Origin of the sequence: Pedobacter ginsengisoli (genome assembly GCF_002736205.1) — a bacterium.
Taxonomy (GTDB): Bacteria; Bacteroidota; Bacteroidia; order Sphingobacteriales; family Sphingobacteriaceae; genus Pedobacter; species Pedobacter ginsengisoli_A.
This window is the reverse complement of sequence record NZ_CP024091.1, coordinates 3,171,930-3,287,272: the sequence shown is the minus strand read 5'-3', so window position 1 is coordinate 3,287,272 and position 115,343 is coordinate 3,171,930. Positions and strand designations below refer to the sequence as shown.

General features: G+C 40.7%; 95 protein-coding genes and 1 pseudogene (2 of these 96 cut by a window edge). 55 read left to right on the top strand and 41 right to left on the bottom strand.

Annotated elements, in window-relative coordinates:
* The 7 genes from CPT03_RS13575 to CPT03_RS13550 form a co-directional block, all read left to right on the top strand.
* On the top strand, nucleotides 1–339 hold the 3' portion of the coding sequence (locus CPT03_RS13575) for a hypothetical protein (protein ID WP_099439353.1). The gene continues 267 nt to the left of window position 1, outside the view; 339 of the gene's 606 nt are visible here — the last part of the coding sequence; the start codon falls outside the window, past its left edge; it ends in the stop codon at nucleotides 337–339.
* Between the two features lie 8 nt (nucleotides 340–347).
* The gene (locus tag CPT03_RS13570) at nucleotides 348–2,369 is read left to right on the top strand and encodes a plastocyanin/azurin family copper-binding protein (RefSeq protein WP_099439352.1); all 2,022 of its coding nucleotides are present in this window, start codon (nucleotides 348–350) and stop codon (nucleotides 2,367–2,369) included.
* A gap of 74 nt (nucleotides 2,370–2,443) precedes the next feature.
* Nucleotides 2,444–2,602, top strand: coding sequence for a hypothetical protein (locus tag CPT03_RS22815; protein WP_157766441.1), 159 nt, complete (start codon nucleotides 2,444–2,446; stop codon nucleotides 2,600–2,602).
* 51 nt (nucleotides 2,603–2,653) lie between these two features.
* Nucleotides 2,654–3,412: a HEAT repeat domain-containing protein gene (locus tag CPT03_RS13565; protein ID WP_099439351.1), complete on the top strand. Its 759-nt coding sequence runs from the start codon at nucleotides 2,654–2,656 to the stop codon at nucleotides 3,410–3,412.
* Nucleotides 3,413–3,415: 3 nt separating this feature from the next.
* On the top strand, nucleotides 3,416–4,300 hold the full coding sequence (locus tag CPT03_RS13560) for a family 16 glycosylhydrolase (protein WP_099439350.1): 885 nt from the start codon (nucleotides 3,416–3,418) through the stop codon (nucleotides 4,298–4,300).
* A gap of 188 nt (nucleotides 4,301–4,488) precedes the next feature.
* Complete coding sequence (locus tag CPT03_RS13555) at nucleotides 4,489–5,646, top strand: pyridoxal phosphate-dependent aminotransferase (protein ID WP_172954183.1); 1,158 nt, start codon at nucleotides 4,489–4,491, stop codon at nucleotides 5,644–5,646.
* A 33-nt stretch (nucleotides 5,647–5,679) separates the two neighbouring features.
* On the top strand, nucleotides 5,680–6,528 hold the full coding sequence (locus CPT03_RS13550; protein WP_099439349.1) for a prephenate dehydrogenase: 849 nt from the start codon (nucleotides 5,680–5,682) through the stop codon (nucleotides 6,526–6,528).
* A 53-nt stretch (nucleotides 6,529–6,581) separates the two neighbouring features.
* Here CPT03_RS13550 and CPT03_RS13545 read toward each other — a convergent pair whose 3' ends face one another.
* The 16 genes from CPT03_RS13545 to CPT03_RS13470 all read right to left on the bottom strand — a co-directional run bounded on the left by CPT03_RS13545 (nucleotide 6,582) and on the right by CPT03_RS13470 (nucleotide 18,488).
* A complete protein-coding gene (locus CPT03_RS13545; protein ID WP_099439348.1) occupies nucleotides 6,582–6,902 on the bottom strand; it encodes a hypothetical protein in 321 nt (106 codons plus the stop codon).
* Nucleotides 6,903–6,965: 63 nt separating this feature from the next.
* The gene (locus CPT03_RS13540; protein ID WP_099439347.1) at nucleotides 6,966–7,757 is read right to left on the bottom strand and encodes a hypothetical protein; all 792 of its coding nucleotides are present in this window, start codon (nucleotides 7,755–7,757) and stop codon (nucleotides 6,966–6,968) included.
* A gap of 20 nt (nucleotides 7,758–7,777) precedes the next feature.
* Nucleotides 7,778–8,872, bottom strand: a complete 1,095-nt coding sequence (gene traM, locus CPT03_RS13535) for a conjugative transposon protein TraM (protein ID WP_099439346.1) — start codon at nucleotides 8,870–8,872, stop codon at nucleotides 7,778–7,780.
* Nucleotides 8,869–9,204, bottom strand: coding sequence for a hypothetical protein (locus tag CPT03_RS13530; protein WP_099439345.1), 336 nt, complete (start codon nucleotides 9,202–9,204; stop codon nucleotides 8,869–8,871). Before CPT03_RS13530 ends, traM begins: the two co-directional genes overlap by 4 nt.
* Nucleotides 9,194–9,823: a conjugative transposon protein TraK gene (traK, locus tag CPT03_RS13525; RefSeq protein WP_099439344.1), complete on the bottom strand. Its 630-nt coding sequence runs from the start codon at nucleotides 9,821–9,823 to the stop codon at nucleotides 9,194–9,196. Before traK ends, CPT03_RS13530 begins: the two co-directional genes overlap by 11 nt.
* Nucleotides 9,824–9,837: 14 nt before the next feature.
* Complete coding sequence (traJ, locus tag CPT03_RS13520; protein WP_099439343.1) at nucleotides 9,838–11,025, bottom strand: conjugative transposon protein TraJ; 1,188 nt, start codon at nucleotides 11,023–11,025, stop codon at nucleotides 9,838–9,840.
* An 11-nt stretch (nucleotides 11,026–11,036) separates the two neighbouring features.
* On the bottom strand, nucleotides 11,037–11,663 hold the full coding sequence (locus CPT03_RS13515; RefSeq protein ID WP_099439342.1) for a hypothetical protein: 627 nt from the start codon (nucleotides 11,661–11,663) through the stop codon (nucleotides 11,037–11,039).
* On the bottom strand, nucleotides 11,660–12,310 hold the full coding sequence (locus CPT03_RS13510) for a hypothetical protein (protein ID WP_099439341.1): 651 nt from the start codon (nucleotides 12,308–12,310) through the stop codon (nucleotides 11,660–11,662). Before CPT03_RS13510 ends, CPT03_RS13515 begins: the two co-directional genes overlap by 4 nt.
* A gap of 4 nt (nucleotides 12,311–12,314) precedes the next feature.
* Entirely contained in the window at nucleotides 12,315–12,758 is a 444-nt protein-coding gene (locus CPT03_RS13505; RefSeq protein ID WP_099439340.1) for a hypothetical protein, read from the bottom strand.
* Nucleotides 12,755–13,426 carry a conjugal transfer protein TraI gene (locus tag CPT03_RS13500; RefSeq protein ID WP_099439339.1) on the bottom strand — a complete coding sequence of 224 codons (672 nt, stop codon included), beginning with the start codon at nucleotides 13,424–13,426 and terminating at the stop codon, nucleotides 12,755–12,757. The genes CPT03_RS13505 and CPT03_RS13500 overlap by 4 nt, the downstream gene beginning before the upstream one ends.
* Nucleotides 13,427–13,430: 4 nt before the next feature.
* Nucleotides 13,431–15,878, bottom strand: a complete 2,448-nt coding sequence (locus CPT03_RS13495) for a TraG family conjugative transposon ATPase (RefSeq protein ID WP_099439338.1) — start codon at nucleotides 15,876–15,878, stop codon at nucleotides 13,431–13,433.
* On the bottom strand, nucleotides 15,875–16,684 hold the full coding sequence (locus tag CPT03_RS13490) for a hypothetical protein (RefSeq protein ID WP_099439337.1): 810 nt from the start codon (nucleotides 16,682–16,684) through the stop codon (nucleotides 15,875–15,877). The genes CPT03_RS13495 and CPT03_RS13490 overlap by 4 nt, the downstream gene beginning before the upstream one ends.
* Entirely contained in the window at nucleotides 16,668–17,009 is a 342-nt protein-coding gene (locus CPT03_RS13485) for a DUF4133 domain-containing protein (RefSeq protein ID WP_099439336.1), read from the bottom strand. Before CPT03_RS13485 ends, CPT03_RS13490 begins: the two co-directional genes overlap by 17 nt.
* Before the next feature lie 10 nt (nucleotides 17,010–17,019).
* A complete protein-coding gene (locus tag CPT03_RS13480) occupies nucleotides 17,020–17,457 on the bottom strand; it encodes a DUF1896 family protein (RefSeq protein WP_099439335.1) in 438 nt (145 codons plus the stop codon).
* A gap of 10 nt (nucleotides 17,458–17,467) precedes the next feature.
* The gene (locus CPT03_RS13475) at nucleotides 17,468–17,794 is read right to left on the bottom strand and encodes a DUF4134 domain-containing protein (RefSeq protein WP_099439334.1); all 327 of its coding nucleotides are present in this window, start codon (nucleotides 17,792–17,794) and stop codon (nucleotides 17,468–17,470) included.
* A 190-nt stretch (nucleotides 17,795–17,984) separates the two neighbouring features.
* Complete coding sequence (locus tag CPT03_RS13470; RefSeq protein WP_099439333.1) at nucleotides 17,985–18,488, bottom strand: hypothetical protein; 504 nt, start codon at nucleotides 18,486–18,488, stop codon at nucleotides 17,985–17,987.
* Between the two features lie 276 nt (nucleotides 18,489–18,764).
* On the opposite strand from CPT03_RS13470, the gene CPT03_RS13465 reads away from it, so the two are divergent.
* Nucleotides 18,765–19,181 carry a DUF4369 domain-containing protein gene (locus CPT03_RS13465; RefSeq protein WP_099439332.1) on the top strand — a complete coding sequence of 139 codons (417 nt, stop codon included), beginning with the start codon at nucleotides 18,765–18,767 and terminating at the stop codon, nucleotides 19,179–19,181.
* A 38-nt stretch (nucleotides 19,182–19,219) separates the two neighbouring features.
* On the opposite strand, the gene CPT03_RS13460 is transcribed toward CPT03_RS13465, so the two are convergent.
* The 8 genes and pseudogenes from CPT03_RS13460 to CPT03_RS23130 form a co-directional block, all read right to left on the bottom strand.
* Nucleotides 19,220–21,406, bottom strand: coding sequence for an alpha-galactosidase (locus CPT03_RS13460; protein WP_099439331.1), 2,187 nt, complete (start codon nucleotides 21,404–21,406; stop codon nucleotides 19,220–19,222).
* 36 nt (nucleotides 21,407–21,442) lie between these two features.
* Nucleotides 21,443–23,044: a solute:sodium symporter family transporter gene (locus CPT03_RS13455; protein ID WP_099439330.1), complete on the bottom strand. Its 1,602-nt coding sequence runs from the start codon at nucleotides 23,042–23,044 to the stop codon at nucleotides 21,443–21,445.
* Nucleotides 23,045–23,054: 10 nt separating this feature from the next.
* Nucleotides 23,055–24,071 carry a GntR family transcriptional regulator gene (locus CPT03_RS13450; protein ID WP_099439329.1) on the bottom strand — a complete coding sequence of 339 codons (1,017 nt, stop codon included), beginning with the start codon at nucleotides 24,069–24,071 and terminating at the stop codon, nucleotides 23,055–23,057.
* A gap of 75 nt (nucleotides 24,072–24,146) precedes the next feature.
* Nucleotides 24,147–25,811 (bottom strand): RagB/SusD family nutrient uptake outer membrane protein, encoded by a 1,665-nt coding sequence (locus CPT03_RS13445; protein WP_172954182.1) that lies wholly within the window; start codon nucleotides 25,809–25,811, stop codon nucleotides 24,147–24,149.
* A gap of 11 nt (nucleotides 25,812–25,822) precedes the next feature.
* Nucleotides 25,823–28,987 (bottom strand): SusC/RagA family TonB-linked outer membrane protein, encoded by a 3,165-nt coding sequence (locus CPT03_RS13440; RefSeq protein ID WP_099439327.1) that lies wholly within the window; start codon nucleotides 28,985–28,987, stop codon nucleotides 25,823–25,825.
* 212 nt (nucleotides 28,988–29,199) lie between these two features.
* Nucleotides 29,200–31,284 (bottom strand): hypothetical protein, encoded by a 2,085-nt coding sequence (locus CPT03_RS13435; protein WP_099439326.1) that lies wholly within the window; start codon nucleotides 31,282–31,284, stop codon nucleotides 29,200–29,202.
* Between the two features lie 17 nt (nucleotides 31,285–31,301).
* Entirely contained in the window at nucleotides 31,302–32,777 is a 1,476-nt protein-coding gene (locus tag CPT03_RS13430; RefSeq protein WP_157766440.1) for a hypothetical protein, read from the bottom strand.
* 722 nt (nucleotides 32,778–33,499) lie between these two features.
* A pseudogene (locus CPT03_RS23130) lies at nucleotides 33,500–33,760 on the bottom strand (transposase); the annotation flags it as partial.
* A gap of 850 nt (nucleotides 33,761–34,610) precedes the next feature.
* On the opposite strand from CPT03_RS23130, the gene CPT03_RS13420 reads away from it, so the two are divergent.
* Nucleotides 34,611–37,472, top strand: a complete 2,862-nt coding sequence (locus CPT03_RS13420) for a lantibiotic dehydratase (RefSeq protein ID WP_172954181.1) — start codon at nucleotides 34,611–34,613, stop codon at nucleotides 37,470–37,472.
* Between the two features lie 10 nt (nucleotides 37,473–37,482).
* Here CPT03_RS13420 and CPT03_RS13415 read toward each other — a convergent pair whose 3' ends face one another.
* Entirely contained in the window at nucleotides 37,483–38,208 is a 726-nt protein-coding gene (locus tag CPT03_RS13415) for a LytR/AlgR family response regulator transcription factor (protein ID WP_099439322.1), read from the bottom strand.
* On the bottom strand, nucleotides 38,205–39,275 hold the full coding sequence (locus CPT03_RS13410; protein ID WP_099439321.1) for a sensor histidine kinase: 1,071 nt from the start codon (nucleotides 39,273–39,275) through the stop codon (nucleotides 38,205–38,207). The genes CPT03_RS13415 and CPT03_RS13410 overlap by 4 nt, the downstream gene beginning before the upstream one ends.
* Before the next feature lie 107 nt (nucleotides 39,276–39,382).
* On the opposite strand from CPT03_RS13410, the gene CPT03_RS22810 reads away from it, so the two are divergent.
* The 6 genes from CPT03_RS22810 (at nucleotide 39,383) to CPT03_RS13385 (ending at nucleotide 42,746) form a co-directional block, all read left to right on the top strand.
* Nucleotides 39,383–39,556 (top strand): hypothetical protein, encoded by a 174-nt coding sequence (locus tag CPT03_RS22810; RefSeq protein WP_157766438.1) that lies wholly within the window; start codon nucleotides 39,383–39,385, stop codon nucleotides 39,554–39,556.
* A 51-nt stretch (nucleotides 39,557–39,607) separates the two neighbouring features.
* Nucleotides 39,608–40,177, top strand: a complete 570-nt coding sequence (locus tag CPT03_RS13405; protein ID WP_099439320.1) for a GNAT family N-acetyltransferase — start codon at nucleotides 39,608–39,610, stop codon at nucleotides 40,175–40,177.
* A 139-nt stretch (nucleotides 40,178–40,316) separates the two neighbouring features.
* Complete coding sequence (locus tag CPT03_RS13400) at nucleotides 40,317–41,207, top strand: response regulator transcription factor (RefSeq protein WP_157766437.1); 891 nt, start codon at nucleotides 40,317–40,319, stop codon at nucleotides 41,205–41,207.
* Complete coding sequence (locus tag CPT03_RS13395; protein ID WP_099439318.1) at nucleotides 41,188–41,799, top strand: hypothetical protein; 612 nt, start codon at nucleotides 41,188–41,190, stop codon at nucleotides 41,797–41,799. Before CPT03_RS13400 ends, CPT03_RS13395 begins: the two co-directional genes overlap by 20 nt.
* Nucleotides 41,800–41,901: 102 nt before the next feature.
* Nucleotides 41,902–42,360 carry a MauE/DoxX family redox-associated membrane protein gene (locus CPT03_RS13390; protein WP_099439317.1) on the top strand — a complete coding sequence of 153 codons (459 nt, stop codon included), beginning with the start codon at nucleotides 41,902–41,904 and terminating at the stop codon, nucleotides 42,358–42,360.
* Nucleotides 42,361–42,443: 83 nt separating this feature from the next.
* On the top strand, nucleotides 42,444–42,746 hold the full coding sequence (locus CPT03_RS13385; protein WP_099439316.1) for a hypothetical protein: 303 nt from the start codon (nucleotides 42,444–42,446) through the stop codon (nucleotides 42,744–42,746).
* Nucleotides 42,747–42,801: 55 nt separating this feature from the next.
* Here the strand turns inward: CPT03_RS13385 and CPT03_RS13380 are convergent, their stop codons facing one another.
* Genes CPT03_RS13380 through CPT03_RS13370 form a run of 3 tightly spaced genes read right to left on the bottom strand, consistent with a single transcriptional unit; the run spans nucleotide 42,802 to nucleotide 48,907 of the window.
* Nucleotides 42,802–44,340, bottom strand: coding sequence for a TlpA family protein disulfide reductase (locus CPT03_RS13380; protein ID WP_099439315.1), 1,539 nt, complete (start codon nucleotides 44,338–44,340; stop codon nucleotides 42,802–42,804).
* A 26-nt stretch (nucleotides 44,341–44,366) separates the two neighbouring features.
* Complete coding sequence (locus tag CPT03_RS13375) at nucleotides 44,367–45,746, bottom strand: RagB/SusD family nutrient uptake outer membrane protein (RefSeq protein WP_099439314.1); 1,380 nt, start codon at nucleotides 45,744–45,746, stop codon at nucleotides 44,367–44,369.
* 11 nt (nucleotides 45,747–45,757) lie between these two features.
* Nucleotides 45,758–48,907, bottom strand: coding sequence for a SusC/RagA family TonB-linked outer membrane protein (locus CPT03_RS13370; RefSeq protein ID WP_157766436.1), 3,150 nt, complete (start codon nucleotides 48,905–48,907; stop codon nucleotides 45,758–45,760).
* A 537-nt stretch (nucleotides 48,908–49,444) separates the two neighbouring features.
* Here CPT03_RS13370 and CPT03_RS13365 point away from each other — a divergent pair.
* The 8 genes from CPT03_RS13365 (at nucleotide 49,445) to CPT03_RS13330 (ending at nucleotide 61,326) form a co-directional block, all read left to right on the top strand.
* Nucleotides 49,445–49,783: a helix-turn-helix transcriptional regulator gene (locus CPT03_RS13365; protein WP_317044296.1), complete on the top strand. Its 339-nt coding sequence runs from the start codon at nucleotides 49,445–49,447 to the stop codon at nucleotides 49,781–49,783.
* A 548-nt stretch (nucleotides 49,784–50,331) separates the two neighbouring features.
* Nucleotides 50,332–50,817 (top strand): DUF4822 domain-containing protein, encoded by a 486-nt coding sequence (locus tag CPT03_RS13360; protein WP_099439312.1) that lies wholly within the window; start codon nucleotides 50,332–50,334, stop codon nucleotides 50,815–50,817.
* Between the two features lie 686 nt (nucleotides 50,818–51,503).
* Nucleotides 51,504–52,061, top strand: a complete 558-nt coding sequence (locus tag CPT03_RS13355; RefSeq protein WP_099439311.1) for an RNA polymerase sigma-70 factor — start codon at nucleotides 51,504–51,506, stop codon at nucleotides 52,059–52,061.
* An 84-nt stretch (nucleotides 52,062–52,145) separates the two neighbouring features.
* Nucleotides 52,146–53,297, top strand: coding sequence for a FecR family protein (locus CPT03_RS13350; RefSeq protein ID WP_099439310.1), 1,152 nt, complete (start codon nucleotides 52,146–52,148; stop codon nucleotides 53,295–53,297).
* Nucleotides 53,298–53,556: 259 nt separating this feature from the next.
* Nucleotides 53,557–56,949, top strand: a complete 3,393-nt coding sequence (locus CPT03_RS13345; protein ID WP_157766435.1) for a TonB-dependent receptor — start codon at nucleotides 53,557–53,559, stop codon at nucleotides 56,947–56,949.
* 16 nt (nucleotides 56,950–56,965) lie between these two features.
* Nucleotides 56,966–58,486, top strand: a complete 1,521-nt coding sequence (locus CPT03_RS13340) for a RagB/SusD family nutrient uptake outer membrane protein (RefSeq protein ID WP_099439308.1) — start codon at nucleotides 56,966–56,968, stop codon at nucleotides 58,484–58,486.
* Nucleotides 58,452–60,086: a fibronectin type III domain-containing protein gene (locus CPT03_RS13335; protein WP_216641550.1), complete on the top strand. Its 1,635-nt coding sequence runs from the start codon at nucleotides 58,452–58,454 to the stop codon at nucleotides 60,084–60,086. The genes CPT03_RS13340 and CPT03_RS13335 overlap by 35 nt, the downstream gene beginning before the upstream one ends.
* A gap of 352 nt (nucleotides 60,087–60,438) precedes the next feature.
* A complete protein-coding gene (locus CPT03_RS13330; RefSeq protein WP_099439307.1) occupies nucleotides 60,439–61,326 on the top strand; it encodes an RteC domain-containing protein in 888 nt (295 codons plus the stop codon).
* A 165-nt stretch (nucleotides 61,327–61,491) separates the two neighbouring features.
* Here the strand turns inward: CPT03_RS13330 and CPT03_RS13325 are convergent, their stop codons facing one another.
* Nucleotides 61,492–62,118, bottom strand: coding sequence for a hypothetical protein (locus CPT03_RS13325; RefSeq protein ID WP_099439306.1), 627 nt, complete (start codon nucleotides 62,116–62,118; stop codon nucleotides 61,492–61,494).
* Nucleotides 62,119–62,585: 467 nt separating this feature from the next.
* Here CPT03_RS13325 and CPT03_RS13320 point away from each other — a divergent pair, with 467 nt between their 5' ends.
* The 4 genes from CPT03_RS13320 to CPT03_RS13305 all read left to right on the top strand — a co-directional run bounded on the left by CPT03_RS13320 (nucleotide 62,586) and on the right by CPT03_RS13305 (nucleotide 66,765).
* Nucleotides 62,586–62,978: a plasmid mobilization protein gene (locus CPT03_RS13320; protein ID WP_099439305.1), complete on the top strand. Its 393-nt coding sequence runs from the start codon at nucleotides 62,586–62,588 to the stop codon at nucleotides 62,976–62,978.
* A complete protein-coding gene (locus CPT03_RS13315) occupies nucleotides 62,963–64,204 on the top strand; it encodes a relaxase/mobilization nuclease domain-containing protein (RefSeq protein ID WP_099439304.1) in 1,242 nt (413 codons plus the stop codon). Before CPT03_RS13320 ends, CPT03_RS13315 begins: the two co-directional genes overlap by 16 nt.
* Nucleotides 64,205–64,213: 9 nt before the next feature.
* Nucleotides 64,214–66,205, top strand: a complete 1,992-nt coding sequence (mobC, locus tag CPT03_RS13310) for a conjugal transfer protein MobC (protein ID WP_317044294.1) — start codon at nucleotides 64,214–64,216, stop codon at nucleotides 66,203–66,205.
* A gap of 278 nt (nucleotides 66,206–66,483) precedes the next feature.
* Nucleotides 66,484–66,765: a TfoX/Sxy family protein gene (locus CPT03_RS13305; RefSeq protein WP_157766434.1), complete on the top strand. Its 282-nt coding sequence runs from the start codon at nucleotides 66,484–66,486 to the stop codon at nucleotides 66,763–66,765.
* 86 nt (nucleotides 66,766–66,851) lie between these two features.
* On the opposite strand, the gene CPT03_RS13300 is transcribed toward CPT03_RS13305, so the two are convergent.
* Both CPT03_RS13300 and CPT03_RS13295 read right to left on the bottom strand, forming a co-directional pair.
* Entirely contained in the window at nucleotides 66,852–67,040 is a 189-nt protein-coding gene (locus tag CPT03_RS13300; protein ID WP_099439302.1) for a hypothetical protein, read from the bottom strand.
* 122 nt (nucleotides 67,041–67,162) lie between these two features.
* Nucleotides 67,163–68,245, bottom strand: coding sequence for a calcium:proton antiporter (locus tag CPT03_RS13295; protein WP_099439301.1), 1,083 nt, complete (start codon nucleotides 68,243–68,245; stop codon nucleotides 67,163–67,165).
* Nucleotides 68,246–68,366: 121 nt separating this feature from the next.
* Between CPT03_RS13295 and CPT03_RS13290 the strand changes: the two genes are divergently transcribed.
* The 3 genes from CPT03_RS13290 to CPT03_RS22975 all read left to right on the top strand — a co-directional run bounded on the left by CPT03_RS13290 (nucleotide 68,367) and on the right by CPT03_RS22975 (nucleotide 70,808).
* The gene (locus CPT03_RS13290; RefSeq protein WP_099441114.1) at nucleotides 68,367–68,837 is read left to right on the top strand and encodes a carboxymuconolactone decarboxylase family protein; all 471 of its coding nucleotides are present in this window, start codon (nucleotides 68,367–68,369) and stop codon (nucleotides 68,835–68,837) included.
* 139 nt (nucleotides 68,838–68,976) lie between these two features.
* Nucleotides 68,977–69,780: a GxGYxYP domain-containing protein gene (locus tag CPT03_RS22980; protein ID WP_216641549.1), complete on the top strand. Its 804-nt coding sequence runs from the start codon at nucleotides 68,977–68,979 to the stop codon at nucleotides 69,778–69,780.
* Nucleotides 69,702–70,808, top strand: coding sequence for a hypothetical protein (locus tag CPT03_RS22975; protein WP_216641548.1), 1,107 nt, complete (start codon nucleotides 69,702–69,704; stop codon nucleotides 70,806–70,808). Before CPT03_RS22980 ends, CPT03_RS22975 begins: the two co-directional genes overlap by 79 nt.
* On the opposite strand, the gene CPT03_RS13280 is transcribed toward CPT03_RS22975, so the two are convergent.
* Nucleotides 70,805–71,668 carry an AraC family transcriptional regulator gene (locus tag CPT03_RS13280; RefSeq protein WP_099439300.1) on the bottom strand — a complete coding sequence of 288 codons (864 nt, stop codon included), beginning with the start codon at nucleotides 71,666–71,668 and terminating at the stop codon, nucleotides 70,805–70,807. The two genes, CPT03_RS22975 and CPT03_RS13280, sit on opposite strands and share 4 nt — an antisense overlap.
* A gap of 154 nt (nucleotides 71,669–71,822) precedes the next feature.
* On the opposite strand from CPT03_RS13280, the gene CPT03_RS13275 reads away from it, so the two are divergent.
* The 10 genes from CPT03_RS13275 (at nucleotide 71,823) to obgE (ending at nucleotide 86,218) form a co-directional block, all read left to right on the top strand.
* Nucleotides 71,823–72,638, top strand: coding sequence for a phytanoyl-CoA dioxygenase family protein (locus tag CPT03_RS13275; RefSeq protein ID WP_099439299.1), 816 nt, complete (start codon nucleotides 71,823–71,825; stop codon nucleotides 72,636–72,638).
* Nucleotides 72,639–72,662: 24 nt separating this feature from the next.
* A complete protein-coding gene (locus tag CPT03_RS13270) occupies nucleotides 72,663–73,763 on the top strand; it encodes a glycoside hydrolase family 2 TIM barrel-domain containing protein (RefSeq protein WP_099439298.1) in 1,101 nt (366 codons plus the stop codon).
* Nucleotides 73,764–73,851: 88 nt separating this feature from the next.
* The gene (locus CPT03_RS13265) at nucleotides 73,852–74,439 is read left to right on the top strand and encodes an RNA polymerase sigma factor (protein WP_099439297.1); all 588 of its coding nucleotides are present in this window, start codon (nucleotides 73,852–73,854) and stop codon (nucleotides 74,437–74,439) included.
* Nucleotides 74,440–74,499: 60 nt separating this feature from the next.
* Nucleotides 74,500–75,678: a FecR family protein gene (locus CPT03_RS13260; protein WP_157766433.1), complete on the top strand. Its 1,179-nt coding sequence runs from the start codon at nucleotides 74,500–74,502 to the stop codon at nucleotides 75,676–75,678.
* A gap of 225 nt (nucleotides 75,679–75,903) precedes the next feature.
* Nucleotides 75,904–79,326: a TonB-dependent receptor gene (locus tag CPT03_RS13255; protein ID WP_172954179.1), complete on the top strand. Its 3,423-nt coding sequence runs from the start codon at nucleotides 75,904–75,906 to the stop codon at nucleotides 79,324–79,326.
* A gap of 24 nt (nucleotides 79,327–79,350) precedes the next feature.
* Nucleotides 79,351–81,222 (top strand): RagB/SusD family nutrient uptake outer membrane protein, encoded by a 1,872-nt coding sequence (locus CPT03_RS13250; protein ID WP_099441112.1) that lies wholly within the window; start codon nucleotides 79,351–79,353, stop codon nucleotides 81,220–81,222.
* A 33-nt stretch (nucleotides 81,223–81,255) separates the two neighbouring features.
* Nucleotides 81,256–82,563, top strand: coding sequence for an IPT/TIG domain-containing protein (locus CPT03_RS13245; protein WP_099439295.1), 1,308 nt, complete (start codon nucleotides 81,256–81,258; stop codon nucleotides 82,561–82,563).
* 74 nt (nucleotides 82,564–82,637) lie between these two features.
* Complete coding sequence (locus tag CPT03_RS13240) at nucleotides 82,638–84,209, top strand: right-handed parallel beta-helix repeat-containing protein (protein WP_099439294.1); 1,572 nt, start codon at nucleotides 82,638–82,640, stop codon at nucleotides 84,207–84,209.
* A gap of 338 nt (nucleotides 84,210–84,547) precedes the next feature.
* Nucleotides 84,548–85,117, top strand: a complete 570-nt coding sequence (locus CPT03_RS13235; RefSeq protein WP_099439293.1) for an adenylate kinase — start codon at nucleotides 84,548–84,550, stop codon at nucleotides 85,115–85,117.
* A gap of 102 nt (nucleotides 85,118–85,219) precedes the next feature.
* Nucleotides 85,220–86,218, top strand: coding sequence for a GTPase ObgE (gene obgE / locus CPT03_RS13230; protein ID WP_099439292.1), 999 nt, complete (start codon nucleotides 85,220–85,222; stop codon nucleotides 86,216–86,218).
* Here obgE and CPT03_RS13225 read toward each other — a convergent pair.
* The 5 genes from CPT03_RS13225 to CPT03_RS13205 form a co-directional block, all read right to left on the bottom strand.
* On the bottom strand, nucleotides 86,215–87,447 hold the full coding sequence (locus CPT03_RS13225) for a TCR/Tet family MFS transporter (protein ID WP_099439291.1): 1,233 nt from the start codon (nucleotides 87,445–87,447) through the stop codon (nucleotides 86,215–86,217). The genes obgE and CPT03_RS13225 overlap by 4 nt on opposite strands.
* A gap of 65 nt (nucleotides 87,448–87,512) precedes the next feature.
* Nucleotides 87,513–89,678 (bottom strand): peptidase domain-containing ABC transporter, encoded by a 2,166-nt coding sequence (locus CPT03_RS13220; RefSeq protein ID WP_099441111.1) that lies wholly within the window; start codon nucleotides 89,676–89,678, stop codon nucleotides 87,513–87,515.
* A gap of 7 nt (nucleotides 89,679–89,685) precedes the next feature.
* Nucleotides 89,686–90,882, bottom strand: a complete 1,197-nt coding sequence (locus tag CPT03_RS13215; protein WP_245869838.1) for an HlyD family secretion protein — start codon at nucleotides 90,880–90,882, stop codon at nucleotides 89,686–89,688.
* Nucleotides 90,883–90,921: 39 nt separating this feature from the next.
* Entirely contained in the window at nucleotides 90,922–91,128 is a 207-nt protein-coding gene (locus CPT03_RS13210; RefSeq protein ID WP_099439289.1) for a hypothetical protein, read from the bottom strand.
* 285 nt (nucleotides 91,129–91,413) lie between these two features.
* A complete protein-coding gene (locus tag CPT03_RS13205; protein ID WP_099439288.1) occupies nucleotides 91,414–92,289 on the bottom strand; it encodes an AraC family transcriptional regulator in 876 nt (291 codons plus the stop codon).
* A 121-nt stretch (nucleotides 92,290–92,410) separates the two neighbouring features.
* Between CPT03_RS13205 and CPT03_RS13200 the strand changes: the two genes are divergently transcribed.
* From CPT03_RS13200 to CPT03_RS13185, 4 genes are read left to right on the top strand one after another with little or no spacing between them, the layout of a single operon-like run.
* Entirely contained in the window at nucleotides 92,411–95,437 is a 3,027-nt protein-coding gene (locus CPT03_RS13200; protein ID WP_099439287.1) for a PVC-type heme-binding CxxCH protein, read from the top strand.
* 28 nt (nucleotides 95,438–95,465) lie between these two features.
* Complete coding sequence (locus CPT03_RS13195) at nucleotides 95,466–96,323, top strand: sugar phosphate isomerase/epimerase family protein (protein ID WP_099439286.1); 858 nt, start codon at nucleotides 95,466–95,468, stop codon at nucleotides 96,321–96,323.
* Between the two features lie 35 nt (nucleotides 96,324–96,358).
* The gene (locus CPT03_RS13190) at nucleotides 96,359–97,474 is read left to right on the top strand and encodes a Gfo/Idh/MocA family protein (RefSeq protein WP_099439285.1); all 1,116 of its coding nucleotides are present in this window, start codon (nucleotides 96,359–96,361) and stop codon (nucleotides 97,472–97,474) included.
* Nucleotides 97,475–97,533: 59 nt separating this feature from the next.
* Nucleotides 97,534–97,911, top strand: coding sequence for a c-type cytochrome (locus tag CPT03_RS13185; protein ID WP_099439284.1), 378 nt, complete (start codon nucleotides 97,534–97,536; stop codon nucleotides 97,909–97,911).
* A gap of 57 nt (nucleotides 97,912–97,968) precedes the next feature.
* Here CPT03_RS13185 and CPT03_RS13180 read toward each other — a convergent pair whose 3' ends face one another.
* The 3 genes from CPT03_RS13180 to CPT03_RS13170 all read right to left on the bottom strand — a co-directional run bounded on the left by CPT03_RS13180 (nucleotide 97,969) and on the right by CPT03_RS13170 (nucleotide 100,517).
* Entirely contained in the window at nucleotides 97,969–98,385 is a 417-nt protein-coding gene (locus CPT03_RS13180; RefSeq protein WP_099439283.1) for a DUF1801 domain-containing protein, read from the bottom strand.
* A 334-nt stretch (nucleotides 98,386–98,719) separates the two neighbouring features.
* Nucleotides 98,720–99,922, bottom strand: a complete 1,203-nt coding sequence (locus tag CPT03_RS13175) for a hypothetical protein (protein WP_099439282.1) — start codon at nucleotides 99,920–99,922, stop codon at nucleotides 98,720–98,722.
* On the bottom strand, nucleotides 99,909–100,517 hold the full coding sequence (locus tag CPT03_RS13170; protein WP_245869837.1) for an RNA polymerase sigma factor: 609 nt from the start codon (nucleotides 100,515–100,517) through the stop codon (nucleotides 99,909–99,911). Before CPT03_RS13170 ends, CPT03_RS13175 begins: the two co-directional genes overlap by 14 nt.
* A gap of 182 nt (nucleotides 100,518–100,699) precedes the next feature.
* Between CPT03_RS13170 and CPT03_RS13165 the strand changes: the two genes are divergently transcribed.
* From CPT03_RS13165 to CPT03_RS13115, 11 genes are all read left to right on the top strand, one after another.
* Nucleotides 100,700–101,542 (top strand): hypothetical protein, encoded by an 843-nt coding sequence (locus CPT03_RS13165; RefSeq protein ID WP_099439280.1) that lies wholly within the window; start codon nucleotides 100,700–100,702, stop codon nucleotides 101,540–101,542.
* Nucleotides 101,543–101,626: 84 nt separating this feature from the next.
* Nucleotides 101,627–102,313, top strand: a complete 687-nt coding sequence (locus CPT03_RS13160) for a FadR/GntR family transcriptional regulator (protein WP_099439279.1) — start codon at nucleotides 101,627–101,629, stop codon at nucleotides 102,311–102,313.
* Between the two features lie 156 nt (nucleotides 102,314–102,469).
* Nucleotides 102,470–103,732 carry a sialidase family protein gene (locus CPT03_RS13155; protein ID WP_099441110.1) on the top strand — a complete coding sequence of 421 codons (1,263 nt, stop codon included), beginning with the start codon at nucleotides 102,470–102,472 and terminating at the stop codon, nucleotides 103,730–103,732.
* Nucleotides 103,733–103,807: 75 nt separating this feature from the next.
* Nucleotides 103,808–107,179, top strand: a complete 3,372-nt coding sequence (locus CPT03_RS13150) for a SusC/RagA family TonB-linked outer membrane protein (protein ID WP_099439278.1) — start codon at nucleotides 103,808–103,810, stop codon at nucleotides 107,177–107,179.
* A 96-nt stretch (nucleotides 107,180–107,275) separates the two neighbouring features.
* Nucleotides 107,276–108,745, top strand: coding sequence for a RagB/SusD family nutrient uptake outer membrane protein (locus CPT03_RS13145; RefSeq protein ID WP_099441109.1), 1,470 nt, complete (start codon nucleotides 107,276–107,278; stop codon nucleotides 108,743–108,745).
* Nucleotides 108,746–108,766: 21 nt separating this feature from the next.
* The gene (locus CPT03_RS13140) at nucleotides 108,767–109,705 is read left to right on the top strand and encodes a dihydrodipicolinate synthase family protein (RefSeq protein ID WP_099439277.1); all 939 of its coding nucleotides are present in this window, start codon (nucleotides 108,767–108,769) and stop codon (nucleotides 109,703–109,705) included.
* A gap of 10 nt (nucleotides 109,706–109,715) precedes the next feature.
* Nucleotides 109,716–110,882 carry a sialidase family protein gene (locus CPT03_RS13135; RefSeq protein ID WP_099439276.1) on the top strand — a complete coding sequence of 389 codons (1,167 nt, stop codon included), beginning with the start codon at nucleotides 109,716–109,718 and terminating at the stop codon, nucleotides 110,880–110,882.
* 25 nt (nucleotides 110,883–110,907) lie between these two features.
* The gene (locus CPT03_RS13130) at nucleotides 110,908–111,822 is read left to right on the top strand and encodes a dihydrodipicolinate synthase family protein (protein WP_099439275.1); all 915 of its coding nucleotides are present in this window, start codon (nucleotides 110,908–110,910) and stop codon (nucleotides 111,820–111,822) included.
* Nucleotides 111,823–111,857: 35 nt separating this feature from the next.
* Nucleotides 111,858–112,883, top strand: coding sequence for a galactose oxidase (locus tag CPT03_RS13125; protein ID WP_245869836.1), 1,026 nt, complete (start codon nucleotides 111,858–111,860; stop codon nucleotides 112,881–112,883).
* On the top strand, nucleotides 112,880–114,103 hold the full coding sequence (locus tag CPT03_RS13120; protein ID WP_099439273.1) for an MFS transporter: 1,224 nt from the start codon (nucleotides 112,880–112,882) through the stop codon (nucleotides 114,101–114,103). The genes CPT03_RS13125 and CPT03_RS13120 overlap by 4 nt, the downstream gene beginning before the upstream one ends.
* Nucleotides 114,104–114,113: 10 nt before the next feature.
* Nucleotides 114,114–115,343: the 5' portion of a sialate O-acetylesterase gene (locus CPT03_RS13115; protein WP_099439272.1), read on the top strand. The gene runs 171 nt beyond the window's last position; only the first 1,230 of its 1,401 coding nucleotides appear in the window; the start codon lies at nucleotides 114,114–114,116; its stop codon lies beyond the right edge, outside the window.

Below are 115,343 nucleotides of genomic sequence, written 5' to 3'. Positions count from 1 at the left end.
AACAAGGGTTATGTACTGGATAAGAACAAAATGCTTACATTTTCATATTCTTCAAATGGAGCCGATGTAAATGATAAAATAGTGATGCAAAGCGATGGTGTGGCAATAGACCGTACCATAAGCGTAAGTAATAGTAAGGGACCTTTGTATTGCAGAATTGCTGTGGGACCAAGTATAGAAGCATTGAAAAACAATACCTATAGTATAGGAAATAAAGTTTATACTGTGAAATTGGCTGCTGAAATCAAGGCTTTTATCAGGAAAACAAAAAATGGTGAGGAACTGCTTGCTCCATTAGCTACGGGAGCTGATTCATTAACTTATTCGCTAATCTGGTAGATCAAAGGATGAAAAACTCAAAATATTTACTGTCTCTTTTATTGTTTGCCGCTGGTATAGCAAAGACAACTGCTCAAACAGAAAATCAAATATTTCCAATCGTTACGCTTCCAATTCCTAAAGAAATAGCACTAGAAGTCGGAGGAATGACCCTATTACCCAATGATGAGCTGGCTGTGGCTACCCGACGTGGGGAAGTCTGGATCATTACAAATCCATATATGAAGGATGGACAGCAACCAAAATACCGCTTGTTTGCTCATGGTATGCATGAAATATTGGGCCTAAATTATATTAAGGGGGATATGTACCTGACGCAGCGTGCCGAGCTTACCCGTCTTCGTGACCTGGATGGTGATGGAGAGGCCGATGAGTACAAAACGATGTATTCATGGCCATTATCAGGCAATTATCATGAGTACGCCTATGGTCCTATGCTTGATAAGGAAGGCAACATGGTGGTTACATTAAATTTAGGATGGATAGGCTTTGGAGAAAGTATGTCTAAATGGCATGGATGGATGCTTAAATTTTCCCCCGATTTTACCATGAAACCTTTCGCTACAGGTTTCCGCTCACCTGCAGCTTTTGCGCTGAATGGTAGTGGTGATATCTTTTATGCGGAAAACCAAGGTGACTGGGTAGGCTCAGGCAGCATTACGCATGTCGAGGAAGGTGATTTTGTCGGGAATCCAGCAGGGTTGATCTGGGCTGACCAACCGGGCTCTCCGGTAAAGCTGCGCAAAAAAGATATCCCTGATACCGGTGAGCCAAAATATGATGTAGCCAAAAGGGTTCCCGGATTAAAAACCCCGTCTGTATGGATTCCTCATTCTATTATGGGTAATTCGACATCTGGAATTCTGGATTATTCAGATAATGGAAATATGGGGCCTTTTAATGGACAATTATTTGTGGGCGATCAGGCCCAGAGTAAGATTAGCAGGGTATTTCTGGAAAAGGTTAAAGGGGTATATCAAGGGGCTGTATTTCCTTTTCGAGAGGGGTTTTCTTCAGGTGTATTGAGAATGAATTGGGGTTCTGATGGTAGTATGTTTGTAGGTATGACCTCAAGAGGGTGGTCATCAACCGGAAAAGAAGAATATGGATTACAGCGCTTGACCTGGTCTGGCATTATACCTTTTGAGATACAGACCATTAAGGCGCAGCCTGATGGTTTTGAACTGGAATTCACAATGCCGGTAGATGAGAAAACTGCACGTAATGCGGGTTCATATAAACTGTCGACTTTTACTTATAAGTATCATCACATTTATGGAAGTCCGGTGATCAATCAATCTCCGCGCAATATCAAAGCTATTGAGATTTCTCCTGATCATAAACGTGTACGTTTAGTGCTTGACAGTTTAAAGCAAGGATATATTCAGGAGATCAGAACGGAAGGAATACGTTCAGAAAGTGGCAATGCACCTTTGCTTCACAATTATGCATACTATACCTTGAATCAGATTCCAGATGGAGAAAAGATAGTAGCTACGGCCGAAAATAAACCCTTGGGTGCTATGCAGGCTGACAACACGAAGCAAAGCATGGATCATCATCATATGGGAAATATGGCCACTACCACCGGTAAAGTTACCGGCAATACTTCGGCAGCAAAACACGTAACTAAACTGCCGGCAAGCTGGAAGAATGGGCCGGATAAAACCATTTTACTGGGAACTAAACCGGGGTTGAAATTTGACATTACAAATTTTACTTTAAAAGCAGGTACTAAAGTGAAACTGACTTTTGCAAATACTGACGATATGCTGCATAATTTTGTGCTGACTATGCCTGGATCGGGTAATATTGTGGGTGAAATGGTGATGAAGATGGGGCTGGATGGTGAAAAGTATGATTTTGTTCCAAATAGTTCTAAGGTGTTGGTACATACTGTTTTATTGCAGCCTGGAAAATCAGATACGGTTTATTTTACCGTACCGAAAACTCCAGGGGTATATCCTTTTATCTGTTCATATCCAGGTCATTATACGGTAATGAAGGGACAGATCAAAGTGCTGAAATAATTTTTTCATAATATTGCTTTCTGTTATTGTATAGGGTTTCAATACGCAGAACTTAATTTATTAATATAAATATTATGACCGAAACAGAGTATTTGGAGTTTTGTAAAAAGCAAATTACTGGTCCATTAAAAGAAGAAGATATCATTACTATGCTGACTGCCTGGGGTGCCATTAATTACTCGCTTGGCTATAAAAATGCACTGATTGATCATGATATTGAAGCTAAAGAATAGCTCAGCCACATTAGATTTAAGATGTGAGCAAATTATGTGTTAATATTGTATATGGGATTTTACGATTTAAATAAACAGGAACGTTTAAATCTTGTGGCCGAAATTAACAAAAACATACTTGCTGAGCTGGTTACTTCGGATTATAAAGAAACGATTCGCTATTTTGCAGATGAAGACACCTATGTCAGGAAATCAGCTTATCTATCCATTGGTAAAATATACCACACCAAAGAAGCCTTTAGGGTTGAAATCATCAGCTGCTTAGAAAGGTTTTTTGCGGAAACGGATTTTAAAATCAGGCAAACGGTGATCAATGCAGCCGGCGAGATAGGTAAAATAGAATTTGAAAGTATCCGGCATTTTTTTGATAAGGGTTTATTTGATGAACATCATTCTCCCCGTAATGCTGTAATTGGATCTATCAAAAAAATGGGGGAAGTAAACCCGGTCCCGGTGTTGAAATGGGCGAAGCTTTACCTGCATCATGAGGATAAGGAGATCAGAAGAGAGATATGTCATGGTATAGAGCTTAGGGGACGTAAATATCCGCAGGATATTCTACCTTTATTAAAGGAGTTGCAGTATGACCAAACTGCAAGGGTTAGGAATACCCTTGTACATGTGATAGGGCAAATTTCCTATAAAAAGGGCTGCATACAAACCGTAGTATCGCACCTTAAATTATGGGAGAACAAACAGCTTGTTGAGCAAGCGCTTGAAGAGATTATTGATGTTCATGACCGCTATAAAGATTTTGCCGTTTTAACGCAGGAGCAGGCCCAGCGGTATCTTGAGGATCATATTAGCTAGAAAATGTATCAATTGTTATTAGAAATGAATATGGTAGGTAAAATCATTCGAGCACTTTGTGTTTTTACGATTTTTGGAACGGTAAATGTATGGGCACAAAAGGAAAGTCAAGTATCGAGCTATGCAAAGGAAGGATATAAATTGGTATGGGCAGATGAATTCAATAATAGTGGAAAACCAGATACTGCTAACTGGAAATATGAGCAGGGTTTTGTGCGTAACGAAGAATTGCAGTGGTACCAAACAGATAATGCATGGTGCGAAAATGGTGTACTTGTGATTGAGGGCCGAAAAGAAACCAAACCCAGCCCGAGTTTTAAAAGGGATTCAGGAGATTGGAGGAATAACAAAGAAAATATTCATTATACTTCTTCAAGCATAAATACTGCCGGTAAACATTCCTGGCAATATGGCCGTTTTGTAATGCGCGGCAAGATAGATGTAAGTTCTGGTCTTTGGCCAGCCTGGTGGACACTTGGCGTATCAGGAGAATGGCCTTCTAACGGAGAAATAGACATGATGGAATATTACAGGGGTAAGATACTGGCAAATATTGCGGTTGGGACCGAAAAGAAATACACTGCCCAGTGGCATAGCAATACAAAGTCCATCATAGAATTGGGCGGATCCGAATGGGTTTCAAAATTCCACATCTGGCGAATGGATTGGACAGAAAAAGATATTTCTTTATTTCTCGATGATCAGCTGCTCATTAAGGTGGATATGGATAAGCTCTACAATAAGGATGGCACCGGCACTCACCCTTTCAAGCAGCCTCATTACATGTTACTAAACCTTGCCATGGGTGGTATGAATGGAGGCAGCCTGGTAAATACTAAATTTCCCAATCGCTTTGAAGTTGATTACGTACGTGTTTACCAGAAATGATCCCTGATGATATAGTCAATTTTGTAAGCTCTTTTTTCTGTTAATTTTCTCGATTAAAAACCTATTTTTATGCCTTGAAAGAAAACAGTTTTTACAGATCAACCAATAACCAATCTATAGGGGTGCTGTACTCGGTATTATGCTATCATAATTCGTTTATCACTGTTTCAGGGCATAAGTAATTTTTAATGATGATTGCAAAAAGAATGGAGGGGGTTAGTGAATACTATTTCTCCCAAAAACTTAGAGAAATAGACCTCTTGAATAAAGAGGGTAAAAACATTATTAACTTAGGGATTGGCAGTCCCGATCTTCCTCCTCATCCGGACGTGATAAGGACGTTACAGGAAGAGGCTGCAAAGCCAGGGGTACATGGTTATCAAGGTTACAAAGGCATTCCTGCATTGCGACAGGCTTTTGCTGATTGGTATCAGCAGTGGTATCAGGTAGTTCTTGACCCTGATACTGAAATATTGCCACTCATTGGTTCTAAAGAAGGCATCATGCACATTTGTATGACCTATCTGAATGAAGGGGACCAGGCATTGATTCCTGATCCTGGTTATCCTACTTATGCCAGTGCCGTTAAGTTGGCAGGTGGTCAGTCCATAACCTACCCTTTACAGGAGGAGCAAAACTGGTATCCTGATCTTGAAGCGTTGGCGGCTACGGACCTGAGCAAGGTGAAACTCATGTTTGTGAACTACCCGCATATGCCAACAGGTCAGCAGGTAGAAACCGGGATGTTTGAAAAACTGGTTCACTTTGCAAAGGAAAATAACCTGTTACTTATACATGATAATCCGTACAGCTTTATTCTCAACGATAATCCTGTGAGTCTTTTGGAGGTGCCGGGCGCTAAAGAAGTAGTATTGGAGCTGAACTCCTTAAGTAAATCTCATAATATGGCTGGATGGCGTATCGGCATGCTTTGCGGATCAAAAGAGCGGATTGAAGAGGTCTTAAGGTTCAAAAGCAACATGGATAGTGGTATGTTTCAGCCCTTGCAGATGGCCGCTGCAAAGGCTTTATCCCTTGGTAAGGAATGGTATAGCTACATTAATGGCATTTATGCGCAAAGGAGAAATGAAGTATACCGCATACTTGATATCCTGGGTTGCCAATATGAACTTAAGCAGGTAGGTTTATTTGTTTGGGCAAAGATTCCTGATCAGTATACAGACGCCTATGCCCTTAGTGATGAAGTGCTTTATGGGGCAAATGTTTTTCTGACTCCAGGAGGCATATTTGGAAGTCAGGGCAATCGATACATCAGAATTAGTCTCTGTGGTGATCTTTCCAGGTTTGAGCAAGCTATAATCCGGATTAGTAAATTATATAAATAGCTTTTTTGCTAATAAAAGAAAATAAATAAACAGATGAAAATAGCAGTAGTAGGCCTTGGACTTATTGGTGGTTCGATGGCGCTGAGGTTAAAGCAAAAAGGCTTTGCTTCAAAAGTACTGGGAGTAGATAATGACGAAACACATTCACAAAAGGCTCTGGAGCTTGGAATTGTTGATGAAATAACTGATTTGAACACTGCTGTGGCAGATAGCGATCTCATTATACTTAGTGCTCCGGTAAGCGTTTGTACTACATTATTGCCGGGCATTTTAGATCAGGTAAAACAACAGGTGGTACTGGATACCGGTTCCACTAAAATGTCGCTGCTAGATGCAGTAAAAGGCCATTTGAACCGCGGAAGGTATATTGCGACCCACCCGATGTGGGGTACAGAGTTCAGTGGACCTGAAGCTGCAACATTGGACGCATTTGATGGCAGGGCAAATGTAATTTGTGATGCATCAGAAAGTGATCAGGATGCGCTGGCAACAGTTGAACAATTGTATAGCTTGCTAGGTATGTATAATGTCTATATGGGAGGGAAGGATCATGATGTACACGTAGCCTATGTCAGCCATATTTCGCACATCACCTCATTCGCATTGGCCAACACGGTGCTTGAAAAAGAAAGAGAGGAAAATGCCATATTTGAATTGGCCAGTGCCGGTTTTGAAAGTACTGTAAGGCTCGCAAAAAGTAGCCCTGCAATGTGGATGCCCATATTTAAACAAAATAAGGAAAACGTACTGGATGTATTAAATGAGCACATCACACAATTGCGGAAATTCAAATCTTGTATCGAGAAAGAGAATTGGGCCTACCTCACTGAGCTAATGGAAAATGCAAACAAAATCAAGGATGTCCTTGATAGGAAGCAATAAAGCGACAGGATAGTGATGATTCCAGGGATGTTCTGCTGGAGGTGAGGATGAGGCTAACTTATAGGAGTTAGGCCAGTGGTAACCCTTTCGGAGTTGAGCATGACTTTGCTGTTGCTCATTTTATTGAAATTGGGCATATAACAGATGTATCCGTAGGCATCCAGTTCCCGGATGGCGCTATGCCAGGTGGCACTGCTGGATACTTTGGCCAGAGGCATCAGCTCCCTGCTTTTTACAAGAAGGAACATAGGGAAGTTGTTTTGAATCCAGTGCTGGTAAAGGGCCATGTAAACGGCTATATGAGTAGGCCTGATCCTAGGATCGTGGGCAATTCCATTTAAAAATTGTCTCAAAGGGTCTCTTATTTTTTTCATAGGTAGGTGTGTTGATTAGTGCTGACGCCAATATTGACGTCAGCGGTTTGAACTTCTAGCTTGTTAGGAAATTGTCGGGCCTGACTTTTTTATCCTGGGCCTGGCTTCTTTGTTTTCAGCGTTCAATGTTTCCATATTACCTTGCGCTTTCACCTGATGTTGGCTATTGCTCAGCTTATTCTGGTTGCTGTCATAGACATCAATCACCTTAAATCTGGGATTGGCAGCCAGAAAACATGGATTGAGCTGACCATTTTCTTCAACAAAGTTCACCGATTGGAGGTTACCCTTTTGCAAGGATTGTATCAGACGCTCCTTAGTTTTTTCATCACTAAGTTCTGCAACTGGCAATTTTTCCAGTGCCTGTTCCAGCTGAAAACCATAATTGTCTCCATACATCTGGAATTTATAATTCCCATACTTGTCGGTTTCCTTAAAATTCAGTTGCGTCCAGGCATTATATTTCTCACCCGTAGCAATGTATTTGTCCTGGATGACATCCTTTTCCATTTTGCTGTACTCTTTGAATACTGACCTGCCATTCAGTAAATTATAAGCTTCTTTCTGGGTAATGTTGCTGTCCTTGCCTATCTGAAAGGTTTGCTTCAGTAGGATTTCAGAATTTTGCGGTCTGAAGCTCAGTTCATATCGGTTGAAAAAGTATAGGTCACCGGATTCTGAGCGGCTGAAATCTAACCTGGACACGACCACATCATTGCCAAATTCTGTACGGTTGAGCAATTGGAATTCTTTAAGATCTTTACTGATTTTCTCATTTAGCTGGCTTTCATAGCCTTCGCCAAATCCGGTGTATTTGATTTGGTCTTTTAGGAATTCTACATTTTTTTTGTTCATGATTTTTGGATTTAAATGGGTTAAAAAGATTGATTGTTTTTGAGTAATACCGGATAGCCGGCTTTGACTTTGGCTTTGAGCTGCTTCATTTTTTTACCAAACAGTCTCTTCGCTGTACTGATGCCAGCACCTGCAATCTGACTGCGTAGATTTTGGTCTGTCTCCATGAGCTGAAGGCTTTGAATAGCATTGTCTGAACCTTCTTTAAGGACCTCAGTAGTTGTGGCTTCAGGTGCATTAATCCCTTCCATGCTGTCATTCAAATCATATACCTGCAGGTCAACGGGTATAATGGCATAACCAAGACCGATGTTTTTAATGTGCAGACTGATCCGTTGATTGCTGATCTGACAACTGCCATACACCTGGTGCCCTTTAGGGATGTGTTGACCATTTAACACTGCTGAATCCAACAGGGTGAGGGCTACCACAGTACCTTGTGTGACCTTTTGATCTTTGGCAATGACAGCAGGAATGGCGGCGTGTATTTTTTTCGTGTCTTCGGGCAAAATTGGCCTGGGATTTTCCTTAAGCAGTTCAGGATGCTGGATCTCCTGAATCTTTTCCAGTATTTGTTGGAGCTGACTGAGCTCAGGATCCGCTTGCTTTCCTGCTTCCATCGTGTCCATGATACCACTGAGTTGTTGGATCTGGAGCGCACTTTCAGTTGCAGGGACCAGATTGCTTGTGAAGGTAGGCTCAGGCATTTTTTTCTCCGGTTGATTTAGAACTTTGTCAAGTTGTTCCAGTTTTTGATAGATCTGCCGTTCATCCGGCTCGGGGTGGTATCTGGTCGGGAACAAGGCGCCCTGGTCCAATGTCTCTGGACCGGACGAACCGGAATAAGGGCCGTCATTGGACAATTGGGCAAGCCGGTTGGAATCAGCTGTTGCCTGATCATAAAAGCTCATCTTGTTGAGCTGCTTTTTTGTGTCATTTATGGCATCCGGCAGCTCAGTATTGATACCTGGAACAGAGACCTTATTGTTGGTGTTACCTTTTCCCCCGCCCAGAAGTACGAACAGGAGTGTGGCAAATGGGAGAATAATAACCGGCAGGAAAGTAAAGAACCTGCGTTTGTTAAGAAATTCAGTGGATTTGAGTTGTTGATTCATCTTTGTGGATTTTTACGTGATTCATAAATTTTTTCCATCAGGATTAGGCTGTCTGAAGCCAGGGTAGCAGGCATACGGCCACTTTTTGCTAAAATGGGGGGAATGCTGTGATCCTTAGACCCCTTGCTGCTCAGCCGCGCGATGTTCCATGCAGTCAGGAGAATACCTGCAAGCAGCCATGTGGCGATTTTCATTTTTGCCGGCAGATAATTGAATGCCTGATTCATCCCACTGGCCCAATGGTTTTGCAGTTTTAGAATTACCTTGCTGATGTTTTTGACCATCTCTTGTTGTAGCATGACTTTGCCATGCCTTTGGTTGTTATTTTTCATCACTCAGATTTTGTGGCTCTAGATCCTTGTTTTCCAATGTATTCCAGCGCTCAATTAAAAAACCATGCGGGTTGTTGTCACTGCGAATGACCTCCCGTAAATAGCCTGAAGTAATTAGTGTTCTGCGAAGCTGACTGGTTTGACGGATAATTTGCTGGGTGGCATAGCAACGAAAGGGGTAAGGGTAGCTTCTGGTATCAATTTTAATGCTGTCCACCCGTAATGATTGGCTGATATTTCCGGCAATCAGACTTGCATAATAGCCTTTCTCCTCCAGGTTGTCATAGGCACGCTTAGCGCTTTGATCAGCCAGATATAATGATTTACTAAGTTGCTCCTTAATGACCTTGTCGTCAGGGCTGAGGTCGAAAAAAAGCTGGTGAAAGGTGGCGACATGGTCTCTGGCCTCTACTTCCAGGTTGTCTTTCCTGTTGGAACTCATGGCACTGACCACTTTGCCATTGAGTAAAATCAGTACGCGATCCTCGGCCTTAGATACCCGCTGGTCTGATCGGTAAGTATAGAAGCAGGTGAAGGCTACATTCGCGAAAATGACGATCAGACTAAAGATTCGGACTTGCCGAAAAGCGGTATCAATATTTTTTATTTGCTGAAACATATCTCTGGGATTAATTAAGTGCCAAGTATTTTGTCGTGCAGGTAACTGTTACCTTTTTCCGGGGATCCTCCTGTTCCCCGATCACTGCCCAGACCTAGCGTTGCACCGGCAACGTGCTGCACCCCGCTGGCTGCTTTTGAGGCGCCTGCGGAGGCAATTGCAGTTGTGCCAGCCGCTGCCCCTGATACCATGCTGGTAATTTGCTGAGTCATTGCACCAGCACCGCCGGCATTGACAATGTAACCAGCGACACTAGGAACGGTGAAGTAGCCTACAATGCCAATCAACAGGAAGATCAGGTAAGCGGTATCAGTGGAGCTAAACAGCGTATCTCCGTTTTGTTGAATCTCCCCAATATCCAGGATGAGCATCTTTTCCTGTACCTTGGAGATGATGCTGCCAAAAATATTGGCAACAGGTAGCCACAAAAAGATGTTGAGGTAACGTGCCAGCCAGGAGCTCAGCGTATTTTGAAACCCATCGAATACTGCAATTCCGAATACCAATGGTCCCAGGATGGCCATGACCACAAGGTTGAAAGTTCTCAGCGTGTTGATGCACAGTGCGGCAGCCTCGTATACCACGCGCAGGATTTCGCTCATCCATTCTTTTACCGAATTCCTGAAATTATAAGAAGCCTTTGACATGGCAAAGCGCACTTCATTGCCAAGACCATCTAAAATTCCTTCTGCCGCGGGATCCTGGTTGTCATAGGTATATTTGTACCATTTGTCCCGGTCACCCTCCCCTGTAGATCCAACATACATCTTCCAGGCATCGCTTGCCTTAACCTGTCTTTCTTTTGCTTTAAGGAGCTTGGCGATCGCCTGATTGGAGCTGTTCATCATCTCTGCGGTAGCGGTCACCGTAGGTTTCATTATACCATTGATCATGCTCAGCACCAAAGGATAGATCATGATGGCGAAACCCAGTACAAATGGGCGAAACAGGGGATAGAAATTGATGGCTTCGGCATTGGCGATATGTCTCCATACCCTCGAGCCAATGTACCAAAGGGCCGCAAAACCTGCAATACCCTGGGCAACGCCGATGAGTTTACTGCATAGTGGCATCATTTCCAGGTACAGCTGATCCAGTACCTCATGCAGGCTGTTCATTTCCTGGGCAAGTCCCTGTGCCTGGCAAAATGCAGGCAGCAGCAATAAAAATAATAGGGCCAATCGTTTTGTCGCTTTGTTCATTTGGATAGGTTTTAAGGCCGGATGCCATATAGCTCACGGCTGGAGTGAATGTCTTTGTCTGCTGCACTACGCTGCAAGGAAAGAAGGCTGGTCGAGGTGTTGAATTTGTTTATGAAAATTAGTTTTTGTTGCAGTTCGAGATAGATCTGATCAATAGCACTGAGCCGCTCCTGGTCTGACATGCGAAGCTTTCCGGCAGTGACCACCAGCAGCAGGTCATCCAGATTGTCCAGACTTTGCCGGAGGAGGCGGTCATAGATTCTGGCGATATACTGCAGCTCATCAGGACGAAAATCGCCACTATGGAGAAAACGCCTGGACGCGGCTTTATACTGACGGACCAGGATGAGCTGAGCCGAAATGATATCGGCTACCTTTTTATACTTCCTCACTGCCGGGCTGACCTGCATCAACCCATCTAAAAAGGCCTGATGCAAATTGAAATTCCCCTGGGAAAGGTCTTTAACTGTATTGTAGCCCGTGCTGATGAGGGTATAACCTTTTTTCATGTCCTTAAGTATCTTTTTAAACTGGTTAAGTTTTTCAATATTCAGCAGCAATTGCTGCACTTCCTGGCTTTGCCCTTTACTGTAGTAGCAGCTCAGTTGAAACAGGAAGATGAGGAGCAGGATTTTCATAATGTCTGATTGAGATTGTATAGCCGGAGCTCCAAATGGACATTTCTTAATGCTGAGGTTCTTTCACTATTCAAAGTCATGCCTTGTTGAACAAAGCTTTTACAGAAATCCAGGTGGACCAGCATTTCGCGATGCAGGTCCCTCAGCCGCCTGATCCGCTGATCATCGCTGAGCTCCAGCTGATTGTCTGCGACCAGCAGCTGGTATTCTTGGATCGTTTGCGCGCAGGAGCTACGGAGTTTCTGAAAGACCTCTTGCTGGTAGGACCGCTCATCGGGAGAAAAATTCCCCTTCTGCGCGACTTCTTTCAGGTACCTGGCGCTGAGGTTTAGTATATAATGATGGAGTTGTACGATGTCCGTCAAAAGGGGTAGGTTTCTGATTTTGGCATCCGGATGCTTTAACCTTGCAAAGTGCAGCCTGTGGAGATTAATGTCTCCATTTTTTAAGGAACTGATGGTGCTGACCCCATCCTGGACGATCTTGTAGCCTTGTTTGGCAAAGCTGAGGTACACCTGCAGGCCTGCTACCTGCTGAGCGAGGTAGCGCTGCTGCGTCTTTTTCTGTTTAAAGAACTCTGCCCAGGTTTGGGCTTTGCCTGCTGATGCAATCAGCAGCAGGGAAAAGATGATAAATATTGATTTCATATGCTTAACGGGTTAGGTTGTTTTTGTGTTTTTGCTTTGTTTTTAAATCAGCCGGCACCACCCGGGCCATGATCCGGCTGAATTGCGGTAAGGCCGAATGACTGTTTACTTGCTGATGATCGTAGTCCCTGGTCAGCCCCCTTGAATTAAGGCAGATGATCTCCATGCTTGTGATCAGAAGTCCTTTTTGCCGGGTATAATCCAGACTGAAAATGCAGCTGATGCGGTATCCCCCTTTCAGCCGGATATCCTGGCTGACTAAAGAAAGCTTAGGCAATTTTTTACCAAGAACCTCATGCGTCAACATGAGGTATTTTAGACTGTCTGATAGCGTCTTACCGTCTTGTTGGTAGGTTGCCAGGAAAGGTCTCGGGTAGCCTTTTTGGACAAGCAGATTTTCCAGATCTGTGACTTGCCCTTTGATCCGCTGATGGGCCTCGATAATCATTGCAGTCCGTATATGCCCTTTATCTGGTGTAAGTCATTCTGGTCCCGGGCCCGGCTAAGGGCAAGGCCGATGTTTTGCTGGTTGAAACTCAGCAGGTCGAAATAGGCCTGGTCGGTCTGATCCGAAGCCTGCCTGATGAGCCCCAGCCTGGCTGCGTCGCTCATTTGGGTTTGATAGGAATCTACAATCAATAACAACTGATCAATTTGCCGGACGCTTTCCTTTAGGATTCCCGCATATACTTTTGCCATAAATTCCAGCTCAGGGGTAGAGAAATGTGTGTCTTTTTTCAGCAGTTGCCAGGCTTTGTGATAAGCCTGTATCAGACGGATCTGGCTGGATCCGATTGCTTTGACCTGATGATAATAGCTAATGACGTGTTTAACTTTATTCAGCTCTGCAAAGTAATCCCGGTAGAGATTCCGCTGCCTTTGAGTCCATTCGGAAATCTCGCTAAGCTTGGCTTTACTCATCGCATTTTCCAACGTTTTCTGCGTGTTTTGCAACCAGATGATCTGATTTTGCATGCGCTGGACTTTCAGGTCAACGGCTTTGATGACTTTTTTAACGCCAGTTTTGATGACTTCTGCAATGCCCAGCTGGGCATGGACACCGCTTGGTTGTAGTAAGCCCGCCAGCAGCAGGATGGAGATCTGGAATGTTTTCATAAATTTAATTGTTGTTTTTGTCTTTAATCAGTGCGGTTATTCCGGCCTCCATACTGCCATGCTTTTCTGCTGAAGTGCTGACCAGAACCCTTTCCCTTCCTTCGGTGGTGTAGGCATAATATTCTTCAGGACAGAGTTCATTTTTGTAAACCTTTGCCCTTTGCCCCCCAATCTCAATGAAAATCTCCCTGTTGTCCTTATTCACTGAGAGGAGGATCGTTTTGGATTTGTCAGACAAACCCAGGGCGCTTTGGAGTTTATCAAACTTGTGGAGGAACTTACGCATGTCCATCAGGATTTTGATGTCGGCATTGTTAATGATGGCATCTTTAATGACCGGCGAACTGATCAGATCATCGAGTTCCTGCGTGATGACAATAGGTATTCCATTGAATTTGCGGATGGTCTTAAAGGCGTATTTCAGAAATTCAGCCATCCCAGATTTAGCAATGGCCTTCCAGGCTTCGTCAATGGTGAGTATTTTGCGTACACCGGGTAGCTTGCGTATTTTCGAAATGAAAAGCTCCATGACAATCAGTGTCACTACAGGAAACAGAATCGGGTGATCCTTGATGTTGTCCAGCTCAATAACAATAAATGGCTGTTGCAGCAGGTCCAGGTTCCCGCGGGCATTGAGCAAATAATCAAATTCTCCTCCCTGATAGTAGGGGCGCAGGACGTACAGGAAATTGTCCAGGTCAAAATCCTTGTCTTTTACCTTGTGTTGTTGAAGCAGCCCGGCATATTTGTTTTGCAGGAAATCGTAAAAGGTGTTAAAGCATGGGAATATTTCCTGATCTTTTTTCAATTCATCGTAATATCCCTGCAGGGCATTTGACAAGGCCACATATTCACTGCGGTTGAAAGGGTCGTGTTCCTGTTTCCATAAGGAGATGAGCAGCGCCTTTAAACTTTCTTTTTTCTCGGTATCTAGTCCGTTTCCTTCAGGCAGGTAAAAGGGATTGAAGCGGATGGGCTCATCCTCGGTGTACGTAAAATAATAACCTCCGACCAACTCACACAATCCTTTGTAACTGCCACCGATGTCTACAGTTACGCAATGTGCCCCCTGCTGGTACAGGGTGCTGAGTATATGGTTGATGGTCATGCTCTTTCCACCCCCTGAGCTTCCGCAGACCAGCACGCCCATATTGGAGGCTATACCCGAAGTCCGGGGTTCATCAAACAGGTCGATGTAGATGGGGCGGCCGCTTAATCGGTCACAGAAACGAATACCTTGATTGGCTTTTACACTTCGGTAATTGCTTTCCAGATTTAAAAAGCAACATGCCTGCTCGGCAAAAATGTCTAAAGTTTCGTTCATCGGGAAGTCGGCAGCATTTCCTGGAATACCAGCCCACCAGATCTGCGCTGCACCAATCAGTTCGGGTTTAGCTGCAGCATCCATTTGAGCGAGTGCAGCACAAACTTTATTTCTCAGTTCGGCGAGTTCTGCTTTGCGATTGGTCCAGACCAGTATATTGAAATGTGCTTTGAGGGGCAGGCGCTGCTGAATGATGGCCTCATTTAAGAAGTCATTGCTGGCATCCCTGGCAATGGTATTTTCCCGGGAGTAACCTGATAGGGATTGCAGGCGCAGTCTCTTGCTTTCAATCTTTTTTAAGCTTGCCTGGGGATCATCAATAAACAGGTACTGATTATAAATATGGTTACAGCTCAACAGCAGTCCCAGCGATCCGGCGAAACCGATAGGGAACCTGGTTTTATCAGTAGAGAATTTATCATAGGTAATTCTTGGTCCGCAGACTTGGGGCAGGTCTGCGGCATCGCCCAAAGTATACAGCAGTGCAAACTGATCGCCAATTTGTATGCTGTCATCAAAGGAGATGTCCTTGTAAAGAAACTCCTCAGGATTTTCAGACAGGCTGCAGTACCGCTCAATCAGGCCTGATTTGCGCCGGTAACTTTCCAGCTCAGGGGTCTTGAGCCGTTTGAGTTTAATGAGTCCGCAGTCTTCCAGGATGCGCTTGAATTGACTGACCTGGCCCAGAAACGCATCAAATGCTGTTGGCTTCAAAAACTCGCTGGGCACGATGGTTTTCTTAAGCAGGTTGCAAAACAAGGAACTGCTGGTTTTCCTGCCGCTTGGTTTTTTGCAGAGCATGAGGTAGCATTCATGCTGTAGAAATGGCCTGCCCTGGAAATGGCCGGCACTGCTTTCTGCCAAAAAACCGGGAAGATTTTCCTGCGCCTGATGGGCGCATTGCAGGAACCAGTCTTGCTTGTGCATCAGGCTGTATTGAGGCAATACCTTAATGGCTTTAACCCAGCTTTGGTGGAACGATTCATATTCTGCATCTGAAAGACTGAAGATCTCTGGAAGTTCTACCTGAAAGACCACAGTAAGGTCTCCTTGACTGGAAATAATACAGTCATTCTCTATACCCATAATGGGCAGTACGTCGAAAAGATTTGGTGTTTTGGTATTCATATGCTTTTTCCTTTCCTGCGCGGTTGAATGTAAGACCTTAATTTAGGGGCTTCAGGACCTGTGATTTTCTTTTGTTGTAGTTCGATCATTTCCTGGTGTGCAATTTTGGTTAAAGGAATGGCCAGGGCCTGATGGTTCATTTTCATGGGGAAGCGTGACAGCAACTCGGTGTCTTCCAGTTTGTAAAGTCTTGCCGCTCCAACGGGATCGAGCAGGATTTCATTGGGCATTTCCATTAGCACGATTCCTTCCCGAAAGGGCATTAAAACCGATTCTTTGCTGATCTGTTGTCCCTGAATAGTGTCAAAGAAAAGGTGTAGTTTTTCCCCATCGGAGCTCATTTCCAATTCCTTAATTCCAATACGCTCTGCAGGTTGGGCTACTGAACGCAGTTCCTGCATGCGGATGTCAATGACATACGGTTTTTCCATCAAGGTGATCTTGGGCAGTTCTCCTTTGAGCCTCCTGTCGATGGCCTCATCAACCATGAGTATACCCCAGTTGTGACGGTAACTGGTTTGATTGAAAAGCGCCGGCAGGCTGCTGTCTTTACCGAATTCTTTTTGCAGCACTTCTTTAGGGATGATGATGCGGCGGAGCTGGGGACTGAGCTCTCGCATGAGTTCCAGATGGGATTTTGCCGTTTTCTCAACGATGGCATAAAGCATGGAATAAAATCCACCTTCTTCTTTAAGCTGGGAAAAGGGTATCCTGTTTTCTGGGTAGGCAGCCTGCACAAATTGCTGTTTGTCATTATCGACATAGAACAGTGAGCCGTCTAGGATGATGCTAATATTGGCTTTCATGAGCAGTTATAGTTAGGTGTTGAAAGGTAATCCGGCTATGGTTTTTGATCAGCTTGGGCATTTTTCTTCTGGCGATGGCTTTCATCATGCCATGCTCGCCATAGGTATTGCTCCACCCGTAAACTTTTACCAATAGGATGGTTCCGGTAACCAGGATAAAAACCAGACAGAAATAGCTGTGGAATCCCATGAGGTAAAGCAGGACAAAAAGGATCATCAGGATCAGCATCCCGGCGGCAAAATACCAAATGTATTGCGCTTTGAGTCCTTTAAACTCAATGCTTTTATTGATGCCCTTGTTGATGGTGTAAACACTGTTGTTCATGACTTTAATGTTAAGGTTTTGTAGTGTGTAGATATTGGTCGATCTGCCAGCAAATCGCATGACGAATCAGCTTGTCGTTAAGTTTTGCCTCACTAAAATGCAAGGAGCTGAAAATGGGTGTGCACAATGCGATCAGCTGGACAATTTCCTGGGTTAGGGTGCCATTCTCCCGAAGCCGCAGGTAATCTTCTGTAAATTCTTCTTTCAAAAGATTGTGCAGGTAATCATATTTAGAAGGCCTTAAGTCGGCAGTAAGCACTTTCATCACTACACGGGAAATCAAATCACACGCTTTCCCATTGACGATAAAGGCGTTGAATTGGGGAAGATGCCTTGCTAGTTTTTCTTCCATGTATTGATCCAGGGCCCTATGTTGCAGACTGATGATCAGCTCAGGATTGTGTTGTACCAGATAGTTCTCGAGTTGTTTTTTAAACTGCTCTTTCATCGGAATGGAATTAAACGCCAAAGAAAGATTTGATGATGGTCGCTACAACGACCAGGAAAATGCAACTGCCAAACCAGGCGGCTGCGACTTTGGAGGTATCCTGATCACCGCCATTCCATTTTTGATAGACTTTAACTGCACCGATGAGCCCTACCAGGGCACCTACTGCATACATTAGCTGAACTCCGGATTGGAAATAACTTCTGACTTCAGTATTTGCTTTTTGGATGCCGGCATTGCCATCCTGAGCACTGCTAGATAGATAGATTAGGCTTAGCAGCAGTAGTGCGCTATATTTTTTTAAGTTCAGGTAGTATCGTTTAAGTTTCACTTTCATATGGTTTTTTCTTGTTCATAAAATGAGTTTCTGTAGCCCGGTACATGGCTGTACCGGGCGCAGAAATCGCGGCCATAACACTGCCTCCTTTTTTTGGGTTGACACCTGCGCCTGGCAGGAATGGCGGCAAGACTTTATTCCCCTATGCCCGCCAATGGCCTGAGCGGGCAAGGGGAATTCCAGTTCAGCGCTACCATAGCTGCTGGAGTTCGGTTTCATCAGGTGGGGAGATTTCTACTAACTGGCATTCACTGATGATCATCTCATTGATGGATGGACGAAATGGCGAGTCTTTCAGGTCAGGGTAAGCATGGATCACCGTTCTGAGTTTTTCTAACAGGCCAGTCTCTCCAGTTCCTCCCTGCTTCTGGTGAATCTGTGATTTGAGTTCGCCAATAAGGCTTTCGATCCTGTCAAAAGTTTTCTCACCATTTTGAGTTGCGGTGATTGTTTGATCGGCTATGACTTGATCAGGCAGCTGCTGTTCAGTAGCAGGAGGTTCAAGCGGTTGTAAAAAGGTATTTTTTTTACCCCTATAGCGTGCCCTGAGGTCTTGCCGATAAAACCGGATAACAATCCAGGTATAGTAAATAAATGTCAGGGCCAGGATTCCGCAGAGATACTGTGTCCAGGTAACGTGATTTAACATGTCTGTAATTTTAGTTTCCAATTTGTTGCCCCTATACAAGATCATTGACCTTGCAGTGAGCTGATGAAACAAAGATGGGCAAGGGGGAGAAATGCTGGGGATACATAAGAAATGCTGTATCCCTGTATCTGCTGTTGGTCAGGACTATAAATTACAGCGCTATTATAGTATTGCCTTGTGCGGGATAGCGAACTTCGCATAGCAATAAAAAAGAATGGGTCCCAGCTGTATATTTCGGAGAATACCCACCATGTGCGGGGAATGCATCAATAAGTTGTCCGCTGGTTCTTAGCAGACAACCTTTTAATTAACTTCAATATTATGAAGAAAATATTTGTAATTATTTGTTTGAGTACATCATCAAGCTTGGTATTTTCCCAGACGAATCTTGAAATAGTTGGCTCAACTACAGGAGTGAAAGACGGCACGGAGTTATCAATTTTAAAGGTGCAACCAAAATTTACCAAACCTTCATCACAACAAATTAAAGTTCTAGTGAATAATGGCAAATTTTATTTTTCTACGAAACAAGATGGAGCAGAATTTTATGCTTTCGAATTGCTAGGTAAAAAAGAAGGTTTTTTCCTTAGTCCTGGAAAAACTGAAATGTCGATTCCAAATCGCCTGATCAACGAGGCTGTTATCCTCCCCAAATTGTATACAGGATGTATCTATCTTAGCAGAATGTCAGTATATTCCAATAGTACCGGATCTTCAAGAATGGCATGGCTGCTATAAATGGACCAAATCGGTCATGAACAAGATCAAATGATATTTCAAATCGCGGTAAGTTTGATCACAACACTGGTTCTTCTGTTACCAACCTGGGGATTGAATCCTATATTCATCAAGAAGTCGCCGGAATAGATCTTAGTGCTATCTATCGGAGATTTGGTATCGGGATATAGATTAATTTCCTCTATTTTGTATCGCTTGTTCTCATCCAGACCTTTCAACACAATTGGAAGGGCTTGCTTCGTTGCATTCCTTGTGGCAATAAAATAGCTGAACACTATAGCCTGATCCTTGGCGTCATTAACATAGGAAATTGATGCCACATCATTTTGATAAGGATCCTGCAGCCTGTATTGTTGTCCGTGCCAAACGATATCCTTGAAATCATTATATACTTTTACCGCATTTTGGCTAAATAGGAGGTCAGTCTTGGATAGATGATGAACATTTACATCATAACCTAACTTGCCCATCATCGCTACATCGGTCTTAAATTTTATTGGTTGTGCCCCCATGTCAGTGACATGATTATCTATGGCAATGGAAGGGAAATAATAGGAATACTCCCACTGGATGAAAATTCTATCGAAAGCATTAGTATTGTCACTTGGCCAAAATTCAGTAAAATATTTAAGCGCAGCATAGTCTACCCTCGAACCGCCCCCGGCACATAACATCATAGGAACTTTAGGATATTTTTTTCTAATTCGTTCCAATATGTTGTTCAATCCACGTACATATTCGATATAAAAGTGATCTTGATTTTTTAAGGTAGGAGAGTGGGCGTTATAAATCAAAGAGTTGCAATCCCATTTAATAAAAGCAAGGCCTGGAACCTGAGTAAATGTTTCATCAATTACATTAAAGATATAGTTTTGCACGTTTTTGTTCGTCAAGTCCAATACCAATTGGTTTCTCATGTAATATTCTTTCCTATCTGGTTGTCTAATGATCCAATCTGGATGTTGCTCATACAATTCGCTTTTTGGATTTACCATTTCAGGTTCTAGCCAAATGCCAAACTTTATCCCGTTTGTTGTTGCTTCCTTGCCAATTGCACTAATGCCATTCTTCAATTTTTGCTTATTGACCTGCCAATCTCCCAAACCTGCATCTGCTCCATTTCTGGGATACTTATTTCCAAACCAGCCATCGTCCAATAGAAAAACATCAACTCCAAGTTTTTTGGTATCCTGAACAAGACTTTTCAACTTTTCATCATTAAAGTCAAAATAGGTAGTCTCCCAATTATTTAAGAGCGTAGATCGTGTGCCCTTACCTTCTAGCAATTGATATTTTCTAGCCCAATTTTGAAGGTTTCTGCTCGCCAATCCTGTTCCATGACTGGAATACGTATAAACAAAACGGGGCGTTGTGAAGGTCTCATCAGCTTTAAGGGTGTAATTTGAAGAAAAGTTGTTTATCCCAGCAGTAATTCTCAGGTAGTAATCATCAAAAGTCTCGAAATCTAACTTGAAATTACCCGTCCATTCTAATGAGCCAGCTATAATGTTGCCATTATCCTCTGCCGAAGGGGTATCAATCGCGATCATAAAAGATGATGAATGTAAGAGATTGGTACGTGTGCCCAGCTTAGAATCAAGTGTTCTAAGCCCATGAAGTAATTGCTGCTCTTCAGACCTCATTTCCTTCAAGGCAGTGCTGTATTGGTTTTTGAGGTAGAATTTTTTGCCACTTAAGGTAAGATTTGCTGATGCATACTTGTTGAGAACGATGCTCCTTTTTTCATGGTGTTTAATTTCGGCCCACTGCTCAATTACATCTTCATCAAAATAAGCCAGGTAATTTAGGGTTACTTGAAAGTTATATTTGGGGTCTTTTACTACAATTGAAGTTAACTTTCTATTGTTATCAATTTCAGTCACCTTTAAATCTTGAAAGGCCAGGACAGTAGACTTATTACCATCGGAGTGGGTAACACTCAATGCGGGCTCCAGCAGATTAATTGAGCCAGAAGCAACATAGGCTTCTCGTTTATTATACAAGTCATCTGATCCGGGCGTGTATTTATCGAGAGAGGGTATGGTCGCATATTCATCTTTGTTGGCAATTTTTTTGCCAAAATAGCTTGAAATTAAGGACTGATCAGCATCAACTGAGAATACAAGAATGTTTTTTTTTGTTTCAACCGTAATTTGCTTTTGTGCCATACTTGTTCCATAAACCATGATGATCAAGCAGGTGAAATTAAAATATTTTTTTGACATGTTAAGCGTGTTTTTATTGGTAGTTTTAGTATTCTATTAGATTTTTGCAATCCCTATTTTGGAAAACACTAAAAATAATAGGATCATAAATAATAATAAGAGCCCATTGATCCAATGTCGGTTTTTCCATGGCTTTAAATCGACCACTTGTTTGTTTTGTGCCTTATAGGGTGTTTGCATAGGAAATAGTCTTCCAATGGCTAGCATGATGGCACTAGTCATTACAAAAAGGATGAGTAATATGTGAAGGAAATGAATGCCGGTATCAAAAAAAACTTGTGTCAGGATATATCCTGCAAAGCAAAATGAAAGTCCAATTTTTGCTGCAATCGGCGGAACTTTTTTGGTTACAAAGCCAACAAACATGATGGTAAAGATGGGTATGCTGAACGCAGCATTCATCTTTTGCATAAAAGTGTAGAAATTGTCACTAGAGAAAATGATAAGAGGAGCGATGAACATAGCCAGTAAGGAGGCGAACATTTCAAAACGTCTTGATTTTTTTAACAGGTCATTTTCAGAAACGATGTTGTTCTTTTTTTCTTGAAAAGGTTTGTAAAGATTGAGTATAAACAGGGTGCTGGCGCTGTTTAGTGCTGGAGAAAAAGAAGTAATAGCCGCGCCGAAAATTACCGCTGCAATAAAGCCACTCAGAACAGGAGGCGATACATCGCTGACTACCCTGGAAAAGACCTCGGTGGTATTTGGTAGATTGTCGTACATATGTACAGCAATAATACCAGGCAAAATGAAAAGTAATGGTCCAAGTAGCTTCCCTGCACATGCAAGTGCAATGCCCTTCTGACTGGCCTCGAGATTCGACGAAGCGAGCGCTTGTTGAACGATCACCTGCTCTGTGCCCCAATAAAATAAATTTACTAGAATCATGCCTGTGAAAATCGTAGAGAATGGTACGGCATCTCTTGCAGTTCCTATAGCGTTAAGATGTTCTTTTTTTGAAGAAAGAATAGTATTTATCCCTTGTATTGAATCTCCATTTCCTACGTGCTTAAGTCCGAAATATGCAAGCAGGAGGGCACCTGTAAACATGAAAATACCCAATACTAAATCAGAAATTACAATGGCTTTTAGCCCCCCTAAAATCGAGTATAAACTGCCGACCAGACCGATGCACCAAACCAGTATCCAAATACTGCTTCCATAGCTAATGTCCCAGATATTTGAAAGATGGAACAGCCCATTGAGTGCAACAGCACCACTATAAAGTACTATGGGGAGTAGATTGATGACATAACTGATTAAAAATAAAAATGATACTAGTTTTTTTGTTCCGGAATCATATCTGTTTTCTAAGAAGTCAGGCGTAGTGGACATGGCTCCCCTCAGATATACAGGGATTACAAATTCAGATATGACCACCATTGCAAAGACCGAGCTCACTCCCCAGGCCATTACAGACATATTGTTGACATAAACGGATTCGCTGCTACCTACAAATTCCGCTGCACTAATATTTGTAAAAAATAAGGAGGTACCTACGGCCACAAAGCTTAAACTTCGGTCAGCTAAGAAAAGACCCGAAGAGGTCTTGATCTTATGTCTTCTGGTTTTGAGCCATGAAATCGCCCCGACAAGGAAAGTAATGACGATAAAGGTAATTAAGGCAATTACATTCATTCCTTTTGAATTAAAGTGATTTTCTTCTAATCAATATTGTGGGGATGATTTCCTGTACTTTTTCTTTCCTTAATATGGCCTGCGCTACTCGTTTGCCCATTAAGGAAAAGTCAGCAGAATAGGTAGTTAATCCGCCTCCAATGATTTCTTTAACAACTTCATCATTATGGGACAGAATACCTATGTCTTTGCCAAGTTCTAATTGTTTTATTTCACAATCTTTCATTATTTTCCAGATTTCTGAATTGTCCAGCGTAAAATAAACTTTCCCTTTTTCTACACTACCAGGTTTATATTCGTTTAATATCCTGTTTTTGATTTTAAAGTCTTTGGTGAATTTTTTGAAGGATTTTATGATTTCTACCGGATCCAGTGAGCCTGGTACATGAAAAAAGATCAGTTCGTTAAATTTCTTAATCGTCTCTGCAAGTTCTGCCAGTATTCTGTAGGTGGATTGCTCAAATTCTTGAGTGATGTAGTTAAACTCGTCATCTAAGTCTTCATAACGATCAAACATGATGAGTTTATTGATGGGCAGCAATTCCAGCAAATGCTTTGTTTTAGGATGGGGGATAGGTGAAATTACATAGACTCCGTATTTGCCTTTAATCATATGGAGCATGGTCTCGAATATAGTGATGTTACCATGATGAAAAAAAACGTCTATATGTACGTTAGGTCCTAACTCGTTTCGAAAGTTTCTATAGAACTGTTCTTGAAAAGAGTCAATCAGGTACATTAATAAGGCCACTCTGATCGTTTGTTCAGTGTGTTCATTCGCAACGAAATAGCCGTGTCTGTTTTTTGATTCTACTATTCCCCGGCCAATCAGTTCCCTGTAGCCTTTCATAATCGTTTCTCTTGCAAAGCCCAGTTTCTTTATAAGCACGTTTATAGAAGGAAGGGCTTCTCCTTTGGAGATGATTTTTTCATCGATTGCATTAATAATCCCTTGAACAAATTGTTCATGTTTGGAAAAAGATGGTATTTCTTCGAGTTCCTGAATCTTTTCAAAAATGGTGATCATATGGGCTGAGATAGGGAATAGTCGCTAAAATTAGAAAAAAGGGAATGACCCGCAAAGCGAATCATTCCCTTTTTTCTAATTTGTATAGTTTGGATTCTGAGTTAATTTTGTTCGGTTCATTTCACTTTTAGGTATCGGGAGTAAGTAATGTTCTGGCTTAAACATCCTTGTTTGCACCTGAACATAATTGTACGTTTTGCTGCCGTTACCATTTTTGGTAATGATTACTCCCATCAATGGTTTATTTTCAGTTACATTGGCAATTTTCCACCGGCGGACATCATAATAGCGATGCCCCTCTAAGCACAACTCAATCTGTCTTTCATTCCGGATTCTATTTTCAAGAGCCGTTCCTGAAAGGGTAGTAGGAAGCTTGTTTTTAATACCTGCCCTTTCCCTGATTAAATCTAAATACTCAATGGCTTTAGCATTATTTCCAAGATAAAACTGGGCTTCAGCATAATTCAGGTAGATCTCACTTAAGCGACTGATGACCCAGAATTTATTGGTTTGGGTTTCATCATTGAAATTATAGGTGGTATCGCAGTATTTTCTGAAAGTGTAACGGGTAACGCTATTGTTCCATTTGTCCCAACCTTGAGGTGAATCCAAACCGCCTTCATAAAACTCTGCAGCATTAGTACTGCCCACATTATACCGGTCTTTGCAGAATTCAGGCTTTCCAAATGGTCTTCCATCATAAACAATATCCTGGTAAAAGCGTGGATCCCGATTGGCATAAGGCTGCTGTGGATTATAGCCTGAGGCAGGGTCAGTGATCTCTTTTCCGTCTGCCATCCCAAATGAATTCACCAGGTTCTGGCTTGGCGCGAATGAGGCCCAGCCATGGAACCCACTAGGGGATAAAAACATTTCCACACCCTGGAAGGCGCTCCACATATACTGTTTATTCGTTAGCCTCACCATGATCAATTCAGAATTTTTAGTAGTAAAAAGATCAGCATAATTGCCTTTGAATAGCTGAAATGGTAAGTCAATTACGGCTTTTGCGGCATCGGAGGCTTTTGTCCATTTTGCCTGGTCATTTGTAGGATTCCATTGGGGACTGGCAGCATACAATAAGACTGTCGATTTTAATGCAAGAGCGGCTGCTGCAGTAACCCTTCCATAAGTCGTTGTGCCATTTTTAAGTAATCCTGCGGCTTTGTCCAGCTCGTCAGAAACGAAATTTGAGCACTCATCATAGGTGTTACGGCCCTTTTCAAAATCGCTGTTCAGATTAAATGGTTCTTTAATTAATGGAACACCACCATAATCTCTGATCAACTTAAAATAGGCATAGGCCCTTAAATAGGTCACCTCGCCTTTTAATCTGTCTCGCCTTGCCTGGTCACCTGGAACATTATCGATCTTTGATAGGAAGATGTTACAGTTTTGTATAATCCCAAATGTAGGCGCCCAGATGTCAAAATTACCAAGGTTATCAGGAGTAAGAGACCCTGAATTCATGACCGAGGCATTGTAATCGTCAAATTTGTTGTATGCTTCATCAGAAGCTGAGGATAAGGCCCATGTTCTGTTGGTGGTGTTATCCCAATTGTGTTCAGCGTTTGGTAATACGTTGTACAGATTATTTGTGAATGCTTCGGCAAGACTTAGGTCGTTCCATACCGATTGATCAGTATAGGAATCGAGTGGCGTTTTATTGAGCACATCCTTTTTGCATGCTGTTATCATCACACATAGGATATAACAGCAGATGAATATTTTATTTTTCATGTATGTCATTTTTATAAATTAACATTTAAACCGAACCTGAAAATGCGGGTCTGTGGGTAGTTGATCCCCGTAATGTTATTGGTCTCAGGGTCAACACCGTACTTCTTCATGCTGCCAAAAGTGAACATGTTGGTGGCTCCTGCGAATACCTTCACGGCCCCGATGCCGTATTTTTCAAAGGTATGTGTAGGTAAAGAATAAGATATTTCAACGGTTTTTAGGCGTAAAAATGCAGCATTTCTCAACCAGAAATCAGCAGATATTGAATTTCTTGGATCGGTAGAGTTAAAAGCTCTTGGATATTCAGCATTTGGATTCTCCGGCGTCCAACGTCCGTCATATAGGTATTGCGGAGGAGCGACCAAAGAGCCTTGTGACTGTGGCAATATCATCTGCTTTGCCATCGCTTGGCCAGACCATACCATATTTAAGGCAACGCCTTTATATTCAGCGCCCATTACAAGTCCGTACATGATTTTTGGTGTAGCTGATTCAGGAACCCTCACCATATCATCACTTGTAATATTGCCATCTCCACTTTTATCAATTAACCAGAGGTCCCCAGGTTTTGCGCCCGACATATGCGGTGAATTGTCTACTTCTGTCTGCGTATGATAAATGCCCTTTGTTTGGTACACTAGCCAAGAGTCAATTGCATAGCCTGTAGATTTTTGCCATTCAGGGATATTAGGTGATTCATCACGGAAAATAATCTTACTCTTGGTATAGGTAAAGTTGGCGCCGAAATTATACCTGAAATTATTTTTGGTTTCATTATAGTTGATAGAGAAATCAATACCCCTGTTCAGAGATTTGCCAATGTTTTCAGGGGGAAGGGATAACCCTGTATATTGCGGTACTGAAGCATTACGCTGGGCCAGAATATCTCTTCTTAAGAATCGGAAGGCATCAAAAGTAACATTTAGCCTATTTGAAAGGAAAGCAGCGTCAAATCCGATGTTTCTGGTGTCCTGCTTTTCCCAGGTAATATTGGGATTTGGTGTTGCGGAAAGATATAGGTTTTTTACCTCTGTATAGTTCTCTCCAAAGTAGGTGTAATAAATGGGGTTGTTTACCAACTGGTATCGGGTCACATATAAATACTGGGCCACCGCATCATTTCCCATTAAGCCCCAAGAAGCACGGAATTTTAACTGATCTACCCCCTTAATGTTGTCTTTAAAGAAAGCTTCTTCAGAAATTTTCCAGCCCAGAGAGATGGCCGGGAACAAGCCCCATCTTTTATCGGTTGGAAAATTGAATGAGCCATTGTGCCGAAATGAAGCTTCAGCAAGATATTTATTCTTAAAGGCATAAGAAGCCCTTCCCAAATAGCTTTCACGACCATCTTGAGAAGCGGAACCAGTGGCATTCTGATCCACAGTACTTCCAGTAAAAAGTTGGTCAAGCTGATTGCTCAACAAATCTCTGCGGTAAGCATAAGTGTCATTCCAATTGCTTGTTGTTTGTTCCACACCGGCAAATGCATTGATGCTATGGTCCCCGAATTTTTGATCATAAGCCAACTTCAGGAAATAGGTGTTCTGATTGGTCAATTGGGCATCTTGAGCAAGACTTAAAATACTGGTACTGCTTCTTTGGTTACTATAAGTATTACTTGTCGCATCGTAGGTATAGGCATCCCAGGGCTGTCGAAATGTTTTACGTTCAACGTATTTGTAATCAAATGCCGCATAGCCGTTTAGGGAGAGTCCTTTAACAAGGTATGGAAGCTTCAGGTCAAATCCAAGTGTAGGATTTACAGTGTAATAATTTGTGCGGTCATAGCCAGGCAGTGAAGAAGTCATAATTGCCGGGTTTCGGCCATTCGATACACCTGCATTTGCAGATCCGTTGGGCCAGTAGACGGGTAAGAAAGGGTACATACTTACCGCTTCATGTAAAGTTTGGCCCAATGAGACCACTGGGTTATTCTTGTTTTCTTTACGAGCGGCGATATCCAGATTAACTTTCAAATTTGGAGAAATGTTAGCATCAATGTTGGAACGGATATTAAATTGCTTAAATCGCTGGTCGCTATTTCTCAAGTTGCTTTGTTGGTCGAGTGTTTGTGCAGAAAAATAATATTTTACCTGCTCCCCACCACCTTGTACAGAAAGAGAATGGTTGTTTAGTGGTGCGTTTTTCCTGAATACAGCATCCATCCAGTCGGTACTGGTATAGTTAGGATCATTCCCTGCCTTATATTTATCAATTTCACTTTGGGCATAAGGAGCAGTATTCCCCTGATTAAGGTTTAGTTCATTAAAATATGTCATGTATTCCCAGGCATTAACACGGTGGGTAAACTTTGTTAATTGCTGGATGCTGTATGATCCGTCATAATGGATAGCTGCCTTTCCTGTTTTCCCTCTTTTAGTAGTTATCAAGATGACTCCATTTGCAGATCTAACGCCATAGATAGCAGCGGAAGCATCTTTCAAGATCGTGACATTCTCAATATCATCCGGATTAAGCCGGTTCAAATCCCTGTCTGGAATTCCATCCACTACAACAAGAGGACTGGTACCCCCGCCAAATGAGTTCAGTCCCCTGATCAATAGGTTAGCACCATCGGCACCGGGCTCTCCGGAACGGTTACTGACGATTAAGCCTGGTACACGCCCAGCCAGAGAATTGGATACCGAAGGGGAGGCATTTTGCAACACTGCTTCACCCTTTACAGTGCTAACAGCGCCGACAACATCTCCTTTTTTCTGTGTGCCATAGCCAACCACCACGACTTCGCTTAGGTCAGAATTCTTACTCGTTAAAACAACATTGATGCTAGTTGAGTTGCCAACTTGTTGTTCGTGGATATTATAACCAACATAACTGAACACTAGTGTAGCCTGATCATTGGGGACACTGATGGTATAATTTCCGTTGGTGTCCGTCTGAGTACCACCGGTTGTACCCTTTATTCTCACACTTACACCTGGCAAAGGCAATCCTTTTTCGTCTGTTACCTTACCTTTTATATTAATAATGTTTATCGGATTATCCAGAGCCGGTCTACGTATTTCCAGCTCAGTATTCATACTGGCTTTAATGGTGTATTTGGCATTTGCCTGCCTGCAAACAGCTAAAATGCTCAGTGCAGTCAATGGCAATGCGAGTAATGGTTTGGGAAATTGAAGCCATAGCGGTAGCTTGGCTTTTGATTTTAATTTCATACTTTTGAAAAGTTTGGGTTAAAAAATTATGTCGATTACTCAATGGGCTGATGTTAACCCGGGCTTTTGCCGGACAGTGCTAGGAACACTTTCCGGCTTTATATGCGGGCTAACCGACTGTTTTTTATTCTCGTATCTTTCTGCTCATAGTTCGTTTGGTTTGGTTTATAATTTGGTTAGTTATTTGATTTAAGCTAGTCAGGAAGGTTTCTTTATTTGCGCTGATTGCCTTCTTTTCTTCCTAATTTTATGGGTATGGTTTCCCCATTTTTGATCGTGTATGTATGACTGCCCCTCGCTTCTAATACTGTGATACGTATGCTTCCGTTCTTTAGCCGTCCGACCTGCAAATCGAAAACAGTATCAAATGCTTTGATGTTCCGAAGCTTCATCTGTTCCCATTTTTTTGGTAATCTGGGTGTACAGTTAAAAGTATTGAATCCAGTGGGTCTCATGCCAAATAAACCCTCGATAAATACCCTGCAATACAAACCACTTTCGGCCGAAAGATGTCTTTGACTGCCTTCAGGGTAAGCTTCAACAGGATAGGGGACATGCTCTCCCAATAATCTTCGGCGTGAGTAATAATGAAGGAATTCCATTGCTTTGTCTGTCGCGCCAGCTTGCAATACACCGCGAAGACCATATAAAGTAGATCGGTCCCAAAAGGTTTCCTTACCAGCCTCAGTTGCCAACCCGTCAGCGGTCCAGAGTTGGGGCGAAAATAAAGCGTCGATAGTTCCCTTGCTGCGGTTGTAAATTCCCATTGCAAGTGGCATGCTGATCCAGGCCCGAAGGGTATTGTTGGTTTCATAGTATTTATACGTATCGAAACCTGCAACATTAGCCCCAAAATATTTCTCAATATTAAGCTTGAGCCTATTTGCTTGTGATGTATATTCATCAATCTGATGCTGAGGTAAATGTAACTGCTTGGCTAGTAAAGCTGCCGAGACAAGCGCATCATAATATAAACAATTGGTAGAAAGGTTGGCTTTGCCAGAAGGAAACCTTCCTTCTAATTCATCACTTTGAGATTCAACTACTCCCTGGTCATTGATGTGTTTGCGGGAATACTCCAAACACCAGCTTATCAGCGGCCATAGGACCTTGGCTGAATCAGCTTTTCCATAAGTAAGTGCAAATCTGGATGCACCATAGGCGATCATAGCCTGGTCCCCCCGGTCACCGGCACCATTCCACACCGCGTCTCCTTCGGCAACAATGGAGCTAGGTAAAGGGGTGTATTGGGGGGTCATATAAGTTCCAAATAAGCGATAACTATTCATCGCTGACAAAATGCCGATGCTGTCTCCGGAAAAAGCAAAATAAGGATTGATATACTCAGCCTGATCGTTTGCCCATATTGCGGCATAATATTCCAGCCCTCCGGGGCCGTGAAGGTATCCACGTTTGGTTTTAAAAATACTTTCTGTTGCGCGGATTTTTGCAAAAGCGAAGGCGGTGTTTAAAATCGTATCTGGTGTTTCTAATTGCAAAGGGGATAAGATTTCGCCAATGCGTTTAGCTCTTTTTTGTTCTTCTATTACCGGATCGATAGGGAATGACATTTCCGGATAATCTGTAGCAAAATAACAAATGGCATAAACTGTAGATTGGCCAGACTCCAGGGTACGGCTACCTTCATTAATCGTTTTCATTACGACAGTATGCGGTGATGACTTGCTTCGCGAAGTATCTGTCGTAACTGAACGGTTTAATTTCTCCATCAACACCGTTACAGGTTTGGTACCCGTGTTGGTGAAAACAAATTTTTCAATGGCCAGTGGTCTATCCACAGAAGGGAAGAAGCTGCGTTCAATTTTTACTTCATCTGATTTTCCTGCAGTAGCCATGATGCGCATGATGCCATTATGGTTGATGCTTTTGGAAACAAAAGCATAGCTACCCTTTTGTTCCCTCTTGGATATATCAGTTTTCAGAAGGCTATTGTTGATATAAATCTGCGGCAATTCATTATCCTGAAAAGTATAAGTAATATGACTTCTGGTTTCATCAGGCAACATTCGAAAGGTCGGAAAAACCACCTTACGGATGATCCTGGTGATGCCGGTTGTATCAACACGATAATCGAGCCAGAGGGAAACTTTTTCGCCAGACATTTCGATGTGATCCGAATGTGGCAGGTTTTCGTTTGTTTGCCAGGTGATGCTTCCATTTGGCTGAATGGCCCATCTGTCTTTTTGCACAGGTTTGACTGTTTGCTGACCATATATTGTCAAGCTAACAATTAAAAGCACTGGAGTCAGGAAGGCTTTCTTTTTCAGGGAATTCATAGAATATTTATGATTTATTATGGTTTTACATTAACGGTTATTTGCTTTCCGGGCTTTACCTCTGCCAGTACCCAGCTCATCACTTTTCCTTGGGCATTTGTCTCTTTTTTTGAGGCCTGAGCAATACCGTTTATAATTGCATGAGGATAATTTCCCATAAAAAGGGCTTTCCATTTAATGGACTTTTTCCCAGAATTGCAGATGATAGTTTGACGTTCATTATTGTGAGTCACTTTGATTATGGTTTGCAACACCGGTAAACTATTAAGAGAAGCTGAGCCCTTGCTGTTACTTCTAAATAATGTACTAATTGTATTTGTTTGTGCATCCGGAGATATGCCCATTAAGCCTTGTACAATACCATCTATGACCCCGAAAGAAACCTCCGGATATTCTCTTCTGGGAGTCGTCGGATCAGAAAGGTAAAGAAGGTATCGCCTCGCTTGATCCCACTCCCCATTTTTATAGAACAAATACGGGAAATAGGAAGTGGTTTCTACATTACTTACAGCCGAAGCAATTTGTTTCATATGACGCTTGATTCGAGAGGTGTCTTTCAATGCGTCGAACCACAGTAGATAAGGCACCGGGCCATCCTTTACGAATTTACCCTCACTACTGTAGTAAAGATAATAGTGGCCTTGATTTTTATTCCACCAATCTGCCTCCAGCCGCTCCCGGTAATGATCTGCTTTCATGGCGTATAATTTAGCTTCTTTATGCTGTCCCTTGTAAGAAAGTATGTCTGAGTAGGTCTGTAGGCCCCGATAGATGGCGGCAATGAGATCAATCCCCGTCTTCATATTTGGTATTCCCTCAGAATACGAAGGGAGCCCCCGACAACTATGAAAATAATCGTTCTCGTTATACGGGATTGGAGTATGAAGATGTGCTGGTCTTGTCAGGAGGGAATCAGCAGAAAGCACCCAGGTGTCAATATATTCCTTAACCGTTTTTTTCTGGAAAAGGACAAAAGACGGATGATTGAGGTAATACTTGTTTCCCGTCCATTTGTACAGACGCCAGGTCGCAAAAAGGACATCAAAATTTGCGGGTAAATTGTACCAGAATTCTTTATCATTCCTATAATCTTCAGGTGCAGGCCTGCCATGTTTATTGATTTCCCAATAAGAACACCAATTTTTAGCTGCTGATATGTTCTGGGCGAATAACGTAAACATATTTAGGTTCTCTCTGCCCATCCCCAGTATTTCAGCGCCAATGCATTGATGTGACGCATCACGCATACAAAATGCATATCGTGAAGGGAGTGCTGCTTCATACCATGGCCCGGCAGGATCAGTATCTGCTCCCCTATAATTTAGGGCCGTTTCCTTGGCCCAGTTAAAAGCACGTTCTAGATCTTTGTCAGATGAAGTAAAATTAACCGCTACAACCTGTGCGGAGGCAAAGGAAAAACCATAAAATGCGATTGTCAAAAGGATCAATCTGTATCGCGATAAAATCACGGTATCAAAATAGCAGTTTCTCATTCTTCTTTATTTACAATTTATTTTAACTATAAGTGATCCGAGAAAAGGCCTTGCGCTCAATTTGATATACGTCCTTTTGGGAGTAAATAAAAAAGGGGGTTCATCTAGTCTAATCTGGTCTATTATACAATACTAAAAATTTACTTTCGTATCTGCAAATTTTTTTTATCGGATTTAACCTAGAGTGTAAGCTAACCCCCTTGGTTCCGTAATTAAACTTGTCCTATTCTTAATTTATTTGTGGTTTGTGGGCTTTGCTTTGTTGTTCTTGAGGTAAAACGGGCATTGCCTAACAAGAGGGAATAGCAATCGGAAGACAGTAATTGTAAAATAGTGGCAATTTGTAACCGGAATATTTTGTGTGTGATCTTGACAATTATAGTTAGTGGTGTTTTTTTTGTAATTAGAAAATTTATTTCCTTTTACAAAAGTAAACCTGTATCGTACCGACTGTAAAGATAGAGGGATAATGCCATATTCAATTTTCCTATCATTCCCGTTAAGCCAGATCATCCTTCTTATTTGATAACGGTGGATGGATTGCTGTCGGCAGGATTTGGATTTTGCAAGTCTTCCACATTGTTGTCACCTGGGGTTAGCGGCCCACCACCGGTATCGGGAACGAGTGGTGGCAATGGGTTAGTCCCAGGAACACCCTTAGAGCTACTAATTTTAATGCGTGAACTGGTTTGTAGCCAATCCCCCAAGAGACAAGTAGCGATATCGTGATCCGGATGTTGATTACCGCTTATAAAACGAAAAGCTACAGAATTATAGGTGGAACTTTCCAATTTGCTTGAACTAAAAACACCTGTAGAATAGCCGTAAAACAATAACCTAAGCAATAATTTCGGATTATAGGCAACACTCCCGCCACTTTTATATTGACCATAAACATTCTTGAAGTCTAGCTGATCAACTATCTCGACTACAAAGCGTGCCAAATGATCTTCTGGAAGCCAATCTGATAAATCATGAGGCATTAATAAGCCCTGTTCCCGCACCGCTCCCTTTGAAGTGTTTCATCTCTTCAAGATAAGCCTTTGAGCATGCAGTTCTGCTAAATTATTTCAAAAGAAGTCCGACAGGCTCCTAGGTTAATCCAGATATGCAGTACCAACGATTTAAACTTCAGCGAAATCTCCTATGTCATTCAAATTAAGAAAAACAGCTTGTATCATTCCGAAATTTGATTCCTAAATACTGAGTACAGGTAAAACACTTCATAGAAAAATAGAGACAAATGACTAATAGAATCTGGCTACAAATAGCTATCAAAAGCCTCTTTATACCACTGGTTCTGGAAGGGGCGAATAAATATACCCCAAAAGAAAACAAATAGATAAGCAAAGCCAAAATTACGACTATTAGAAGATTGGGGCCTTCAGGATCATCGAAAAAGAAAAACAGCATCCTGGAACAAAATAGGGCCACTATCGCTAATATGATTAACGAAGTCTTTTTCGAATTAAAATACGGATTTGAGGTGTTATTGCTCATTTCTATAAAAATAAGCATTTTTCATCCATAAAATTTTCTGAAGTATATTGAAAGGAAGGAGAAACCATAGTGCTTTCCTTTCATCTTTTCTTGTAAACCTCTCTTATAACAGCCAAAATCACTTCTAAATGTTCTAGTGGACTCCCAGAAACCCCGGTTTTTACATCTTTTTTAGTTATTATATCAAGTGCTCAGAAATTTATATTAAGCAGCTAGTTGATAGGGATAAGATTGATGATTTTGACTTTTATTTAAGCTTAATTGCTTGTTTTTCAGTATCTTGAGTGTTTTTATTGAATATTTCATTTGCATATTTGACGTATGATAAGTCAAATGAAATATTCGTTTTATCCCAAATTGTTGGTCAGAACACCTGCAAGGCCATATTCTCATTTCAGCCCTGAGCACCTTCGGGAGGCACTCAGGGATAAAGATTTTCAACAGGCATTGCTCATGGCCAGCACAGACTTGTATAACGCGTTGAAAAAAAACGGGTTTGTCTATGAATTATTGACTACTGAACATCGTGTGGCTGTTTTCAAATATTACAACAGGATGTCTTATAGGGCAACACCATTTGGCGCATTTGCATCTGTATCTATGTTAAGCTGGGGTCAACAAAACAGACTTTTGGTGCGCAGCACAAAGTCGTTTTTGATGACTTTCCAAAATTTTGGAGGGGCTGATCCTATTCATGCGTTGACGGAGGAAACACTTATTTATGCAAATCCGTCCGTTTATAAGCTTGGAAATCAATTCCGTTATTTATTTCGTCAACGTAGCTTCGGTAAAGGAAGGTCAACCTTTAAGCTAATGAAGGTCTATAAATCAAGGCTGCTTGCCAGACTATTAAAATTCCTTAAGCAACCAAGCAATTATAAGGAGGTGTTTAATTTTCTGACTGACTGTCTTCAAGAGAATGACAGATCAGCTTTAATCATTAAATTAATCAAAGCGCAAGTTTTATATCATTCCGCATTACCACGTATTACAGGATGCTTTTTGCAAACGAGATCAGATCAAGTTATCACCAATCAGGAATTCTACTCAATCGCTTTTCATAAGCAACAAGGAAGCCTTCCCTGTGGTCATCAAGATGACATCCTGGAAGGATTGAAGGTGCTTGACAGATTAGCAGTTAGTCAGGAAGGGACATTGTCACAATTTGCTGAAAAATTCATGAAAAGATTTGAAAATACCGAGGTCCCGTTGCTACTGGCCTTAGATCCTCAGTACGGAATAAGTTATCTGGGAACGGAGAAATCAGGTATAGAAGACGACGATTTAATGCGTTTTTCTGATGGAAATCAGCGTATTTATGAAAAAAACTGGACGGAGGTAAGCGCTTTGCTTCTACAGAAGATGTCCGATCCTGATAATAGGGGGCCTGTCTCCATTTCAGAAGATGACATTAATAGGTTACCAGCTGACAACGTAAAACACTTCCCACCTTCTTTATGGATTATGTTCCAACAATCCGGGCCTTATCTATTTATTGAAAATGCCGGAGGTAATAGTGCAGTGAGCATCTCAGGTAGGTTTTCTCATCATCCGCAAATTCTCGATGAACTTAGAGTGATCACTGCACTGGAACAAGCAAAAAATCCTGAGGTCGTCTTTGCAGAGATAGCCGCTATGGATGATTCTGTCTCAGACAACATCAATAGCAGGGGACATCTCAGGGATTTTGAAATTCCGGTGCTGGTGCATTCTGGTTTGCCACAAAAGCGAATAATTTCACTTAGTGATCTGCATATTAAAGTGGTGGCCGGGCAAGTAATCATGCGTTCTAAACGATTGAATAAAATTGTTGTTCCCAGATTGGCGAGTGCATATAATTACAAACTTAGTAATCTGCCTTTGTTAAGGTTTCTCGGAGACTTACAATACCAGCATCTGAAATGTGATTTTTCATTTGATCCTGAATTTTATTTACCCGGTTTAAGATATTATCCTAGAGTAATGTATAAAAACATCATTTTATCTGCTGCAAAATGGATTTGGGATAAAAATGTCATAAATGATTTTGCAGATTCTGCGCATGGTCTTGCTAGCTTTCATAAGATGGCTTCTTCTACCCAGCTGGTTAGATGGTTTGCCTTAACCAGCTATGACCGCCAGTTAGTGTTTGATCTTAATTGTGAAGAATCGATCTGGTACTTTCTACAAATCATAAAAAATCAATCACAGGTTATACTCAGAGAATTCTTTCTACCAGGAGATAGTTCCAAAGTTTATGACCTTAAGGGGAATATTTATCTTGGTCAGTACATTGCCTTCCTAATGAATGAGGAATCCTCATACCAGCCGCAGATTCCCATGCAGGCGGATGTAGTGAGAAATGTTAAAACAGCATTCTTTCCTGGTGAGGAGTGGTTATATTTTAAGATATATGCGCATCCAGAGACGGTAAATCTGCTTTTGAGTAAGGATTCTTTATATAGGATTTTGCAGCGGTTTCGAAAAAGAAATGCAATTTATTGCTGGTTTTTTGTCCGATATGCTGATCCGGACCATCACCTTCGTTTAAGGATGAGGACGAATGCACTTTTTGCGTCCGAGATTGCAGCCGCCATCAACCGCATGATCAAAAGGCTCTTTAAAAATGGATTGATTGCTGATTTTATAATTGCTAGTTATCAGCCTGAGCTTGAGCGTTATGGGTTCGCCGGGATGGAGAAGGTCGAAGGGATATTTGAGCTGAGTAGTGATGCTGTACTTAGTTTTCATCAGGTTGCGAATACTTTGGAGGACCGTATCTGTTTTGCATTTAGCTCTGTTGCACAGATTTTGTCTGCAATACTTCCTGCTTTGAATGAAAGGTTGGCCTTTTCAGAGAATATGCGTAAAGCAATGATGAGAACAGCAGAAAAGCAAGTAAAGCTGGATAACTACTACCGGAAGAAAAGACATCAACTGGAGCTTGCGGTAAAGCATCCTGAAAAATATTTTGGCTGTCCCGTTGCCAGTGAAATTCGAAAGCTGCAGGAAAAATGTAAAGCGATAACAGACACAAAGCTGCTCGTTTCTCAGGACCGTTATAATCGTTTTGTTTCAGATCTGATCCATATGCATCTGAACAGAATAAACGCCGCAGGCTCACCAGAATTCGACCGGAACGTGTACTATTTGCTCAGAAAATACTACTATTCTCTAAATGGCAGAGAAAAACAACTTTCTCTCAATATGGGATAGTTTTTAGTTACTATTTACCACCGATTGTATTGGCGTTCAGATAGGCGTGAAAGCTGGTTTTATAGCTTGGGCCAACGGTGAACCTTTCACCATTACTCATGGTGATCCTATTGCCCTCTACTACCTCCAGGAATGTAGTATTGATAACAAAAGACCGGTTTATCCTGATCAGATTAGTTCCCCCTAATTTTGATTCTGCTTCCTTAAGGGAGAGATAAATGATTTTTGGAGTTTCACTGATAATGGTATAAATCTTTATGTAATTTAGCATGGCTTCAATGTAGGTGATTTTATCACTCATTATCCTAATGATTTTACCTTTTACATTGGCTTTAAAAAACAGCGGCATAGAGGCTATAGGAGTTTCTGCTTTAGTAATTTTTTTACATACTTTTTGGACGGTAATAAGAAACCTTTCAAAGGAAAAGGGCTTTAGCAGATAATCAACGGCATTAACGCCAAATGCATCAAGGGCATACTGTTCGTGTGCGGAAGTAAATACCACCTGAACTTTGCTGCTGGTAAGTTTTGCAAGTACCAGCCCAGAGAGTTCTGGCATATCAATGTCTAAAAAAGCGATATCAGGTGGTTGGTTGCCTGAAAGAATTTCCAGAGCCTCTAATGGATTTTCATGGCTTCCGGCAAGCCTTAGGCTTGGTGTTTTTTGGATATAGGAACGCAGAGTGTCCAATGCATGTACTTCGTCATCTACAATTATGGCCTTGTATTGTCTCATGATAATTGAATGTTAAGAGTAAGTTTATAGCTAGATTCTGAGTCAGCGATATCTAATTGGTAACGATTCGAATAGGCTCTGGTTAATCTCTTCTTTGTATTTTTCAGACCAATGCCATGCCCTATTGGGGATACAAATTTTCGTTTATGATTTAGAATTTTGATTATGAGTGTCGTATCACTGATAGTGCAATGAAATTCAGCAGGGTTGGTCCGGTCTTTAAGATCGGCATATTTTAAGAGGTTTTCTGCAAGGGTAACGAGTACAAGAGGAATGATTTCAAGCTCAGCAGGGTTGCCCTGAATTGAGAAGTCTATATACGCACGACCTGCTGATTTTAAGGTGCTGATCTCAAAGATATCACTGATATGCTGGATTTCCTCTTTGAGTTTTACTTTCCCTCCAGAAGGCGTATTTAAACTATAACGCATGATACTGGAAAGACGAAGGATAGTGTCACCCGCATCTTTATTCAGGTCCTGAATACTATTGTAAAGGTAATTTAAGGTGTTGAAAAGAAAATGGGAGTTGATCTGTGACTTCAGGAATGCATTTTCAATGCTGATAAATTCACGTTTTGCAATCTCGCGATCTGCCAGATCCTTCAGCCTTCCTTGTTCAAGCAAGGCAACCTGTCTTTGTTTTCGGTTGGAGGTGATGTGAAGCCAGTAAGCGAAACTCAGTCCCGAAACATATATAAATCTCCAGATTGTATCCCTTAGAAAGCGGTTAAAATCTTCATAAGGCCTGGTGGTGGGAATCTCAAATTCGACATAGGCCTGTGAAAGTAAGTACTTAAGCAGTAAAAAGACAGAGAATTCCAGAACTATGAGCAGTATGCTGGCAGCCATCCGTTGCAAGGCTGTAGAGAAGGAACTGGCACAGGCAAGGAGGAGGTGCGCATTGCCGTAAAACAGGCAAAGATTAACTAGTAAATGCCAGAATGCATCCCAGAAATTGATCCAATCACCACTGTAGGCATAGAGCATTCCGGCTTCATACAAAAAATAGGCGGCAATAAAAGCAATATGCCTGCCGATTATCTTCAGACGTACTGTAAATTTCATAATAGGTTGATCACTACAATTTATGGTTTTTATATAAAAAAGAAGTATCGTGGTATAATAAAATTCTTTGAGTTGACCCTTTGCGCTAATTTTTCAAAAAAAAAGTTATGGAAACTCGAAACAAAAAAAAGCTGGTTATTGAACCAGAGGTGGTTTTTGAAATAAAAAATACTTACCAGAATGATCCTCCTGATGATCCAACGACTAGTCTAGCTACGACGACTTTTACACATCTATTTACTTTCGGTGGGCATTACCATCAAAAGGATGTTCGTAAGTAAAAAGTCCAAATTGGTATAATGTGTATCTTGGGTGTTTTATTGAATTAAGATATGGTAATCAGCAATGAGGATCGAATTCGGGTAACTGAAATTTTAGCAAATGCTTTTAAAGACAATAAAAGTGTAAACTATATTGTCAAGCAAGATAGAAAGCGTTTGTCAAGAATAAAGTTATTGATGGAGTACGCCTATTTCATGTGCAACACTTATGGCAGAGTGATTTTGTCCGAAGATAAAAATGCATGTGCACTGGTGCTGTTTCCCGATAAGAAGAGCGTTACCTTAAAAGGGATTTACTGGGATGTAAAACTCGTTTTTAAAGTAATAGGTCTCTCTAATTTACCCAAAGTGCTTAAGCGGGAGGCCTTAATAAAAAAACAGCATCCCCAATTGCCATTTTATTACCTCTGGTTTATTGGTGTAGACCCTTTAGCGGCTGGGCGGGGTTTAGGCAGTGTATTATTACAGGAATTAACTAACGAAGCTGAGGTCATGGGCTTGCCTTTTTACCTGGAAACTTCTACGGTTGAGAATATTCCCTGGTATCAGAAATTCGGCCTTCATGTCTATCATACACAGGATATTGGTTACACTTTATACTTCTTAAAATACCTCACATAGCGTTCGTCAAATAAGACATTCCAATCATTGCCTAATCATCCTCCCTATGTTAGTCTTTAATTCTGAAATGCACCTGATCACTTTTGTGTTCTTGATTCTTGAGCTCATGATTTTCAGTGTACAGTTATACCTCTACTTAATGTACCCTGATGATAAGCGCCGTGTGGGCTATTTGGTATTATTAATCTTGCTGATGCACTATAACCTCAGTGGTGCTCTTTTTCCAGATCCCAGGATTCATTTTATTTCTGTTTCCTTACAGAATAAGTTAGCCTATGGCTCGGGATTTTTAATGGCGGCTTATTTTCCTTTCTATTTTTATAGGTCGTTTAATTTGACTGTGTTGAAATTTCATGCATTATATGGGGCACCATTGTTTTTGCTCTTGCCTTATCTGATATTTTTTGTGTTCATGTATCCGTTATCAGGTGACCTGAAATTTGCAATTAGTTATGGATTGATCATTCCGTGTTTTTATTCGCCTGTATTGCTGTTTTCCATGTTCAGGGCAGTACGTAAAAAATACACTTCAGTAGTGTCGGTTCGAAAGCCTTACGCTGGATTGGAAATGCATATGATTTGCTGGGCGGTTTCTCCCTGGATTTTCATGTGTCTATTTGCCTATCTAAATGTTATCCAGTGGGTGGAGGTCATCTTTACCAACACAGGATTTGTGGTTAATGGCCTGTTGTTCCTGCACAAATCAGGTCGGTTTGAACGATTGGAAAAAATGCGGTTGATGAAAAAGGATGCAATGGACGAACGGCAGCAAAACGATTTCAAACAAACCTGTCTTGATATTGGCTTGAGTTCCCGTGAGACGGAAATTGCCCAAATGCTTTGTCTTGGGAAGACATATAAGTGGATCGGGGAGCTATTGCACATATCAGTTCGGACGGTGGATGCACATGTGCAGCGGATTTTTTATAAAACCGGTGCCAGGAATAAGATTGAATTGCAACAATTTTTGGGTTTTGAGATCAAGGTTTTTTCTTTTAATCAGTGTTACTATGAAACGGATCTCGGATAGTTCTTTTAATCAACTGATAGAGGTATTAGATACCTTTATCGTGATCAGTTTAAGGTTAAAAATTGCGTTAAAGGAGCTGCTTTGTGAGGCGACTTATGACAAAGGTTGCACGATATTGAATTTCGGGGAAAAACAGGAAATAGTTTGGTTCTTACTGGATGGCCTGCTGAGGGAAATCAGGATGAATAAACTGACTTTGAAGAAAAATACGACTTGGTTTTGGCTGCCACATCATTTTGTATATACCGATCCCGGATTCTTTAGTCAGCAGGTTAGCGAACGGGCGATCGAGGTAACTGACTATAGTAAGACTGTTTTTATCAGTTATTTCCAATGGGTTACTTTAAAAGAGGATTTTAAAGAAGTGGAGGTAATCATGGAACGGATTAGGGGTGAGCATCACCGGTTAAGAACAGAACATGCTTTGGATATGAACAACCTGAGCGTCCAGGAGCGATATCTGGACAAAGAACAAGTTCTGAATTACCTGTTTGCCCGGACACAGTTGAATTACATCGCTGACTTTATGGGTATGGCTCCGGATACCCTAGGGAGGTTGAGAACCAGACATCTGGGTAAAAGAAAATACTGAAGATGATGCTTCTGGCCGATCGCTATCGGTTTTTTTACCGATTGGTATCGGGTTTTTAATTAGGCTCAGTGTTGAACTTAGTATTACTCAATCCTCCCTACGATGAAAGAAAAAATTATCACCACTGGCTCTTCCGGTCAACTAGGAAAATCGCTTACGATCAGCTTTTTGGTTTTTGAAATAATTGCTTACCTGTTCATTTTGCTGTTTGTGTATGCGGCCTGGAGTAAGATTGGAGATTTCGGTTCATTCAGCAAAGCCTTTATTCATTCTGACTATATCGGCCAACACAGTAAGTTACTGGCAATAGCGATCCTGGTGGCAGAGATCGGGATCAGCATATTGCTGATCATCCCGGCCACCAGGAGGATGGGCCTGCTAGCCGCACTTTTGTTGCTACTGCTGTTTACAGGTTATCTGGTTCTAATGTTTTTGAAGGGTAATGAAATGCCTTGTGGCTGTGGGGGAATCATCAGCTCCATGAGCTGGTCCCAGCATCTTTGGTTCAATAGCGGATGCATCCTTGTGGCCTTATTCGCCCTGCTCCTTAATAAAAAATAGAAGAATTTACGCGCGTGAAACAGGTAAAGCTGTACCCTGTCAAAAGAAATACAGCATCATTCCACAATCTTAAATAAATAACAATGAAAAGATTATTTTATGGCGTTGCGGTTGCAGCAATTGCATTAAGCGCCAGTGCATTTACCAGCACTAAAGGGAATTTACGTTTTGCAACTACCTACTATCAAACTTCACCAGGAGTGTATGTGTCAAATCCATCGCCGGCGACTGCCTGTAATCAAGTGACTGCCCAGTCATGTACAATTACTTTTTCTCCAGCGCTTCCTGCTAGTATCACCACGTTCAATTATAGTGATCTGGAGCAGGTAGAAGAGGATAACAATTCAACTGCAACAGAAAGTCCAACAAAAAGGCTTTATCAATAAGCAGTAAAAAGGGCCAGAAAGCGGCCCTTTTTACTGCAGTTTATTTTCTGGGTTGTCATAAAAGCTGATCTATCAGCTTAATTAATGCACGGGAATTGGCATTAAGGGAAGCGGGTTGCACCATTGAGTTTTTATTGTCCACTTTTGTTTCAATGTCTGCACGAGGAGGTGCTGAGGACACTAGCTTTCCTTTTTTATTAATGATCAGTTGCCTGGGAGCACCCTGGAAATTGTAATACTTGAGTAGGGGATGAGCCATTCCAAGTCCATTCGTATATAAATTAATGGTACCCTCGGAGGTGTAACGTCCTGTAAATAGACTTTTTTCCCACGATTCCTTGTTGTTATCCGAACTTACTGTCACAAATACAACCTGTTTATTATTCTTATAGTGCTGCATGATTTTTTCCATTGCAGCGTTGAGTTGCATGCAGGCCGCACACCCTGTGAACCAGAAGTCCATTACCAGCACTTTCCCTTCAAAATCTTTCAGATGGTATCGTTTTCCATTTACGTCCTGGAGTTCAAAGGGAAAAGCGGAAGCAGATTGTTTATCCTTCCAACGCCCCAATGCATTTTTGATAGTCTGATCTCCGATAAGGTTGATAATCTTATCAATAATTGGCTTAATGGATTCTTCTGGTGACTTGGTGACCAGCAGTAGTAACAATTGATCCTTCAGTTCTCCTGAGTATTTATTGTTCATTGTGATAAGTAATCTAGGATAAATGTTACCACTGTTGTTTTTGGATTCGGTATACATTTCAAGCTGGAGCTCACGAAGTAAAAGGTATTCTAAGTAATATGGAGAGCTGCTCAGAAGTTTCGGACCTGTTGCACTGAGGTGGCGTTCTGGTACGTGATTTTTGTAATATTGCTGGATGAACACGTCATTAGATCCGTTTGGAACCAGAGCGTTCGAACGCAGTCGCAGGTATGCGGCACTGGAATTTGCGTCGAGCTGTAAAAGCTGGTAGACGTCGGGGCTGAATTGCTGCTGATAGCTTTCCAGCAGTTTTCTTCGTAAGTTGCATTCCAGTTCCAGTACCTGATCTTCCAGTTCGTTTACCAAAGCATAATCCCGAAGATTGATCAGCTCTGTGCTTCGGCGTTGAATTAAGCTTAAAAAGCCAGGCAAGTTAAAGACATAATTCTGGTATTTTAGTTTCTCTGAACCTTTGCCGCTAAAGCCCATATTCCCGTTTTTGGAAATAAACATTTTAATGCTGTCGCCTTGCTGGAAAAAATATTGTTCCTCCAAAAAATTAGCATTTCGGGCCTGAAATTGGATAGGTAAGCGAGCTCCTGAACCACTTTTATTGTCCTTAGCCCAGAAAGAAAGATAGGTGAAAGGTGTAGTACTGGAGATCTGCAGCTGGAATTTTCCTTTTTCCTGAATGGGTACTGTTATGATTTCCTCATTATTCAACAGCTTTTTTATGGGGTCATGTACTTTTACCAGTAGTTCCCGGCTGTTGAAAAAATTGATGATGGAGGAGTCAATTGTTCCGTGGAGACTAATTTGAGTCCCTTGAGCACTTGCTGTAGTGGTTAGGAACAGAATCGATAGCAGTACTTGAAAAAAATTATTCATGTCATTTTAATTATTGCGTAACCGTGTTATCTTGGGTTTTGTGTTAATCCGCTAAGAGCACGCTCATCTTCAGGGATAGGCAGTACATATTTCGGACTGTTGGGCATCAGTGTATAAGTTTGATCTCCGATTTTTCTCAGGAGCTGGATATTTGCCCCCTCCAGGTTAAGGCGTTTCAGATCGGTCCACCTGAGGCTCCGCCAGATCAATGATTTTCTGCGTTCAAGAAGTATTTTTTGTAGGGCTTCATCAGGGTTTAAGGCGCTAAGGTTCGTGTAAGGTTTTGTTGTGCCGGTGGCATTGGAGTCCCAGCGCGTGGACAGCAACTGGTTTAATAGAGCCATTGCATCTTGGGTTTGACCTCTTCTGGCAAGGCATTCAGCTTTGATGAGGTAGATTTCATCGGTCGCAAGCCCGGTGAAGGGGGCAGTATTGGTGTTGTTAATAGGTTTCATATTGTAATTGCCCAGGCTATTCTTTTGAAAATAAAGGGGTAAGCGCAAATCTGAAGGGTCATACAGGGCTATGATTTCCGGGTTTACGCCGTAACTGGCGCTCTGCTCACTCATGCTGAATTCAAAATAGGTTCCGTCAAGTCTGCTGTGGTAAATAATCTCCTCGCTGTTGTGACTAAAGCCGTTCGAACTTGTTTTGTTTAGTGTGTTGAAATCTGTTAGTATGGCGTAGATCTCCAATGTTTTATCTGCATATTGTTCAGCTTGTTCATACTCACGCATACTTAAATAGATTCTCGCTAGCATGGCATAAGCCGCGACTTTGGAGGGACGATTTCTTTTTTCAGGAATAATATTCTGCTGGAGCAGTCCTGCGGCCTCGATGAGATCCTTTTGCACCTGTTCATAACATTGCTGTACACTACTTCTGCCAGCCAGTTCATCCACTGCTGCGCTTAACCTTAAGGGGATACCCAGATCGGTGGAGGCAGTATTAGAATCGTAAGCTTTACTGAAAGTGCTGAGTAGATTGTAGAAGGCATATGACCTGTTGAACAGTGCCCAGCCTTTTACCCGTTTTCTTTCTGCGTCACCCGAAATGTCCTGTTGTTGAAGTATATCTAGAACGCTGTTGCAGTAAAAGATGTTTTTATAGGGTAGGTTCCAGTCCGCAATCTGACTTTCCCCCTGATAGATGTCTGTTGCCCAGATAGATGCATTCCTGGTGGTGAGCAGGTAGGTGGACTCCAGGTCCTGCTTACTAGGGATAAAGTATTCGTCTGCAGATATCTGGGGCAAGGCCTGAGTAATGTCCATCTGGTCATTGTCTAGAATTTGTTCAAGATCGGATATGGTCTGGGGTAAGACGATGCTGCTGTCGGGTTTAAGGTTAAGCTTCTTTGTACAGCTTAAGGTGCAGCACAAGAAGATAAATATGAATGTTCTTTTCATGATTTTGAGTTTTAGAAGCTAAGGTTAATGCCCATTGATCCACTGAAAGGCTGGGGAATAGTAGTTGCGCCATAATCGGGGTCGATATGATGCTTGTTTTTGCGCCAGAGGATACCGAGGTTTCTCGCATAGAGAAAAAGACTTGCATTTTTAAATATGGATCTCAGCAATGAATTTGGTGATAAGGTATAGGATAGTCGGATGTCCTGGAGGCGAAGGTGATCTCCTTTTTCTACCAGGGCTGCTGAGTACTGAAAAAAATTACTGCGGGCGGAGGAATTTGGATAAGTCAATGCAGGAATATCAGTATGCAGCTCATCACCCGCTTTTTGCCATCTTTTACTGTAGTCTGCAAGCTGAAAGTTTGGCGATAGTGCGGATCCGTAATTGCTGCCACCAAAAACGTTTTCCCTGCGGAAGTAATAGCCGAGTTTGTAGACCAGGTTAACGGAAAGCTCGAATTGTTGATAAGTAAAGGTGTTAATGATGCTTCCAAAGTATTTTGGGGAGGCCGAGCCATAATACCTGATCTGGCTCAGGTCTAGGCTGGATGTGATTGTTGTGTAGTCTTTGCTTGGTTCGCCATCAATGTACCCTTGTGGAGCTCCTGTAGCATCCAAGCCTGCGAAAGGAAAGCTGAATATGGCGTAATACGGGTAGCCTTCTATTGGATTGGAAGTATTACTCTGGATAGCCTGTAGGTTGGAGCTTTGCTTTATTTTATAATTGGTAACCTTATCTTTGTTATAACTGAAAAGAAATCCTGTATTCCATTTGAACCGGTGGTCAAAGTTGGTGCTGTTGATAATCAGGTCTATGCCATTTGTACGGACGGTCGCGCCATTCCCCTTAAATTGAGTGATACCTGTTTGGGGTGCGATCAGGTTGTTGCTGATCAGATCTGCAGCATTCTTCTGATAGAGGTCAATGCTACCTGAGATCCGGTTATTGTCTGTGGCGAAGTCGATACCAAGATTTTTGGTTTTTACCTTTTCCCACCTCAAAGAAGGATTGGGAGGGTTTTGGATATCTGCTGTGGGGCTTCCGTAGATATTGGTGAACCCATTGGTTATGGAGGTGAGGTAGGCTGATACTGATTTATCGGTATTGCCATTGTATCCGTATGTGGCTCGCAGTTTAAGGTTGGTTAACCAGGAAATAGGATAAAAGCTTTCCTGACTGAGGTTCCATGCCAATCCGATTGACCATAGTGGCACCCCTTTTTGATTAGTCTTGACGCCAAAAATGTTGGATTCGTCCCTCCTTGCACTTGCCGATAACACGTATCTCTTTTTATAAGCATAAGATGCATTAATATAGTAAGACTGATTAATGTTGATATAACCCAAGAGGGTTGGATGCGTATTGATCTTTCCTGTAAGCCCACCGTAATATAGCGGGTAATCTTCCAATGGATTGATAGTGCCGTTTGCATGACTTAGATTGTCAGGATTGTAGCCATAATACGTCTGGTTTTCAGAAATTGTTCGCCCATCACTTCCTTCGTAACCAGCGATGGCATTAATTTGATGATCTAAAGCAATGAGTTTAGTGTAGTTTGCTTGCGCCCGGAATATTTTGGAAGTCAGTTCGCTGTTGCTCTGGTCCAGAATGTTGCCGATGGGTATGATACGTTGTACAACTCCTTCTTTGATCGTGCTGTATTGGTTAATCATATTACGTGTATAATAGCTGTTTGGGTCAAAACTGCTGGGACGATCAGTACGCTCGTTGAGAAATTGATAGCTTAAATTAATGTCGAGGTCCTTTGTGAATTTGTAATTTAAGGAGGCCTTGATTCTGTATTGATTGACCTTTGCCTGGGTTGTTGGGGAAAGCTCGTCCTTGGGTCGGTATTTCCAGTCTAGGAGTTGCCCATTGCCGGCTGTATCCAAATAAGACATGCGGAAACCGGTACGGTTGACTACAGGTAGGGAATTACCGTTTACATCTGCAATCTGGTCGTAGGGGCTAAAAGGATTGTATGTGCCGGCATTGTTTTTTGTATTGGAGGATACGATTCCGATGTCTGTGCCAATATTTAGCTTGCTTTTCAGCAGGAAAAAATTGTTTTTGACGTCTAAGGTAGCCCGGCTGTAGCTGTCTGAAACTTTGCTTTCTAGGTTTTTGTCGTAGCCACCGGATAGGTAATAGCTATGGTTTTCTGTGCCTCCACTTATGTTAAGCGCGTATTGCTGCTGTACTCTTTGACGGTAAATGTATTTTTCGATGTCCTGGCGAACGTCATTAGCTTTCAGGCTGCTGATCAATGCTGCCGAATCAGAAGCACTGATCTTTTTGTTTTTACGCTGGTTGAAAATTTCTACGGCGGTAGATACAGCATTATAGGGGTTGCTGAAACGGCTGTTATAGAAACCTTTTGAGAATAGAAATTGTTCAAGATCAATATAGTCAGCTGATGAGATTTGTGCAATGTAATACTGATCCGGTTTCTCTGCTATGGTAATTGTAGAGCTTAGGTTGATAGTGGTCTTTTGGTTTTTGTGGCCGCTTTTGGTGGTAATTACAATGACACCGTTACCTGAACGTGTGCCCCAGACGGATGCTGCTGCTGCATCTTTTAGGATGTTGATAGTTTCAATGTCAGCGGGATTAATTTGGTCTATTGTTCCTTCATAGGGAAAACCATTCAGTACGATCAACGGAGCCGCATTGGCAAATATAGTGCTTCGTCCGTGTATGGAAATCTTGGTAGAATTCCCACCCAGGCTTCGGGGATACAGTAATAGACCACTGGTAACACTTTCAAGTCTATTCAGGATGTTTGTTCCCACGCTTCGACTGATAATTTTCTCGCCTATTGTAGTGAAAGAACCTGTTGCCCTTTCCTTAGCGATGGTTTCATATCCTGTGCTGACAACGTTGACTTCTTTGAGGGTTTGCTGAACTGATTCCAGGACGATGGTATCGGAGACTTGATTGTAAAGAAGTTCTTTGGTCTGGAAACCAAGATGTGAAAGGATTAGGGTTTGTCCAAGCTGGAAGTTCCGTAGAATAAAGATCCCCTGTTCGTCGGTTTTGGTTTTGTTGGCGGCACCTTTTATGGTGATGGTAACACCAGAGATGGGTTTGCCATATTGGTCGATGACTTTTGCTTTGATGATGCTGTTTTGCGGGAATGCGACATTTAGACAAAGCATGGCCAGGACGATAGTGAGTATCGTTTTTTTCATTGTTAGTTTTTTAAGAAAAATAGTTAGTCGAAAAAAGAATTAAAAAGCAAAGCAGGCAGAGCTATGCCTCCCTGCACAACCCGCCCACATTGCAAAAAAAGAAATGACATACTATTGCGGTGCCCTGATAATGAGCTTAAAGATGTTGCGGGAAATTCCTTGATTAGCTGTTCTGGTTCTCATATTTATTCTAAGTTAGTTGAACTTTATATGAGTCTCTGGAATAAAAAAGCAAAACTATAACGCATGCACTATAGCGGGCTCTATAACCACCTTAGCAGGCTTCTGACGACCTTGGAAATGGATTTACAATAGAGCCCATAGTTCTATAGCGCATTCAAAAATATGCAATATTTTCCTATGGGCATGAATCTATTGTCTCTTTCCTTACACTTGTCAGAATTTGCTAAGAGAGACTCTTGATTATACCTTTATTATTAGGTGATATTTTTCTTTTAATTATTTCTTATTCACCATTTTATTATAGTCAAATTTAATGAAAAAATGATTGTATTCCAAATTTGGAATAATATAAAATTATTTAAAAGGGTCTTTTTGTCTATGGCTGAACAATACATAGATAAATCTATCTTAAAGATAATAAGGGAGAAATTGTGGTCTATCTCAAATAATAAAAGGATTACTCTAGAGGATATTCAAGATCGAACTGGTTTTAGTTATAGTCAGGTTTATAGAATTGTGCGCGGGACAAATAACATTTCTATAAGTGGCCTTATTGCTGTTTGTAAGGCACTTGAAGTGCAGCCTTCAGAAGTTTTTAGTTTCGTTCTTAGTATTCCAAAGTACCCACCTTTGCGAAAGGATATGAAAATTAAAAAGTGATTATCTTAGTTGAATTTCTTTCTATTGGCCTGGTTATTTGCTCCATTAGATTACTTTTACAGAAAGAAATATATGAAAATAAACATAGTTACGGCGTAACATATTCTTTTATATTATGCCATTATTTTGTTTTTAAAGTACTTGTGATGAGTTGTGATTTTGTGTAATGTATCAAAAGTACCATATGAATATTTCCCAAATCAGTGGCAGACTCTTTAAGTTTAGAGGGGATAGCATAAGTAAGCTGAGTATGGGCCCCTGCCTGAATTTATTTGTTGTTTGGTCTGATACGGTTTTTCCTATACAGTTAGGGAAACCTGAACAGAAAGTATAATTGTATTCTTTCCGAGTTCCTCGAGTGAGAAGGCTATAATAGGTTATTCTTAATTACTGCATAAAGGTACATAAGCTCACCTTAAAAGACATTAACAATAAATAAAACGTACCGGATTAAACTATTTATAAATTTTGCAAGTAATCGGATAAATCCTTCACAAATAATGAGTTATGGCTGTGGTAGTTTTGTAGTGTAAAAAAACATAAAAAACATGAAAGAATTAAAAAACATGATGTTGCTTCTATTGGTTATTGGAAGCACGCTTACTTTTGGCTGTAGTAAAGATAATGATAAAGTGGTGGAAGAACCCAAATTAACTCCCAGTCAAACTTTAGCCAGTACACCTTGGGTGACTTCTAATGCGAAAGATAATAAGGGTAATGATGTTTTGTTGACAGACCCAAATGTTTCAAATTTTGTTGGCTTTGCTTATTTTAAAGCCGATGGTACTTTTACCATGTATAATCTGGATGACTCACCAAAAATGCATGGCGACTGGTCTGTACCGGCAGATGGTAAGACCCGTACAATAGTAGCTAAGAATGATGCTGGCGTAACTTTATTCACCAGAGTCGTAGACATCACAGTGCTTACAAAAAAAGAGTTTACCTATCGGATTTATCCTAACAATGACGATAAGTCTGTATATTTCGATATTATCCATACACCGACAGACCATAAAGAGCCTAAAAAATAGTTGAGCTACCTCATTTTTAAAGTATAGGTTTTAAAGGCCAGAAAAGCAGTGCTGCTTTTCTGGCTATCATAGTCTTAGCTGCTTAATCCTACAAATGGAGGTCAGTGATTTCCAATTTGGGTTTCAAACCTTGTTTTTATACCTGTCTTATCCGACTTCTGAAGATTACTAAATTTGCCATGGGATTCATCATTGAAGCCTAAAGGAGGTAGAAGTTCCCTTTAGTAATGCCGTACTGGTATAAATATCTTTGTTATGATGTTAGAATTTGGGGCAAACGTTTGCGCTGACTATTATGTTGAGGAGGAATATCTCTTTTTATATTTTAGATGGTCATTAATGAAATTAATAGCTTTTGCCATAATAAATACAAATACAATAACGAGTTATAGTCACATATTTAATATTAGTTAGCTGTTTCTACAAGCGAATGAAAACTGGAATATGGTCATATTGCTAACATCCTGGCTATTTTCCGAAATGATAAAAAGCTCCTGTAAAACAATCGTTTGCGCAATTTAACAGCTTGGAGGATTTATTTATTATTTTTAATATCGCAAAGGTGTACCGGGATGGATGTGAATGCTCTTTGAGGAGTATTCGGAATTGAGACACAAGAATTTTGCGATTCAGTACTTACTATTTTGAATATGGGCTGCCTAGGGATTGTTTAATTTTAGGAAATAATGGATTGGGGAAAAGCGGAAGATAGTGTACTGATCAAGTACCTTAAAGATGGAAATAGGATTGCTTTCAATGCTATCTATTTTAGATATGCGGAAGTACTTTATCAATATGCTTTAAATATACTGAAGGAGCCGGATGATTGTGAGGATGTTGTTCAGAATATTTTCATATGGCTGTGGGAAAATCGGCAGCAGCTTCAGATCTCAAACCTCAGGGGTTACCTTTTAGCGGCTACTAAATTTAATTTGACCCGAAAGATTGTTTCCAGCAAGCGCCGGGAGGAAATTCTTTCCAGTACTTTTCAAGCCGACCCGATCTATGAAGAGGAAAGTCTTGAGATCAAGGAGCTCCGCTCGGCGATATTCGAAGGGATTCAATTGCTTCCACCAAAAGCCAGACAGATTTATCAGCTGAGCAGGGAGGATCATTTATCAAATAAGGAAATTGCAGCAAGGCTTGGGATTTCCGAGAAAACTGTGGAAGCCCAGATCACCATTTCCCTGAAAAAATTAAAGACTCATCTGGGAAAAATGTCTTTCTGGATATTTTTTTTATAAAAACTTTCAAATGGTTTAAGGGTTAAGGGACGTTCATGTCTCTTAAGATAAAAGCAGTTGATTAAACATTCCTTATGCTTAGCTATGAACAGTAATGACGAATTGATTAAAGTGATAGAACGTATTGCCGCAGGTAGTGCCAGTAGCCGAGATTTACAGATTTACAACCAGTGGTGCAATTCGCAGCAGGTTAGAGGGAATCAGGCACCTGTAATCGATTTTGAGCATACTCAGCAAACAATGCTAAGGAAAATCAATGGTCAAATTAGGCGGAGATCAATTTTACGAGCTACTTATAGGTATTCTGCGGTTGCAGCAGCCTGTCTGATTATTTTTTGTTGCGTTCGTTTATTAATGCCTGCTAATGAATTTTTCTTCAAGCAGAACGGTGTTGACCGAGCAAAGCTTACCGAAGAGATTCCTGCAGGATTCCATCTAGCTACGCTTAAACTTTCCAATGGGACAAGAATTACCCTTAATGATCAAGCGGATGGAGTGTTTACCGATCCCCTTGGAATGAAAGTGAATAAAACTACTGACAGCACACTCGTTTATTCCGAAAAAGAAAATACACATTACAAATCTAAAATCAGCCGAAAGGAAGTGGCGATGAATATCTTGTCTACTTCAAAAGCAAGTCATTATCAGCTTACTCTTTCCGATGGCACGCAGATCTGGCTAAATGCAGCTTCCTCCATCCGGTTTCCGGTTAGTTTTCATAAACAGCGTGCACGTCGGGTCGAGATTGAAGGAGAAGCTTATTTTCAGGTTGCTAAGGATGTTAATAAGCCGTTTATCGTCCATTCTAATGGACAGGATGTAAAAGTTCTCGGAACCCATTTTAACATCAATAACTATCATGATGAACCTTTGGCGAAAACTACTTTGCTGGAAGGCTCAATTAGTCTTAATGAGAAGCTTTTGCTCCACCCAGGCGAACAGTCTCAATTGGATCGAAAAGGAGCGATCAAATCCTTAAAAGTTAATCCTGACATAGCGGTCTCTTGGAGAAAAGGACATATTGAATTCGATAACGATAATGTGTTTGAGATCATGAGGGCCCTTTCCAGATGGTATGATGTAGAAGTATTCTACCAGGGGGAGATCCCTTTAGATGGTATGAAGGGTAATTTCTCCAGACAGATGCCTGTAGCCAAAATACTCGATATTATGGGAAGCACAGGACTATTAAGATTCAAGATGATAGGTAAGAAAATATATGTCAGAAAATTCTGACCGAATTATTAACCAAAACGAACAGTAAGATGAAGAAAAACAAACTAGAAAGCTAAACCAAGGCAATATATTGCCAACCTATACAAGTTTTATTGTATAAAACCTATCGTGTAGGCGTATGCCTGCAGATGAGAATAACCAACAAACCAAATATCTATTCCAAACTAAAATTATGGATTTAACTAAACTCAAGGGGACTGCTTTGTCATTTCACTTTCGGACAAGCTTGCCAATGCTTTGTTCCAAACGTACAATCGCTATGCTTTTACTTACCATCATGCTTCAAGTGAATGCGATTGCGAGAGCTCAAAAGATAAGCATTCGTGAGAAGAATGCAACTTTTAAAAAGGTGGTAGAAGACCTTCGTAAAATAAGTCGTTACGAATTCTTTTACGTCGCTACACACCTCAAAAACACGCAACCTGTCAACCTGGATTTGAAGAATGTCACCCTGGAGGAGGCCCTTGTCCACTTGTTTAAGGATCAACCGCTAACCTATGAAATCAAAGGGAATATGGTAGTGATTAAAAAAACTGGTGAAAATAATAATGCAATGGATCAGCCGGTACAAAAGCTGGCTAGCGTATCAGGTCAAATCAAAGATGAAAGCGGAACCCCCATCCCTGGGGTAATCATTAAGATCAAAGGGAGCGACAGGGCAATACAATCAGATAGTGAAGGTAGATTCACTTTGGACGTCTCAGAAAACGAGGTAATTGTGTTTAGCCATGTCAGTTATCAGGTTCAGGAACTAGTCTTCAAAGGTCAAAAATCAATAGAGATTAAAATGACTGGTCTTAGCAAGGAATTGTCAGAAGTGGTGGTGATCGGCTATGGCGCCATTAAACAAAAAAATGTCACCGGTGCCATTGCCAAAATAGATGCTAAAGACCTCAATACTAGTGTCGCTTCAAATTTTCAGCAAACCCTTCAGGGCAAAGCTGCAGGTGTGCAGGTCATCCAATCAACCGGTCAACCGGGCGCAGGAGTTTCTGTGCAGATCAGAAGCAATCCTTCATTTGCCAATGCCGGGGTACTCTATGTTATTGATGGAGTTCCAGTAAATGATAATTCAGGGCAGCCTGAGTTGGGCGGAGGAGTTGGATCTAAATATGGTTCCGGTGGAGTGGACAAATCTCCTTTGAATTTTATCAATCCTAACGATATAGAATCGATTCAATTTCTAAAAGATGCCAGTGCAGCGTCTATTTATGGCGCCAGGGCTGGTGCAGGTGTAGTTCTTGTTACGACAAAGAAAGGTTCGGATGGCAAATCTACTCTGCAATATAGCGGAAACTATGGTGTTCAGCGCGTAGACAAGATGTATCCGGTATATGGAGCAAAGGATTATATGGAGCAGCGCAATATGCTTAGGGAAGAAAAATGGTACAGGGCCAATAAGATTGCTCCATTCTATGGTACAGTCGACAAATCCACTGTAAGTCCTTATCAACCTTTATACACGCAGCAGGAAATTGATAATGTAGCTGACGGAGAATCTGCTACAGATGCCATCACCAGAGCCGGATATACCCAGCAGCATAACCTTTCACTTTCAGGTGGCAACAATAAGACGCGCTATTTTGCATCAGGAAATTACTTCGATCAAAAAGGTGTATTGCTTGGAACAGATTACAAGCGATACAACGGAAGGCTAAATATTGATCATTCCCTTTCGGAGAAAATCAATATTGGAGCAAATGTTGTTGTCTCTAATTCTTTGGCAAATAATACCATAACAAATGGTACTCTGGAAAATGGAGGTATTGTTACCGCAGCAATCTATTGGGCGCCAAATATTCCCTTACGTGATGAAAAAGGAGGCTATCCACTTAGCCCATATTATCCCAATATCCCCAATCCACTATCCTATGAGACAGTTACTGATTTGACCAAAGCGAACCGTTTGCTAACAACTGCCTATGGAGAATGGAAAATTGTAGACGGATTGAAGGCAAAAGCAAACTTCAGCTATGATCAGTCAAATTCCAAGCGCTCGAATTATTTTCCAAGAACTTTTTTATATGGACTCCAGTCCAATGGATCTGCTTCAATTACGCAATCTGAATCTCAATCCAAGCTTTATGAATATACTTTAAACTATGATAAATCTATTGCTGAAAAACACCATTTGAATGCTGTTGCAGGTTATACTTATCAACAATCCAACTGGGAAGGTTTTAATGCAGGTAATCAGAACTTCCTCTCGGATGCGACAGTTTATTATGACTTAAAATCTGGGCAGGCACTTAAACCAACAGTAGGTTCCAGCAAGAGTCAAACAACATGGGCTTCTTATTTTGCGAGGGCAATTTACACCTATAATGGAAATATTACCCTTCAGGCATCTGTTAGAAGGGATGGCTCTTCAATTTTTGCTGAAAACAAGAAATGGGGGTACTTTCCTGCTGTTTCCGCGGGATGGGTATTGTCAGATGAAAGCTGGATGAACTCAGTTAAGTCAATCTCATTTTTGAAATTTCGCGCCGGTTATGGTGAAACAGGAAACAGCTCTTTCCAATCAGCAGCTTTTGCCCTTTACAATTCAAGCTTAAGTGGCTATTTCGGTACCAATAATATTAGTTCAGGATTGGTTCTTTCAAGAGCTGCCAACCCTAACTTGACCTGGGAAACAGCAGGCGAATTCAATGCCGGACTTGACTTTGCATTGTTTAATAACCGAGTGTCAGGTTCAGTAGACTATTACAATAAGACAATTCGTAATCTGATTGCCTTTGTGCCTTATCCTTCTGGATTTATCATTAGCGGAGTTTACGGAAATGCCGGTAAGACAAGATCAACTGGCTACGAATTTAGTCTGGAATCCAAAAACATACGCCCGGCTTCTGCTGATGGGTTCAGTTGGTCTACAAACCTTAATTTTTCTCACTATTTAAATTATTGGGTAGAAAGATCCTCTGCAGCACTGAAAGTATTGCCAAAACATGAAATCGCTACGGGTAAAGGGGCTATTTTTAATCCAGTGTTTGGTTATATCTCTGATGGGATGTTCACTGGAAACTTTGGCTCTGCCCCATCACATATGCCTAACATGCTTCCTGGGGGCTTGATCATTAAGGATATCCATGGTTTTGATGCAAATGGAAATGTTGTTGGACCAGATGGAAAACTTACCGATGCAGATAAGACATACTTAGGAAATGGGGACCCTAAATTCAATTTTGGAATTGGCAATACTTTTAAATATAAAGGGTTCGACCTTAATATTTATTTGTCCGGTGCAAGACAGAAAAAATATTCACCAATCGGTGATGGCAGGGCAACAGAACGTGGCATGGACGCATTTGGCTTTAATGGTATGCCAACTGAGCAGCAGCGATGGACTGCTATGAACACTGCTGGAACCTTGCCAACGGCATTGAATGACGCAACTTATAACACCTATCAGAACTCATCAACTTACTGGTATGTAGATGCAAGTTATCTGCGCGCGCGCAATATTACCCTAGGTTACTCAATTCCGTCAGGTTTTCTGGCAAATCAAAAAATCTTTTCTACAGTTAGGGTTTCATTTGATGCGCAGAATTTGTTCACCATCACCAAATATCCCGGCCTGGATCCTGAATTAAATGGCAATAATTTTTATCCATTGGTAAAAAGTTACGTTTTTGGCATTAATGCTTCCTTTTAATTAAAAAAATACGATTATGAAAATCAACATAAGAACAACAAAAGTTCAAAAGCTATTTCGCACAGCAGCCCTATGTGGGGGAATCCTATTTTTGAACTCCTGTGAAAAAGGCTTGGACTATAAAACCTATGGAGACCTCAATACCGTGATCACAACTCCGGAGGGAGTTTCCGCTGCAGTGACAACAGCCTATACGGGCCTTGCCGGAGGTTCTGATTGGCAGGGCGGTTGGGACGCAGGTACTTATGCCTGGAGGACGCAGGCAATGATGACCACTGATGAAGGAGTTTGCGCCTGGGCGAATGACTGGATTAAGATGCATACTTTGAATTTTACGCCAGATTTCGATTGGGTAACACACAACTATACCAGGTATCTTCCTTTTATCTCGCGCATTGCGATTACGCTGGAAGATATGAAAAATATCAATATGGATCAGGCATTGAAAAGTAGACTTGAAGGTGAATTGAAAGCGCTTAGGGCACATTATGCAGAAATGCTCTATTTTGCTTACGGACCACTCACCATAGTGACGGATGCAAAAATTGCCGCTGATCCAAATGCTGCACCGGTACCCAGACCAACAAATGAGGAAATGGTAAAGCAAATTGAAAAAGACTTCCTGGAAGCTGCGGATGTCCTTCCGGCAAAGTTTACAGGATTAGATTATGGACGTTTTTCTAAGGCTGCGGCATTAACTGGTCTGATGAAACTTTACATGCATGAAAAACAATGGGCGAAGGCCGTGGAAACTGGTAACAAACTTAAAACCCTGGGGTACTCACTTCAGCCTAAATATGAAGATTTATTTAGTATAGCCAATAAAGGTGGAGCTTCAACCGAAATTATACTGGCGGTAGTATGTGTGTCAACCGGAACCGATCAGTATACCAATATGTGGTTGGCTCATGCCTTACCCACCGACTATAAAGATCCTTCAGGTATTAACCTGACCGCATGGGGTGGTTATAAGATGAGATGGACCAGTTATGATAAGTTCGATAAGCAGGATAAGCGCTTAAGTGTACTTTTAGAAAGTTACCCAAGTGGGAAGGATGCCTCAGGAAATGTGACATATACCAATGCAAGAACTTCAGGCCAGCTTGGTGCTGTCCCAATGAAATTTGCTCCAGATCCTTCAAAAGCGAATGCGCAGAATAGCGCAATTGATTTTCCGATCTACAGATATGCCGATGTATTATTAATGCTGGCTGAAAGTATCAATGAAGCAAACGGTGGCCCAAATACAGATGCTTATGAGGCAGTTAATCTGGTAAGATCCAGGGCAGGTCTTGGAAATTTACTTTCGGGCTTAAATAAAGCACAATTCCTTGCGAAAATACAGGATGAACGTCTTTTTGAACTTTGGGCAGAAGGGTGGAGAAGAGATGACCTGATCCGATGGAACCTGTTTACCAAACGTGCAGCGGATGATGGATCTACGACTGCTGAATCCTTCAAGGTATTATATCCATTGCCAAGAGCTGCAGTAACTCAGAGTAATGGGATCATCAAACAAAACGCAGGATATAATTAACATGAAGTATATATTGCTTACGCTGTTATCAATGGTTGCAGTAGGGAGCCTTGCACAGGTCCCTGCTGCACCTACTGAAATGAGCGCTTTAGGAACGCGCAGCTGGATCAAGGTGACCTGGAAGGATAATGCTATCAATGAAACCGGGTACAAACTGTACTGGTCTGAAAATAGGAAAAAGCCAACGCAGCCCGGCATTACATTAGCTCCCAATGCTTGCTCATATTATATTGAGGATTTAAAACCAGGAAAAAACTACCACATATGGCTTGAGGTGTTTAATGGGCAAGGATCTGGCAAATGTCTTTCTGTAAGGGGCACAACTGCTACCCTGTGGAAACTGGAAGCCACTGAATTAGCGGAGCTGAAAATTGTTCCAAGCTCGGCAGCCGTCCCTAAGGGGATGCAGCTCTACTGGCATGATGAATTCAATGACCTATTGTTGAATCGGAATAAGTGGACTACAAATTACTTTTCTTCATTGAATTATATGGATATGGAATCAAAAAAGGAGATGTTGGCCAACACGCTTCTGCAACCAGCCTATATGTTGAACGGAAAGACCATTAATCTTTTTGTGAATGATACGATTCCTGACCGCTTGTTTACAAAAAAGGGGAACCAAAAGGTATCCTCTATCCAAACCTATGACTGGAGAACCAATGAAAATTTGCTCGACAATAGTAAAGGTGGCTATTTTGAGGTAAAAGTTAAACGCAGCAGTTCGGGTAAACCAAAAGGTCTGAATACTGCTTTCTGGTTCGATTCTCCTGGTCCTGATTTGAGGTATTATCTTGAGCAGGGAACGGAACTTGATGGAATTCAGGGTATTCGCCCAAAAGGACAAGTGTTTGAGATAGATATTTTTGAGTATCTGACTGCTCAATTTGTCCTGCATGGCCATGTAGATGAGAAAGGCAAATTCCTGCACAATATTGCTACCCATATTGCAGAGGGATATGACCATATCAACCAGTGGGTTACCCATGGTGTACTATGGACTCCTACGAGTATAAAGCATTACATTAATGGTAACCTTATTAAAGAATATACAGATAAAAATAAAATATTTTCCCCTAATCATTTTATGAGCGTATTTCTAGGGACCTATGGTTCCGAAGGCAATGTTAACATGGAAGTGGATTATATCCGCGCCTACAACTGGCCAGTAAGTAAGGGTAATGAACTACCAAATCCAGGGTTTGAGGATAGTGGGAGTTTAATACCATGGGAAGGAAATGGCGAATTGGCGATTGGAGCAGGAGTAAAAGGAAGTACCGGATTAAGACTTCAGCCAGGGCAAAAAGTCGAGCAATACCTTTATCTTGACAATGATGCCCATTATATGCTAGATTATTGGGTTCGAGGAAAGGGGATGCTCCGCGTGAATGTTTTTGATGTTGCAATGGTCAGTGGAGAACTCAGTAACTTAGTAAAAAGCCAGAGGTCGGTTGTTGGAAGATTTACCAAAAAGTCAATCCGGTTTAAATCTGGCAAGGAGCATGGAAAAAATAAAAAGACAGTAAAAATTGTTTTTGAGAATACCGGGACTTCAACAGTTATCCTCGATGAGGTAAGGATCAAGTACCAATCCGAATAAAGAGGCGATTATGAGTACAAAAATAGAGAGGATCAATTTCTTACGGGGCATCATATCAACCTAGTGGAACAATAAAGAGAAGTCCGATTGCAAACCCTATTTGTGTCAGCATGGTGATTGCACTAATCAAGTCTTCCGTTGTACCAAAATCTTAGGCCATCAGATAGCTGAATTTTACGGGTAGTAGCGGTGTGACCAGACTAAGGGTTTCTCCCTATTTTTGAAATTAGGGGATTTTCCTTATTGACAGTTGCTTATTTAAAATCCACCTTCATGGCATTATGTCTATGCCCCGAGGCCTTTGTAATGGCGGGGGCTTTAAAGAACCTTTTGTTAAACTCATTCCCTCCCTATGATGAAAAAAGAAAACACAGGCCCGGCTTCTGTTTGGGTTTTATTTGAAAAGAATTCTGAATTAGCTTACCTGGATCTCCAACAACGTTTGACGGACATTGAAGTCGGCACCCCACTTGAAATACTCAACGCCGCTTTGGCTTTGATTCAAGCAGATATTCAGACGATGGACAATTCATTTGCTGATGTGGCTGACCTATCCGATACTACCCGGATCGTATTTTTTAAGGAGATTCGCCCGAAATTTGTAGCACTTTGGCTGTTTTATCTGGAACGGTACCACCTGATTTTGAATAAGCCTCTTGGTGCAAAACAGGGAATAAAGTGTTTTTATGAGTCCGAATTGCAGCAGCTCGATTACTTTTTAAAACGCTATGGATTTTATTACAGTTATTTCAGAAGTGGAATGAGCCAAACAGATCACTTGTATTTTCTTCCGGATATAAAAATGGCTAGCGCTGCCCCTGAGTTACCCATCTTGCCGGGAATGTCAAGAACTCCCTGTGACTATCTTTTTGCCAGGTTCTTGTCTTGTGAGTTGATCATCCAATACGTGTTGGCACAGATCATTGATCTGGATAAACAGAATCTGAGTCTGCCTGCAGTGCCGGATTTGGTAAAGAAGAAAAAAGTACAGACACAATTTGGTTTGTCTGTAGATCAATTGGGGATGGCTGTCCGTGCTGCACTTGACGCATCTGTGGTTAAAGGCAAATCCTTTCAGTCTTTGTGTGAGGAACTTGCCCCCATGGTCGTGACAGCCTCAGGACAACGCAATGTGTCTGCTGGAAGTCTGCGGAGTAATGCCTATACCGGGGAAGATGTAGATAAGCATGTCCTCATTCGTGCAATGGAAAAGATGATCCGTTTGATTAAGGAGTATTAGCTGATATTTTCATTCAGGAAAATTGGTATTTCTAATTGTCCTGGCCTGTTTGTTTCAGGTTAATCTATCCTAATGTGCTCAAGGGAGTCTTGTCGGATGATAGTAGAAGAATACCGGGCGGAAGAACTCCAGATCTTCTTCCGTCTCCGGTGCATACACGCCTGATCAGCTTAGCTTTTTTCTTCCTCCGGAGATTTTTTGTTTTGGGACATCGTTTTGTACATGGAAGATCATTAAGTTTTGCTTCTTGAGTTGATATCCGTTGAGAATTCTACGGGCAATCTGCCGATAGAATAATTTCTTTTGCGGATTGTTTTCCCTCACAACATTGTTTCTGATCAGTTGTTTAAGGATTTGCCTGATGAGAGTGTCATCTTCCACACGGAAAGAGCTGCCAAGATAAGGATCCCTATAAACCAGGACCAGGCAAAGCCTGCCATCGGAATGTCGATGTATCAGTTTTTGCTGGGCAAGCTCAATCTCCCTGGGATAGGATGGTTTGGTCGCGGCGGAAGAATCTTCCAATATGGTTGGCTCTGTAATAATTACAGGCACCCCGCGCCTGTAATCCTCTACTTCTCCCAGTTTCAAATGATCTTCATCCGGAAAAGGAAAGCGAAAAAGGAAACCCATATCCGCCTGGGCATATTGTTCGGGGGAAAGGTTTCCAGGTTCTTGCCGAAGCTGGCCTGATTCCAGTGCCAGAACATATTTTGGATAGCAGGCATAATAGAGGCTTTCACAGGTCCCCAGTTTAATGACCTTGTTTTTGTATTTTATGTATTCTCCCATAGTTGAAATTTTAAGTAATTGCGAATCATTGAGGCGCTCAGGTAATCACGATTTGTTTGTCTTCCTAGCAGGCTTGGAATGACTGGAACTTTTTCATTAAATGATCGGGTTATAAAGGTCATCTATTGTGTGGGGAATAACCTATTTAGAATTTAAGGTGCATTGGAAAAAATTTTCATTGTTGTTTATGCTTTTATTGCGCTTCTTGCTACGTTTGAGCCTCGGCTTAAATTTCTCATTGGCCTTGAGCTGGCCTTTCCTGTTATTTTTTGATCATGAAGGTTATCCTCTTTAGAATTTATACTGGGTCGTTTTCTAGGTTTAATCAACCTTACTTTTGTACAACAGGTCAGAATAAATACTGTGCATAAAAGATTGCCGGGTCTTCAGATGGCGCCGTAGCCAGGTTAAAACACTGTCTCATCGGTGTATTGTAATGCTTTTAAATATTGATTAAGGATACAGGAATGAAAAACAAGAAAAATATTAGAAACAAATGCTATGCTGTGCGGTTAACAGCAGGAGAACAAGAGCGGTTGCTGGAGAATTTTGCAGGCACAACCCAGACCAGTTTTAGCGAGTACGCACGGGCGATCTTATTGGGGAAGCCCATGATTGCAGCCTCGAGAAACCAGTCGCTACAGGATATTTTTGTTGAACTGGTGACTTTAAGACAGGGTTTAAATGATGTGTTGATCCACCTTAACCAGGCCATTGAGAAACTGCAGGCCTTGCCCAACCTTTCACTATTCCACACTTGGCTTTTAAACTATGAAATGGACCGTCGAAAATTGTTGAAAAAAGTTGAGGAGATTAATAGATTTATCAATTCAACTGCTGAGAAATGGTTGCACACATAAAAACAATCAAATCCATAAGCTCCAGCTTTTACTATAATGAGCGTAAACTGATCTCGGGGGATGCTACCTGCATGATGGCTGAGAATTACCCCTGTCAACTTGCCGAACTGACTCAGTCTGATCGTTTGGGAATGCTGGAAAAGATGGCCGCATTGAATCCGCGCACTAAAGTAAATGGCCTGCACATTTTTTTAAATTTTGATCCGGCGAACCGGCTTACTCCATACTCACTAAAGGAGATTGCTAAATTTTATATGCATGGGATTGGTTTTGGCAACCAGCCCTATTTGGTTTATGAGCATTCTGACGGGGCACATCCTCACCTCCACATTTTAACGACAAATATACAGGCTGATGGTCGCCGAATAAATTTATATATGAAAGCAGACCGTTTTCAGTCTCTCCTTAAACAAATACGAACTCGCTTTGCGCTTACTACCAGCACAGCCGTAAAAGATTCAGGGTTGGCTTTGTATCAGGCCCAGCTTTTAAAGCCAACCTATGGTAAATCGCAAACCTTTAGCGGTATCGCGGGGGTGTTGGATAGGAAGCTAAATGAATATCTTTTTAGCTCATTTGCCGAGTTAAATGCGATCCTGGGATTGTATAACATTCGGGCCGAACGGGGTAAGGAAGGGTCGAAGCTGTTTAAAAACCGGGGTCTAATTTACCGTTTGCTCGACGGGGCTGGGAATCGAATAGGAGTGCCGGTCAAAGCCAGTTCTTTTCCATTCAACCCGGGCTTAAATAAGCTTGAGGAAAGATTTAAAAGAAATGTGCCACTTAAGCTGGGCCTGGAAGGCAGAATCATTTATGAAATAGAGCGTATACTGAATAACCCGCAAATTTGTGATACAGCAGCATTCTCCGCATCGTTGAAAACAAAGGGGATTGATGTGGTAATCAAAGACGATCCCAAAGGTGAATTGCAAGACATGATCTATGTTGATCACCTTAATACATGTGCATTTCAGGGAGCAGCTCTGGGTAGTGCCTACGGTGCCAAGGGTATATTAAGTAGACTGGGCGATAATGGTTACCCTGCCTTGGAATTTGAAAAGGGTCAGGGTCTGCATGCTGGTGAGCTGGATGATGGCTTGCCTGGGGCTGGTGTATCGGCGGCGATCAATCTGTCACAGATCCGGTCTGAGCAGGATCGTCCTGTGATTCCTGTGGTAAAAACACAGCGGAAAGGCCAAAGGCGAAAATATAGAGTTAAACATTAAATAGAAATTATGGCAATGCAAACAGGTGAGAATGAACAGGCAATGAGAAAGATTTTGGAGATGACAAGGTTCATTTCAATCAGTATCCTGCTCTTACATTTTTATTATTATGGCTATATGACGTTTGGATTGTGGGGATTTGTCAGTGCTTTTACTGACCGGATGATGGTCAATATAGCGCATTCGGGATTGTTTGAAGATTTCCATAGATCCAAGTTTATTGCTTTAGGTTTTCTGTTCATCTCACTATTGGGGGTAAGAGGGAAAAAGGATGAGAAATTAAGTTCTAAAACCGGCCTTGCCTATTTGTTCACCGGTCTGCTATTGTATTTTATCAGCGCCCTGGTTCTGCTGTTGACACTGAGTCCGCATTGGAGGAGCCTGCTGTATATCGGGCTGACTTCCATCGGGTATTTGTTGATGCTGACAGGTGCGACGCTATGTTCCAGAATTATCAAGGGCAAACTGAGTGGTGATATTTTTAATCGTGACCAGGAGAGTTTTCCCCAGGAAGAACGCCTGCTGGAAAATGAGTTTTCAATCAATTTGCCGACCAGGTATAAGCTGAAGGGTAAGGAAAGAAGGGGTTATATCAATGTGATCTCCCCGGCACGTGCCACCATAGTATTGGGCAACCCCGGTTCAGGCAAGTCAGCTTTTTGCATCCGGGAATTTATCACACAGGCACTGGCCAAAGCTTCGCCTTATTCTATGCTGGTATATGATTTCAAATTTCCAGATCTTTCTTTAATTGCCTATAACCACTGGTTGAAGCATAAGGATCGTTACCCCGGTAAACCAGAATGTATTTTTATTAATTTTGACGACTTATCGCGATGCCATCGCGGAAATGTGTTTGATCCATTAGGGATGGTGGACATAACTGACGCCTCAGAATCTGCACGTACCATTCTTTTGGGACTGAATCGGGAGTGGCAGAAAAAGCAGGGTGATTTTTTTGTGGAATCTCCAATTAATTTTGTGACAGCGATTATCTGGTTTTTGCGCAAGTATCAGAACGGGGCCTATTGTACCTTACCACATGCGATTGAACTGATTCAGCTGGATTATGACAGCCTGTTCACCGTGATGCGTCTGGAAAAGGAAATAGAGGTGTTGATAAACCCGTTTGTAAATGCTTACCTGAATGATGTCATGGAACAACTTGAAGGGCAGATTGCCTCCGCTAAGATTGCATTGGCCAGGTTGTCATCTCCTCAGCTCTATTATGTGCTGTCCGGAAATGATTTTAGTCTGGATATCAATAATCCCGAGCATCCGAAGGTCATTTGTATGGGAAATAACCCACAGAAAATCCAGACCTATGGGGCTGTGCTTTCTTTGTACGTAAACCGTTTGCTGAAAATCATCAATCAGAAGAATAAGTTGAAATCCATGTTGATCTTTGATGAGTTTCCCACGTTAACCACCGACATCATTCCCACCATTGCTACCGGCAGGAGTAACAAAATAGGGGTTTGCCTGGGCATACAGGACGCAAGCCAGTTGCGTAAGGATTATGGCCGGGAACAGGCAGATGTAATCATGAGCACTGTGGGCAACATCATTGCAGGCCAGGTGACAGGTGATACCGCCAAACAGCTGAGTGAGCGAATCGGCAAGATCATGCAGGACCGCCAAAGCATGTCAATCAATAGCGGCGATACCTCCGTCAGTAAAAGCAGGCAACTGGAATTTGCCGTTCCGGCCTCCAGAATTGCAGCACTCTCCAGTGGAGAATTTGTAGGCATGGTTGCCGATATTCCAGACCAAAAAATTACCTTAAAGGCTTTTCATGGCGAGATATTGAACAATTTTGATGCCCTCAATAAGGAAGAAGCGGCGTATGTTCCGATCCCCGTAATCAGAAGGGTCAATTCAACTATGGTACAAACGAATTACCTGCAGATCAAGCGGGATGTTCAGGACATTGTCCAGGCTGAGGTTCAGCGCATGATGGGCGATCCTGCACTTGCCCATTTGGTGATTCGCAAGAATTAACTCCTTAAAATTCTGCCATCTCCTGAACAAAAGTGACAGGTAATTTGGATGGTTTGATTGACCAGTCCCTACCTAAACCTAGTTAACTGGTGAATTTATTGCCTGAGCACAAGATATCCTCCATGGTATTTTTTAAACGGAATGCTTAGTTTTGTTTGATGCCTTGATTAAGACTTAGCATCAATCGGGGTAATACAGCACCAGAAAAACAGTATATCATGGGTTATAACGAGCGATTAGCGAACCGTGTCCGCGAACTACTTGAAGATCGGGAGGATGTGACAGAAAAAGCAATGTTCAGTGGAATATGCTTTATGGTTGATGAAAAGATGTGCATATGCGTAACCAGCACCGGACTGTTATGCCGCATTGGCCGAAGCAAAGCAGACGAAAAACTGGAAGAAAGCAATTGCAGGCAGATGGTCAATAACGGGCGAACGATGAAGGATTTTGTATATGTGGATGATACTGATGTTGAGAAAAACCAGGAGCTGAAGTACTGGCTAAATCTGTGTCTGGAGTTTAATCCGTCAGCCAAATCCTCCAAAAAGAAAAAGTAGACCGGATATTTCACGAAACGAGTTATTAAAATTAAAGGCTCCTGTTCATTTAGTGAGCAGAAGCCTTTAGTAGGGTGAGACTTAAATTATTTTTTTATGGAATCCGTAACTGTAGTGTCCATAGCAGCTGTATCAGTTGCCATAGTATCCGTTGCGGTCATAGAAGTATCAGTCATTGTAGAGTCGGTAGCATCTGCTTTTTTCTCTGAAGTGCAGGCGGCTACTGATAAAGACATTGCTAAAGCTAAAAAGCTAAATTTGAATAGGTTTTTCATAATGATTTTGTTTTTAGATTCAAGTTTTGTTCATTTCTTAATACCCTCGAATATAAAAAGGTAACCCATTTCTATCCAAAAACATGGATTGCCATAAGCGATATGCATTTTTTTGTAATGAACTAAGGGGCTATAATCGTGAAAAGATAAACCATAAATATTACCATTAAAACCACACCCTGTAAAATGTTAGTTTTGCCAGTGGCCAGCGAAAGCATGATCGTAAACTGTGCCAGCAGCAACAATACGGTAGCCTTCATGTCGATCCCTAAGGTGATGGTCATTCCGGTTAGGATAGATACGATGGCCACAGCGGGAATAGTTAAGCCGATACTGGCCAATGCAGAGCCTAGGGCTAGGTTGAGGCTGGTTTGCAGGCGGTTTTTTCTTGCCGCATGATAAGCTGCAAGACCCTCCGGAAGCAATACTACAGTAGCAATGATAACCCCAACCAATGATTTTGGCGCGCCAAAATTGATTACCGCATTTTCGATGTCAGGGGCCAGAGCTTTTGCCAGTAGTACCACAATGCCCAGGCATAAAAGCAATAAAAATGTACTCAACAAAGCAATCTTATTGGTAGGTGGCTCTGCATGTACTTCTTCGTCGCCATCAGCATCAGGTGGTAAGAAGAAATCGCGGTGTCTGATGGTCTGAACCATTACAAAAGCGCCATATAATACGAGGCAAACTACAGCAACAAAGATGAGCTGCGTAGGGGTGTATTCAGGCCCTGCTTTGCTGGTGGTATAATTTGGAAGGATCAGCGTAAGTACTAATATTGCGGTAAGGGTTACCAGTGCTGCACTTACTCCCGGCAGGCTAAACACCTGTTCTTTAAACTTGGCCCCACCTACGAGTAAACATAAACCGATAATTCCGGTTAGAATAATCATCACTGCAGCCAGAACCGTATCCCGGGCAAGAGCAGCAGTATCCGGTCCACCCGTTAGCATTAAAGAAACAATCAACGCCACTTCGATTACAGTAATTGCCAGTGCGAGCAACAAGGTTCCAAAAGGTTCTCCAACACGGTGCGCTACAACTTCGGCATGATGTACGGCCGCAAGAACAGCAGCAATAAGTACAGCCGCCAGAAAAAAAGTATAGAAAATCCCCAGATTCAATGAACTGCCAAAATAGGCTAACCAGGCAACAATTGGGGATAGGATGGTCCATAAAGGAAGTGCTGGTTTTTTGCTCATAAATCTGGAATTAAATTAAAATTTAAAAAATATTTATTCATCGATGTCCTATTTCGGAAATCTCAATTGTCATAGGGGTATAAAACAAATATTGAATTACAATTTAGATAAAAAAAAGAAAATGGAACAAAGAATCAATTTTTTCGCAAAAGGACAAAACGCTATGAAAGCAATGTATGGTTTAGGAAGTTATCTTGCTAAATCTCCGGTTGAAAAGAAACTTTTAAACTTAATTTATTTCAGGGTATCTCAAATTAATGGATGTGCATTTTGTTTGGATATGCATTCAAAAGATTTACGTGTGGAAGGCGAGACTGAGCAACGATTATATGTATTGAACGCATGGCGTGATGCGCCACTATATACAGATCGTGAGCGTGCTGCATTGGCATGGGCAGAAGCAGTAACCAAGATAAAAGAAGGTGACGTTTCTGACGAGGTTTATCATGAAGCTATACAGCAGTTTACTGAAGAGGAGCTGATTGATTTGACCATTGCCGTTAATACCATTAACAGCTATAATCGCCTTAATATCGCTTTTCGTACTCCGGCAGGAGATTATCAGCCAGGTGCATTTGCGATAAAAGCTTAATGCGGTATTATTTTTTATTTCGTCATTTTCTTTATATTCACTGCTTAACATACAGATAATGACGACTTTTAAATTGACAATAAGCATGTTCTTAGGGACATGCTTTGTTTTGCTTTCTCTTTTTGTAAAATCTCAGTCCTTGGGAAAAGAGGTCATAGGCATTTTTGATTTGGAATATACCTTAACAAAGGATCTGAATAATGCTGAAGAAGTAAAAACAGCATGGGATGATGTGCACACAGTTTCTACCCTGCAAGGGATAGTGAACCGCAAATCACCCAGGTTATATGTTTACATGATAAAGAACGGAGCAATTGATATTGACAGATACTGGTGGGATAAATATAGGCAAAAGGACAGATGGTTAAGTGATAGGGACACCGTTGTTTATAAGGATGTTGTGAGTTTGGTTAAAGCATACCGATCCGCTATTAAAGGTGTGGTTGTTTACGACCCTCATGTTGCTGCAACTAGTAACGTGGCTTCATCTGTTGCCGGTCAGGAAGATGCGCTTGCTATTCGCTATGATGTTGGTAAAAACAGCCTATATACCCGCCTTGTATTACAGGGACCTAAATTACCTGTTAAGGTATGGCTTATAAATAAAGATGGGTCTTCATTATTTACGGGGGCTGGGAATATTCCCGGAACTAAGCGTTTATCAACTGGTTCAGCAAAAAACGATGCTTACCTGTGGTTTACGGAGAAATACACAAAGGCTGGCAAAACCAATACAAAGTATGGCGCATATTATGTGGACCAGCAGTGGATGAAAAATCCGCATGCTGCAGGGCCAAATCATCACACGCTTACCAATCATGATTTTTTTGTTAGTAAGAAAGGATTTTTCTTTGACCTTAGCCCTTGGGGGATGAGCCGGCTACCGATGATCGTGATCAGAAAACCGGAACAGACCTGCAGACCCTTAAAGAATTGCTACTGACCGCCTATCAGCATAATAAAGGAAAAGATTATGCTTATCTTGGTGGTTTTCCTCCATGGGCTTTTAAATATACTAAACATGCTGGCGGGAGCCATGATGATGTGCCAACGGAATGGGAATATTCTGCCGTTATCAGTGCTTATAATGCATTTAAAGACGCTGATGCCATTGGTTTTGGTGCACTCGCAAATGCATCTTTCTGGCAGCATTATCCACTTAAACAGAAATATGAACAAAAGTGGGTCACAGCAACCGATTTAAAGAAAAGAGGTTATTTAAGCGAGGATGGAAAAGTTGATTTTAAAGGACGCAATTTCTTTATTTTCTATGTGGGTGATTACGATGCCTCTTCGTGGGTGTCACAAACTACGCCTACTTTATGGGATAGCCCGGAGCGCGGCAAAATTCCTTTGATGTGGTGCATCAGCCCCGTCTTACAGCAGCGCGTGCCAATGGCAATGGAGTATAGGAGAGAATCTGCCACCGAGAATGACTATTTTGCGGCAGCAGATAATGGCGCTGGCTATCTAATGCCCGGAATGCTGCAAGAACCCAGACCCATTTCTGCATTGCCTGATGGTCTGGATGCCTGGGTTGCACACAATAAACCTTATTATGCTAAGTGGGATTTAAGCATCACAGGTTTTATCATTGATGGTCAGGCACCCGGACTTAATCAAAAGGGCTTGGATGCTTATGCTAAATTTAGTCCGAATGGAATAGTCCCCCAGAAAACCCCTTTAACTTCTTTACATGGAAATATGCCAGTGTTGCGTGCTGATGATGATGTTAATGAAGATGATCCGGCGGTAGCGGCAAAGCATATTCAAGATAGGATAGGGAAACGTCCTGTGCCATTTCATTGGTTTCGCAATATCTTAAAGGATCCAGGATGGCATGTGAAAGTGGTCGATGAGCTAAAACGTATTGACCCTAAGATTGAATTGTTGGATGCCCCAACATTTTTTGAATTGTATCGTATTTATTTAAAACAGACTCCGGATGCGGCCAATGGTAAAATAAATTAGGTGGTATCTTTCCTGAATTCCTTACGGTATTTTAATGGGCTCAGCTTCATCTTTCTTTTGAATAACTTATAGAAATGAGATAGGTCGCCAAAACCATTCTCAAAGCATATGTCCGAAATGGATTTATCAGAATTTATGAGCTGCTGGATGGCGTAATTTATCCGGTAGTCGGTTACTGTTTCTATAAAGGTTTTCTTTGTGGTTTTCTTGTAGTATTTGCAAAAAGCATTTGGAGTCATATTCACCAAAGCAGCGGCATGATCAAGCAGGATTTCATTCTTGTAGTTGTCAATAATATAACCAAGAACGGTGTTGATCCGCTCTGTCTTTCCTGATTGATGGGCCTTTGTGCCATGTTTATCCAGCAGGATATATTCTTTGGAGATTGCCAGGGTATGCAGGATTTCTAAAAATTCGATAAGCCGTTTAAAAGAATTAGGTTCTTTAGCCAAAAGAACTAATCTGTTGGTTATTTCTTCGGCAGTGTGATTTAAAAACTGTATTCCATGCTTGCTTCTCTCCAGCAGATCCAGTATTTGAGACAATTCGGGTCTGGCCAGAAAATCTGTGCCCAGAAAGTCATTGCTAAACTGGATAACTATGGAGGCAACTTCATTTTCTTCTTCCTGATTGTTTTCAATTTTCCAGCAGTGAGGTAAATTTGTGCCTATCAGAACCAGATCCCCTGAACTGTATATATCCATGTGATTGCCTACATAGCGATTGCCCTTACCCTTTACAATAAGTGTAAGTTCATGTTCTGGATGAAAATGATATGGCGCAGTAAATTCCCTGAATTCACGAAGGAGAAACGAATTGTCATTATACGGATCTAATGCTTCAAATGCAGCTCTTGCCATGTTAATTAGTTCATATTTTCATAAAGTTATTGGTTATTATTTGTAAATGGATAAAAAAAACCATTAAATAGCCAATTTACTCCTTTCGCAAACTAAGGATAAATAGTTATTTAGTAATTAGAACACCAAATATAAACCTAAACTAAAGAGTGCTATGTCGACAATTAAATTACCAGAATTAAATCAGTACCATGATATAACTTATGCACAAGCTGCAGAATTTCGTCAGAACGGACATGTTTTAATCCCAAATGTTCTTAATGCTGAAGAGGTGCTTATTTACCGAGATGTTATAAAAGAAGCTGCTGATAAGTTTAATACTGAAAAGAGGGATTTAGAAGAAAGAGATACTTATGGGAAAGCTTTTTTGCAGATCATGAATTTGTGGGAGGTAGATGAACAGGCAAAGAAATTTACGCTTGCCAAACGTATGGGTAAGATTGCTGCGGATTTACTTGGGGTTGAAAATGTGCGTATTTATCATGACCAGGCATTATTTAAAGAACCGGGTGGTGGACCTACTCCATGGCATCAGGATCAGTATTACTGGCCTCTGGATACACACAATACTATCACTATGTGGATGCCGCTGGTAGATATTAATGTAGAGATGGGAATGTTGACGTTTGCTTCTGATTCTCATAAAAACGGAGTAGTGTTTAATTATGAAATTTCTGATGAATCGGAAGCTGAGTACGAAAAATATGTAAAAGATAATGCTTTTCCCATAATGCGTTCGTCGACAATGAAGGCAGGAGATGCAACATGGCATTATGGGAATACCATTCATAGTGCTCCGGGTAATCAATCGGATCTTATGCGAGAGGTAATGACCATTATCTACGTTGCCGATGGTGCAAGGGTAGCTGAACCAAAAAATAGCTGGCAGGTAAATGATCGCGAGCGTTGGTTGATGAATGCTCCTGTCGGAGACTTGGTAAAATCTGAAATTAATCCTCTTGTGCTTTAAGTACATCAATTTTTAAACTTTGTAATGAGAAAGCTTTTTTATGCAATAACTTTATTGTTGCTAGTGCAATTCGTTTGCCCGGTTATCGCTCAAACTGACCAGCGCTGGTCTAAACAAAAAATATGGGAATGGTACAATAAACAGCCATTTTATTGTGGCTTTAATTATATCCCGGCCTATGCGATTAATTATACCGAGATGTGGGATAAGACCAGTTTTGATGCGAAGGCGATAGATACAGAGCTAGCCCTTGCTGAGAAAACCGGATTGAATTGTTTGAGGGCTGTGCTGCAATACGCAGTTTATGAAGATGATCCGGAATATTTTTTAAATACACTGGATAAGTTTCTGGCCATTTGTGATAAGCATAATATTAAGTTTATGCCTGCTTTGTTTGATGATTGCGTGTTTGGAATTGAACATGATCCTAAAGTAGGAAAGCAGCCTGAACCACTTAAAGGGTGGTATGCATGGGCATGGTCACCTAGTCCGGGGCATAGTATGGTTGTTGATCCTACTACCCATTCCCGTATCGAGAAGTATGTCAAAGCTGTAATAGGACGATTCAAGGACGATAAACGTATTTTTATATGGGACTTGTATAACGAGCCGACAAATGGAGGACTGGGTTCTGCCAGTTTTCCGCTGCTTAAAAAAGTAGCCAAGTGGGCACGTGAAATCAATCCTTCTCAGCCTATAACAATTGATATATGGAATGGAGATAAGCAATTGAATGATATTGCTCTGGCCAATTCGGATATTATTTCCTTTCATAATTATGGTAATAAAAATGAGCTGATTAAACAAATTGGAGAACTTAAAACGCATGGAAGACCTCTGATCAATACAGAATGGATGAATAGGCCTAATGGATCTGTAATTAAAGATAACCTGGCTGTTTTTTATAATGAAAAAGTTGGCTGTATGTTGTGGGGACTGGTTAATGGTAAAACACAAACAGATTTGCCATGGGGCCATCGGCCTGCAGATCCTATCCCCGCAGTATGGCAGCATGATCTCTTTCATGGTGATTTTAAACCTTATGACCCAGAAGAGATTGAAGTGCTAAAGGATTTTGCTTTAAAATCCAGAAATAGTAGTTATTTGCAGGAACATCAAAAATAGGATGCCTGGACCAGGTGGTATAGTCGGGAATTAATAACCCATATAATTTGTCTTAATTTTTGTAGTTTCGGGTTGGGAACCAAACCTGATGAACATTTATAATAATTACAGTGAAAAGGAATTAATTACACTTCTTAGGGAGGGTGATACGGATGCTTTAAGTAGACTGTATTATTTATATGTTAAACAATTGAAATATTTTGTTCTAAGAACGGCGAAGTCATCACTTCTTGCGGAAGATGTTGTTCATGATACTTTTATTAAAGTCTGGGAAAATCGGGATAAAATAGATTGTGAACTTCCATTTAAGCCCTATTTGTATACTATTGCACGGAGACACCTACTTAATCTGTTGAAACGAGCCCAACATGAAATAAACATTGTGGACGAAATGCGCAGATCTGTAATAAATGAAGAAAATTCCACAGAACTTTTACTTGACTATAGTGAAAGCAGCTCTATATTTCAAGAAGCTATAAAAAGTTTACCTGAACAAAGGAGAGAGGTCTTTATTCGTTGTCGAATACAGGGGCTAACTTATAAACAAGCTGCAGTAGAACTAGGTATTTCTGAAAGTACTGTAAATAATCAAATGGTAAAGGCTTTAAAATCAATTAGAGGATTTATTACCATCAGAAGTGCGATGATTTTGCTCATTGCTGCAACAATAAAATAATTTTTTATTGGGATAGATGTATTGTTGATTCCATTTGTATTAGTTACAAAAGGAGGGAAATTGAACAACGAAATCATACACCTGTTTACTAAATATTTAAACAACCAATGTAATACGGATGAACTTGAGAGAGTTTTTATCCTTATTAAAGCAGGAAGTTATAAGCCTGAATGGGATTTTGTACTTGCAGAAGAAGCCTCAAGATTAGTAGGTACTGACGATCAGGCAGAAATGTCCTTAAGCGAAATCTCAGGACTTCATGATAAAATACAAAATACAATTAAGGATGATGAAAGTAAAATTAGTGTTTTACCAACAAGGAACTTGTATTGGGGTAAAATTGCAGCAGCGGCAATCATTCTGATTACCCTAAGCATAGGTGGGATTTATTATTTATCCAGAAAGGATATTAAATCTTCTGATGAATTAGCTCACGATATAGCTCCAGGAGGAAATAAAGCAATACTTACGTTAGCAAATGGGGAAAAAATTAGCCTTAGTGATGCTAAAAATGGGAAACTGGCTGTAGCGGCAGGTGTGACAGTTACTAAGCTGTCGGACGGAAAAATTGTTTATGCCATTGCACCAGGCAAGGGATCAAATACAGCTCTTAACAGTATAGAAACGCCAAGAGGTGGACAATACGAGGTGATTTTACCAGATGGAAGTAAAGTGCTTTTGAATGCGGCATCGTCATTGACATACCCGGCATCTTTTGTTGCCCTTAAAGAAAGGCGCGTGGAATTAAAGGGGGAAGCATACTTTGAAATAGCCAAAGATAAAAGACATCCCTTTATAGTTAAGTCAGAAAATCAGGAAATAAAAGTTCTCGGAACTCATTTTAATATAAACAGCTATATAGATGAACCAGTGACCAAAACTACACTTGTAGAAGGTTCTGTATTGATTAAAGTTTTGGGTGCTGAAGAAGTGCTGAGTCCTGGTAATCAGGCTGTCAACGGACCAGGTGGGCTAGATGTCGTTGAGGCAAATCTGGATGAAGTATTGGCCTGGAAAAACGGATATTTTATGTTTGATAGCGAAAGTATCGAATCAGTGATGAGAAAGATTTCGAGATGGTATAATGTAGATGTTGTATTTAAAGGACTTGTTTCTAAAGATAAATTTGGTGGTACCGTGAGCCGTTTTGCGAATGTTTCACAAGTGCTCCGAAAACTCGAATATACTGGTAAGGTTCACTTTATAATTGAAGAAAGGAGGATTATAGTTACGAAATAGCTACATATCAATAATAAAGTAATCATGGATTTAGTATAGTGTCTTTTCTGCAATTGTAAAAAGGACCTTTGCTAATAAAAAAAGCCAGAAGTGCTTGCAACACAACTGGCTCATGTCTTGATTACTAAGTCAACAAAACTTGCGATTCAATCAACTTTAACCAGCGAACCAACCATTGTACTTTTAGTAAGTGCAATATCAACTCGCTAATAACCAGACTAACAAATGTATAAAAATTATGCTAACGAACTTGGTGTGCTCAAAAAGTATATCAATAAACTACTGCTGATTATGCGACTAACCACCGTAATATTAATAGCGACCATAATGCAGGTAAGTGCAGTAGGTTTTGCTCAAAGGATAACGCTTTCTGAAAAAAGGGCGACCCTAAAGAGTATTTTTAAAGAAATACGAAAACAAAGTAATTATGACTTCTTATATACCGATGAATTGCTGCAAAATGCAAAGACGGTAGATATAAGGGTTAATTCTGTAGAACTGAATGAGGTGCTCGAGAAAATATTTAGCGGTCAACCTTTGTCCTATACTGTAGAGGATAGAACTGTTGTAGTTAGAGAAAAGATTGATGCACTTTCTAATAGAAAATCTGTTGTTCGAGCTATTGACATACGTGGGCGGGTACTAGACCAACAGGGGAAGGGAATTCCTGGTGTTACAGTTAAAATAAAAGGAGAAACCGGAGGAGGGACGACTAATAATAATGGTGATTTTAGTATTGCTGTTACCTCAGCAAATTCAATACTTATTTTTTCATATACTGGTTTTATTACCCAAGAGCTTGCTGTTGGTGGTCAGACTACAATAAATGTAGTACTTAAGGAAGCTGTTGATGAGCTTTCGGAGGTTGTTGTGGTTGGCTACGGAACTCAGAAAAAGATTACTGTAACAGGTTCTATTAGTTCTGTGAACATGGCGGATATGAGAACTCCGGTTGCAAGTCTTTCTAATGCTTTGGCCGGAAAAGTTGCAGGTATTATCTCCATGCAATCAAGTGGAGAGCCTGGGTATGACAATTCACAGTTCACGATACGAGGTTTAGGAACATTTACTGGAAATGCTTCGCCGCTTATCATAGTGGATGGGGTTCAGCGAGATGATGTTAACAGCGATTTTGGTGGTTCATTTAACAACATAGATCCAGAAGATGTTTCCAGTATTTCATTACTTAAAGATGCTTCTTCAACAGCAATGTATGGTGCTAAGGGTGCAAATGGTGTTCTAATTATTACTACTAAACGAGGAGTTGCGGGCACCCCGAAAATATCTATGAAAGCGGAAACAGGTTTAACAGGTTTTACAGAGAGACCAAAAATGCTAAACGGAATTCAATACATGCAATTGTTAAATGAAGCAAGAACAAACATGGGGCTTCTTCCTAATTTCTCTGATGAAATTATTCAAAAAACGGCCAGTGGTTTAGATCCCTTTGTGTATCCAAATGTAAACTGGATAGATGAGGTATATAAAAGCCATTCATCATTGACTAATGCTCACCTAAACATTAATGGTGGTACTGAAACTGTACGATATTACATCTCAAGTTCTTTTTATAACCAAACCGGTCCATATAAAGTTTCAAACCTAAACGGATTTAACCCCAATCTGGATTTTAAGCGATATGACTTCAGAAGTAATATAGATGTAAATGTAACCAAAAGTACTTTGCTTCAGTTAAATCTAGGCGCAATGTTAATAAATGCACGTTATCCTGGCATTTCGGCCGGTAATTTATGGTACCTAGCCTATGCAACCACACCTGTAGCTTTTCCAACTCGATATCCGGATGGTAAATGGGCAGGGCCAATAACAAATGGAGGTAGCAACCCTTTAAATGATGTTCAAAACAGAGGATATTCTGATGAGTTCCGTCCTACAGTTCAATCTGTATTTACAGTAAATCAAAAATTAGATGCGTTAACCCCTGGTTTGTCATCTTATGCAAGGTTCTCCTTTGATAGTTACGGACAGTTTGATAACAGAAGATTTGGTGTAAACGATAATTGGCAGGCCATTGGCCGTGATTCTAATGGTGAACTAATATTTACGCAGACCAGAATCGGACAGCAATTTTTAGGTTACGATCGGTCCTCAACCGGCGAAAGGATGATGTATTTGGAAGGGAATCTTAATTACGATAGAACCTTTGGTAAGCATCGTTTAGGTGGGATGTTTTTATATAACATGAGAAACAGGTTAAAAAGTACCGCCGGTGATGTAATCGGTTCTATTCCGTTCCGCAACCAGAGTTTAGCAGGAAGAATTACTTATGGCTATATGGATAAATATTTGCTAGAGGTTAATGCGGGTTATACAGGATCTGAAAATTTTGAGAAAGGAAAGAAATTCGGTCTTTTCCCTTCAATATCTGGGGGATGGGTAATATCTAATGAAAGCTTCTTTAAGCCATTCACCGAAACATTTAGCCTTTTAAAGCTTCGTGGCTCTTATGGTGTTGTTGGTAATGATAATATAGGTGATGCCAGCAGATTTCCTTATTTAACACAAATTGGAGATGGCGCCAGCACCGGTTTCGGTATGAACGGTACTTGGTATGGTGGTTTAACTGAAAATTTATTAGGTATTGAAAATTTAACCTGGGAAAAATCTAATAAAGCCGGGATAGGGCTTGAGATAGGATTGTTTAATAAGCTCAATCTGATTTTAGATGCTTTTGATGAGAAGCGTAAAGATATTTTAATCAGAAGAGAGTCGATCTCCTCAATAGGTGGATTCGGGTCAACAGCAATCTTTGCCAATTTAGGTGAGATGAGTAATCGGGGTATCGATGCAAGTATTGAGTATAATGATCAGATCGGTGCCGTAGGTATAAGGGTATTTGGAAATGTAACCCACAGTAAGAATAAAATTACTTTTGCGGATGAACCTGTAAGAAAGTATGCTTACCAAAGTAAAACAGGATATGCCTTCAATGAATTTTTAGGGTATGTTGCTGATGGATATTTTACCGATAAGGATGATATAGACTCACGTCCGGAACAAAAATTCGGTACAGTACTTCCGGGTGACATTCGTTATGTGGATCAGAATGGTGATGGTGTTATTGATGCTTATGACAGCAGAAAACTTGGTAAATCGCCTTTCCCTTCCTGGCTCTATGGAGCTGGTTTCTCCCTGGCATTTAAAAAGTTCGATCTATCGTTGTTTTTTCAGGGAGTTGCTGATGTTGGGATTATGGCAAATGGCTCATCTATTCTAGCAAATGGGATGGGTGCTGACGGAGTTGGAGTAATACCTTTCTCTGGACTGGGACAATATCAAAACAATACCTTGGCTAATGTTTTAGACAGATGGACGCCTGAAAACCCTCGGCAGGATGCTTATTATCCTCGTTTAACAATTGGTAGTCTTTCTGATAATAATTACCTGACCAGTACGCATTGGCTTAAAGATGGTTCTTATATCCGTTTAAAGCAGGCTTCTTTAGGATATACACTTACATCTGAATCAAAGAAAAAGGCAGGTGTACCAGTATTGTATTTTTACACCTCTGGTCAGAACTTGCTGACTTTCAGTAAATTCAAGATATGGGACCCCGAACTGGGGTCTAACGGTGCAAAGTATCCCATTATTAGGATGGTAACTTTTGGTATGAGGGCACAGTTTTAATAACCAATACTTAAAATGACTACAATGAATAATTTATATAAAAACTTTCTTTCTTTCAGCAGTATTGTTCTTTACATATTGTTGTTTAGTCCGGGCTGTAAATATTTAGATAAAACACCCGATAATTTGCTTACTTCTGATATGCTTTGGCAAACCAGAGCAAATGCAGAATCTTATTTGAACCAGGTTTATGGCCGTATCTCCATACCTGCGGATACCTATAGTATGCTTGGTGCAAGTGATGAAACCTCATGTAGTATTCAGGGTGTGCCGGTTCGCAAAATGATTACCGGAAATTGGAATGCACAGAGTGATTATTGGTATTACTGGGCTGATAATTATGCCGGCATCAGACAAAGTATTGTATTTGAACAAAATATAGATAAGATGCCTGAAAGTATAATCAGTGTAGATTTAAAAAAACAATACAAGGCAGAAGCACTTTTTTTAAGAGGATGGTTTTATTGGAAGCTATTAAGACAGTATGGGCCTTTTGTTAAGGTTACAGAATTGTTGAGTCTCAATGATGATTACAATAAATACCCGCGTGCCCCATTTGATGAATGCGTTGCGCATATCAATTCACTGTTAGACCGCGCCGCGGCCGATTTACCTGATACATGGTCTTCTACGGTGAACTACGGAAGGGCAACTAAGGCATCCTGTCTTGCCGTTAAATCACAAGTGACATTGCTGGCTGCTAGTCCTTTATGGAATGGGAATGCGAAGTTTTCAGGGTTGAAAAACCATGACGGTACTGCTTTGGCTCCTTCACAATATGATGTAAATAAATGGAGGGTAGCTGCAGATGCTGCTAAAGCTGTAATTGATCTGCAAGGTTATAAACTCTTTACAAATATTGACGAAGGTGATGCTCAGTTTGATCCATATCTTTCTTTCCGTAATCTATTCCTAACCAATTGGAATAATGAAATACTGTTCTCTACCAATATGGCTAATTCATGGCAATGGGGGCATGAAGTTCGCTGCGCACCTAAACCAGGGGGGTATGATATGCAAAATGCAACACAGAATGTTGTAGATGCCTTTTATATGCGTAACGGAAGGTCTATCGATGATCCTCAATCTCAGTATGTAGAGACAGGCTTTGTGCAATCTGATGATCCTGCCAACTGGGGCAAGTCCAGAGATGGTTTAAACAGAGGTTACGTTAAGGGGAATTCAAATATGTATGTTAACCGTGAGGCAAGATTTTACGTGAGTATTCAATACAATGGTAAGCCGGTTTTGCCTGCTCCCACTGCGGATGATAGAAATTTCTTTTCGTCGGATGCAAACAAAGATGGTACAGGACGTGCTGAATTCTACTACTCCGGAAAATCTGGTGTGGGTGTGAATAATAATGGGGATATAACCGGTTATGATGTATTAAAAAATGTAAGCCCTGCTTCAAATATCAGGACCAGCACGGTGACTTATCGTCCTTTTATTCATCTGCGTCTGGCCGAAATGTATTTGAACTATGCTGAAGCATTAAATGAGGTGGAACCAAATCATCAGGATATATTAAAATATGTGAACCTGGTAAGACAAAGGGGAGGTGTTCCTAATTTGGAAACTGTTTATCCCGCGGTTTTAGGCAATCAGGAAGAAATGAGGAAATGGATATTACGTGAAAGACAAGTTGAACTTGCTTTTGAGGGCGATAGGTATTTCACATTGATTAGAAGGTTGATGATGGGCGATCAGAAAGTGCAAACCATTTATAGAATGAATACCATTACAAATGATGGTAATCAGGGTTTTGCATTCTCTGATTTTAATAAGCGAACCTTGCTTCAAACTAGAACCTGGAGTGATAAAATGTACTTATTTCCTATTGCACAGAATGACATTGATAAGAACTCATCTTTAGTGCAAAACCCTGGCTGGTAGTGGAATTCATTATTTATTAATACGTATAGGATTATGAAAAGATATATAAATGCTTGTTTATTTATTGCCGCTTTTTTGATGGTAATGATTGCTGGCTGTAAAAAGGATGAAGGATTTACACATGACGATTCCTCTCCAATAACAATTGACAAAATACTTCCTGAAAAGGGCAGTGGTGGTACACAAATATTAATTAATGGAAGTAATTTTGCTACTGATATAGCAAAGATAAAGGTTACGCTGAATGGCAAAACCTTAAAGGTTATAGGTGTCAATGGTAAACAATTGATGGTTGTGGTGCCCAAAAAGGCTGGGTCGGGTGCCATTGTCGTAGCAATTGGTGATAAAACCGCAACAAGTGCAACTGCTTTTACTTATGAATATACCAGAACAGTAACTACACTTGCCGGTTCAGGAGTTGCCGGATTTGCAAATGGGAAGGGTACAGATGCTATGTTTAATTTTAGTGGTGAATCCTGGTACAGAGCCAGCGGTATTGTTGTTGATGATAACCTTAATGTGTATGTAACTGATGTGGGTAATCATTGCATCAGAAAAATTGATAAGGATGGAAACGTAACAACTTTTGCAGGTAACCCTAACAGTAGTGGTTATGCCGATGGCAAAGGAACTGCGGCTAAATTTAGCATACCTTATGGACTTACAATAGATCCTGAAGGTAACTTGTATGCTGTTGATCCTGGGAATTGGGATATTAGAAAAATTACCCCTGATGGTACAGCCACTATTTTAGCCTGGGCCAATCAGGAGCCATGGAGTGTTACTTTTGATAAGAAAAGTGGTAATGTTTTTTATACAAGTTGCAATTCACCAGGAAATGTATATCAGGTTACTGCAGCTGGTGTGACAAGTCAGATTATTACAGGACTGAACTATCCGTCGGCACTTGCTTTTGACAATGCAGGTAATCTGTTTATTACTGTGCACGGGGACCAAATTATTAAAAAATATTTACCATCTAATTGGTCAGGTGTAACGGTAGCGGGATCTGGATCTGTAGGTTATGAGGATGGAGCCGCTACATCTGCAAAGTTTGCATATCCATGGGGAATGACAATAGATGCTGCCAACAATTTATATATAGCAGGAAATGGTAGTGGCGGTGGTAGTACATCCAACCCCGACCAAAGTATTCGCTATGTAGATGGGATGAATTACGCTGTAAGTACTTTTGCCGGATCCGGGAGTGCCGGAAATGTTAATGCAGTTGGTAAAGCAGCCTCATTTAGTGCACCTTCAGGAGTTGCGGTTGATAAGAATGGAACGGTGTATGTATTGGATAAAAACAACAATAGCATTCGGAAAATAGTTTCAGAATAAAGGGGCCTCTTAATTTTAACATACTTCGTCACCAACTAAATATAATTTAGTTGGTGACCTATTGAATTTATATTATGGATACATTAAGGTTAGATTGTTTTAAGAAGATGTTTCTTTTAGGAATCATCATGTTAAGTTATGGTGTTTTATCCGCGTGCAGTAAAAAGACTTCTTTAGCAGGTTCGGATAATCAGGATGGGCAAGCGTCTGGAAAAAATATCTATGTGGCTGTTAATGGGAGCGATTCAAATAATGGAACATTGGAAGCTCCAGTAAGTACAATTCAGAAAGGGCTTGAATTGGTTAATCCTGGTTATACTGTTTTTGTTAGAGGAGGGACCTACAAGGAAAAAGTCTCTTTTTCTAAGTCAGGGAGGAAGGATAAAGTAATTACTTTAAAACCGTATCAAGGAGAAAAAGTGATCATTAGTGGTGAAGGTCTTTCTGTCTCAGGAAATGAAGCGTTGGTTACGGTAAATAATGTAAACTTTATTGTAATTTACGGTTTTGATATTTGTAATTTTAAAACTACCAGCGCATGGGTTAATGTTGATGGCATAGTTGTAAAAGGAGGCTCAACCAACATCTCCATAAAGAAGAACCGCGTTTTTAATATTGAAAATAATGCAACTGCAGAATTAGGTAGAAGTGGACATGGCATTCATATTATAGGAAATACCGAGGTTGCACTCACCAAAATTCTGGTTGAAGAAAATGAGATCTTTGACTGCAATACCGGATATAGCGAAAATTTAACCGTGAATGGATATGTAGATGGTTTTGAGGTAAGAAAAAATAAGGTTTATAAGGGAGAAAATATTGGTATTGTAGCTGCGGGTGGTTATGCAGCAAACTCCAATCCGGCATATAATTATGTACGCAATGGCATAATTGCAGATAACGAAATCTTTAATATCGATGGGAGAACCGGCCCAATTCCCACATACAAAGATCATAATGGTGCTATTGGTATTTACATCGACGGTGCCAGGAATATTCTGATTGAAAGAAACCTGGTTAGAGATTGCGGTCGTGGTATCGGAATTGTTAGTGAAACCGATAATTTTCCTACTCAGGAGTGTGTGGTAAGGAATAATCTAGTATACAATTGTTCCTTAGCAGGGATATATCTTGGGGGCTACATTGGCTATACAGGAGGAGGTACCAATAGGTGTTATGTTGTAAACAATACTATATTTCAGAACAGTAAAGATCTTGGCTACTCAAATGAAGTTGAAGGAGAGATCAGGTTAACCGAAAATTGTAATGACAATACCATCGTAAACAATATTATTTATCCAAGATCAGATAGGAGTGTGTTTATAAATAAACAAGTTACTGGTGGTTCAAATAATATTATAAATAGTAATTTGTATTATTCTAATGGATTGAGCATTTGGCGTTGGAATAATATTCCTTATACTGATTTTAATGCGTGGAAAGCAGCTTATGGGGGCGATGAGGTATCTTTGTTTGGGACAGATCCCTTATTTGTGAATATTGCCACTTATGATTTTCGTCTTAACCCTACATCACCTGCAAAAAATACTGGAGCTGTTATTTCTGCTGCTATAAATGGAACAACAGATATGGAAGCCAAGGCTCGTATTGTTAATAATTTGATTAGCAGAGGTGCATATCAATAGGTTTTACGAGTAGTTTGATTATTCTGTATTGGTCCTCGACAGGGCTTATTTGTAAAAAAATCAAGATAGTAAATTAATAGTTATATATTTGCAGGCTAAAAAGTAACCTTCTTTTCTCTGTATTTATTGAGCTTAATGAATTGAGGACTGGAGAGTTATCACAACTGATTTAATAGGTATAAGTAAATTATTTTGAATGGTTAAATCTCTATTTGTAGGAGTTAATTTTATTAAATCTTCAATAAATTTCCCAGAGATGTTTAGCTGTGAACGTATAAATAACAATCAAAAGCCTTACTGCTTGCGCAGAAGGCTTTTTAACTTTAAAGACAACCCGAATGCTTAATTTTGTTCTCTTTGGCCCACCGGGTGCAGGCAAAGGCACCCAATCAGAAAAATTAATTGAGAAGTATCAGTTAATTCACATTTCAACAGGCGACCTTTTTAGGGCCCATATTAAAAATCAATCTCCTTTGGGACAGCGCGTAAGTGCCCTGATTGCAGAAGGACAATTGGTGCCTGATGAAATTACAATCGCTATGCTGGAGGAAGAAGTTGATAAGAATCCAAATGCTAAAGGATTTATATTTGATGGTTTCCCACGTACAGTACCTCAGGCTGAAGCATTAGATGAGTTTCTTGAGAGCAAAGGAAGTTCAATTGCAGGTGTAATAGCACTTGATGTAGACCAGGAAGAACTGACTAAGCGCATTGCACAGAGACAAATAGAGACTGGTCGTGTTGATGATCAGGCTGATAAATTGCAGAAACGTATAGAGGAGTATTTCAGTAAAACGATCCATGTTCTGCCCTATTATGAGGGACAAAATAAGTTAAGTAAAGTGAATGGTATCGGAAAAATCGATGACATTTTTGCTGATTTAAGCGCTGTAATAGATAAATACTAATTCAATAATAATACAAGTAGCGGGGCGAATTTCTGGTTCTTCCCGCTATTTTCATATATCCTGAAAAGTTTTTCAGGTTTATTTTTTAAATAATAGAAGGTTATGTCACAAGGTTCCAATTTTGTAGATTATGTTAAAATATGCTGTCGCTCTGGAAAAGGAGGGGCGGGTTCTGCACACTTGCACCGGGACATTCGAACTTCTACCGGTGGACCTGATGGTGGAGATGGTGGTCGTGGTGGACATATCATATTAAGAGGTAATGCCCAGTTTTGGACTTTACTTCACTTAAAGTATCGCAAACACATTATCGCTCAGGATGGTGCCCCGGGTTCAAGCGGTACATCAACGGGCAAGCAAGGTAAAGATGAAATCCTTGATGTTCCTCTGGGTACTATTGCCAAAGATGCTGAAACCGGAAACGTTCTTTTTGAGATTACCCAGGATGGAGAGACCAAGATTCTTACTCCAGGAGGAAGAGGAGGCTTAGGCAACTGGCACTTTAAAACACCTACCTTGCAAACCCCTCGTTTTGCACAGCCAGGAGAATCTGGAAAAGAGGAGTGGATGGTGCTTGAACTTAAAGTTCTTGCCGATGTAGGCCTTGTCGGATTCCCTAATGCAGGAAAATCAACGTTATTATCGGTGCTTTCTGCTGCCAAGCCTGAAATTGCGGATTATCCATTTACCACTATTGTACCTAATTTGGGTATTGTGTCTTACAGAGACAGCAAGTCTTTTGTAATGGCAGATATTCCCGGGATTATAGAAGGGGCTTCCAAGGGTAAAGGATTAGGATATAGATTTCTCAGACATATAGAACGTAACTCTGTGTTGCTGTTCATGGTGCCTGCCGATACACAAAGAACAATAGCTCAAGAGTACGAGATTCTCAAAGCAGAGCTTAAGGAATATAATCCTGAACTTATGCAAAAACCACATTTACTAGCCATCACCAAATCAGACATGCTTGATGAAGAACTGGTAGCAGAAATGAAGAAAGAGCTCCCTAAAAATATTCCTGCTATATTTATTTCATCAGTAGCACAAAAGGGATTGGTTGAATTAAAAGATATGCTTTGGACTGCTATTAATAGCTAAGCATTTTTTCTGTTTATAAATGAATGGCCTTTCATTGTTCTAAAGGCAATTAATACGCTAATTAGCATCAATATCGCTCCGGCAAGAAATGGAGCCCCCGCAAATTTAATTGTTGCACCGGGTCTTGTAAACCAGGCAAATAAGTTTGTCATGAACAGCGGGCCTATAATTGCAGTTACACTCATTAAGCTTGTTAAGGCACCTTGTAATTCGCCTTGTTCATTTTGTGGAACATTGCCCGACATGATTGCCTGTAATGCGGGTCCTGCTATGCCACCAAGACAGTAGGGTACAAGAAAAGCAAACATCATCCAGCTTTTTGAAGCGAAAGCAAAAAGAAACAGGCCTACAGCATATAACAGAAAACCTACATAAATGCTTTTTTCATTACCTAATTTCGGGTTGATGAAACGGATTAGCCCTCCCTGCACTGCTGCCACAAGAACACCTACAACAGTTAAGGATACCCCTATCATAGAGGTACTCCAATGAAATTTCTCAATATTGATAAATGTCCATGTGCTTTGAACAGAATGGCTGGCTATATATAAAAAAACAAGTGCTGTAATTAAACCGCCAAGACCTTTGTATTTTTTCAGCTGTATTAATGATCCAAGAGGATTGGCTCTTTTCCACTCAAAAACACGCCTGTGTTCTTTGTCTAAAGACTCGGGCAATACAAAATAACCATAGACCACATTGATTAATGTTAATATGGCTGCAGCTACGAAAGGTACCCTTGGCCCCATTTCTCCAAGTAAACCCCCTAAGGCTGGGCCAATAATAAAACCTACGCCAAATGCAGCCCCAATCATTCCAAAATTCTGTGCCCGGTTTTCTTTTGTGCTAATGTCTGCTATATATGCCGTTGCAGTGGTCATGCTTGCCCCAAAAATACCAGCGATAATACGGCCCACAAACAACCACCAAATGGTAGGAGCTAAGGCAAGGAAAATATAGTCTATCCCAAATCCGAACAGAGATAAGAGCAGCACAGGGCGTCGGCCATATTTATCACTTAGATTTCCTATAATCGGAGCGCAAACAAATTGCATAATGGCGTAAACAAAGGTAAGCCAACCACTCCATTGGGATGCCTGACTAATATTGCCACCAATTAGCTGCTCAATTAATTGAGGAAAAACGGGGATGATAAGGCCAATGCCAATAACATCGAGTAGTAAGGTGATAAAAATAAAACTTAATGCAGCCTTTCGGGATGTTGCCATAAATTATAGAAGTGTTTTACACCCCGCAAGGTATAACATTTGGAGGTAAAAATTAAATGAAACCTTTACCCAAGTGTTGCTAATTGTGGAGCCTGTAATTTCCATAGGTTGGCATAAGCAGAATTTTTATTGAATAACAGCTCATTATGTGTTCCTTCTTCAACAACAAAGCCTTTGTCTAACACAATGATCTTATCGGCATTGTTTAGGGTGCTTAAGCGATGGGCAATAACAATTACAGTTTTATTTTGAGCTTTTAACAGATCAATCATCTTTTGAACATATCGTTCAGAAGCAGAATCCAATGAAGAAGTTGCTTCATCCAGGATCAGAATCTCCGGGTTAGTATATATGGCCCTGGCTATCGCTATGCGTTGTCTTTGTCCGCCTGAAAGGGTAGTGCCATTTTCTCCAAGGTATGTTTGAAATCCTGACGGCAGGGTTTCTATAAAATCAATAATTCCAAGCTGAGTGGATATATCAATAATTCTTTGAATATCCGGCTCATAATCACCAACAGCGATATTGTCGATCACATTCCCTGCAAAAAGGTCAATTTTCTGTGGTACAACAGAAACAACGTTACGAAGAGAGGAGTTGCGGATATACTTCAGGTCATACTTGCCAATACTCACATTACCTTTTTGTATAGGGTATATGTTTTGGAGTATAGACATAAGTGTTGATTTTCCAGAACCGCTTTCTCCAACTATTGCAGTAAATTTGCCTTTAGGTATAATAAGGTTAAGGTTTTCAAATACGGTAACCCTTGTTCCGTAACGGAAAGAAACATTTTCAAAATGAATGTCGCCTATTTTGTCAGCAGTAAGATCAATCTGATTCTCTTCATTTTCTCTCTCCAGATCCATTATTTCAAATAGCCTGTCTGCTGCAATAACAGCATCCTGAACGGTTCTGTTCATGCCAATTAGAGAAGATACTGGTCCGGTAAAATAACCAATAAGTGTATAGAATGATAAAAGTTCACCAGGAGTAATTTTGTTTTCTAATACATAACCGGCACCCACCCATAACAAAATGATAGTTAATAAACGGGAAACAAGTTCCGAGGAAGTTCCTGAAAAAACAGCGTTAATATTAGACTTAAGCCCAGTTTGCAAAAGTTTAATAAAACGTGTTTCAGTTTTTTCATTTGCATGTCCTTCTAATCCGAAGCGCTTTATTGTTCCTATTGCATTTAGGCTTTCCACTAACTGTGATTCCAGTTCAGCAGAATCTTCCATTAGTTTTCTCTGCGCTTTTTTATTCAGCTTATTGGTGATATAATAAATCAGAAGATACAATGGGATTACTGTGAGCATAATTAAAGCAAGCTTCCAGTAATAAGTAAACATCATTATAAAAGAAAAGAATACAATAAAAATATTTACTAAGAAGTTTATGCTTACATCATTTAAAAATGCTCTGATTTTTACTGCATCATTAATTCTGGAAATAATTTCGCCGACACGCATGGTGTCGAAAAATTGCTGCGGAAGCTTTAACAAATGTTTGTAGTACCCTAATATCAACTGGGCATCTATCATTTGGCCGGTTTTGAGCGTAAAGATAGTTTTGGCTGTGCCTATAAAGAGTTGTGATGCCAGAATGAGGATCATCCCAACACTCATTAAGTTTAGGAGGTTTCTATTGCCATCCACAAGTACAAAATCCACCAGTTTTTGAACAAATACAGAAGTAGATAAACCAAGGATGGTATATACAATTGCGCCAAACAAAGCCTGAATGAGGATACTTTTATGTGGTCGTATCAGGCTCCAGAAGCGGCTCTGTACGGATGTTTTTTCATTTCCCGACTGGAATTCTTCAGCAGGAAGAAGCAATATTAAAGCTCCGGTCCACTCCTTTTTGAACAGCTCGTGACTTTTACGATGTAACTGGCCATCAATAGGATCCATAACCTCTATAAACTTATTGGTAACCTTGTAGATTACCACGTAATGCTGCAGAATGTTATCTATAATAAGATGTGCAACAGCTGGTTTAGGAATTTTAAACAAGCTTTCAAAGGGACCTTTAACACCTTTGGCTTCAAAGCCGAGCTTCTCTGCGGCTTCTACCATTCCAAGTACATTAGTCCCTTTTTTGTCGGTACCTGCAAGTTGCCTGATACGTGCAACAGGTAAATCCAGTTTATAATGAGAAGCTATTGATGCAAGACAAGCCGCTCCACAGTCAGTTATATCGTGTTGTTTTACTTTGATGCTCATAGCCTTCTCATATCGTTCCGCCAACATTTGGATTTACCCAATCATCTACCTTGTCGTACAGTAATTGGTATAAACTTCTTTCGGTTACCGTAAAGCGGGCGGTAAAATTCATCCCTTTTTTTAAATATCCTTTATAACCATTTTTTAGAATCAAATAATTCTGATCGAGACTGCATTTTACTTTAAATACAGGTTGGTTATTATTAATGATAATAATGTCATCAGAAATATCCAGTACTTTTCCCTCTGCTAAACCCCATTGGTTGTAGTTAAAGGCATCTATCTGGAAACGCACTTGCTGCCCTTTTTTTATTAGGCCTATATCAGCAGGCTTAATATAGCAAAATGCTGTTAGGTTGGTGTCAGGAGATATTTCTCCTATTTTTTGATTCGCAAAAACGTAAGCACCCTTTTGAAGGCCAACTAAATTCTGTACAGAACCTGCAATTGGGGCTCTTAATATATATTGTTTTTTTTGTTCGTTGATCTCTACCTGCTGGCCTGAAAGTTCGCGCAATTCATTTCGTAATTGATTTGCTTCTGTTTGCCATTGGGTCTTGTATTTTGTGCTTACCATTAAAAAGGCTGATTCTGCCTGTTCAAGCTCAAATTTATACTTATCATATTCAGATTCTGTAAGTACTTTATTCTGGTACAATTTGTTGTATCTGTTAAAAGTGCTCTCTGCTTGTTTTTTTGTTATTCTGGCATTTTCAAGTTCCTGGGCAAATTGCTGCCAAGATGCATTGTACTGCCCTGTTTGCAGGCTCGGATAACTATATCCGTTACGGTTAATGTAAATTAATAGCATCTGTATATCCTGTAGGAACTGTCCAATTTGTCCCTGACGGTTTTGTACCAAGGCACCCTGCTGTTTGGGTAGCGCTCCATCAATAATTAAGAGTGTATCGCCTTGTTTAAGTTTCTTGTTGTCTGTAAGCTTTAACAGGGTGAGTCTGCCATTTACAGGTATAGTTAATTCAGTTTTTTCTATTGAAGATTGTAATAGCCCAGAGCTTTTTACACTAATTGGGGTTTTTATAAAAGGTAAGGCCATAAAGGTTCCAAGGATTGCAAATACTGCAATTAGGTATATTAGCCTGGTTGACTTACTGATTTGTGATCGATAAACAAGAGAGGTGCTTGAAATAGTTTCGGCTGAATAGGTGGACAGGGGCATAGGATTGGATATTAAAGTAACCACTATTCTGAAATTCAGAATAGTGGTTGCGGATATTTTTTCTTACAGGCTCCAAACCAGTTTCAAAACATTGGTTAATGTTTTGCTTAAGAAAGCTGAAGTATCAGCTGCAACAGAGTTTACGGTTCCTACTACAGAAGTCAAAAGACCATCTAAGATACCACCAAGTAAACCACCGCCTTCAACTTTTGTCATTTCAGCTGTGTTCATTTCCTGAACACCAAGATTGTTTAATTCTAATTTGTTCATAATAGGGGGTTGTTATTATTAATTCCTTACTCTTTAAAGGCTTTTCAGGATACGCCTATGTTGGCCAACACTGAAACGAAAGTAATGATAAAAGTGAAAAAACAATGGCCGAAGAAATCCATCTGAGAAAGTCAATTTATTAACCTACATAGGTAAAATGTGGGTTTTTTGGCAAGAAAACCATCTGTATTCTATAAAAATCAGGAGTTGGTTAGGGTTTGTTCAATTTGTTCATTTAGTGCACTGGAAGGAAGCTTACTTTATAAAATCAAATTCGGTATTATTCTATATACTCTCAATCCGTATTTTAAGGTATTCATTCCTATATTGAAGTGGAGTTTTTCCTGTTACCTCTTTAAACTGCTTGTTAAAATTAGAAAGCGTAGTATAGCCTGAATCGTAACTGACACTATTGATGCTCATTTTGTTCTCATTAAGAAGTTTTCGTGCATAATCAATCCTAAGTTCTTTTAAAAAATCAGAAAAAGATTTGTTTACTCTCGACTTAAAGTATCTGCTAAATGAGCTAGGGGTCATGTTTATCAGGTCCGCTATAACTTCAAGGCTTATTTTATCCCTAAAGTTTTTCATAATGTACCTGTAAATCTTATTCATCCTGTCAGACTCAGTCTTGTTATTTATTGGAATATAATTTACGTGGGTAATCGGATGACAATCAGTAGAGTCTGCAATTTCATCTAGAATCTGGAGCAATATAATTAATCGCGATACACCTGTTGCATTCAGGAGCTCCTGCATCATTCTGCTTACCTTCTTATTCGTTTTACCATAAATTTCCAGACCCCTTCCTGCTTTTTCAAATAGTAAACGGATGTTCTCCATTTCTTCTTTTGAATTTATAATTTCACTAAGAAAATTCTGAGGGAAATAAATAACTATACCCAGAGTTTTTGACGATTTTTTGGTGTCTGGGTCATTCCTCCATAAATGAGGTAGGTTAGGTCCCGTGAATACAAGATCTCCAGGATTAAATTGCTTTATGTTGTCACCAATAAAACGCGTTCCCCATCCTTTCAGAACCAGAAATAATTGATATTCAGGATGTAGGTGAAGGCTTGGGTCGAAGTTTAATTCTTCCAGTCTCTTAATTACCAGTAGTTTAGAATTTGGTATGGCTGATTTTTGAACAACACTTTTCATCTGATGTGAAAGTATAAAAAAATAGATTAATGACAAAATAGACTTAAAAACTGATAATATTTAGATAGAATAATGATAAAAAAAGTATCTTATTTGTATTTCCAAATATAATAATGACCAAATGAAAAAGATTATTTTTCTAATCGTATTAAGCAGTGTCTTGTTTCAATACTGTTCAAATAAAACAAGAGTAGTTGGCGGAAATGTCGAGAAACAGCATCCCCGCAGAGCTGAGGTTCTATTTCTGGGGAACGAAAGTACCCATCACAATTCATCAAAACTTGCACCGATGTTGATTAGTCCTCTTTTCGGACTGGGTGTTAATATTACTTATACAACAGATACCAGCTTGTTAAATTCAGAAACACTTAATAAATACGATGGTATAATTATCTACGCTAACTATGATACAATTACACCTGATAAGGAACAAGCCTTAAAGGATTTTGTTGAAGGAGGAAAGGCCTTGATCCCAATTCACTGTGCTTCTTTCTGCTTTCAAAATTCTGATTGGTATATAAAAGCCGTTGGCGGACAATTTAGTACCCATAAAACAGGTGTATTTTCCGCAGTAACAGTGAATAAAAATCACCCTGTTATGAAGGGTGTCAATCCTTTCTCATCATGGGATGAAACGTACGTTCACACCAAGCTTAATCCTGACATGACGGTATTGCAGGAACGAGTAGAGGGTGATTTGCATGAACCTTATACCTGGGTTAGAAAGCAAGGTAAAGGAAGAGTTTTTTATACCGCAAGTGGGCATAACGACAGCACCTGGAAACAGCCAGAGTTTATAAAATTGATAAGCAATGGTGTACTTTGGGCTTTGGGTGATAAGGTGCAAAAACAAATAGCCGACTATAAAATTCCTGTTGGCGTATATTCAGATGCAAACATTCCGAATTATGAAAATCGAAATCCGGCACCTAGGTTTCAGCATGCTTTTACTGCCGAAGAATCTCAAAAAAGGATGCAGGTGCCTGTAGATTTTGATATACAGCTTTTTGCCTCAGAACCAGATATTATTAATCCGATCTCGATGGCATGGGATGAAAAAGGAAGATTATGGGTAATAGAAACTATAGACTATCCAAATACAATAAGAAATAAAAATGGCAAGGGCGATGACAGAATAAAAATTTGTGAGGATACTGATGGAGATGGTAAGGCAGATAAGTTTACAATTTTTGCAGATGGTTTGAATATTCCTACAAGCATCATGTTCTCAAATGGAGGAGTAATAGTAGCTCAGGCTCCAGATTTTATTTTTCTGAAAGATACTGATGGCGATGATAAAGCCGATATCCGTGAAACCATCATTACAGGGTGGGGTAAAAGTGATACGCACGCCGGCCCTTCAAATTTAAAATACGGATTTGATAATAGGATATGGGGAGTTGTTGGGTATTCCGGGTTTGATGGCAAAATAGGCGATCAGAATTTCAAGTTCGGTCAGGGTGTTTATAGCTTTAGTCCAGATGGAAAGAACTTTGATTTTAAAGGAAGAACAAGTAATAACACCTGGGGATTAGCCTTCACTGAGGATAACGATGTATTTATTTCTACGGCAAACAATACGCATACTGCATTTTTCTCGATGCCAGATAAATACATGCATAAGGTTTTACCTGGTTCTAATGTTCAGTCTGTTCAAAAGATTGATGGTCATTATGAAATGCACGTCGTTTTCCCGAACTTAAGACAAGTAGATGTACATGGTGGTTTCACCGCTGCTGCAGGCCATAATTTTTATACAGCCAGAAACTTCCCTAAAAGCTATTGGAATAGAACGGCTTTCGTTTGCGAGCCTACGGGAAGGGTTATTCACAGTGCTATACTTGAACAAGATGGGGCTGGGTTTAAAGAAAAAGATGGCTGGAATTTTTTAGCAAGTTCCGACGAATGGGTAGGGCCAGTTCATGCAGAAGTTGGTCCGGATGGTGCAGTTTGGGTAGCAGATTGGTACGACTTCATTATTCAGCACAACCCTACACCTCGCGGATTCGAAAATGGCGAAGGTAATGCATACATTAATCCTCTTCGCGATCGTGTCCGTGGTCGTATCTACAGGATTAAATATAAAAATGCAAAACCATACACCCCAATTAAGCTCTCAAAAGACAATCCTGATGGATTACTCTCAGCCTTAGAAAATGATAACCTATTCTGGAGAATGACAGCACAGCGTCTGATAGTTGAGTCTAAAAATCAGTCGGTTATTCCGGGACTTTATAAAATCATTGGAAATCAAAAAGTTGATGAAATAGGATTAGACGGACCTGGAGTAAATGCAATCTGGACCTTACAAGGATTGGGTGCATTAGATGGTTCTAATGCCGAGGCTTTAAAGGTAGTAGAGGGAGCATTAAACCATCCTGCTGCGGGTGTAAGAAAGGCAGCAATTCAGGCGCTTCCAAAAGATAATGCAATGATTGGCTCGATCCAAAAAGCAGGGCTTCTAAAAGATAAGGACCTTCGTGTACGATTAGCAGCGATACTTGCTATAGCAGATATACCTGCATCAGTTCATTTGGGGCACCTTTTGTACGAAGCAGCAACTGATTCGGTAAATGCAAAAGATAAATATATTGCGCAGGCATTATATACTGCTGCATTATTGCATCACGAAGGATTCCTGGCGATGTTTAAAACAGCTTCAAATCCATCTGCATATATTCAAACGATAGTTAAGGATATAGTTCCAAATGTGAAAAATAAAGATGCAGCCGGATCTGAAAAAGAACATCATGCAGCAAATCCTGCCAATGAGGTAATAATCAATATTAAGGTGGTTGAGCATGTAATGAAATTTAATAAAACCTCATTCACTGTAAAAGCAGGTCAAACGGTAATAATTAATCTAGAAAATCCTGATTTTATGCAACATAATATGGTGATAGCTAAACCAGGTACGCTGAAAAAAGTTGGTGCAGCGGCAGATGAAATGGCCAAAGATCCTAATGGTGCAGAGAAGAATTATGTGCCGGCTATTCCTGAAATCTTGTTTGCAACTAAGTTGCTGAATCCTGAGGAAAAAGTTACCTTACAGTTCACTGCGCCTGATAAACCGGGAGATTATCCTTTCCTATGTACCTTCCCGGGGCATTGGAGTATCATGAATGGTATGATGAAAGTAACCAAATAAATAAGAAGTAAATAGCTGCCGGTACATTATGAGTTTAAATATTAAGTTAGGTGTTAGCACATGGCTATGGACATCTCCATTCAAAACAGACACTATTGAATTGTTTTCAAAGATAAAGCGTATGGGATATGATATGGTAGAAATACCGGTTGAAGACCCTGATCTGATAGATACAAAAGCTATTAAAGAGGCGCTGAAAGAGTTCGATTTATTGCCTGCAGTTTGCGGAGCTTTTGGGACAAGTAGAGATCTGACACACGATGATGTAAGCTATCATGAAACGAGTTTTAATTATATAGAGTCATGCCTGGAAATAGCCTACGAAATAGGTGCCGATTTTTTTGGCGGGCCAATGTATTCAGCTGTAGGTAAAGCACGGTTGGTAACACCCGAACAGAAGAAAATAGAGTGGGATAGAGCTGTAACTAACCTTTATAAAGTAGGAGAGATGGCAGAAGAAAGAGGCTTGCAGTTAGCTATAGAACCTTTAAATCGTTTTGAATCTGATCTGATCAATACTGCTGAAGATGTTGTCAGGTTGATTAAAGATATAGGTCATCCGACAGCAAAAGTATCGCTCGACGGTTTTCATATGAATATAGAAGAACCTGATATCGAGAAAGCAATATTACTTGCAGGTAAAGATCTTTTACATTTACAGGTTTCCGAGAATTACCGAGGTACACCAGGGACAGGCCAAACCCGTTGGGATGCTTATAGAAGAGGATTGGAAGCTATAAACTATCAGGGAGCTGTTTGCATTGAAAGTTTTACACCTGAGGTGAAAGAACTTGCAGGGGCAGTATGCATATGGCGTAACCTTGCTTCAAGCCAGGATAGCTTTGCAGAAGAGGGGATTAAATTTTTAAAAAACTGGAGTAAATAAAACATATCAAATAAACCATTGTATCAGTTAATAATATGAGTCAGAAAAAAATAAATATTGCTATCGTTGGACTTGGATTTGGGGCAGAGTTCATCCCAATTTATCAAAAGCATCCTCATGCAAACATGTATGCGATATGTCAGCGTAACCCTGAAAAGCTGCAAGAAATAGGAGATGCATTTGGAATTGAGAAAAGATATGTGAGCTACGAAGAATTACTTAAAGATCCGGATGTAGATGCCGTTCATATAAACACACCGATCCAGAATCATGCTGAGCAATCTATCGCCGCTTTAAGAGCTGGAAAGCATGTCGCTTGTACAGTTCCAATGGCTACCACTGTTGAGGAGTGTCGCCAGATTGTAGAGGCTGTAAAAGAAACCGGATTAACCTACATGATGATGGAGACAGTTATTTACAGTCGCGAATTTCTATTTGTAAAGGAACTTTATGAAAAGGGTGAACTAGGCAAAATACAGTTCTTAAGAGCATCCCATCAGCAGGAGATGGCTGGCTGGCCAGGATATTGGGAAGGCTTGCCACCAATGCATTATGCAACTCATTGTGTTGGCCCTGTATTGGCATTGCCAAAAGCACAGGCAGCATATGTTTCCTGTTTTGGTTCAGGAAAAATAGACGACAACCTGATTGAAAAATACGGATCGCCATTTGCCATTGAAACCTGTCATATCAAGTATCGGGATTCAGATCTGTCGGCAGAGGTTACACGATCACTGTTTAATACAGCCAGACAATATCGCGAAAGCTTTGACGTATATGGTTCTAAAAAATCATTTGAATGGACATTGATTGAACATGAGGATAGCGTCATCCATACTGGTGAGTCTCCAGAGAAAGTTAAAATACCAGATTATGCCCATCTTCTTCCTAAAGAAATTCAGCATTTTACAACCGCTGGTGTTTATGATTCTGAGGACAATCAGCACCTTTCATTTATCCAGGGATCTGGACATGGTGGGTCACATCCGCATTTGGTAAATGAGTTCTTAAATGCGCTGACCCAAAATAGGGCTCCTTATCCGGATGCTCAGGAATCTGCCAACATTACTTGTGTAGGTATTTTGGCTCATGAATCGGCAATGAAGGGGGGAGAAATAATTCCTTTGCCAGATTTCACGTTTAAATCATAAAAATTAGTTTATTTGCATTATCAAATGAACCGAACTCAATTAATTTTAATGTATTGAATATGAAAAAGAGCTTTGTCTTTTTAATTTGTTCTGTTTTTGCATTAGGCACAAGCGGATACGCACAAACTAAGAAAACCGGTAAGGGGGCTAAACCGGCATCTAGTGTTTTATCACCTGCAGATGTAGCGAAAGGTAAAGCATTGATTACAAAATCAGACTGTTTTGCATGTCACAAACCAACTGAAAAATTGGTTGGACCTGCATATTCAGATGTTGCAAAAAAATATCCTGCAACACAGGCAAATGTTACCATGCTTGCCAAAAAAGTAATTAAAGGTGGAAGTGGAGTATGGGGCGAAATTCCTATGGCACCTCACCCATCTGTTACTCAGGCTGATGCCGAGAAAATTGTAAAGTATATACTTTCTACAAAGTAATAACTTAAACTAAAAGGGGCCATAACTGATATGGCCCCTTTTAGTTTAAACTTAATTCTAATTGGTTTCTATCAATTTAAGCCATTCCATAATTACTGCTTTTAGTAAATCCTGTTTGGCTTTAACATCATCTATATCTTTAAATCTAACCAATCTCCTGCCATCCGGAAAACTGCCTTCAAGCAATCCGCTGGTATCATTAACTTTTGCACCTGTAGGGAAAACCAATAAAATATTACCCTTGTGAAGGTTCAGTACTACAATATCTCTTTTATATTCTTTAGGATCGAAGGGTTTCATAGGCCCTTTATAATAGAAACATGGTGAGTTCCACTTTATTTGTTCCCCTATTTCTTTATCTGTGCTTAAAATAATCTGTCTGATATATTGAGTTGCAGCTCCAACTGAAGCTTCTAATCTTTTGATGTGGGCACTTACCTTATTTGAATTTGTGGCGGTTTTAGATATGGTCATACTTTGAGATGATTGGTTCTGATGGATACTTTTTTATAACTTACTCATCTAAATTTACAGGGTGAAAACAGATTATGTGCGATGCATAAGCGACATTTTTAAGGGGTATTTGTGACAATTAAAAAATATAAAATAAATTCAGATGAACCTTAAATATAAGTAATTATCTCAATTGTATACCTATCTAGCCTAGATTTTACGATCGAGCTGACTCCTGATGAACATCAGCCCACAGCTTCTAAACAGGGTTGGGAATCATGCAAGAGATTGATGTCTGTGGGATGTTTGAACCCGATAAGGTCTCAATATTGTGTGTTAAAGGAGATGGCAGCAGCTATTTACGGCCGGATTTAGGGAACAAACCAAGGTTAAGAGAAAAAGCAATACCTGTGGATTTTAGCCTGGCATTACCGTTTCCAATTCCCGTAAGCGGCAGTTTTATAAAAGGTTGCACACCAAAGCTTAAGGAGTTTGTTATTCTTCGCTCAAAACTTAAAGATAGGTTGGCTACACCAAAAATGTGCTGATTCTGATTTTTGATTTCAAGTTCAGTCACCTTTTGTGTTCCACCCTGTGGTCCAGTAATGTATTTGTATTTTTCATTAAGCATAAAATAACTGGATAAACCAGAGTTTACACCTACTGAAAAGTTTCGCCTTTTTAAAAATGTATAATTTACATTTAATGGAACATCCAATACAATACAATCCGCATTAACCTGCCAGGCATTTTTCATATACGCTGTTCCTGCTGATCCAACTCCACCATAGTTGTATAGTTTTCTTGAATACACAGCCCCTGTGGTTACGCTAATTTTATCTGTAATGGCATAAGTAGCAAGCACGCCTATATTAGAACTTATTTTGGTGTCCACATTCAAATTCGAGCTAGAAATATCTGGTGCAGCCATAATGGAAAGTGTTAGTGCACTTCTTTTTCCTGTAATTTTTGTAGCTGGCTCATTGTTATGAACAAGTACCTCACTTTTCTTATCTGGCAGTAAGCTATCAATAGGAGCAACAGTTTGTTTATCCTCTGTTTTTGGGCTTACAGCCTTTGCAATCAGTTCCTGTTTCTTATCTTCTTTAACTGAACTGGTGTCGGGAGTGTTAATCAAATCCTGATCACGATTTATAACTTTCGGGGTCTTAACATACTCCTGATCCATTTGCTTAACAGGCAATTCAATACCAGGTTCAACAACAACCGCTTCAGGGTTTGTTTTCACAACTGTGCTAGTATCGGTATTAGTAACTAATGGCTTATTATTTACAGGCTTTTCTTTTTTCGATTCAACTATTTCAACTTTTTTTGGCTCTTTAACTATTTTTTCTGATCCAGAGAAATACCAGAACAAACCAACTATCAATGCAGCGGCAATACCACTTGAGGCAACCAACCAAAAAGGGACAATCCTTTTTTTAGCCTTGGCATCCAGTTTCTGTTCCATCTTTGCCCAGTCCAATTCCTTGAAAGGGATTTCAGGATCATTTAACCCATCTCTAAACAGCTTATCTATTCCATTATCTTTTTCCATCTGCAGCTATTTTGTTTTGTAAAGGCACTTCATTTTGAGTACTGAAATTATTAAAATATACATCTCCAGACTTGGTTCCACCAGCGGAACTGAGCCTTTCTTGCAGCTTTTGTCGTGCTTTAAATAAATTTGATTTCGATGTCCCTACCGATATATTTAAAAGTTCCGCAATTTCTTCATGCGAATACCCATCTATCGCAAATAAATTAAATACCGTTCTATAAGCAGGTGGCAATCCCTGAACCAACACCAGCAGATCTTTATAGGCCATTTGCTCATATACCTGTGCAGGCCCGCCTATGTCCTCGTGATCAGTTAGCTCATCATGATTCGAGAACTTCAGGCTTTTCCTGTAATGGTCAATAGCGGTATTGGTTATAATTTTTCCAAGCCATGCTTTAAATGGCTTTTCAGGGTCATATTTTTCAATATGTGTAAACACTTTCATGAACCCGTTATTCAATACATCAGCCGCATCATCATCATTCAAAGCGTACCGTCGGCATATGGCCATGCCATAACTATAAAATTCTTTATAGAGCAAATACTGACTTGTTCTGTCCTGTCTGATGCAACCTTCAATAATTTCCTGCACCTATTTTTTCGATTTTACATTGGCCATTTCTACCTATACTACCAACAATACGTTTAAGTTACGCAATAGGTTGCTTTAAAAATAAAAATTTATTTTCTGATCATGGCACAACCATTTATGCCCGGCTCCCGTAATCTTGATTAATACAATCAACTCTTTAATTCACCTTAAAAAAAACAACTATGTCACCCTTATTCAAAAAAACATTTGTGCTGTTTAGTTTAGCAACAGTACTTTTTACAGGCTGCTCAAAGAAAAAAGATGATGTCGTTAAAGAACCTGAGGTTTCTTACGATCTTAAACTTGCAGCATCGGCATCTTTCGGTAGTGTGATTACTGATGGAACAGGTAAAACCCTTTATTGTTTTGTAAAAGATGCCAAGAACACATCCAGTTGTATTGACGGCTGCTTAACCACCTGGCCCGTGTACTATGCAGAAAATGCAACCCCTCCAACAGGATTAAATGCTGCAGATATTGCCACCATTACCAGAGCCGATGGATCGAAACAAACCACCTATAAAGGATGGCCGTTGTATTATTATGCAGGAGATAAGACCAAAGATGAGATTAAAGGCGATGGTGTAGGAGGAGTATGGTTCGTTGCCAAACCCGATTATTCAGTTATGATGGCCAGCCAGCAACTGGTGGGGCATGATGGTAAAAATTATACTGCCGATTCTAAGGAAGGGGTGGGGATAACCGTTTACCTTACCGATGCGAATGGCAGAACCCTGTATGCTTTTACACCCGATACTTTTAACAAGAATAATTTTACCAAACCTGATCTGAGCAACAATGCGGTATGGCCAATATTTGAATCAGAGATTTTAAATGTTCCCTCTGTTCTCAAAAAAGAAATGTTTACAGTTATCACTTCTGTGGGTAAAAATCAGTTATCCTACAAAGGTCATCCGCTCTATTATTTTGGATCAGATGCGGCCAAAGGCGATACTAAGGGCGTAAGTTTTCCTAAACCGGGTGTTTGGCCTTTACTTACACTAAATACAGTCCCTTTAAATTAAGGGGTGAAAAACTAAAATGCTTATTGAGAATATTTTTATCTTGTAGTACATATTAACAAAAAAATATCTCACTTTTGGGGCATTATGGCAATTAACGATTTAAGTAAAGATCTGGCTCCCATCACGTCAAGTACGATGGCGGATGTTGTTGAAGTAAAACTGAGGGAATATTTAAAAAAGAAATCCTTCCTGCCCGGCGATGCTTTGCCAAAAGAACTGGAGTTAGCCGAGGCTCTGGGGGTAAGCAGAAATGTTTTGCGTGAAGCATTAAGCCGACTGCGCATGCTGGGCATGGTTGAAACTAAAAAGAAAAGAGGTATGGTGTTGGCCAGACCAGATATTCTTGGAACGTTTGAACGTGTTCTTGATCCGCTGATTATTGATAAGGATACACTTCAGGATATTTTTGAGCTTAGACTTGTACTTGAAATGGGATTGGCCGATCTTATTTATATCAGAAAAACCGATAAGGATATTGCTGAATTAGAAAACATAGCCAAAAAGGAAGTGAACCACGATAATTCATTCAGAATTAAAAATGAAATTGCATTTCATGGTAAGCTTTACGAAATGTCGGGTAATGATACATTGAAAAGATTTCAAATCATGTTGCTTCCCATTTTTGACTATGTAGTTACCCTTGAAAAGAAACCTATCATGGGTAAAGTGAATCATATGGATCTTGTTCAGATTCTGAAAACAGGATCAAAAGCAGATTTTAAAAAAGGAATGGAGGCACATCTTAAGCCTCATTTCGATCGGTTAAAGTAATTCTTATCTTACATATTTATAAAAAAAGGCTTCCAGATACAATATCTGGAAGCCTTTTTTTATAAATGAAATTTAATTATTTGGTTTTCTAAAAAATAGTTCCCACATTTGATATGTCCTACATAAGGGCTTATGACTAAATATAAATTGACCGCTATGAACCACTTCAAAAAAAATGATGGCAAATATCTTGTAATCGTATCTTGCTGTCTCATCGTCATCATCTCCCTTGCAATTGGGTGTTCTAAAAACTCAATAACTGCAAGCACCATTGAAAAACCTAAAGAGCAAAGCACGACCAAGGTTGTTGCTGCTGCGCTTGCCGCCCCTGTGAATACGCGTGTAGTTGTATTCAACGGAGGCAATGAAAGTATTTACCATTCTTTCAGAATCCCTTCAATCATAAAAACAAAAAATGGAACGCTGGTTGCCTTCGCCGAAGGCAGAAGATGGAGCCCAAGTGATTATGGAGATATCAATGTAGTTTATAAAAGATCTGTAAACAACGGAGCCAGCTGGTCTGCCTTAGGGGAGGTTGTTGGCAGTGGAGCCGGAACATGGGGCAATCCAACAGCTGTTTACGATCCAACTGTGGGTGAATATGGAAGAATCTGGTTGTTTTTGCAATGGAATGATGAGTTTAAAGCTCAATGGTCTGATTTTAAGGCATGGGGCGATAGAAAAATTCATACTTCTTATAGTGATGATGATGGCGTTACATGGTCTGTTCCTTTAGATCGTACCAGTACCCTAACTCCACTTACGTATAAATGGGACTGCGTTGGCCCGGGCATAGGGATCAGAACGGCTTATGATCACCCCGGCAGACTGATTGTCCCTGCTTACGGAAGAAATATATATAGTGACGATCATGGTGCAACATGGCAATATGAACCAACTGCGGGTGGTACTGATGAAAGTACAATAGTAGAATTGATGAACGGAAGCCTGATGAGAAATGACAGGCCGGGTACTACCGAGTGGAATTTATCAAAAACCAGAAGAAAATCGGTTGGCTCTATTGCTGGCGGCTTCCCTGCTTTTTCAACAGTAGCCGCACTGCCGGATCCAAAATGTGAAGGATCAATACTAAGATACAATACTGATGATCCGAACAGGATCATATTTCTTAACCCTAACGGAACAGGTCAGCGCTGCAACATGACTGTGCGCATTAGTTATGATGATGGAGTTACCTGGCCAAGAAGCCGTGCGCTTTACCCTACTGCAAACTGCAATTATACCAGCAGCACCATAGTTTACGGTGGCTATTCGAGCATGGTAAAAACGGCCGACTACTGTATTGGTGCATTAATAGAATACAATGAAGATGTTCAGAATTCAGCTACCAGCAATAAATCTATTGAATTTAACAAGTTTAATCTGGCCTGGATCTTAAACGGAAGCACTGAACCTTAAAACCAAATACTATGTGTTTTATCATCCCTTGAGCACATAACAACCATAAACCAAATATTAAAAATTAAACCAGTTATGAAGAAAAGGATTTTTATTTTTCTATCCGTTCTCTGTTGCTTTTTTGCAACTACAAACCTCTTTGGCCAAACCGGTGGCCTGCTGATCTCAGGGCAGGTTATTTCCGGATCAGGAGGAGAAACGTTACCGGGCGTAAGTGTTAAACTTAAGGGAACCTCTACAGGAATATCTACTGATGTAAACGGTAAATATTCACTCAGGATACCTGCAAATCAAGGGACTTTGGTATTCTCTTATCTCGGTTTTAAAACTAAGGAAGTGCAGGTAAACGGCCAGAGTAAGCTCGATGTTGTGCTTGAATCTGATGTAACTTCTATGGAAGAGGTGCTTATTGTAGGGTATACTCAGCAATCAAGAACTAAAACCACAGCTGCTATTTCAAAATTAGCACCCGATGAACTTAAAAATATTGCAAGCCCTAATCCTGTACAAGCCTTGCAAGGTAAAATTGCAGGTGTTTCGGTACCTGTTACCACCGGACAGCCTGGTGTAGGTGCTACAAACATCATTATCAGAGGTGGTACTAAGCCTAACGCTTATGGCTCAGGCCTTGGTAATAACAATGGAAGTTCCACCGGGTCGTCCGATAACAATTCCCCGCTTGTTATAGTTGATGGGGTATTCAGGTCTATGAATGATGTGAATCCTGATAATATAGAATCGCTGCAGGTAATGAAGGATGCTGCCTCTACAGCAATATACGGTGCAAGGGGTGCAAATGGTGTTATTGTGATTAAAACAAAAGGGGGTAAAGCAAACGCAAAAATGACGATTGCGCTAAACCACAGAACAACATGGGAAACCCCGGCCCGCGATTACGATTACCTGAATGCCGAAGAATACCTGCGTTTAGCACGTACCACAGTAAAAAATACTGCCGATGCACTTGATAAAAATAACCTTTTAAATAATGGTGGTTTCTCAGCAGGTACCCGCGTATATACACAAAAAGGGCAGTACGGTAAAAACATCAACCTTACTGCTTTGTATGATAATATCGTATCTGTAGAAGGACAATCTTACGTGGATAACCTGTTGTCCAGGGGCTGGAAAGTAATGGATGATCCTATAAATCCGGGTACAAAACTATTATATGCGGATAACAATTATCAGGATATGCTTTGGAATACAGATTTGAGTACAAACGAAAACCTGTCCCTCAGTGGTGGTGGCGAAAAATCCGATTTTAACCTTTCAATGGGTTATACCAATCAAGCAGGAACATTTGCCGGAACCAAATATAAGCGTTACGACGGGCTTGGAAATTTCGGGTTTAAAGCTGCAGATAATTTCCGTATTGATGTGATGCTGAACTATCAGAATGTAATGCCTAATTATGTTGATGGTTTTCAAAACGAATTGGTAAGAGGTACGCGTATCACGCCATTGATCCGTACTTTTAAAGATGACGGAAACCCTATGCCGGGCGAGCTGTATACCGTTCGTAACCGCTTTCATACTTTGATGTATGATGACACACGTACCTCAAGCGAAAGATTGGTATCCAGAGTAGCGGGAGATCTGACCATCACTAAAGGGTTGCATTTTAAACCCTCTTTTTCTTATCTGATAGACGATTATAAAGAGCTATTTATGAGGAAGGGAACTCCTGCTGATGAAGTACAGCCAGCAACGCAGCGTCAGAAAAACGATTACACTAAAAATGCCAGACAGCTGATGATCGATCAGGTTTTGCAATATGATTTTAGTATAAAGGACGCACATAATTTTACTGCTCTTGGTGGTGTTAACTTTATCAGAAACACTGATCATGTGGCTAGTCTGGGCTCTCAGAGAGGAAGTAACGATTATATCTATACCATAAATGAGCCACCAACAACAGTAATCAATGGGGTAGTCATGAGTAACGTTACCAACTTTGCAACCACCATTGGCGAGTCCAGGTCTGCCAGTGCATTCACCCAGATCAACTATGATTACAAGGCAAAATACCTGTTCAGTGGTTCCCTTCGTTATGACGGTTTCTCAAATTTTGCCGTTCAAAACAAATACGCATTTTTTCCTTCTGCTTCCGTAGGATGGAATGTTAATAAAGAAGATTTCTGGAACGTAAAGGCTATCAATGCCTTAAAGTTAAGGGCAAGCTGGGGTGCTGCAGGCCTTAGCGATCTGAGTATTACTGATACTTATGGTGGTTATGCTTCCATTCTTGATGGCAGAACAGCAAATTATGCTCAGAGCTCGGGTATTTTAAGGTCCAACCTTGCCAATTATAACCTGCGCTGGGAATCTACAGAAACTACAGATTTTGCAATTGATGCTTCGTTCTTAAACAGCCGCATTAACCTGACTGTTGATTATTATAACAAAAGGACCAAAGACAGGTTGGCATCTAAACCATTACCATCTGAGTCTCCTTTTTCATCAATTGCATTTAACAATGGCGAGCTGCGCAACCGGGGTGTAGAGGTTGAATTGGGTGCAACCATCATCAAAGGAAATGATTTTAAATGGGATGCTAATTTTTCTTTTGCCTACAACCAGGCTTTAATTACCAAGTTGCCTGATAATGGCCGCGCTAAAAACAGACAGGGTGGAGATATGATCTTCGATCCGGTTTCAAATTCATTGGTAGAGGCAGGAGGTTTTGCAGAAGGCGAGCGTCCTTATCCGATCTATGCATACCGGGTAACAGGAGTATTTGCTACTGATGAGGAAGCCAAGGCATGGAATGCGAAAGTAAAGGATAATCTTGCTTCTCCACAAGGGATAGCAGTAGGAAAACGAGGTGGCGATTATATTTTTGATGATGTGAATGGCGATGGTGTAATCGATAGCAAAGACCAGGTTTTTATGGGTTACCGAAACCCTAATAAAATGGGGGGTATGCAAAATACTTTTAGCTATAAAAACATCTCATTAAGGTTCACTATGGATTATGCTATGGGGCACCTGATCAGTAATGGAGCTTTGGCTCGTTCATTGGGGCAGGGCAGGGCATTTAATGAAGGTGCGCCATCAACCGCTATAGGACCTGATATCTGGCAGAAACAGGGTGATGTGGGTAAAAAATATGCACGTTTCTCTTTTGCTGATTATGATTTCGGACAACGTAACTACTTGCGTAATGCACCGCTTGGAAATAACAATAGCTACAATTCAGATGTATCAGCTATGTATTCTAAAGGCGATTTCCTGGCCTTTAGAGAAATTTCAATTTCTTATGATGTACCTAAAAAAGTACTGGAAAAAATAAAGGCATCTGGTCTTAATATTTTCGCTACGGTATATAATGTAGGCTATTTAACCAAATATGAAGGGTTAAACCCCGAAGTCTACACCGGATTTGATCCTGGAGGTTATCCAAGACCAAGACAATTTTTATTAGGTGTTACATTGAAATTCTAAAAAAACCAATTATGAAACCATCATGATTTTTCAAACCACACAGTGGTATGAATAAATCTGATAGCTTCATCACAAATGAAAACAAATTATAAACAGATGAAAAAGATTACATTCATTATAATAACCATCATCTCTCTTTCAGCCATCTCTCCCGGCTGTAAAAAGCTGCTCGAAGTAAAACCTCAGTCAAGTGTTACCGACGAAGTATTCTTTAAGAACGAGAGCGATTTTGAACCTTATGTTACCGGTATCTACACCTATATGCGTTTGTTTGCTAATAATATTGTGTACGGTACAGAGCGTAGCGAAGAACTGGTTGCTGCGCTTAATTCCAGGTTTGGTGTCTCATGGAGTCAGATCATTACGCCATCTTCTGGCGCAATCAACTATAACGATTGGTATAAAGCCATTGGTCATTGCAACTTGTTGTTAAAAAAAATAGAAGGCTTTTCTTTTGCCGCCAATCCGGATACCAAGAAAAAAATCCTTGCCGAAACGTATGCTTTAAGGGCTTATTTCTATTTCCATCTTACCCGTGTTATAGGTGATGCCCCATTGATGCTGGCGGCAGTTGAAGACGAAAATGTGCCTTTACTGCCAAGATCAAAAGCAGTAGATGTTTTAAAACAGGTTCAGTCAGATCTTGATCTTGCCATCCAGAATTTTACTTCTATGAGTGGATTTTCAAAAACGGCTTACCCGTCAAAATACCGTTTTGCATATGGTTCTGCAATGGCGCTGAAAGCAGATGCATATTTATGGAATGCAAAGGTGCTTGGCGGTGGAGATGCCGATCTTGCTGCTGCAGCTACAACAATTACTGAAGTAGAGGCATCGGGATTAACTTTAAACCAGGATTATAAAAATGTAACAGGTGTAAGGGCAGCTACCAACCCTGAAGTGGCTTTGGCGGCTTACTTTCAAAGAGATGAAGCCGGAGGCAACTATGGTGTAAATGCACTTCCATATTTAACAGGGGTTGACGGAGCATTGAACCTGGATAAGATTCCTTACGCGCAAACTTCGGCAAACGGACAGGGAGCATATCAGATCAGCCCAAAGTCGAGAGCCTTATTTACCAACCCTGACGACAAACGGATTCCATATACCTGGGTCACCGAGATGCAGGCAAGTGGCCCTAAAATTTCATGGATTACCAAATATCCTGGAAACATCTATGCCGATGGCCGTGTATCTGATAATGACCTGATCATTTATCGTTTATCGGATATCTTCCTGATGAAGGCTGAAGCTTACGCTGGATTGAATAATATACCATTGGCTATTGAATACCTGAACAAGGTGAGGCAAAGAGCGGGTACCGGAGTTTATAGCGGATCTGTTGTAAAGGTAGATGTTGAACTGGAAATTCTTAATGAGCGTGGCCGTGAGCTGTTTTTCGAGAACAAACGCTGGTACGATCTTGTTCGTTTTCATAAAGGAGGAACAATTGATGTATATAAATATGTTCCAAATCTTGTTGGTAAAACTACACCATTATTCTGGCCGCTAAATACTACGGTATTTGCAAATAACCCTAACATTAAACAAACAGACGGATATTAATTTATCACAAATCAGAATAAAATGACTCCATTAAAGGCAGATGAAATTTATGGTAACTGGGCAACTTTACTGCTTCCCATTAATAATGACGACAGCATCAATTACAGACAATTGGAACATGAAATTGATGTGTTAATTGCCAGTAATGTAAATGGAATCTATTCTAATGGTACAGCCGGAGAATTCTATAATCAGACAGAACAGGAGTTCGATGAGGTAAACGGTATTCTTGCTTCAAAATGTAATGCCGCAGGAATGCCGTTTCAGATAGGCTGTTCGCATATGAGCCCTAAAATATCATTAGATAGGATTAAGCGTGCAGTGATACTGCGGCCATCTGCCATACAGATTATTTTGCCCGATTGGTTTGTGCCCTCCTTTGAAGAGATCATTGATTTCTTAAGAGTGATGACCGAAGCAGCCGATCCTGTGAAGCTGATTTTATATAATCCGCCGCATGCTAAAAGAAAGCTGTTGCCTAAAGAATTTGCAGAAATACTTGATGCGGGCATACCTCTGGCTGGTTGTAAGGTAGCTGGTGGCAATGACCAGTGGTATCGGGAAATGGCTGCATTAAATGTCCCGTTTTCCGTGTTCATCCCGGGTCATCATTTGGCTGCCGGAATTTCACATGGTGCGCAGGGCGCTTATTCAAATGTAGCGTGTTTAAATCCGGGCTTTGCACAGCAATGGTATAACACAATTGCAAACAAAACAGGCGATCCTTTTGAATTACAAGCCCGCATACAGGAATTTATGGATAACTGTATTGTTCCTTATATTAGAGATAAAGGATACTCCAACCAGGCTGTAGATAAATTTATGGCAGCCGTAGGTGGCTGGACACCTATAAGTACCCGTTTGCGCTGGCCCTATAAGTGGATACCAGAGGCAGAGGTACTGCCAGTTAGAGAAAAATGTGCCAAACTTTTACCCGAAGTTTTTATGAACCAACTTTAATATTAGCTCAATGCAAAAAACACTTAGAAACTGCCTTATCCTCATTTGTGCCAGCTTATTGCTGCTGACTTTCAGTAACGGATGTAAAACAAGAAAACTTTCTGCCGATCAGGTACTGCTTGATAGTACCGTGGTTTTTTCGCCCGGAGGGGAATATGCCTCCATGCGTATACCTGCATTGGTAGCAACAAAAAAAGGAACACTGCTTGCATTTTGTGAAGGAAGAATTGGTACTGCGAGCGATTGGGCAGATATGGATCTGCTGATGCGCCGAAGCACAGACGGAGGCCGCACCTGGGAAAATAATGTAGTTATTGCTGCCAGAAAAAGCGGACAGCCTACAAGTAATCCCACACCGATAGTAGATCGTGACGGTACCATCCACCTCCTTTATCAGCGGGATTACGCCAATGCATACTATACCCGTTCTACTGATGATGGCAAAACATGGAGCCCTGCGGTTGATATTACCTACGCGTTTGAAGCCTTTAAGCCAGAGTATAACTGGAAAGTACTAGCGCCAGGGCCGGGCCATAGCATACAGTTAAAAAATGGCCGTTTGCTGGTGCCTGTCTGGTTAAGTGATCCGGCTAAAACTACTCCCAGAAGGAGCCATGCGCCATCCTGTATAGCTACTATTTACAGTGATGATCTAGGTAAAACCTGGAAGCGCGGAGCCATAATTGCCGGCAACTCTCCTGAGTTTAAAAACCCGAGCGAAACTATGGCCATTGAGCTTAATGATGGCCGCGTTATGGTAAACATCCGGAATACTTCTGATGAACATCGAAGAGGGGTCAGCTATAGTAATGATGGAATAAGCGGCTGGACAAAGCCTGTTTTTGACGAAGAATTATACGAACCGATATGTATGGCTACGATAATCAGGCTGCAGGACAAGCAAAAATCAGGTATGCTTTTTATCAATCCGGATACCAAAGATGCGCCCAAGCCACCACGCAAAAACCTGACCGCCAGAGTCAGCTACGATGAAGGACAAACCTGGACAGTGAAAAAGATAATCAATGCAGGTTCATCAGGCTATTCTGATGTAGCTGTTACAGCTGATGGAACCATTTATTGCCTATACGAAACAAATACAAGCAACGATTTTAACTATTCTATGGTGCTTAAAAGGTTTAATTCAAAATGGCTTACAACTCCTGATGGAAAATAAATAATCAAAAACAATTTAAAAATATATGAACAAAATAACCGGATTAATAGCCGCCACTTTTGCGGCTTATCGTGAAGATGGAACAATTAATTTAGACATTATCCCAACGATAGTTGACAAACTGATAGCTGATGGATTATCTGGCGTTTTTATTTGCGGCACCAATGGCGAGGGGCCAAACCTTACTGTTGAAGAGCGGATGTCCATTGCCGAAGCCTATGTTAAAGCTGCGGCCAAACGTATCCTTGTGTTGGTGCATGTAGGGCATAGCTCTATCCACGAATGCCGTAAGCTTGCTGCTCATGCAGAGCAGATTGGGGCCGATGCCATTTCCTCTGTCGCTGCTTTTTATTTTAAGCCAACAAGCGTTGATAATCTGGTTAAAAGCATGGCGCAGATTGCGTCTGCCGCACCTAATACACCATTTTATTACTATAGTATCCCAACCCTTACTGGTGTGGGTATGGATATGATCACCTTTTTAGAACAAGCAGAAAAGGTAATCCCTAACCTTGCAGGCATTAAGTATACCGCTTCTACCTTGCATGAATATCAGGCTTGTGTGAATTATAAGAATGGCAAATTTGATATCCTGTTTGGCTATGATGAAATGTTGCTTCCTGCACTTGCTGTAGGGGCAAAAGGAGCCATCGGAAGCACTTATACTTTTGCAGCTCCGTTATATCTGAAAGTAATAAAACTGTATAACGAAGGCAAGCAGGATGAGGCAGCGGCCATGCAATTGCATTCAGTAAATATGGTCAGGGCTTTGGTAAAATATCCGCCAATTCCTGCCCAAAGGGCCATCATGAAAATGGAAGGACTGGAATTGGGTAATTGCAGACTGCCTCTTGAACCTCTTTCAGAATCACAATCAACACAGTTTAAAACATTCCTTAATGAGATCGGATTTTTCGATATCGTTAAACAATCCCGATGATGAACAGGCTCTTTAATCTTCTTCTTCTTTTACTTATGACTATACTTTTAAATAAAGGGCTGGCGCAGCAGGTCTCCAGGTCTGGCTTATCATGGAGCAACCTGCCGCCAATTCCCGATCGCGTAGGTTTTGCAGGTTCTTTTGCCGGTGTCTCCAATGGCGCGTTATTGGTTGCTGGTGGTGCAAATTTCCCTGATGGCGGCGCACCGTGGACAGGCTCTGTCAAAGCATGGCACAATCATATTTTTGTTCTTGAAACTCCGGATGGAAAATGGAAAGAGGCAGGTGAATTAGCCTATCCCCTGGGTTATGGAGCTTCTGTTAACTGGAAAGATGGCCTGATTATTCTTGGGGGCAGCAACGAAAAAGGTCATTATGCTGAAGTGTTCCTATTAAATTATAAGAATGGAGGAGTTGAAACGGTTAATCTTCCGGGTTTACCTCACGCAATTGCAAATACCTCAGCTGCATTAGTCGGCAGTGTAATTTATGTTGCAGGCGGAATTGAAAAACCTGATGATAAGATTGCCGGAAACAATTTCTGGGCATTAGACCTTAACGCGATTCAAAAGGGATGGAAAGTACTGCCAGCCTGGCCTGGCGCCCCAAGGATGCTTAGTGTAGCAGGTGCGCGAGATGGCGCATTTTATCTGTTTAGTGGGGTAGCACTTATCAATGGCAACCGTGAATATTTAAAAGATGCTTATCGTTACCATCCCGAAACAGGATGGAAAAAAATAGCCAACCTTCCGGCTTCTGTGGCGGCAGCACCAACACCTGCTTATGCTTCCGGACAAGCGTCTTTACAGATATTTGGTGGTGATGACGGTAAGCTAGCCGCTACCGCTGCGGTTTTAAAAGAAAAGCATCCTGGTTTTTCCAGTAGAATTTTAAATTATGACACGCTTACCGACACCTGGAAATCTTTCGGGAAGGGATTCACCAGTAAGCCCCCTGTAACCACCACCTTAACCGTGTGGAACGGAAATGTAATTATTCCGGGTGGTGAGATCAGACCGGCAGTAAGAACCCCTAACGTATTAATTGCAAGTTACAAATGAAACAAACTACTTCTTTCTATTCGTGGATCATAGTAGCCATGCTGTGGATAGTTGCTTTTTTAAACTATCTCGACCGCATTTTAATTACTTCCATGCGCGATCCTATCGTTACAGATTTCAATTTATCCGATGCGCAATTTGGCCTGCTTACCTCTGTGTTTTTATGGTCATATGGTTTTTTGAGCCCTTTTGGCGGTTACTTTGCAGATCGGTACAGCAGAAAAAAGGTAATCGTTTTTAGTGTAATGGTATGGTCGGTTGTCACTTTGTGGACTGGTTTTACCACCTCATTTCAGGAAATGCTTGCCGCCCGTTTTTTAATGGGGGTAAGTGAGGCCTGTTATATCCCTGCAGCTCTGGCTTTAATTACAGATTATCATAAAGGAAAAACGCGTTCCCTGGCAACAGGTCTTCACATGAGTGGTTTATATGCAGGTCTGGCACTTGGTGGTCTGGGCGGATATATTGCCGAATTGTGGGGATGGCGTTCGGGTTTCCATGTGTTTGGAATTGTTGGCATTGTTTATTCTCTGATTCTTTTGTACGTATTGAAAGATCATAAATCTGAACCGGCAGAAGTTACCGAAGAAGAGCAAACGCCAAAAATTAGCCTTACAGGAGCGTTGAAAGTACTTTTTAGCGAAGCTTCTTTCTTTATCCTGCTATTCTACTTTGCCATACTCGGTATTGTTAACTGGCTTGTATATGGCTGGTTGCCAACCTTTCTTAAAGATCATTTTAACCTTAATCTGGGCGAAGCCGGGATCTCAGCAACAGGCTATATCCAGATCGGATCTTTTATAGGCGTAATTGCGGGTGGTATTCTGGCTGATAGGTGGACCCGCAAAAATAACAGAGGTCGTTTGTATATGCTCATCATTGGTTTTACGCTGGGGGCACCATTTTTATTTCTTATGGCTTCTACAAATGTGTTTACCATAGCCATTATTGCTATGCTGGTTTTTGGTCTGGCAAGAGGATTTAACGACGCCAACCTAATGCCTATTTTAAGGCAGGTTGCCGATGGAAGATATATCGCCACAGGCTACGGCTTCCTGAATTTTCTGAGTACAATTATTGGGGGGCTAATGGTATATGTTGGCGGCGCTTTAAAAGATGCTCAGGTTGATCTTTCTATTGTTTATCAGGTTTCGGCAGTTGCTATGCTATTGGCCACATGGTCGTTGTTTGCGGTGAAGCTAAAAAAGAATAACGTATAAATTTATTGTTATGAAGAAACATATTATTGTACTGGTATCTCTAATGCTTTTATGGAATACCACCATTTTAAAAGCAAATATATCCTTACCGGCCATTATTTCCAGTGGCATGGTGTTACAGCAGCAAAGCAATGCAAACCTATGGGGATCGGCTAAAGCTGGTGCAAAAATAACGGTTCTTACCTCCTGGAATCAAAAGGTGTATAGTGTGACCACTACTAAAGAAGGAACATGGAAATTGGCGGTGAGTACTCCAAAAGCAGGTGGACCATATAAAATTACTTTTAATGACGGAAGTAAACTGGTACTCGATGATATTTTTATTGGAGAGGTATGGTTATGCTCCGGTCAGTCAAATATGGAAATGCCCGTAAAAGGGTACGCTAACCAGCCGATACTGAACGCCAATGAGATATTAATGGATGCCGATGAGTCAGGGGTAAGGCTATTCAGGGTAGAAAAGAAAATGTCAAAAACCCCTCAAACACAACTTGATGCCAAATGGCAAACTGCCGATGCAGCATCTGTTAAAGAGTTTAGTGCAGTTGGCTATCAGTTCGCCAGAATACTTCAGAAAAGACTGAAAGTTCCTGTAGGTATCATCCAATCTGCATTTGGGGGCACAGATATAGAAGCATGGATGACTACCAGAAGCCTACAGGGTTTCGATGATTTTAAAACCCCGGCTGATACCGCAAAAATTATGAAGAACAATCCGGGTGTATTGTTTAATGCCATGATCAATCCAATTCTTGGCTATTCCATTAAAGGAACATTGTGGTATCAGGGTGAGAATAACCGTATGAACCCATTTAGTTATGATAAAAAAATGGCTGCAATGGTAAAGGAATGGCGACAGTTGTGGAATTCGGGCGAATGGCCATTTTACTACGTACAGATTGCGCCAAATGTGTATAAGGACCATGCCGATCAAATCCCATTTTTATATGAAGCGCAATCAAGGGCAATGAAGCTAATCCCTAATTCCGGTATGGTGGTTAGTGTTGATGTTGGCAGTATGACTACAATACATCCGCCAAATAAAACTATTATCAGTAAAAGACTGGCCTATTGGGCACTGAGCAATACCTATGGGAAAGAAGGGATTGCATTCAGGGGACCGGTTTATAAATCTTTAAAAATAACTGACGACAAAGCCGTGCTGAGCTTTGATGAAATTCCAAACGGCTTAACCGCTTATGATAAGAAGCTGATTTCTTTTGAAATAGCGGGCAGCGAC

Coding starts and splice junctions, on each gene's coding strand:
- CPT03_RS13570 (WP_099439352.1), top strand. CDS start 348: ATGAAAAACTCAAAATATTTACTGTCTCTTTTATTGTTTGCCGCTGGT.
- CPT03_RS22815 (WP_157766441.1), top strand. CDS start 2,444: ATGACCGAAACAGAGTATTTGGAGTTTTGTAAAAAGCAAATTACTGGT.
- CPT03_RS13565 (WP_099439351.1), top strand. CDS start 2,654: ATGGGATTTTACGATTTAAATAAACAGGAACGTTTAAATCTTGTGGCC.
- CPT03_RS13560 (WP_099439350.1), top strand. CDS start 3,416: ATGTATCAATTGTTATTAGAAATGAATATGGTAGGTAAAATCATTCGA.
- CPT03_RS13555 (WP_172954183.1), top strand. CDS start 4,489: ATGATGATTGCAAAAAGAATGGAGGGGGTTAGTGAATACTATTTCTCC.
- CPT03_RS13550 (WP_099439349.1), top strand. CDS start 5,680: ATGAAAATAGCAGTAGTAGGCCTTGGACTTATTGGTGGTTCGATGGCG.
- CPT03_RS13545 (WP_099439348.1), bottom strand. CDS start 6,902: ATGAAAAAAATAAGAGACCCTTTGAGACAATTTTTAAATGGAATTGCC.
- CPT03_RS13540 (WP_099439347.1), bottom strand. CDS start 7,757: ATGAACAAAAAAAATGTAGAATTCCTAAAAGACCAAATCAAATACACC.
- traM (WP_099439346.1), bottom strand. CDS start 8,872: ATGAATCAACAACTCAAATCCACTGAATTTCTTAACAAACGCAGGTTC.
- CPT03_RS13530 (WP_099439345.1), bottom strand. CDS start 9,204: ATGAAAAATAACAACCAAAGGCATGGCAAAGTCATGCTACAACAAGAG.
- traK (WP_099439344.1), bottom strand. CDS start 9,823: ATGTTTCAGCAAATAAAAAATATTGATACCGCTTTTCGGCAAGTCCGA.
- traJ (WP_099439343.1), bottom strand. CDS start 11,025: ATGAACAAAGCGACAAAACGATTGGCCCTATTATTTTTATTGCTGCTG.
- CPT03_RS13515 (WP_099439342.1), bottom strand. CDS start 11,663: ATGAAAATCCTGCTCCTCATCTTCCTGTTTCAACTGAGCTGCTACTAC.
- CPT03_RS13510 (WP_099439341.1), bottom strand. CDS start 12,310: ATGAAATCAATATTTATCATCTTTTCCCTGCTGCTGATTGCATCAGCA.
- CPT03_RS13505 (WP_099439340.1), bottom strand. CDS start 12,758: ATGATTATCGAGGCCCATCAGCGGATCAAAGGGCAAGTCACAGATCTG.
- CPT03_RS13500 (WP_099439339.1), bottom strand. CDS start 13,426: ATGAAAACATTCCAGATCTCCATCCTGCTGCTGGCGGGCTTACTACAA.
- CPT03_RS13495 (WP_099439338.1), bottom strand. CDS start 15,878: ATGAATACCAAAACACCAAATCTTTTCGACGTACTGCCCATTATGGGT.
- CPT03_RS13490 (WP_099439337.1), bottom strand. CDS start 16,684: ATGAAAGCCAATATTAGCATCATCCTAGACGGCTCACTGTTCTATGTC.
- CPT03_RS13485 (WP_099439336.1), bottom strand. CDS start 17,009: ATGAACAACAGTGTTTACACCATCAACAAGGGCATCAATAAAAGCATT.
- CPT03_RS13480 (WP_099439335.1), bottom strand. CDS start 17,457: ATGAAAGAGCAGTTTAAAAAACAACTCGAGAACTATCTGGTACAACAC.
- CPT03_RS13475 (WP_099439334.1), bottom strand. CDS start 17,794: ATGAAAGTGAAACTTAAACGATACTACCTGAACTTAAAAAAATATAGC.
- CPT03_RS13470 (WP_099439333.1), bottom strand. CDS start 18,488: ATGATCTTGTATAGGGGCAACAAATTGGAAACTAAAATTACAGACATG.
- CPT03_RS13465 (WP_099439332.1), top strand. CDS start 18,765: ATGAAGAAAATATTTGTAATTATTTGTTTGAGTACATCATCAAGCTTG.
- CPT03_RS13460 (WP_099439331.1), bottom strand. CDS start 21,406: ATGTCAAAAAAATATTTTAATTTCACCTGCTTGATCATCATGGTTTAT.
- CPT03_RS13455 (WP_099439330.1), bottom strand. CDS start 23,044: ATGAATGTAATTGCCTTAATTACCTTTATCGTCATTACTTTCCTTGTC.
- CPT03_RS13450 (WP_099439329.1), bottom strand. CDS start 24,071: ATGATCACCATTTTTGAAAAGATTCAGGAACTCGAAGAAATACCATCT.
- CPT03_RS13445 (WP_172954182.1), bottom strand. CDS start 25,811: ATGAAAAATAAAATATTCATCTGCTGTTATATCCTATGTGTGATGATA.
- CPT03_RS13440 (WP_099439327.1), bottom strand. CDS start 28,987: ATGAAATTAAAATCAAAAGCCAAGCTACCGCTATGGCTTCAATTTCCC.
- CPT03_RS13435 (WP_099439326.1), bottom strand. CDS start 31,284: ATGAATTCCCTGAAAAAGAAAGCCTTCCTGACTCCAGTGCTTTTAATT.
- CPT03_RS13430 (WP_157766440.1), bottom strand. CDS start 32,777: ATGAGAAACTGCTATTTTGATACCGTGATTTTATCGCGATACAGATTG.
- CPT03_RS13420 (WP_172954181.1), top strand. CDS start 34,611: ATGAAATATTCGTTTTATCCCAAATTGTTGGTCAGAACACCTGCAAGG.
- CPT03_RS13415 (WP_099439322.1), bottom strand. CDS start 38,208: ATGAGACAATACAAGGCCATAATTGTAGATGACGAAGTACATGCATTG.
- CPT03_RS13410 (WP_099439321.1), bottom strand. CDS start 39,275: ATGAAATTTACAGTACGTCTGAAGATAATCGGCAGGCATATTGCTTTT.
- CPT03_RS22810 (WP_157766438.1), top strand. CDS start 39,383: ATGGAAACTCGAAACAAAAAAAAGCTGGTTATTGAACCAGAGGTGGTT.
- CPT03_RS13405 (WP_099439320.1), top strand. CDS start 39,608: ATGGTAATCAGCAATGAGGATCGAATTCGGGTAACTGAAATTTTAGCA.
- CPT03_RS13400 (WP_157766437.1), top strand. CDS start 40,317: ATGTACCCTGATGATAAGCGCCGTGTGGGCTATTTGGTATTATTAATC.
- CPT03_RS13395 (WP_099439318.1), top strand. CDS start 41,188: ATGAAACGGATCTCGGATAGTTCTTTTAATCAACTGATAGAGGTATTA.
- CPT03_RS13390 (WP_099439317.1), top strand. CDS start 41,902: ATGAAAGAAAAAATTATCACCACTGGCTCTTCCGGTCAACTAGGAAAA.
- CPT03_RS13385 (WP_099439316.1), top strand. CDS start 42,444: ATGAAAAGATTATTTTATGGCGTTGCGGTTGCAGCAATTGCATTAAGC.
- CPT03_RS13380 (WP_099439315.1), bottom strand. CDS start 44,340: ATGAATAATTTTTTTCAAGTACTGCTATCGATTCTGTTCCTAACCACT.
- CPT03_RS13375 (WP_099439314.1), bottom strand. CDS start 45,746: ATGAAAAGAACATTCATATTTATCTTCTTGTGCTGCACCTTAAGCTGT.
- CPT03_RS13370 (WP_157766436.1), bottom strand. CDS start 48,907: ATGCTTTGTCTAAATGTCGCATTCCCGCAAAACAGCATCATCAAAGCA.
- CPT03_RS13365 (WP_317044296.1), top strand. CDS start 49,445: ATGATTGTATTCCAAATTTGGAATAATATAAAATTATTTAAAAGGGTC.
- CPT03_RS13360 (WP_099439312.1), top strand. CDS start 50,332: ATGAAAGAATTAAAAAACATGATGTTGCTTCTATTGGTTATTGGAAGC.
- CPT03_RS13355 (WP_099439311.1), top strand. CDS start 51,504: ATGGATTGGGGAAAAGCGGAAGATAGTGTACTGATCAAGTACCTTAAA.
- CPT03_RS13350 (WP_099439310.1), top strand. CDS start 52,146: ATGAACAGTAATGACGAATTGATTAAAGTGATAGAACGTATTGCCGCA.
- CPT03_RS13345 (WP_157766435.1), top strand. CDS start 53,557: ATGCTTTTACTTACCATCATGCTTCAAGTGAATGCGATTGCGAGAGCT.
- CPT03_RS13340 (WP_099439308.1), top strand. CDS start 56,966: ATGAAAATCAACATAAGAACAACAAAAGTTCAAAAGCTATTTCGCACA.
- CPT03_RS13335 (WP_216641550.1), top strand. CDS start 58,452: ATGGGATCATCAAACAAAACGCAGGATATAATTAACATGAAGTATATA.
- CPT03_RS13330 (WP_099439307.1), top strand. CDS start 60,439: ATGATGAAAAAAGAAAACACAGGCCCGGCTTCTGTTTGGGTTTTATTT.
- CPT03_RS13325 (WP_099439306.1), bottom strand. CDS start 62,118: ATGGGAGAATACATAAAATACAAAAACAAGGTCATTAAACTGGGGACC.
- CPT03_RS13320 (WP_099439305.1), top strand. CDS start 62,586: ATGAAAAACAAGAAAAATATTAGAAACAAATGCTATGCTGTGCGGTTA.
- CPT03_RS13315 (WP_099439304.1), top strand. CDS start 62,963: ATGGTTGCACACATAAAAACAATCAAATCCATAAGCTCCAGCTTTTAC.
- mobC (WP_317044294.1), top strand. CDS start 64,214: ATGGCAATGCAAACAGGTGAGAATGAACAGGCAATGAGAAAGATTTTG.
- CPT03_RS13300 (WP_099439302.1), bottom strand. CDS start 67,040: ATGAAAAACCTATTCAAATTTAGCTTTTTAGCTTTAGCAATGTCTTTA.
- CPT03_RS13295 (WP_099439301.1), bottom strand. CDS start 68,245: ATGAGCAAAAAACCAGCACTTCCTTTATGGACCATCCTATCCCCAATT.
- CPT03_RS13290 (WP_099441114.1), top strand. CDS start 68,367: ATGGAACAAAGAATCAATTTTTTCGCAAAAGGACAAAACGCTATGAAA.
- CPT03_RS13280 (WP_099439300.1), bottom strand. CDS start 71,668: ATGGCAAGAGCTGCATTTGAAGCATTAGATCCGTATAATGACAATTCG.
- CPT03_RS13275 (WP_099439299.1), top strand. CDS start 71,823: ATGTCGACAATTAAATTACCAGAATTAAATCAGTACCATGATATAACT.
- CPT03_RS13270 (WP_099439298.1), top strand. CDS start 72,663: ATGAGAAAGCTTTTTTATGCAATAACTTTATTGTTGCTAGTGCAATTC.
- CPT03_RS13265 (WP_099439297.1), top strand. CDS start 73,852: ATGAACATTTATAATAATTACAGTGAAAAGGAATTAATTACACTTCTT.
- CPT03_RS13255 (WP_172954179.1), top strand. CDS start 75,904: ATGTATAAAAATTATGCTAACGAACTTGGTGTGCTCAAAAAGTATATC.
- CPT03_RS13250 (WP_099441112.1), top strand. CDS start 79,351: ATGAATAATTTATATAAAAACTTTCTTTCTTTCAGCAGTATTGTTCTT.
- CPT03_RS13245 (WP_099439295.1), top strand. CDS start 81,256: ATGAAAAGATATATAAATGCTTGTTTATTTATTGCCGCTTTTTTGATG.
- CPT03_RS13240 (WP_099439294.1), top strand. CDS start 82,638: ATGGATACATTAAGGTTAGATTGTTTTAAGAAGATGTTTCTTTTAGGA.
- CPT03_RS13235 (WP_099439293.1), top strand. CDS start 84,548: ATGCTTAATTTTGTTCTCTTTGGCCCACCGGGTGCAGGCAAAGGCACC.
- obgE (WP_099439292.1), top strand. CDS start 85,220: ATGTCACAAGGTTCCAATTTTGTAGATTATGTTAAAATATGCTGTCGC.
- CPT03_RS13225 (WP_099439291.1), bottom strand. CDS start 87,447: ATGGCAACATCCCGAAAGGCTGCATTAAGTTTTATTTTTATCACCTTA.
- CPT03_RS13220 (WP_099441111.1), bottom strand. CDS start 89,678: ATGAGCATCAAAGTAAAACAACACGATATAACTGACTGTGGAGCGGCT.
- CPT03_RS13210 (WP_099439289.1), bottom strand. CDS start 91,128: ATGAACAAATTAGAATTAAACAATCTTGGTGTTCAGGAAATGAACACA.
- CPT03_RS13205 (WP_099439288.1), bottom strand. CDS start 92,289: ATGAAAAGTGTTGTTCAAAAATCAGCCATACCAAATTCTAAACTACTG.
- CPT03_RS13200 (WP_099439287.1), top strand. CDS start 92,411: ATGAAAAAGATTATTTTTCTAATCGTATTAAGCAGTGTCTTGTTTCAA.
- CPT03_RS13195 (WP_099439286.1), top strand. CDS start 95,466: ATGAGTTTAAATATTAAGTTAGGTGTTAGCACATGGCTATGGACATCT.
- CPT03_RS13190 (WP_099439285.1), top strand. CDS start 96,359: ATGAGTCAGAAAAAAATAAATATTGCTATCGTTGGACTTGGATTTGGG.
- CPT03_RS13185 (WP_099439284.1), top strand. CDS start 97,534: ATGAAAAAGAGCTTTGTCTTTTTAATTTGTTCTGTTTTTGCATTAGGC.
- CPT03_RS13180 (WP_099439283.1), bottom strand. CDS start 98,385: ATGACCATATCTAAAACCGCCACAAATTCAAATAAGGTAAGTGCCCAC.
- CPT03_RS13175 (WP_099439282.1), bottom strand. CDS start 99,922: ATGGAAAAAGATAATGGAATAGATAAGCTGTTTAGAGATGGGTTAAAT.
- CPT03_RS13165 (WP_099439280.1), top strand. CDS start 100,700: ATGTCACCCTTATTCAAAAAAACATTTGTGCTGTTTAGTTTAGCAACA.
- CPT03_RS13160 (WP_099439279.1), top strand. CDS start 101,627: ATGGCAATTAACGATTTAAGTAAAGATCTGGCTCCCATCACGTCAAGT.
- CPT03_RS13155 (WP_099441110.1), top strand. CDS start 102,470: ATGAACCACTTCAAAAAAAATGATGGCAAATATCTTGTAATCGTATCT.
- CPT03_RS13150 (WP_099439278.1), top strand. CDS start 103,808: ATGAAGAAAAGGATTTTTATTTTTCTATCCGTTCTCTGTTGCTTTTTT.
- CPT03_RS13145 (WP_099441109.1), top strand. CDS start 107,276: ATGAAAAAGATTACATTCATTATAATAACCATCATCTCTCTTTCAGCC.
- CPT03_RS13140 (WP_099439277.1), top strand. CDS start 108,767: ATGACTCCATTAAAGGCAGATGAAATTTATGGTAACTGGGCAACTTTA.
- CPT03_RS13135 (WP_099439276.1), top strand. CDS start 109,716: ATGCAAAAAACACTTAGAAACTGCCTTATCCTCATTTGTGCCAGCTTA.
- CPT03_RS13130 (WP_099439275.1), top strand. CDS start 110,908: ATGAACAAAATAACCGGATTAATAGCCGCCACTTTTGCGGCTTATCGT.
- CPT03_RS13125 (WP_245869836.1), top strand. CDS start 111,858: ATGACTATACTTTTAAATAAAGGGCTGGCGCAGCAGGTCTCCAGGTCT.
- CPT03_RS13120 (WP_099439273.1), top strand. CDS start 112,880: ATGAAACAAACTACTTCTTTCTATTCGTGGATCATAGTAGCCATGCTG.